Source organism: Mycobacterium sp. NGS67 (assembly GCF_059812185.1).
In genome coordinates this window covers 1-115,343 of record NZ_JCALCF010000019.1, presented here as the reverse complement: position 1 = coordinate 115,343, position 115,343 = coordinate 1, and the positions used below count along the sequence as shown (strand labels likewise).

Here is a 115,343-nt window from a genome sequence, read left to right as displayed (position 1 = left end):
TCGGCTCGGACAGGATCTTGACCAACGACTCCTTGTCCAGGTTGGTCACCGATGCGACGACCGGGAGGCGGCCGATGAACTCGGGGATCAAGCCGAACTTGATCAGGTCCTCGGGCATCACTTCGGCGAAGTGGTCGGTGGTGTCGATCTCGGCCTTGGAACGCACCTCGGCACCGAAGCCCAGACCCCGCTTGCCGACTCGTTCGTAGATGATCTTCTCCAGGCCGGCGAACGCACCCGCGACGATGAACAGCACGTTGGTGGTGTCGATCTGGATGAACTCCTGGTGCGGGTGCTTGCGACCACCCTGCGGAGGCACCGACGCCTGAGTGCCTTCGAGGATCTTCAACAGCGCCTGCTGGACGCCTTCGCCGGAGACGTCGCGGGTGATCGAGGGGTTCTCGCTCTTGCGGGCGATCTTGTCCACCTCGTCGATGTAGATGATGCCGGTTTCGGCGCGCTTGACGTCATAGTCGGCGGCCTGGATGAGCTTGAGCAGGATGTTCTCGACGTCCTCACCGACGTAGCCGGCCTCGGTCAACGCGGTGGCGTCGGCGATGGCGAACGGCACGTTGAGCATCTTGGCCAGCGTCTGAGCCAGGTAGGTCTTGCCGCAGCCGGTGGGGCCGAGCATCAGGATGTTGGACTTGGTCAGCTCGACGGGCTCGTAGCGCGAGTCGCGGCCCTTCTCGCCGGCCTGGATGCGCTTGTAGTGGTTGTAGACGGCGACTGCCAGCGTCCGCTTGGCGGTGTCCTGGCCGATGACGTAGCCCTCCAGGAAATCCCGGATCTCGATCGGCTTGGGCAGTTCGTCGAGCTTGACGTCGTCGGCGTCGGCGAGCTCCTCTTCGATGATCTCGTTGCACAGGTCGATGCATTCATCACAGATGTACACCCCGGGACCCGCGATGAGTTTCTTGACTTGCTTCTGGCTCTTCCCGCAGAACGAGCACTTCAGCAAGTCACCGCCGTCTCCGATGCGCGCCATGATGCTTCAGGGCCTACTTCCTGTGTCGCCGTATCGTCTTGCCTGCCGCGTGTATCCCACGACGCTACCCGTTAGTTCCGGCCCGCCGCGACCGTTAACACCGAATAGCTTGCTTGATATTCACTGGATATTCGCGCTTTCTCGTGCGAAAGCAACATATCTCCCGTCGGCGTCCGGCACTCGTCGAGACGCGCAATCCGTGTCTCTGGCGTGTCGCGGTCGTTACGCCGGCGAGGCCGGCGGGCCGCTTCAGGCACCAACCCTACAGTGGACGCCGTGCCCCGGCGGTGCGATCCGTCGAGCGTGTAACCACTGTCAAAATCCGGCCGGATTTTCGCAGTGGCGACACGCTCGGCGAGGCGTCAGGCGTTCTGCGCGGACAGCTTCCGGTATTCGAGAACGGTGTCGATGATCCCGTAGTCCTTGGCGTCCTCGGCGGTAAGGATCTTGTCGCGGTCGGTGTCCTTGCGGATCACCTCGGCGTCCTTGCCGGTGTGCCGGGCCAAGGTGGTCTCCATCAGCGTGCGCATCCGCTCGATCTCGGCGGCCTGGATCTCCAGGTCGGAGAACTGTCCCTGGATGACCCCCGACAGCGACGGCTGGTGGATCAGTACCCGCGCGTTGGGCAGCGCCATCCGCTTGCCCGGGGTTCCGGCGGCCAGCAGCACGGCCGCGGCCGAAGCGGCTTGACCCAGGCAGACGGTCTGGATGTCGGCCCGCACGTACTGCATGGTGTCGTAGATCGCCATCAGCGAGGTGAAGCCGCCGCCCGGGGAGTTGATGTACATGGTGATGTCGCGGTCCGGATCGAGGGACTCGAGCACCAGCAGCTGCGCCATGATGTCGTTGGCCGACGCGTCGTCGACCTGCACCCCGAGGAAGATGATGCGTTCCTCGAACAGCTTGTTGTACGGGTTGGATTCCTTGACGCCGAAGCTGGAGTGCTCGATGAACGACGGCAGGATGTAGCGCGCCTGAGGCTGGGTCTGAGGATTCACTGGACTTCTCCGTTGCTGATGTGAGCGGCGCGGGTGATGATGTGGTCGACGAAGCCGTATTCGAGGGCTTCCTGCGCGGTGAACCAGCGGTCGCGGTCCGAGTCCGCTTCGATGCGTTCGATCGACTGGCCGGTGAATTCGGCGTTGAGCCGGAACATTTCCTTCTTGATCACGGCGAACTGCTCGGCCTGGATGGCGATGTCGGCCGCACTACCGGTGACGCCACCGAGCGGCTGGTGCATCAGGATGCGAGCGTGCGGCAGCGCGTAACGCTTGCCCTTGGTGCCCGCCGCCAACAGGAACTCGCCCATCGACGCGGCCATGCCCATCGCGTAGGTGGCGATGTCGCAGGGCGCCAGCACCATCGTGTCGTAGATGGCCATGCCGGCGCTGATCGATCCGCCCGGCGAGTTGATGTAGAGGTTGATGTCCTTGTCGCCGTCCTCGGCCGCGAGCAGCAGGATCTGGGCGCACAACCGGTTGGCGACCTCGTCGTTCACCTCCGAACCCAGGAAGATGATGCGCTCGGCGAGCAAGCGCTCATAGACCGAGTCCGTGAGGTTGAGACCCACCGAGTTCGAACGCATGTCAGTCATTTTGCCCACCGCGGGGACACCTACTTTCTTTTCTGCTCGTTGCACCGACACTAACCAACCGGACCCGCCCGTGGACTACTCGAGACGGGCGCGTTCGCTCACAGCGTCATGCAGTGGGGTCGTCGGCGTCGTCGGTTTCGTCCGCGTCGTCGGTTTCGTCAGCCTCGTGATCGTGATCGTGGTCATCGTCGTGGTCGTGGTCGTGCCCGGCGTGCCGCTTGCCGAAGAACTCGCTGGCGTCGATCTCGTTGCCGTCCTTGTCGGTGACCGTCGCCTTCTCGATCACTGCCGCGAGGGCCAGACCGCGTCGCACGTCGGCGAACATGGCCGCCAACTGATTGTTCTCCTGCAGGTAGGCGAACAGCTGCTGCGGCTCGATGCCGTATTGCCGCGATGTCATCACCAACCGTTCGGTGAGGTCCTCCTGCCCGACCTGAACGTCGAGTTCGTCGGCGATGGCGTCCAGCAGCAACTGGCGCTTCACGTTCTTCTCCGCGGCGACCCGAGCTTCGGCGTCGAACTCCTCGCGGGAGGAACCCTGCTGCTCGAGCACCTCGGCGAACTTGGCCTGATCCTGGTTGAGACCGCTCATCGCGGCCTGCAGGGTCTCCTCGACCTGGGAGCGCACCACCGCGTCCGGGACCGGCACGTCGACCCGCTCGAGCAGCGCGTCCAGCGCCGCCTCACGGATCTGGTCGGCCTGCTGCGCCCGCTTGGTGTTACGCACCTGCTCGCGCAGACTGTCGCGGAGTTCGTCGATGGTGTCGAATTCGCTGGCGAGCTGGGCGAATTCGTCGTCGGGCTCAGGCAGTTCGCGTTCCTTGATCGACCTGACGGTGACCGTCACCTCGGCGTCCGTGCCGGCGTGCTCGCCGGTGGCCAGCTTGGCGGTGAAGGTCTTGGACTCGTCCACCCCCAGTCCGATGACCGCGTTGTCCAGACCTGCGATGAGCCGCCCGGAACCGACTTCATGGGACAGTCCCTCGGCCGCGGCACCGGGCACGTCCTCACCGTCCACCGTCGCCGACAGGTCAATCGAGACGAAGTCCTCCATCAACACCGTCCGGTCCACCCCGGTCAGGGTGCCGAACCGGGCGCGCAGCGAGTCCAGTTCGGCCTCGACCTGGGCGTCGGTGACCTCGATCGGATCGACCGAGACGCTCAGCGCGTCCAGGTCGGGAATCTCCAGTTTGGGACGGACGTCGACCTCGGCGAAGAACTGCAGCTCCTCGCCGTACTCCTTCTTGGTCACCTGGATGTTGGGCCGACCGATCGGTTGCACGTCGGACTCGGTGAGCGCCTGGCCGTAACGGCTGGGCACCGCCTCTTCGATGACCTGGTCGAGCAGTGCCTCGCGGCCGAAGCGGGCCTCCAGCAGCCGGGCCGGCGCCTTGCCGGGCCGGAAGCCGGGCAGCCGGACCTGCTTGGCCAACTCTTTGTAGGCGCGCTGGAAATCGGGTTCGAGTTCGGTGAACGGCACCTCCACGTTGATGCGAACCCGGGTGGGGCTCAACTGCTTGACGGTGCTTTTCACGGCGTGCTCCTCGATGTGTTGGTTCCGGCGCGCTGGGTGCGCTTTGTCTGGCTGGTCGGGGTGACAGGATTTGAACCTGCGGCCTTCCGCTCCCAAAGCGGATGCGCTACCAAGCTGCGCTACACCCCGCGCTGACCTCGCGATCCTACGGCCCGGCAACGCCGGGCACGCACCGACCTCCAGGCACCCAGAACCTCACGGAGCGGTCACGCGACAGCGTCGATTAGATTCGATGTCCGCCACCACGTAATGTCTTGCTCGACTGATTCACGCGGGCGTAGCTCAATGGTAGAGCCCTAGTCTTCCAAACTAGCTACGCGGGTTCGATTCCCGTCGCCCGCTCTGGGCGAATTTTTGCTTGACAGAAAGGCGCCATGAGCGACGTCGATATCAAAGGCTCATGCGCGTCGGAGTACGCCGGGGTGCGCGACGCGTTCGAGCGCAATTTCGTGCTGCGCGACGAGGTCGGCGCGGCGGTCGCGGTCTGGGTCGACGGGGATCTGGTCGTCAACCTGTGGGGCGGTTTCGCCGACGCCGCCCGCACCCGGCCGTGGCAGGTGGACACGCTCACCACGGTGCTGTCCGGCACCAAGGGTCTGACGTCCACCTGCGTGCATCAGCTCGCCGACCGCGGCGAACTGGACCTGCACGCCCCGGTGGCCCGCTACTGGCCCGAGTTCGGGCAGGCCGGCAAGCGCGACATCACGCTGGCCATGGTGATGAGCCACCGATCCGGCGTAATCGGGCCGCGTACCCGGCTGACCACCGAGCAACTGCTCGATTGGGATTACGTCTGCGAGCAGCTCGCCGTCGCCGAACCGTGGTGGGAGCCGGGCACCGCGCAGGGCTACCACATGACCACCTATGGCTTCATCCTCGGCGAGGTGTTCCGTCGCGTCACGGGCCGCACCGTCGGCCAGTACCTGCGCACCGAGATCGCCGAACCGATCGGCGCCGAGGTCCACATCGGTCTGACCGACGCCGAGCAGTCGCGTTGCGCCGAGCGGGTGAACAAGCCGACCGGTCGGCAGTTGCTGGCCGAACTGAACGCACCCGGCTACCCGACCAGCCTGCAAGAGCACCCCAAGGCGGGGATGGCGATCTCGATGGGATTCCTCGCCGACGACGACCTGGACACCGAGAACCTGCAGCTGTGGCGCCGACTGGAGTTCCCCGGCACCAACGGCCAGGTGTCCGCGCTGGGCATGGCGACGTTCTACAACGCGCTGGCCCAGGAGAAGCTGCTCAGCCGCGAGCACATGGACCTGGTCCGCGAATGCCAGGGCGGATTCGAGCCCGATCTCGTGCTGGGACCCCGCGTCGCCGACCACGGCTGGGGCCTGGGCTACATGCTCAACCAGCGCTGCATCAACGGTCCGAACCCGAAGATGTTCGGCCACGGCGGACTGGGCGGATCGTTCGCGTTCGTCGACTTAGAACACCGGATCGGATACGGGTACGTGTCCAACCGGTTCGACGCCAGCAAAGCCAACGCCGACCCGCGCAGCGTCGCCCTGAGCAACGAGGTCTACCGGGCACTCGGCGTGATCCCGAGCGGCGACTGAACGACCTGGCCGTCAGGTTTGACAGGTCGGGCACCAGAACAGATTTCGGCCTTCCAGCACCTCGGTCCGGACCGTCTCTCCGCACACCCGGCACGGATCGCCGGCGCGCCGGTACACGTAGGTGCGGGGTCGTCCGGGTGCGTAGGAAGGTGCGCCGTGGTCGTGTTCTGGCCGGACCACCACGATCTTGCCGCGCCGCAACCCGACCTTCATCAAAGTCAGCAGGTCGGTCCACGCCGCGGCGAACTCCGCCTCGGAGATGTTCTGGCCGATCCGGCGCGGGTCGATGTTGTGCCGGAACAGCAACTCGTTGCGGTAGACATTGCCTACCCCGGCGATGACGGTCTGGTCCATCAGCAGCGCGCCAATCGGCCTGCGCGACTTGCTGATTCGTGTCCACGGCCAGGCCGGGTCGGCGTCGGCGCGCAGCGGGTCGGGACCCAGCCTGGCGACCACGTCGTCGACCTGACTCACGTCCAGCAGTTCACACACCGTCGGGCCGCGCAGGTCGGTGCCGTATTCGGACCCGACCATGCGCATCCGGACCTGCCCGACCGGTTCCGGCACCGACCCGTCGTCGGGTCGCTCCCATTCGGTGAAGGCGCCGTACAAACCCAGATGCACGTGTACCACTGAGCCGTTGGCGTAGTGGTGGAACAGGTGCTTACCCCACGCGCTGGCACGACGCAGCACTTGTCCGTCGACGACGGCAGCTTCGGTGAACCGGCCCTGCGGGCTCGATACCGCCACCGGAGCACCGCCGAACCGGCGCTGGTGCAGCCGGGCGAGCCGGTGCAGGGTATGCCCCTCGGGCACAGGCGCTCACACCTTTCAGGACGTCGAACCGGGCACCGGCGGGGCTTGGTGGGTGCGCTCGTACTCGGCGAGAATGTCGATACGTCGTTGGTGGCGTTCGACTTTCGACCACGGCGTGGACAGAAACGCGTCGACGATCGCCAGCGCCTCGTCGACGGTGTGCATGCGCCCGCCGATCCCGATCAGCTGGGCGTTGTTGTGTTGGCGGGCCAGTGCCGCGGTCTCCACACTCCATGCCAGCGCGCAGCGTGCTCCGGGCACCTTGTTGGCCGCGATCTGTTCACCGTTGCCGGACCCGCCGAGCACGATGCCCAAACTGTCCGGATCGGCCACCGTGCGGGCGGCGGCAGCGATGCAAAAGCCCGGGTAGTCGTCTTCGGCGTCGAAGCTGAAGGCGCCGCAGTCGATCGGCTCGTGTCCGGTCTTCTTCAGGTGCTCGATGATCTGCTGTTTGAGCTCGAATCCGGCATGGTCGGCACCCAGGTAGACGCGCATGCCGGACATTGTGCATCAGCGCGCGACCGGCGCCCGCATCGGCTAGTCGAACTGGGGCGACTCGGTGCGAGTTCGCTTGAGCTCGAAGAAATGTGGATAGGACGCGAAAATGACCGAGGCGTCCCACAACTTGCCCGCTTCCTCGCCGCGCGGGATCTTCGACATCACCGGACCGAAGAACGCCACCCCGTTGACGTGGATGGTCGGGGTGCCCACGTCAGGGCCTACCGCGTCCATGCCGGCGTGGTGGCTCTTGCGCAGGGCTTCGTCGTAGGCGTCGCTGCTGGCGGCTTCGGCCAGTTCGGCGGGTAACCCGGCGTCGGCCAGGCCCAGCTGGATGACTTCGTCGAGGTCTTTGTTGCCTTCGTTGTGGATCCGAGTGCCCATGGCGGTGTACAGCGGGTCCAGCACCTTGGCACCGTGGGCCTGCTCGGCGGCGATCGCCACCCGCACCGGGCCCCAAGCCCTGGCCATCATCTCCCGGTACTGCTCGGGCAGGTCTTCGCGGTTCTCGTTGAGCACGGCCAGGCTCATCACGTGGAAGTTCACCTCGATGTCGCGGACCTTTTCCACCTCCAGGATCCAGCGGGAGGTGATCCAGCACCACGGACACAGCGGGTCGAACCAGAAATCGGCTTTGTCTTTCGAGGCGGACTTTTCGGGCATGCTGCGGTCCTCTCCTATGCGGTCAGGGACGGGACGGTCCGCTCAGACACAACCGTAGTCGCGGGCCGACTGTTCCCGCTCACCCGGAACGCCGCACGCCCAGCCGATATGTTGGAGCGCGTGGCACTTCCCAACCTCACCCGGGACCAGGCGGTCGAACGCGCCGCGCTGGTCACCGTGCACAGCTATCAGATCAACCTCGACGTCACCGACGGTAGGGGCGCCCCCGGCGCACGCACCTTCCGCTCCAGCACCACGGTGGTGTTCGACGCACTTGCCGGTGCCGACACGGTCATCGACATCGCCGCCGACACCGTGCACAGCGCGACCCTCAACGGGCAGGGCATCGACTTGTCCAGCTACGACGAATCGACCGGAATCCCGTTGCGCGGGTTGGCCGATCGCAACGTCGTGGTGGTGGACGCCGACTGCCGCTATTCCAATACCGGCGAGGGACTGCACCGCTTCGTCGACCCGGTCGACGACGAAACGTATCTGTACTCCCAGTTCGAAACCGCCGACGCCAAGCGCATGTTCGCCTGCTTCGACCAGCCCGACCTCAAAGCCACCTTCGACATTCAGGTGACGGCGCCCGCGCACTGGCAGGTGGTCTCCAACGGGGCGCCCAGCAGCGTCTCGGACGCCGAGACCGCCAAAGTGCACACATTCGCCACCACTCCACGGATGAGCACCTATCTGGTGGCATTGATCGCCGGGCCGTACGCCGTATGGAACGACACGTACAGCGACGAGCACGGCGAAATCCCGCTGGGCATCTACTGCCGTGCCTCGCTGGCGCCGTTCATGGACGCCGAGCGGTTGTTCACCGAGACCAAACAGGGATTCGGCTTCTATCACAACAACTTCGGGCTGCCCTACGCCTTCGGTAAGTACGACCAACTGTTCGTGCCTGAATTCAACGCCGGCGCAATGGAAAACGCGGGCGCGGTGACGTTCCTGGAGGATTACGTCTTTCGCAGCAAGGTCACCCGCGCCTCGTATGAGCGGCGCGCGGAAACGGTGCTGCACGAAATGGCCCACATGTGGTTCGGCGACCTGGTCACCATGACGTGGTGGGATGACTTGTGGCTCAACGAATCATTCGCCACGTTCGCCTCGGTGCTGTGCCAGGCCGAGTCGACGGAGTACACCGAAGCGTGGACAACCTTTGCGACCGTGGAGAAGTCGTGGGCCTACCGCCAGGACCAGATGCCCTCCACTCATCCGATCGCCGCCGACATCCCCGACCTGCACGCGGTCGAGGTGAACTTCGACGGCATCACCTACGCCAAGGGCGCCTCGGTGCTCAAGCAGCTGGTCGCCTACGTGGGTCTGGACCATTTCCTGGCCGGCTTGCGGGACTACTTCCAGACGCACGCCTTCGGCAATGCGACTTTCAGCGATCTCGTCGCAGCGTTGGAGAAGGCGTCGGGACGCGACCTGTCCGACTGGGGGCAGCAATGGTTGCGGACCACCGGGTTGAACACCCTGCGTGCCGATTTCGACGTCGATGACGACGGCAAGTTCACCCGGTTCGCGGTCACCCAGAGCGGTGCCGCGCCGGGCGCGGGTGAGACCCGGGTACACCGGATAGCGATCGGCATCTACGACGAAGATTCTTCTCAGGGCAAGCTGGTCCGGGTCCACCGGGAGGAACTAGACGTCGACGGTCCGAGTACGGAAGTTCCTGCGCTGCTTGGTATCTCACGCGGCAAACTGGTCCTGGTCAACGACGACGACTTCACCTACTGCGCGCTGCGCCTGGACCCGGACTCGTTGCGGACGGCCCTGGACCGTATCGCCGACATCGCCGAGCCGTTGCCGCGCACGCTGGTGTGGTCGGCGGCCTGGGAGATGACGCGTGAAGCCGAACTGCGTGCCCGCGATTTCGTGTCACTGGTACTGGGTGGAATCCAGGCCGAGAGCGAGGTCACGGTGCTGCAGCGGCTGCTGCTGCAGGCGCAGACGGCGGTCGGTTCCTACGCGGATCCGGGTTGGGCACGCGAGCACGGTTGGCCGCAACTTGCGGATCGGTTGCTGGAATTGGCGCGCGGCGCCGAACCCGGATCCGACCATCAGCTCGCATACGTCAACTCCCTGCTGTCCTCGGTGCTGTCACCGCGGCACACCGACGTCTTGGAAGCCCTGCTCGAGGGCGATCCCGCCGAGCAGGGACTGGCCGGTTTGGACGTCGACACCGACCTGCGGTGGCGGGTGGTGATCGCGTTGGCCGCCGCCGGCGTTATCGATGCCGACGGCCCGGAAACCCCGCGTATTGACGCTGAAGTACGGAGCGACCCGACCGCGGCCGGCAAGCGACACGGCGCGCAGGCCTCGGCGGCGCGCCCGCAGATCGGCGTCAAGGAGGACACGTTCACCACCGTCGTCGAGGACGACACCCTGGCCAATGCCCTCAGCCGGGCCATGATCGCCGGTATCGGCGCGCCGGGACAGGGCGAGTTGCTCAAGCCGTTCACCGAGCGCTATTTCGCCGCGATCGCGGGCGTCTGGGCGCGGCGGTCCAGCGAAGTCGCGCAGTCGGTGGTGATCGGCCTGTATCCCTACTCCGACATCTCCGAGGAGGCGATTGCCGCCGCCGACAGGTTCCTGGCGGACCCGGAGGTTCCTCCCGCCCTGCGCAGGCTGGTGCTGGAAGGTCAGGCCGGCGTGAAGCGGTCGCTGCGCGCGCGCAAGTTCGACAGCGCCGAAAAGGACTAGGGCCGGGAGATTCCCCCGCTGAGCACCCGGATCGCGCTGACCAGCCCGTCGATCAGGTTGCCCTGCTCGAAAGCCGAGGACGCGGCGGCGACGCCGAGCGGCGCCGCGGACTCCGCCCCACGACCACGCACGTCTGCTCCGTAGACGACCTCGATCACGCTCTGGTTCGGCGACACCGCGAGCAGCACCGCATTGTTCGGTGTGGGGACCCTGGCCAGGATCTCGCGTGCCCGGGCGGCGGTGTCGCTGCCGAGGTCACCGAGGTAAACGGCGAAGCGCGCCTTGGACGCCCGCGACGCATACACCAACGCGTCGTCCACCTTGACCAGGTCGTTGATCGGGAACGGGTAGTGCACCGAGAGCTCACCGGGTTCGGTGACCGCCGAAATCCGTCCGCTGGCGGTGATCACCGACCCCTTCGGCAGGTCGGCAGGATCGATCGTCGCCACCTCACCATGTGCCACTTGCGCCACCTCCTACCGTGAACTCCGCGCCGTGTCCGCCGTGGGCACCACCGACGGCCTCGTCGGTAGCCGCCCACAGAATCGGCGGGTGGGTCCACTTTTCCGACAGGTCATAGGTCGCGGGGTGCGGCCCTTTGCGGGTCATGTACGCCAACATCAGCAAGCCGAACAGCAACAGGGGAATCCCGACAATTATCAGGTGCATCTCCATAGAGTTCACGAGGCAAACCGTATCCCACCCGAGGCGCGACCGGCACACCTGGCGCCCAAGAAATCAGGCCGCACCCTCACCCAGATAGCGCGCCCAGTGCGGGTCCAACTCTTTGACCGTCGACAGCAGTCGCCAGTGCTGGCCGGTGGGTGGCAACGGCGCCCGTCGCAACGACCAACCGAGTTCGGTCAACAACCTGTCGCCCTTGCGGTGGTTGCACGTCGAGCAACACGCGACGCAGTTCTCCCAGGAGTGATCACCGCCGCGGCTGCGGGGCACCACATGGTCGACGGTGTCGGCCTTGGCGCCGCAGTATGCGCAGCAGAACCGGTCGCGATGCATCAGCGCCGCCCGCGTCATCGGCACCCGGGCCCGATACGGCACCCGGACATAGGTCCGCAACTGAATCACCGACGGGACCGCGATCGACCTGGTCGCGGAGTGGATGACCGGGCCGGTGGGGTCGGCGTGCACCACGTCGGCCTTGCCGCAGATCACCATCACGATGGCGCGGCGCAACGGCAAGGCGGTGAGCGGCTCGTAGGTGGAGTTCAGCAGCAGCACCCGGCGGCGATTCCAGATCGAAGCGCCCTGGGTGGGGGTGGTCGCGTTTTCCGAGGTGACGCTGTGCAGACATGACGCGGTCGCTGGCCCGGTTCCATTTGCCCCGACACCGACATTGCGGTGGCCACGACGTTTGTTGCGCTGCGCCATAAATCCTCCGCCGACAGTCCACCATGATTTGCTGCCGATCGCACGACATTTGTGTCGGCCACGCCGTGTCGAGCCGGTGAACAGCGGGCGGTGTCCGTGCCTCGTCGCGGGGGTGGCCCACATCGTTTGTTCCAATGGAAGACGATGGAACAAACACCAGAGTCTTTTTACGACGCAGTCGGCGGCGCCGCGACCTTCGACGCGATCGTGGCGCGCTTCTACGAGCAGGTCGCCGAGGACGAGATCCTGCGGCCGTTGTATCCGGAGGAAGACCTCACCGGCGCCGAGGAACGCCTACGGATGTTCCTGGAGCAGTACTGGGGTGGGCCGCGCACCTATTCGGACCGGCGCGGGCATCCCCGGTTGCGGATGCGGCACATGCCGTTCCGGATCACTCCGATCGAACGCGACGCGTGGTTGCGCTGCATGCACACCGCGGTCGCCTCCATCGATTCGCAGACCTTGGACGACGAGCACCGGCGCCAGTTGCTGCAGTACCTGGAGATGGCGGCCCACTCTTTGGTCAACTCCGCGTTCTGATGACGACTCAATGGTGGCGGTCCGCGGTGTTCTACCAGGTCTATCCCCGCTCGTTCGCCGACAGCAACGGTGACGGCGTCGGCGACCTCGACGGCCTGGCCGACCGTCTGGACTACCTGCGACAGCTCGGCGTGGACGGGATCTGGGTCAACCCGGTGACCGTGTCGCCGATGGCCGACCACGGTTACGACGTCGCCGACCCCCGCGACATCGACCCGCTGTTCGGAGGGATGGCCGCCTTCGAACGGTTGATCGCCGCGGCGCATGCCCGCGGCATCAAAGTCACCATGGACGTGGTGCCCAACCACACCAGTTCGGCGCATCCGTGGTTTCAAGCGGCGCTGGCCGCCGGGCCCGGCAGCGAGGCCCGCGACCGGTATTTCTTCCGCGACGGGCGCGGTCCCGACGGATTGTTGCCGCCCAACAACTGGGAGTCGGTGTTCGGCGGGCCGGCCTGGACCCGGGTGGTCGAACCGGACGGCAACCCCGGGCAGTGGTATCTGCACTTGTTCGACACCGAACAACCGGATTTGAACTGGGACAACCCGGAGATCTTCGACGACTTCGAAAAGACGCTGCGGTTCTGGCTGGAACGCGGCGTGGACGGCTTCCGCATCGACGTGGCGCACGGGATGGCCAAGCCCGAGGGGCTGCCGGACTGTCCGGACGTCCCCGAGGTGCTGCGGCACACCGACGACGACCCGCGCTTCAACCAACCGAACGTGCACGCGATCCACCGCGACATCCGCGCGGTCATGGACGACTACCCCGAAGCGGTCACCGTCGGCGAGGTGTGGGTGCACGACAACGCGCAATGGGCCGAATACCTCCGCCCGGACGAACTGCACCTCGGCTTCAACTTCCGGCTCACCCGCACCGAGTTCGACGCCACCGAAATCCGTGACGCCATACAGAATTCGCTGGACGCGGCCGCACTGGAAAACGCCACCCCGACCTGGACCCTGTCCAATCACGACGTCGGCCGCGAGGTCACCCGGTACGGCGGCGGCCAACGGGGACTGCGCCGTGCGCGGGCCATGGCAATGCTGATGCTCGCCCTGCCCGGCGCGGTGTTCATCTACAACGGGGAAGAGCTCGGACTGCCCGACGTGGATCTGCCCGACGAGGTACTGCAGGATCCGACGTGGGAACGCTCCGGGCACACCGAGCGCGGCCGCGACCGCTGCCGGGTGCCGATGCCGTGGTCGGGCGACGCTCCCCCGTTCGGGTTCTCGACGAATCCGGACACCTGGCTGCCGATGCCGGCGGACTGGGCCGGGCTCACCGTCGAAGAGCAGCTCCGCGACGACGAGTCGACGTTGTCATTCTTCCGTCGAGCGATCGAATTACGCAGGGCGCGTAACGGATTCGGCGGTACCCAGATCGACTGGCTGCCGGGCCCCGAGGACGCCTTGGTGTTCGCCCGCCGCGGCGGGGGGCTGATCTGCGCACTCAATGCCGGCGACAGCCCGATTTCGTTGCCTTCCGGCGAAGTCATCCTCGCCAGCTCTCCGTTGACGGACGGCCGGTTGCCGGCGGACAGCGCGGCCTGGCTGGTCGGGTAGCCGTTTCGCGATTCGTCGCCCGTGCTCTATATGTGATGCATGGCGCGCTACGAGTGGACAGTGATCGGAGCCGGCCCGGCCGGAATCGCGGGCGTCGGGCGGCTCCTCGATCACGGGATAGCGCCGGAGCAGATCGCGTGGATAGATCCAGCGTTCACCGCCGGTGACCTCGGTGGCAGATGGCGGTCGGTCTCGAGCAACACCATCGCCGGTACGTTTCTGGAATACCTGAACGGTTCGGACGCCTTCCGGTTCTCCGAGGCGCCCCCGTTGCCGCTGCGGGAAGTCGATCCCGAGGAGACGTGTGCCCTTGCGCTGGTTGCGGATCCGCTGCTGTGGGTCACCGGGCACCTGCGCGAGCGGGTGGCGGCGTGTCAGACGACCGCGACCGCACTGTATCTGGAGAACCGGCAGTGGCGGATCGAGACCGACGACGGCGAAATCGTTTCCGCCAACGTCATTCTGGCGGTCGGTGCGGTTCCGACCAAGCTCGACTACCCGCAGCTGAAAGAGATTCCGGTTCAGGTCGCCCTCGACCCAGAGCTGTTGGCGCAGGAGCCGTTGGAGGGTGCGACGGTGGCGGTGTTCGGCTCGTCGCACTCGTCGATGATCGCGCTGCCGCATCTGCTGCGTCATCCGGTGGCCAAGGTGATCAACTTCTACCGAAGTCCCCTCAAATACGCTGTGTACCTGGATGATTGGATTCTGTTCGACGACACCGGACTCAAGGGCCGTGCCGCCGAATGGGCCCGGGAGAACATCGACGGCGTCTACCCGGACCGCTTGGAGCGGTACTGGGTTCGCAGTGCGGAATTCGACGAGAAGCTCGCCGAATGCGACCGCGTCGTCTATACAGTCGGGTTCCAGCGCCGTGAGCTGCCGGCCACGCCTCAGTGGGGGGTGCTGGACTACAACCCGCAGAACGGGATCATCGCTCCCGGACTGTTCGGGCTGGGCATCGCGTTCCCCGAATACGCCGAGGATCCCTACGGTTACGGGCAGTATCGGGTCGGGCTGAAGAAATTCATGGACTACCTCAACTCCGTGCTGCCGCTATGGATGGTCTACCGCACGTAATGTTGCGCGAGCAGACGCAAAATCACCCGGGAGCGGACGCTCCAGGGTGATTTTGCGTCTGCTCGCGAGGGGGAGGAACCCCCTGCTCGCGCGTCGGCGGTCGGTCAGCGTAGCGCCAGCGCGGCATGCGCGCGCCGCCTATACACCGACCCGAACCGGGCGTCGACCCGCAACCACGCGGCCGACGCCCGCACCCGGACCAGCTCTCCCTCGTCGATCGCATCAGCCGACTGCGGCAGGAAACCCATTGCGGTCAAGGCGAATACGCAACGCATCGGCAGTCCGACGACGACGTCGCCGGAGCTGACCTCGATGACTTCCTGATCGAGCAGCGATACCGGCGGCCCGTGAGCGCTGCCGTGTTCCTTGGCCAACTGGGCGCCGTCGCGCGACAGGTCCAGGATCACCCTGGCCGGGATGTCGTCGAGGTGGGTGAACCCCGATTCCGGGGGCAATCCGCCGCGCCACGCGGAGTCCATCGCGAACCCAGGCTCCACATAGCCCGTCGCGTCCACGTTGGACAGACCGCGGGCCAACGCGTCAGCGCCCACCGACATGTCGTCCGGCCGCAACCGGCCGGCTACCACGCGACTGGCCAGCACGTCGAAACCCGTTGCCACCCAAGCGGTGAGCAGCCCCTCGGACCGGACGCGGAGCCGCACGACCGCGGCGTCGTCCAGACGCAGCGCGTGCTCGACGAACGTGGCCAGATCCGCCCGGTGTGCCGGGTCATCCAGCCACAGACCGCGCTCGGATGCTCCCCCTAGTCCCTGAGCCACCGCTGCAAGTACTCCCGATGATGAGGGGTCAGGCGCACCAGCCGCTGCTCCTCGATGTGCACCGCGGCCAGCTGAGACTCGGCGACGACGGCCGGCTTCGAATCCGGGTCGGCGTTGACCGACCGCACTTCGTATCCCAGCGTGAAGTCCACCGCCCGCAGCCTCTTGGTCCAGATGGTCACCTGCAGCGGCGAATCGACCAGCCGCAGCTGATCCTTGTAGGTGACCCGAACGTCGGCGATCAGCAGGCCGATGGTGGTGATGTCGGCGCCGAACGGCTCGGAGAGAAACGGAACCCGCGACTCTTCCAGGATCGTGACCATGGTCGCGTGGTTGACGTGCTGGTACATGTCGATGTCCGACCAGCGCACCGGCACCGGCGCGACGTAACCGATACTCACCCTGACGACCCCCGTCCGCTGGTGCGGGTCATGCGACGGATCTGACGGGCCGCCACCGACAGCGTCGCGAGATCCTTGGCGCCGCTCTCCCGGATCTCGCTGAGCGTCCGGCGAGCCCGCTCCACCCGTGAGGCGCTGATGTGCTCCCACTCGGCGATCTTCTCCTCGCCGCTCTCGTCGGGCTCCCCGACCGCCAGCACGTCGAAACACAGCGACCGCAGCGAGGCATAGATGTCGTCCCGAATTGCCAAGCGCGCCAAGGAATGCCAGCGATCCATCCGCGGCAGCTCGGACACCGCCGTCAACAACGAGTCGGTGCCCAGGTGGTCCATCAGCGCGAAGTAGGTGTCGGCGACCTCGGCGGTCTCGATCTCGGTGATGTCGGCGATGTCGATGATGTCGAGCAGGCTGTAGCGGTACAGACCAGCCGCGACCCGGTAGGCCAGATCGGGCGGGGCGCCCAGGTCGGTGAACTCGGCGGCTTCCTTTTCGACGATGGCCTTGTCGTCGCCGCGCAGCCACTCCGACATGCGCGGCGTCAATGCCTTGACCTTGGCGGCGAACCGGTTGATCTCGGCGCCGACCGCCAGCGGCTGCGGACGATAGTTGAGCAACCACCGTCCGGCCCGGTCGACCAACCGACGGGTGTCCAGCGTCAAGCGGTCGGACAGCGCCACCGACAGGTTCGCCGCGCGGATGCGCCGCCAGACGTGTCCCACGCCGAAGATGGCGTCGGTGGCGGCGTAGGTGCGCACCGCGTCGAGGGGGCTGACGCCCACGTCCTCGGTGATCCGGAAGGCGTAGGTGATACCCGCGGTGTCCACCAGGTCGTTGATCAGCATCGTGGTGACGATCTCGCGGCGCAGCTGGTGGCTGCGGATCTCCGGGGTGAACCGGTCACGCAGCGGCTTGGGGAAGTAGTACGGCAGCCGCGAGGCGAAAACATCCTGGTCGGGCAGTTCGGTGGTCAGCACCTCCTCCTTCAGCGCGAGCTTGACGTGCGCCATCAGCGTTGCCAGCTCGGGCGAGGTGAGCCCGATGCCCACCTCCGAGCGCCGCGTGATCTCCTTCTCCGACGGCAGCGCCTCCAGCTCGCGGTTCAGACCGCGCTCGGCCACCAGGTACCTGATCTGGTCGGCGTGCACCGGCAACAGGCTGGCCGCATTGGCCCGGCTGGTGCCCATCAGGTCGTTCTGGTCCTCGTTGTCGGTGAGCACCAGGTGCGCGACCTCGTCCGTCATCGACTCCAGCAGCTGGGTGCGCTCCTCGGGTTCGACCTTGCCCGCGGTGACCAGCGAGTCGATCAGGATCTTGATGTTGACCTCGTGGTCGGAGCAGTCCACGCCGGCGGAGTTGTCCATCGCGTCGGTGTTGATCCGGCCGCCGGACAGGTCGAACTCGACGCGGCCCAGCGCCGTCACCCCGAGGTTGCCGCCTTCGCCGATCACCTTGGCGCGCACCTGATTCGCGTTGACCCGCACCGGGTCGTTGGCGCGGTCGCCGACGTCGGAGTCCGATTCGGATTCGGCTTTGATGTAGGTGCCGATGCCGCCGTTGAACAGCAGGTCGACCGGGGCCTGCAGGATCGCGCGGATCAGGTTGGGTGGGGACATCTCGGTGGCTTCACCCTCGATGCCGAGGGCCGCGCGAACCTGGGGGCTGACCGGGATCGTCTTCTGGTCGCGGACGTAGACACCGCCGCCCTCACTGATCAGCGACTTGTCGTAGTCGTCCCAGCTGGACCGGGGCAGGTCGAACATCCTCGACCGCTCGGCCCACGAGGTAGCTGCATCGGGATCAGGGTCGAGGAACACATGGCGGTGATCGAATGCGGCAATCAACCGGATGTGCTTGGAAAGCAGCATGCCGTTGCCGAACACGTCGCCGCTCATGTCGCCGACGCCGACGACGGTGAAGTCCTCGGTCTGGGTGTCGACGCCGATCTCGCGGAAGTGGCGCTTGACGGCTTCCCAGGCGCCGCGGGCGGTGATGCCCATCGCCTTGTGGTCGTAGCCGACCGATCCGCCGGAGGCGAACGCGTCGCCCAGCCAGAATCCGTAGGACTTGGCGACGTCGTTGGCGATGTCGGAGAAGGTGGCGGTGCCTTTGTCGGCGGCGACCACCAGGTAGGCGTCGTCGCCGTCGCGGCGCACCACGTCCGACGGCGGGTTCACCGCGCCGGTGCGCTGGTCGACGTTGTCGGTGACGTCGAGCAGGCCGGAGATGAACAACTGATAGCAGGCCACGCCCTCGGCGCGACTGGCGTCGCGGTCGGCCGCGGCCTCGCCACTGGGTAGCGGCGGGCGCTTCACCACGAACCCGCCCTTCGCGCCGACCGGCACGATCACGGCGTTCTTGACCGCTTGTGCCTTGACCAGGCCCAGAATCTCGGTGCGGAAGTCGTCGCGTCGGTCCGACCAGCGCAGCCCGCCACGCGCCACCGGCCCGAAGCGCAGGTGCACGCCCTCGACCCGGGGTGAGTAGACGAAGATCTCGTACTTGGGGCGGGGCAGCGGCAGCTCGTCGACCAACTGGGCATCGAGCTTGAGCGCCAACACATTACGGCTGCGGGCCGAACCTTCCCGGGTGACGAAGTAGTTGGTCCGCAAGGTGGCCTGCACCAGGGAGGCGAATGCACGCAGGATCCGGTCGGTGTCCAGGCTCACCAATGCGTCGATGTCGGCGGCGACGGCGGCGGCGGCGGTCTGGGCGTCCCGGCCCGAGGCTTGACTGGGGTCGAAGAGCGCCTCGAACAACGCCACCAATGATCTTGCGGTCGAGGCGTGTTCGTTGAGGACCGACTCGATGTAGGACTGGCTGTAGGGGAAGTTGGCCTGCCGCAGGTATTTGGCGTACGCCCGTACCAGCGCGACCTGCTGCCAGGTCAATCCGGCGCGCATGACCAGTTCGTTGAAGCGGTCGATTTCGACTCGGCCTTGCCAGATCGCGGTGACCGCATCGGCGAACCGCTGCGCGGTCGCGTCCCGCTCGGCCTCGCTGGAGGCCTGTCGGATGGTCTGGTCGGGCGAGATCTTGAACTGGTAGATCCACACCGGCAGCCCGTCGCGGCGGGTGACGGTGAACGGCCGCTCCTCGAGCACCACCACACCCATGCTCTGCAGCATCGGCAGCAGCTGGCTCAACGAGGCGCTGCGCCCGCCCAGGAACCAGGTCAGCTGCGCCAAAGCGGACTCGTCGCCGTCGGCCTCGGAGAACACGAGTTTGACTGTGTCGTCAGCCAATTCGTTGATGACGGCGATGTCCTCGATGGCGTGGGCCGGGGTGACCGTCTGCTTGTACGCCTCGGAGAAGGCGGACGCGTAATGCTCGGCGTCGGCGGATTCGACCGCGCTCTCCGGCAGCGCCGCGGCCGCGGCGATCAGCCGGTCGGACCAGGTGCGTGCGGCTTCGCTGAGCAACCCCTGGATGCGGGTGCGGTTCGCCTCGGAGATGTCCACCGGGGGTGCGCCGCGCTCCTCCCCGTCCTGGGGCAACCGCACCATGAAATGCATGAGGGCCCAGGGTGATTCGCTGACCCGGGCGGTGAATTCCAGCCGGGTGCCGCCGAATTCGCGGACCAGGATGTCCTCGATCTGCAACCGCACGGGCGTGGTGTAGCGGTCGCGGGGCACATAAACCAGGCAGGAGACGAAGAATTGGAGTCGGTCTGCGCGCAGGAACAGCAGCGCGCGGCGTTGCGATCCCATGTCGACGACGGCTTTGGCCATAGTCAGCAGCCGGTGAGCGCTCAGTGTGAAAAGCTCGGGTCGCGGGATGGTCTGGATGACGTCGAGCAGCAACTGGCCCGGGTGGCTCGGGTCGCTACCGGCCAGAGTGAGCGCATCCCGGACCCGGTGCGAGATCATCGGGATCTCCAGCACGTCGGCGTTCATCGCGGCAACGGTGAACAGCCCGACGAAGCGGTGCTCGATCACGCCGTCGCCGACGTTCTCCCGGACGGCGATCGCGTACGGGTAGGCGCCATAACGCAGGTAGCTGCCGACGGCGGCCTGGGCCAGGACGATCAACTTGTCGTCGTCGGTGAGGCGGGGACGGGTGCCGCTGCGTGCGCGCAACACCCCCAGACCGCTGGATCCGTCACCGATGACCAGGCCGTCCTGCACGCGACACGGCTGATAGCCCAATAGCAAGAAGTTGCCGTCGTCCAGCCAGCGCAGCAGTTCGGCGACCTCATGCCGGTCGGATGCGGCGTAGTGACCCTCGGGGTCCTCGTCGACGGCCCCGGCCAGCTCGCCGAGGGTGGCGATCATCGCCGTCGCGTCGGAGGCGACCCGCTGGACGTCGGCGAGCACCTTGGGCAGCAGCCGTTCCACCTCGGCCAGCGCCTTGCGGTCCACGGACGGGGACAGCTGCACGTGGATCCAGGCCTCGCCGATATAGGGCGACTTGTCCTGAGATTTCGGTTGGACGCGCAGCAGTTCCCCGGCCGGGTTGCGCTGCACCTCGAACACCGGGGTCATGATCGCGGTGTAGAAGACGCCCAGTCGGTGCAGCAGTACCGTCACCGAATCCATCAGCATGCTGCCGTGTTCGGTGACCACCTGCAGCGCGGGTCCGAATCCGGCCGGGTCGTCGACGGGATAGACCGCGACGCTGCTCTCCCCCGCCCGGCGCTGTCGGGCGAGCCGATACTGGGCCGCCAGCAGCGCCGGTGTCACCGACGACGGCGAACCGCCTTGGGAGCCGTCGTCCTGCGATGCCCGATAGCTGTCCGTGTAGGCCTTGGCTACCCAGTCAGGGACGTCATCGCTCTGCGTGAACGAGGTCCACGCCGCGACTTGCTCTTTGGCTCCGGGATCGATCGTCATTCCGATTGCTCCCCACTCGCGGCGGATCCATCTGAGGTGGCAGAGCTGACACTAGTCCCGTGTCAGCTTGCGGTGGGTCACCCTGTGCGGACGCGCCGCCTCAGCACCCAGCCGCTCCACCTTGTTCTCCTCGTACGCGCCGAAGTTGCCCTCGAACCAGAACCACTTCGCCTCGTTGTCGGAGTCACCTTCCCAGGCCAGGATGTGCGTGCAGGTCCGGTCGAGGAACCAGCGGTCGTGGGAGATCACCACCGCACAACCCGGGAAATTCACCAGCGCGTTCTCCAGGGAACTCAGCGTCTCGACGTCCAGGTCGTTGGTCGGCTCGTCGAGCAGGATCAGGTTGCCGCCCTGTTTGAGCGTCAGCGCCAGATTCAGCCGGTTGCGTTCCCCACCGGACAGCACGCCTGCTGGTTTCTGCTGGTCGGGGCCCTTGAACCCGAACGCCGACACGTAGGCCCGCGACGGCACCTCACTCTGGCCGACCTCGATGTAATCCAGCCCGTCGGACACCACTTCCCACACCGTCTTCTTCGGGTCGATGCCGGCGCGGGTCTGGTCGACGTAGCTCAGCTTGACGGTCTCGCCGACCTTGACGGTGCCGCTGTCTGGTTCTTCCAGGCCCACGATGGTCTTGAACAGCGTGGTCTTGCCGACCCCGTTGGGGCCGATGACTCCGACGATGCCGTTGCGCGGCAGGGTGAAGGACAGATCCTTGATCAGCGTGCGGCCTTCGAAGCCCTTGTCGAGGTGATCGACCTCGACCACGACGGAGCCCAGCCGCGGCCCGACCGGGATCTGGATCTCCTCGAAGTCGAGCTTGCGGGTCTTCTCCGCCTCGGCGGCCATCTCCTCGTAGCGCTGCAGCCGCGCCTTGCTCTTGGCCTGGCGGGCTTTGGCGCCGGAGCGAACCCAGGCCAACTCCTCCTGCAGCCGCTTCTGCAGCTTGGCGTCCTTGCGGCCCTGCACCGCGATCCGCTCGGCCTTTTTCTCCAGGTAGGTCGAGTAATTGCCTTCGTAGGGGTAGGCCCGGCCGCGGTCGAGTTCCAGGATCCATTCGGCGACGTTGTCCAGGAAGTAACGGTCGTGGGTGACCGCCAGGATCGCCCCGGCGTAGCTGGCCAGGTGCTGCTCGAGCCACTGCACGCTTTCGGCGTCCAGATGGTTGGTCGGCTCGTCGAGCAGCAGCAGGTCGGGCTTGGACAACAGCAACTTGCACAGCGCGACGCGGCGACGCTCACCGCCGGACAGGTTGGTGACCGGTTCGTCCGGCGGCGGGCAGCGCAGCGCGTCCATGGCCTGTTCCAGCTGGGAGTCGAGATCCCAGGCGTCGGCGTGGTCCAGGTCCTCCTGCAGCCGGCCCATCTCCTCCATCAACTCGTCGGAGTAGTCGGTGGCCATCAGCTCGGCGACCTCGTTGAAGCGGTCGAGCTTGACCTTGATCTCGCCCAGCCCCTCTTCGACGTTGCCGCGGACGGTCTTGTCCTCGTTCAGCGGCGGCTCCTGCAACAGGATGCCGACGGTCGCGTTGTTGGCCAGGAAGGCGTCACCGTTGTTCGGCTTGTCCAATCCGGCCATGATCCGCAAGACGCTCGACTTTCCGGCCCCGTTGGGGCCGACGACGCCGATCTTGGCGCCGGGGTAAAAGCTCAACGTGACGTCGTCGAGGATGACCTTGTCGCCGTGCGCCTTGCGGACCTTCTTCATCGTGTAGATGAACTCAGCCATGCCGCGGTGTTGCCTTTCTGGTCTGCAGGAAGTTCTCCGTGAAATATCCGCGGACCATCCTATGCACCGCGAGCGAACGCTAGGCCGACAGTGGCAACGGAGTGCGCCCGGCCTCGACGTCGGCCGGCGGCTCCGCGTTCTCGGTTTCCGCGACGACTTCGGTCGGAGCCTCGGTTGGCGCCGGACCGGTGTAACTCGGCCTCTCGATGCGCACGATCGAGCGCGCCAGATCCGGGCCCACCGCCGTCGCACGCATCTCGGTGGAGGAACGGCGGTTGCCCTCTTTGTCCTCGTACTCGCTGGTGTAGAGGTGACCGACCACGATCACCGGGGCGCCCTTGGCCAGCGCGGCACCGACACCGGTGACCAGCCGGCCCCAGCAGTTGACGGTGACGAACAGCGAGTTCCCCGGTTCCCACGCGCCGTCGGCGGTCCGTCGGCGCGAATTGCTCGCCACCCGGAACTTGATGAACTCCTCGTTGCCTGCTCGCCGGCGGACCGGCTCGTTGACGATGTGACCGACGATGGTCAGCGTTGTCTCGAACATTGCTCGACATCCCTTCATGTGCATTCCGTGTTCTGGCGACTGGTTGGCCGCATCCGTGCTGAAGACCATTCAGCTCGCTGCCACCGACGAAATCGCGCCGACGGGCACGGGGACTGCGTCAGGCTGTGGAGAAAGTCGCGACTGTGGACAACTTCGCTAGGCGGTGTCTCGCTGCGCTGCCAGCCGCTGCTGCCGGGCCTTGACTTCCCGCTCGACGAACCGGGCGCGAGCGATCTGCCCGACGTAGCTGAAGTCCCGAAGGATGTTGCGCAATTCGCGCCGGAACGCTTCGCGCCGTTCTGTCAGGTTTGGCCCGCGCGCGATCAGACCCTGGTCGGCGACGACTTGGCGGGCCGTGGCGAACAACAGCGTCGACACCGACTCGCTGCTGCGCACCCGTCCCTGCGCCACATACTGCCGACCCACTCCCAGCGCCAGGTCCGTCAGTTCCTGCGCGCCGATGTCGGCCGGGGCATCGCGCAAGACGTCGGCGACGATCTCGTAGGCCTCGAAGAACACCCGCAGCATCGCGTCCGACATCAGCGGCCGCTTGGCATAGAGGATCTTCTCGATCTTCTCACCGCCCGCCGCGACGTGCGCCTCCCAATCCTGGTGCCAGGCAAGCTCTTCGGCGATGTTGTCGCGGAAGGCAGCCGAATCGGCGAAATAGAAATCGAACTTCAACAGGTCGCGCAACCGCATCGCCTGCGCCCAAAACGCCTCCACCCGATCGCCGTCGGCGTGCCGGGCGTGCGCAAGCGCCAGTTCGACGATCGAAGTCTCCAGGAAAGCGTGGATCACCGAGTTGCGGTAGAAAGCGCCAGCGTGCTCGTCCTCGGGTGCGATGTACCACACCGGTTCCCGGCCGCTGTCGATGCGAGTCACCGGGTGCCGGTTGGACAACGCGTCGACGGCGGCGCGCACACCGTCGCGCGAACGCAGCCGCAGCGCACTGGTGGAGACCGGCGTCTGCTTGCGGTCCAGGTAGTCCAGCGAGTCCTGCAAGGTGTGGTGCAACTGATCCAGCGTGAGCGCCAAACCCCGGGTGGTCAGCAGCAAGGCCGACACCAGGCCGGTCGCGGTCACCGGAGTGGACTGCAAGATCCGCCAGGCCACCTCAAACGACATCTTCTGCAGCGCAAGACGTTTGGCGGACTCGTCATGGGCCATCGGGCCGTGCGGCTCACCGAGATACTGCCGCATCGACACCGCTTCGGGGAAGCGGACGTAGATCTTGCCGTAGTTGCGCTCGCCCTGCGCCTTGATGAAGTTGTACAGCCAGCTGAAACCTTCGGGCGTCTTCTCCGCGCCCTGGGCGTAGGCCGCGTATTCGGCGATCTCGTGAAGTTGATCGAAACAGATCGAGACGCCTTGCAACAAGATGTCGTCGCTGCGTCCATCCAGGTAGGCATCGGCCACATAACTCATCAGACCGAGCTTGGGCGGCAACATCTTTCCGGTGCGGGAGCGGGTGCCCTCGATGGACCAGCTGAGGTTGAACCGTTTCTCGACGATGTAGCCCACGTACTCCTTGAGTACATACTTGTAGAGCTTGTTGTCGCCGATGTTGCGCCGGATGAAGATCGTGCCCGAGCGGCGCATCAACGGCCCCATCACACCGAAGGACAGGTTGATGCCACCGAACATGTGGACCGGAGGTAATCGGTTGTCCTGCATCGCCACCGGCACCACCGCGCCGTCGATATAGGACCGGTGCGAGAACAACAGCACCGCCGGATGGGCTTCCAGCGCGGCACGCATGGCCGCGACCTGGTACTCGTCGTAGTCGAACTCGGGGTCGAATCCTCGACTGAGCAACCGGCCCAGCACCGAGATCACGTCTACCGATGCCTGGCTCCATCCGGTCGCCAGTTCGTCGAGCATCTGGCCGGCTTCCTCGACGGTAGCGCCGGGGATCGCCTCGAGTCCGGCGCGAAAGCGCGCTGACGCCAACATTTCCGGCTTCACCAGCCGAGGCGACTTGTATTGCGGTCCCAGAATCCGGTATTCGGCGCGGGCCAGTGCCAAGACCGCGCGGCGGGCGACGAACTGCGCGAATCCTTCGGGGCTCTCGGCGACGGTGGTTTCGTGCCACTGCTCGCGAAGTTCGGACACCCTGGCCGATTCGCCGGCCACCACTCGCGCGCGCCACGGCTCGGTCCGCAAGATGCGTCGCTGCTGACGTTGGTTGGGATGGTAGGGATCTCGGCCTGGCAGCAGTGCCGTTACCTTGGCAATCCGGCCGCGGTCGGCGGCCGGCAACCAGAACACCCGCACCGGCACGATCGACCGGTCATCCCCGGATTCGAGCTTTTCCACCAGTGCGCCCAATGCCGACGGCTGAGCGTTGTCCGGCGGCAACTGCAGCACGTCGAAGTCGGTCTCCGGACAGCGGTCCCGCTGCTGGCCCAGCCAGTCCATGACCAGTTGCGTCTCGACCGGCGTATCCATCGATGCGAGCACCAATGCGTCTTCGGCGGTCAGGACTGCGCTGGTGTCGGCGGCCGGTTTGGTCACGGCAGTCCTCAGATGGAATCCGACGAGTCGACGGCGTCAGCCTGACCGGAGTCCGACTGTTGTGTCGCAACACCTTTGAGGTCGACTGTGGATTCGTGCACGGTGATATCGGGTGTTGCTCTCGGAACCGGTGCGCGTTTGGCAGGTGCCTTTTTTGCGGAGGCCTTCTTCGGCGAGGCCTTCTTGGCGGCACCCTTTTTCACCGCGGCCTTTTCCGCCGAAGCCTTCTCGGCGGGGGCCTTCTTCGCCGGCGCTTTCTTGGCCGGTGCTTTTTTGGCCGGAGCCTTCTTGGCGGGAGCTTTCTTGGCGGGAGCCTTCTTCGCCGCCTTCTTGACCGCAGGCGGCGCAGCCTTCTTCGTCGGCTTGCTGTACAAGTCGGGTACGGGCAACTCGTCGACCGGCCAGTCCGCCAGCGTGTCGAGGTAAAGCTGCCGGATTTCGGCGATTCGGTCGGGCAGCGTGTCCAGAGTCCAGTCGTCGACCGGGATCGGCGGAAAGACCGCGACGTCGACCTTGCCTGGATTGATCACCGAGGAGTTTCGCGACGCGACGAACTCCGCATTGCGAATGACGATGGGGACGATCGGAATCCCCACCTTCATCGCGATGCGGAACGGTCCCTTCTTGAAGGGTCCGACCTCGGTGGTGTCCAGTCGGGTGCCCTCGGGCGCCATCAGGATCGAGAGTCCGTTCCTGGCACGGTCTTCCACCGTCTGCAATGTCTCAATCGCCGCGGCGGAGTCGTCGCGGTCGATGAAGACTCCGTCCAGCAGCTTGCCCAACGGCCCCATGATCGGGTCTTTTTCGAGTTCCTTCTTGGCCACCGCGACCCAGTTGTCGCGGATCAGCGCGCCGGAGATGATCGGGTCAACCTGGTTGCGGTGATTGAAGATAAAGACTGCGGGACGTTGGGCGGTGAGGTTCTCTCTACCGATCACATTGACGTGCACTCCGGTGGCCGTGAGGACCGCCTGGGAGAAGTTGGAGGTGAAGAAGTTGACGCCTCGCCGTCGGTTCCGGGTCAGCAGACCCAACCCGAAGGCACCCGCGGCGACGGGAACCATTGAACCGAAGCCGGCGAGCGTGCGGATTTGCCGCCGCAGACCCACACCTCCGCGACTGTCGAATTTCAGGATCGGCCACCCGCGGCGCTTGGCCACCGCGGCCATCTTGCCCTCGGGGTTGGTGGGTCGCGGATTGCCGACCAGATACATCAGCGCGACGTCCTCGTCACCGTCGGCGTAGAAGTAACTGTCCTTCAGATCGATATCGTGCTCAGCGGCAAAGCGTTGCACCGCAGCGGCTTTGCCCGGCCCCCACAGGATCGGCTTGATCACCCCGCCGGTGAGCAACCCGTCGTCGTTGGTCTCGAACTTGTTGGTCAGCGTGTTGGTGATGCCCAGGAAGCGCGCGACCGGATTGACCTGGATGGTCAGCGCCGACGAACTCAGCACCACGGTGTGGCCGCGGGTCACGTGGGCGCGAACCAACTCCCGCATTTCCGGGTAGATCCGGGACTCGATGCGCTGGTTGAACAGACGCTCGCCGACTTCGTCCAGATCCGTCAGCAGCCGTCCGGCCAGCGCCATGGAGGCCCGGCTGATCAGCTCCTCGAACTCGATGCGACCCAGGCTGTGGTTCAACGCCCCCTGCACCATGCTCAGCAGCTCGCCCACGCCCATGTCGCGGCGACGCAACCGCTCCTGAGTGAGGATGACGGCCGTGAACCCGGCCACCAACGTGCCGTCGAGGTCGAAGAACGCGCCGACTTTCGGCCCGGATGGGCTGGCCATGATCTCGGCCACCGATCCGGGCAGCCGCAGATCCTTGGAACGGCCCTCGTCCTTCTCGTCCGCGGCGCTCACGACGACACCGCCTGCTGCGCTTCGAACGACGCGGCGACCGCGTGCGGGGCCGGATCACCGGCCAGCGCAAGGATTTCGTCGAATGCCTCGAGCAGGCACTGAGCGAACAGGTCGTCTTTTTGCACGGAGGCCCGGTCGTAGCGCACGGTGATGGTGCACCAGCCGCCCCGCGAGATCAGTACCACCATCATCGCCACGCCGGGCAGTGGTCCAATGCCGTACTGCCGCAACACTTTCGCGCCGGCGATGTAGGTATCGCCGGGATAGACGGGCACATTGCTGGCCTGTACGTCCGATCCGATCACCGAGCCGGTGATACCTTCCAGCACCGCGGTGGGCAGCACGCTGAGCACCGGCGCGATGGATCCCACGATGTTCATCGCAGGTTCGTCACGACGCTGGGTCATCTGCGCGCGGATCTTCTTGACCCGGGCCACCGGGTCGGCGGTGCCCACCGGCGCCGCGAGATTGACGCCGGTGAAGTTGTTGCCGCCGGCAGCGTCGCCGGCGGCCCGCAGGTTCACCGGCACCGCCATCGGCAACGTACTGACCGGCACCCCGAGCGCTTCGTGGTAACGCCCCAGTGCGCCACACAGACCCGCCAGATAGGCGTCGTTGATGGAACCGCCGGCGGCCTTCGCGGCTTTGTGCAGGTCGGCAAGCCGGATGTCGATGGACTCGGTGCGGGTGGTCAGGCTGCGCCGGCGCAGCAACGGCGACGGTTCGGCGGCGCGGTTCAACACTCGCGCCCCCGACACCGCGTAGCCCACCACCCCCGACACCGTCGACAACGGATCCATGACCGCTCGACCGGCCGCCGAAACCGCGCCGGACAACGCGCCCAGCGCACCGCCGACGATCGCAATGGGCAGGTGGTTAATCCCTTGGCGCATCAGGTCGTTCGGGGACAGGTCCTCCGGCACCGGTTGCGGTGGCATCGGCCGTGGCGGCGGGTCGCGCTCCAAGTCGTAGATCTCGGCGAACATCTCGACGCTGCCGACACCGTCGGTGACCGCATGGCTCAGGTGCAGCAGGGTCGCCGCGGTGCCGTCGGCCAGACCCTCGACCAGGGTGGCCGTCCACAGCGGACGCGAGATGTCCAGCGGCGATTGCAGCATCACCTCGGCGAGGTCCAGGATTTCGCGCAGTGTCCCGGGTTGGGAGACCCGAACCCGGCGCACATGGAAGTCCAGGTTGAAGTCGGGGTCGACGACCCAGCGCGGCGCAGCCGTCGGCAACGTCGGCACAACGACCTTCTGCCGCAGACGCAACACCTTTCGGGAGGCGTTCTCGAAACGGGACCTGAATCGGTCCCAGTCCGGCGTGCTGTCCAGCAGCTCCAGCGCCATGATGCCCGACCGGGTTCGCGGGTTCGCCTCCCCACGGTGCATCAGATAGTCGACGGGCCCGAGCTCCTCGGACAACCCGACCGCGCCGGCGGATTCAGTCATGGTCACGATCCCCCGCGAGCCGGAATTCTCGACACCTCACCGCTGATCGAACCTCCTGCTATCACCCGCCACCGACGCCAACACAACGCTAGTCCGGTTGACGCGGCGGTGAAAGTGAGGTTGCACGCGCGCAAGGCGGCCGGAAGCAGTGAACTGCGAAGTCCGAGGGGTCAGCTGGCCGAATTCGCCGACAACGCCAGCGAATCCAGCAGCGAGCTCTCCCGTCGCCCATAGACGACGCCGAGGAAATCGGCGACGGCGTTGGCAGCCAGCCGGGAGCGGACCGTCGGGGTGATGTCGAATGCGTGGTGGGCGTTGCTCAGCTCGGCGTAGGACACCGTGGCCGCGCCGGCCTGACGCAACGCCGCGCAGAACGCACGTGCCTGACCACTGGGGACCAGCTCGTCCTTGTCACCGTGCATGACGAAGAACGGCGGGGCTTCGCTGTGGACGTAGGAGATCGGCGAAGCCGCCGCGAACCGTTCCGGCTCGTCGGCGAAGCGGGCCTTCATCACGAACTGTTCGAGGAACGGCAGCATCAGGTCGTGCATGTTGTCGAAGTCGGTGAAGTCGTAGACGCCGTAGTAGGGCGCCACCGCCTGAACGGTGGTGTCGGCGCGCTCGAAGCCGGGCTGAAACGTCGGGTCGTTGGGGGTGAGTGCGGCCAGCGAAGCCAGGTGCCCCCCGGCCGAGCCGCCGGTGATCGCGATGAAGTCCGAGTCGCCGCCGTAGTCGCCGATGTTCTCGCGTACCCAGGCGATCGCTCGCTTGACGTCGACGATGTGCGCCGGGAATTTGGCGCGCGGGCTCTTGCTGTAGTTGATCGAGACGCAGATCCAGCCGAGTTCGACCATCCGGCTCATCAGGGTGTAGGCCTGCGGCCGCTTGCCGTTGACGCTCCACGCCCCGCCGGGGACCTGGATCAACACCGGAGCCCGGTGGCCCGGCGCCAGGTCGGGACGACGCCAGATGTCGAGCAGATGCTCGGTACCGCCGGGTCCGTAGGAGATGTTGGAGGTCTTGGCCGCGTAACGGCGGTGGGGGCCGGGCCTGGGCAGCAAACCGCGACGCGACAACAGCGCCTGATTTGTGGTCGGGTGATACACCAGGTCGCGGAAGTCCGCTCCGAAGGAGTGCTCCAGCGCGGCGGTCAGTGCCTCGCCGGCGCGTTGCGCGGCCCACGCGGAACCAACCCGGTTGAACGAGGTCGGTGCAACCCGGGACAACGCGTGCCCGGTCACCACGTGAGGCGGAAATTCGGTGGCCAGCCAGCCGGCCACCCAGCCGACGGCGAATGGGGATCCGCGCAGTAACAGGGCACCGGCCCGGTAGGTGTCCTTAGCGCCAGCCGCCAGCTGCGCGCCCTGTCGCAACGCCTCGTTGCTCACCTGGGAGCACCGCGAAGTCACACTGGCCAAGCACATAACCAAGCCCACCCCTCGACGTCAGGCACACGCCTCGTTGCGGTTAACGACCGATTACCGGCCGATGTTGTACGTGTGTCGAGGCTCACACCATAACCGATTCCTAGCTGCTTTAAACATCTTTCGGGGAGGTTGTGTCGCCTGTGCCGCTTGCTTTTTCGCGATTCGATAGACTGACCTGCGCATTGCCTCCGTAGCTCAGGTGGATAGAGCAAGGGCCTTCTAATCCCTAGGTCGCACGTTCGAGTCGTGCCGGGGGCGCAGGGGAAGACAAGTACGAATATGAAACTGCGCCCTACCGTATGAGGCTGATGCGGGAACCGTCGTCAAGCGGCCGCTTCCGAACTCCCGCACATGTCAGCGCCTCGCCGTAAGCTGAGGTCGTCATGATGGGCGGCCTGGCGCGCTAGTCTCCGCAGTACCGATAACCCAATACCCCGGACACCCCGTCCAAGAGCCGGCGCAGGTGCGATGCAACTCGTACTAAGAGACGCCTATCAATGCGGGATGATTGCGGTGGAGGTAGACGCGATGAGCGTGATGAGTGAGGGTGCAGTAGAGGCGCCGCGATCGAGGCTGTCGTACTCGGCGATCGCGACGTACGCCGAGCAGATCGCACATGAACACAAAGTCATCAACGAACATGGCTATGTCGATGTGCATGCACTGCTCAAGAAGCTTGGTGGTGAGATCGAGGTCGACAACCGCGCAGAATCGCTCGAAGTGCGGGAGCCAGGCGACTTCACCGTAATCATCCCTACGCACACCTCGCGGCTGCGTGACAGGTTCACGATTGCCCATGAGCTCGGGCACTACTTCCTGCACTACCGAGCCCCCAAAAGTCATCGCATCGGTGAGCGGACATCCATGTTCGCCCGGCTAGGCCGCAACGTCGCCGAGACTCAGGCAAACGTGTTTGCATCGAACCTCCTGATGCCTGCGAACCACTTCAAGGATGTGTTCGTCCGGCAGGACTGCAACCTGGTGACCGTCGCTGAGCACTTCGGGGTGTCAGTCCCGGCGGCGAAGGTCCGCGCCGAGTATCTCGGCCTTCTCACCTGATGGCGGCTGGCCTCAATCAAGACGGATCCATACTTTTCCTCTCCTGCGATCTGCAGAACTCGACCCAGTTCAAGCAGAAGAGCGAGGGCGGATGGATTGCGACCTTCCTCGCCTTCTACAGCGAATTCCCCTCGCTACTGGCAAACAAGATCAACGAGTCATATCCGGTTCTGAGGGACCGTCTCTCGCTGTGGAAGGCCATTGGCGACGAGTTGATCTTCTCGTTCAGGATCCAATCAGAGCAAGAGTGCAGCGACGCCATCGACGCGTGGACAGCCACGATGCTCGAGTTCGAGATCCAACACTTGCTGGGGAAGACACCAATGACGCTTAAGGGCGGCGCGTTCTTAGCGACCGTCCCTGCACCAGACCGCCGGGTTGCGATCCCCCGCACCATCCAGACCTCCGACGAAGGATCGCAGATCGACGCGGAGGAGACGAACGAAGCAACGCTCAACAGCGCCGATACAACTGGGAACTTCGCGATCAACTTCGCAACGGACTTCGTCGGTCCGAGCATCGACACTGGATTCCGCGTCCTCAAGTTCGCGGCGCGTAGCTACTTCGTGCTGACCGTCGAGGTCGCTCACCTGCTGTTCAAGCACTACAACGATGACAAGACCCAGCGCGGCCGTGCGGCATATCTCCTCGGAACGCACTCTCTCAAGGGTGTCTGGGGCGGTAGGCCGTACCCGGTGTTCGCGATCGCGCGGTCATTGGAGGCGGCCACTCCTGAGCAACTGCTGGCCAAAGCATTTGGGGACGGCGACAACCCCGGCCTAGTCACCGATGAGTACCCGCACCGCACACCCAGTGAGGTGCTTGCGGCTATCGAGGCATACCGCAGCGCTGATGCATGGCAGGGCGCGATTCATGCCCCGGACGCGCATGAGCCGGACTTCAGGGAGCATGAAGCAGTCATCGCCGTTCGGCATTACCTCGACAACCTCAACGACACGTCCGAAGATCCTCTCGATAGTGCGGAGGATCGGGGCGAGGAGGATGCGGTCGGCGACGACCTACCTCGCGACTGAGGACCACCACGAACTTCGTCTGGCCCACTGCCGCGGCGGTGCTGCCGGTATGGCATCTGGCCAGACGAGTCGCGCCACGCCGATCAGATCGCATCAACACACCGGGACGCCAGCGCTATGATCCGCGCATTTCCCCTTCCCGGGGCGCGAAGGAGGTATCTTGCAGACACTTTGTTGTCCGTTTGCCAGCTACCTCGGCACGGTCTTGGTAAGTTCTGGTACGTGCGTATCATTTCAGTCGTCCAGGCCGGCGTCGTCGTGGCCGGCGGTCTCATCGCGTGCTTCGGCGCGCCAATCGCCCATGCCGACTGCCAGACCGGGGCAATCAGGCCTGACTCGGGCGGGACCTATTCGATGTGCACTGCCGGCCAGTGGACACATGTCGACCGGCAACTGTGCGTGGACTATCCGCAGTCGCAGTACTGCGCGGCGACGACTACGCCCACTACGTCGACGTCTGCCAGCACCACCCCCGCTACGCCGACGCCGACTGGTGCGCCTCCGCCTGGCGGTATCGACTTGCCCAACCCTCCTAATGTGAACGCGCCCAACGTCGGTTGCACGTGGGTAAACGGCTACACGAAGAAGAACGGGACTCACGTCAGCGGCTATTGGCGCTGCTGACGGACTCGTCCACGGCGGCAGCCGACGGACACCGAGTTTTTCGAATGCCCTTCGTGTCGCCCGGCGGTCAACTACCGCCCGCGAAAACCGCGCGTCAGCCGCGCCGGCCGGCGCGGTCGGCGAAAGCGTCGAGCGCCGCGAGCACTTCCGGCGACCGCCACACTCGGTTGCGGGGTCCGTTTGTCGTCTCGACGAGGATTCCCGCCTGGGTGAGCGGGTTGAGATAGCGGTGAGCATTGGTGGAGTCGATGCCCAACTCTTGTGCCAGCAGCACAGCGTTCACCACCGGTCGGCGGATCAACAAATCGGCGACTTTCCACACCGCCGAGTCGGACCGCGCGGTGATCACGTCGTTCCACGACTGCCGGATACTGCGAAGTTCCGCGACCAGTTGTCGTGCGTTGGCGATAGCTAGAAGGGTCGCCTTCGAGAAGCGTCTGACAATCGGCGCGGCGTCACCAGCTCGATAGCTCGTCAAAGCGGCGAAGTATGCGTCCGTGTCGGCCAACAGCCCAGCTGAAATCGGCGCCGTCACCTGGCGGGCGAGGCCCTTGTTGCGCAGCATGGCCTGTACCAAAGCCCGGCCCGTACGTCCATTCCCATCGGTGAAGGGGTGAATGGTCTCGAACTGGGCATGACTGACGGCGATCTGGGGCAACGTCGGCACGTCGGCCCGCTGCGCGAAGGCGATCAAGTCGCTGATCGCGTCGGGGATCTTCTGGTAAGACGGGCCGACGAAGGTCGCGCCGATGGGAGTCGAGCCGCCGCCGATCCACACCGGCTCGGTGCGAAACTTTCCCGGCGTGTGGCGCGGCTCGTCAACCATCAACGCGCGATGCGTCGCCAGGATCGCGTCGGCGTCGATGTTGTCGGAGAGGGCGACCGCCGCTTGCATCGCTGCGGTGTTGGCGACGATTATCCCGGCGTTGCGCTTTGTTTTCGCGCCGGATAGTTCGGCCTCGGCGATAGCCCGCGCTGATGCGGTCAAGTTTTCGATCTGCGAGCTGGCGGCGGACTCCGACCGCAGCAGAACGGCGGCAAATGGCGCGATTTCACTTCCGAATTCGGCATCGAATCGGGTGATTTCGCGGCCGGCGGACTCGGCGTCCGCCAGAACCGACGGAGGTAGGTCCAAGACCAGTTCGGCAATGCCAGCGGGCACAGCTGGGTGGTAGATGCCGAGTTTGGGCAGCACGGCGCTCGCGTACCGCCTCGTCTCCGGCGCCCACCGAACGTCCTCGTAACTGACGGGACGAAGTGAAGTCACCACTTCAAGTTAGCTTCAGTTAAATTCACAAGTGAAGTTAATGAGAATATTGACTTCAGCTATGTCGTGGCGAGCGAGGAACGTCGCGGCCCCCGCCGACAAACGAAATACTCAGGCTCTGCAAGAGTCGACGCGGTTTACCGCACCTCGTCAGCCGTACGGATCCCGAATACCGCATGATCTTCGGCATGAACGACAAATCGACTGAGCCGTTCGTGCAATTAGGTTCCTGGATCGCCGTAGCGGCCATGGTCGGGTTATTCCTGTACTGGCTACTCCAGGCGGGGGTCGCAGCGGTCGTGGCCAGTGAGAAGAATCGCAGTGGCGTCGGCTACTTCTTCGCGACCTTCTTCTTCCTAGGTCCACTCGGACTCGCCGTTGCCATGCTCGTCGAACCCGGGGAACCGCCAGAGGAGAACGACAGCGAAGACTACTTGACCGAAAGCGAGGATGAATCGTTCTCGTCAGAGCCATCCGGACGGGGCCCATGGTTCGTTCGAGGTCTGATCGGCAAGTGGGATTAATACCTACCGCGGGGCCGAGTTGCGTGCTGGTGCGCCGGTGCCGCAGTGACCGGCTCGCTGGTGCTGTTAACGAGGTATTGGCGCTGCTGACGGACTCGTCCCACGGCGGCAGCCGAAGGACACCGAGTTTTCGAATGCCGTCGGCCCGGGGGTGCTCTCGCCGCAACATATTTGAGACGTGCCCCGAGGGTTAAGTCACGCCAAGAGCACCGCTAGCGCCACTCCTGTTGACCATTGTCGCCAGAATGCCGCGCGAGTTTGCTGTGACCCGCCTTGTCTCGTCCCCACCCGTGCCGGACGCGTGCAATCGCAGCGCGTTGCCGGGGCAGCGCCTGGTGCGGCCGAGGATCACCTCCGACAACGGCTTTAGCAGCACCTTTGTCCCGCTCAGTGCCCAACTCGAATAGTCGCGCGCGTCAATACTCCGGCGCATCGAATCGACGTGAACGCCCGGCGTCTCGGCGAACCAAACCCAGGTGAACTTCAGTGTGGCGTTTTTGCTCCAGCCGGTGGTGATGGTCGCTATCATCCCTGCATCGCTTCCGGTGAAGTGTGGGCTGGGGAGAGTCCGATGACTGCGGTGGGGCTGGCATGTCGAGGGAGCCGCAATGTCATCTGTTGTGATCGTGTCGCCGGAGGTGGCAATAGCCGCCGCGCAGAATCTGTCCGACATCGGCTCGGCGCTCCGGGCGGCCCATGCGGAGGCGGCGGGCGTGACGACCTCGGTGACAGCGGCCGCGCAGGACGAGGTGTCGGTAGCGATCGCATCGTTGTTCGGGGGTTATGCCGAGCAGTTTCAGGCACTCAACGCGCAGGCGGCGCTGTTTCATGCCGACTTTGTGCGGACGCTGAACTCGGGTGCCGCCAGCTACGCGGCCGCTGAAGCATTTTCGGCGGAGACGCTGGAGCAGACCATTCTCGACGTGATCAATGCCCCCACCAATTTGCTGCTGGGGCGTCCCCTGATCGGCGACGGCGCCAACGGCGCGCCCGGCACCGGCCAGCCCGGCGGTGCGGGCGGAATCCTGTGGGGCAACGGCGGCAACGGTGGTTCCGGCGGCGTCGGGCAGGCCGGCGGGGCTGGCGGTGAGGCCGGTCTCTGGGGCAACGGCGGATCTGGCGGGGCTGGTGGGGCGGCTGACGCCGCCGGCGCCGTTGGCGCAGCCGGTGGCAATGGCGGTGCGGGCGGCTGGTTGGGCGGTTTCGGCGGGCACGGTGGTGCCGGCGGTACCGGCGGGACGGGCACCGCGACCCAAAACGGCGGCACCGGCGGAGTCGGCGGGGCCGGCGGCCTGAACCGGGCGACGTCCTACAGCGGCGGGGCTGGCGGGATGGGTGGGACCGGCGGCGACGGTTGGTCCGGCGGCGCGGCCGGACCCGGATTGACCGGCGCCTCCGGGACCGGCGGCGGCAACGGCGGGGCTGGCGGTGCCGGCGGCGGCAACATCGGACTGTTGGGCACTGGCGGGGCCGGCGGACTCGGCGGCGCTGGTGGGGCGGGTGGCAGCGGCGCGACGGGCGGTTCCGGACTGGATTCGGTCACCCCTGGCGGACTAGGGGGCAACGGCGGCGCGGGTGGTAACGCAGGGGCGGGTGGCGCGGGCGGTTCGGGCGGAATATTCGGGATCGACGGCGCCACCGGCGCCACCGGCACCGGCGGTAATGGCGGCGCCGGCGGGCAGGGCGGTGCGGGATACGACGCGTCCGCGGTGGCGGGCGCTGCCGGCGGGCAAGGCGGTAAAGGCGGCACCGGCGGGATAGGCGGCGCTGGCGCCATCAACGGCGACGGCGGCAAAGGCGGCCAGGGCGGCGACGGCGGCGCCGGGTTCGACGCGAAGGGTCTGACCACGGGCGTCGACGGCAAAAACGGCGGACTAGGTGGTAACGGCGGGACCGGCGGGGCGGCCGGAAGCGGTGGCATCGGCGGCACCGACGGCCAAGGGGGTGCGGCCGGTGCGGGTGGTGCCGGTGGTGGCGGTGCGAGTAATGCAGCGTTTGGCGGCACCGGCGGTAATGGCGGCAATGGTGGCGACGGAGGTATCGGCGGTGCCGGTGGCGGAGTGGCCGGTGCCAAGGGTGTGGACGCAGTCGGCGGCAACGGTGGCAACGGCGGCCAAGGTGGCATCGGTACCACTGGCACCGAGACCTCGGACGGAGGTCAGGGTGGCCACGGCGGCTCGGGCGGCACCGGCGGTAAGGCCGGTGGCGACGGTGTGGCGGCCGGTGACGGCGGCGCAGGCGGCCAGGGCGGTAAGGGTGGCACTGGATTTAGCGCATCGGGAACGATCGGCGGCGTCGGCGAGAACGGCGGTAGAGGCGGCATGGGCGGGACCGGCGGGACCGGCGGGGCGGCCGGCAGCGGTGGCACCGGCGGCGCCGACGGCAAGGGCGGCGATGCCGGGGCCGGTGGTGTGGGTGGTCGCGGTGCCGAGGGTCGTGCCGGCTATCACGACGACATCGATCCCGAAATCGGCGGCAACGGCGGCCAGGGGGGTACCGGCGGGACCGGTGGCACCGGCGGCGCGGGCGGAGGACTGACCGGCGCCAAGGGCGCCGACGGCGCTGGGGGTAAGGGCGGCAACGGTGGCGACGGTGGCGCCGGCGTGAACGGCTTCCTCAACGACGGTGCCGGGAACGCCGGCCACGGCGGCGCCGGCGGGACCGGCGGGAACGCCGGCGGCGATCTAGCGGCGGCAGGCGACGGTGGCACCGGCGGCAGGGGCGGCAAGGGCGGCGCCGGGTCTGACTGGTCGCTCACTGATTTCGGCCGCAACGGTGGTGACGGCGGCATAGGCGGTAATGGCGGTACCGGCGGGGCGGCCGGCACTGGCGGCCTCGGCGGCGCCTTCGGTGATGGTGGAGACGGCGGAGCTGGTGGCGCCGGAGGCGGCGGCGCGTCTGGGCTCGACCCGTTGAGTCCCGCAAAAAGCAATGGTGGTTCCGGCGGTAACGGGGGCGCAGGTGGAGATGGCGGTGCCGCGCTTGGGAAAGGCGCCACGGCTGGTACCGGCGGTGCGGGCGGCGGCGGCGCTAACGGCGGTGTGGGCGGCAACTATAGCAACGTGTCCGGCAGCGGTGGTAACGGTGGAAACGGCGGCACCGGCGGCAACGGAGGCACCGCCACCGGAGGCGCAACCAACGGCGACGGCGGCAAGGGCGGCGCCGGTGGCGCGGCCGCCGGAGGCTTTGACGCGCAGTTGCTGACCACCGGCCAAGCCGGTGGTAATGGTGGTGCGGGCGGTCACGGCGGTACCGGCGGGTCGGCTGGCGGTGTCGGTGGCAACTACGGCGATGGTGGCAACGGTGGCGCGGGTGGCGTCGGAGGCGGTGGCGCCGCCGGTAAGACACCGGTCGCCTCCGATAACCCGGGAAACGGCGGTACCGGCGGTAACGGCGGCGACGGAGGCGCGGGCGGCGACGTTGGCGGTCCGGGCGCCAAGGCCGGTGCCGGCGCCCAGGGCGGCGCCGCCGGGGATGGCGGTGACGGCGCCTCTACCGTCAACGGACAACCCGGCGGCCAGGGGGGTAACGGCGGCCGCGGCGGGGCCGGCGGCAATGGCGGTGCCGCCCCGGCGGGTGGGACCAACGGTGACGGCGCGAAGGCCGGCGACGGCGGCGACGGCGGCAACGGGGGTAATGCCGCGCGCGGCCAGGGCAATCCCGACGATGGACCGGCTCACGGCGGTGGTGGCGGCGGTGGCGGCGCCGGCGGCAAGGGCGGTAGCGGCGGCGCCGGCCTAGGCGCCGCTGGCCCCGGCAACTCCGGCGGGTCGGGTGGCGTCGGCGGTAACGGTGGCACCGCGAACTTCGGCGGAGGGTTCTTCGACCTGACCACCGCAAACGGTGGGGACGGTGGGGGTGGCGGAACCGGCGCCACTACTACCACCGCAACCGGCGGCAAGGGCGGCGGCGGGGGCGGGGGCGGCGCCGGCGGTTTCGCAGCAGAAGGCGAGGCGGCCACCGGCGGTGGCGGCGGCGGAGGCGGTGCCGGGTCATCGAGCGGTGTCGCCGGCAGGGGCGGCGACGGCGGCGACGCCAGCGACGGGTTCACTGGTGGCGCCGGCGCTACAGGCGCGGGTGGTGTCGGCGGTGGAGGCGGAGGCGGCGCCTACGATGCCAATGGTTCGCCCGGCGCCGTGCCGGCAGGTGGCGCGGGCATCGCCCCTCTTGACAACAACGGGGGCAACGGCGGCACAGTCGGCGGGACCGGCGGCCAGGGCGGTTTCGGCACCTCATTCAGTCCGAACGACAACGGCAGCGACGGGCAGACCGCGCTCTAACCGGTCAGCCACCCAGCTCGCGCGCCACCGCATCGAACGCCCGCAGCGTGTCCAACAGCATCGGTTCCTCAGAGGACTCCGACTGGCTGGAAATCTTGGCGGCCACCACCTCTGCGGCGCGGTTGATGTAGATGACCTGACCGCACATGCCCAGACACAACACGACGTTGCTGCCCGGATAGGGGAACCACACCTGGTTGCGGTACATCCCGCCGGGCATCTCGTTGTCGTCGGGGCTGGCGGCGAACGCCTCCCGTGAGTCGGGCCCACCTTGCAGGGTGTCGGCGATCCACGCCGCCGGCACCACTTGCCGGCCGGTCAATGAGACGCCGTCGCGCAGGAACAGCGACCCGAACCGAATCATGTCGGTCAGACATGCGCTGATGCCGCCGTCGAACAATCCGGTGCCCTCGCTGTCGACGCCGATCGTGGCGTCGCACTGGGCCCCGATGCGGCTCCACAGCAGATCCGACATCAGCTCCGGCATCCGCTGGCCGGCTACGACCTCGCACATCCAGCCGAGGACGTCGGTTTCACAGGAGCGATATTGGAACGGCCCGCCGTGCGCTGACTTCTGCCGCAGGGTGAGCAGGAAATCCCGCAGCGTGGTGGGGCCGTCCGGCCCACTGCGGGGCGCCCACCCGAGGGCCTGGTCGAGCTGGTGTATCTCGGCCGTCGGGTGCAGGTAGTTGTCCGAGAAGGCGATACCTGAGCGCATATCCAGCAGATGACGCACGGTCGCCCCGGCGTAGCCGCAATCCCCCAGTGCGGGAACGTAATCCGTGACCGGCGAGTCGAGATCGATGGCCCCGGCGCCGTGCAACGCGCCCGCGACCGCTCCCACCAGCGACTTGCTCACCGAGAACAACAGGTGCCGGGTCTGTTGTCCCATGCCGCCCAGGTACTCCTCGGCCACCAACGAACCGCGGTGAGCGACGGCCCATCCGTCGGTGGCGGTGGTGGCCATCACGGTGCCGACCCGGGTGGCCACCCCGTCCGTCCGGTTCACCCGGACCTCGGCCAACCCCGCGTCGACCGCCGGTAACTCTGCGACCGGCCCGTCCCCGCGCGCGATCAAAGCAGTCGGCACGAAGTCTTCGACGTGCTGAAAAGACCACTGCGCGTAGGGCTCCGACAGCCAGTTGGCCAGTGAAATGCCGGCCGGGCGGCTCACGCTCGTGCTACGAGTCGAGAGACGATCGCTGCAGTCGGCGTCAGAGGTGTCGAGACGAACTTGGACTTGATGCCCTTCACCCAGCGCTGGCAACGCTCGGTCAGCTGGTAGTCGGGGGTCTGCAGGTGCCCGCGGGTGAACAGCACTCCGAGTTGGGCGCCCTCACAACGCAAGTCGCCGGGCGCCGCCACCCGCATGTAGAACGCCTCGGACCCGTCGAGCAGCGTGGCCCAATCGTTGGCGGGGCGCGCAAACGAGACGCGCCCGTCGTCGTCGATGCGCCACACACCGGTACGTGGCGTCGCGGTGAAGATCTCGAGATCCGGCGCGGTCTCGTTGATGATCAGCTGACTCCAGACCTCGTCTTCGCCGTAGCCGCGCTCCCAGCGCGAGTTGATCGCGTCGATGTCGAGCTCGTACTCCACGTCCATGTATTCGAGCAGGTGGAACAGGAACAGCGGCATGTCGGCGTAGGCCTCGGTGGTCAGGTTCGTCATCGGGCTCGCGCCGCTCAGGCGCGGGTTCACCTCGCCGAGGTAGAGCTCGTCGGAGTCCAGGTCATGCAGCAGGTCCACCTCGAAGTAGCCGCGGTAGCCCTCGCGGCCCAGGACATCGCCCAGCTTTCGCACCATTTCCCGCGCGGCGTGCGTCTGCGCGGGCGGCAGGACCTCGCGCCAGATGTCGTTGCCGCACCAGCCGCCCTTGGCCGGCGTCAGCTCCGGATACCCGACGAGACTCGTCATGGCCGGGCCGATCACGGTGCCGTGCCGCGTCACGGTGCCCTCGATGCACACCTCGACGTTGCGGATGCGCTTCATCACCTTGACTTCCTGACCGGCCAGGTCAGCGGCGTGATCGTCCCAGTCGCGCTGGCCGCGCACGAAGAACGTGCCCGACCCGGCGGCGCCGTAGGCGGCGTTGACGACGAGGTCGTCACCCAGACCCGCCTGCTGCGCCAGCGCCGACAGCTCCTCGTACGAACCGGCTCGCGCGATCACGTTCGGGACACTCCGGACGCCCGCCTCGTCGGCCAGGCGGGTCATGACGATCTTGGAGCCCAGCCGATGGCGCAACTCCACCGGAGCGTGCATGACTTCCAGCCCGGCCTGGCGCGCGAGGGCCTGTGTCTCCTCGTCCATCATCACGAAGCAGGCCTTGCCGCCGGGCCCCCTGCCGGCGATGAACTCGAGTGTCTCGGAATCACGCAGCAGGTGGTTGCACACATCCCCCATCGAGTCGAAGTCGATGCGGTCGCGCCGCCGCGGCACGAACACACGCGAGTGCACGCCCTCGAAGGAGTCAAAGTAGGTCAGGTAGAAGAAGTTTCGAACCCAGCGGTCGATCCCGAGCAGGTTGAAGGGGGTCGGCGAGATGAAGTACAGCGGCACGGTGTTGGTGTGGAAGAACGCACGTACGTCTGAGATGCCGTTCAACTTGCGGCGCGGTTCGGGCCCGCCTGCGTGGGCGGTCACGCCAGCCACGGTGACGTCGGGGGCAGGGGCCTAGCGGTGACCGCGGTGATCTCACATGCGTCCATGCCCACAAGTGTGCACGTGCCTACGGCGCCTTGAAAGCGTGGATTCCCATAGCACTGACTCTCTTGATCATCGTCGCAGGCTCTCGATCACGGACGGCAAGTGTTGATTCTGCGCTGAGGGCGTGGTTTTGCGAGTAGACGTCGCTCTCAGCGCAGACTGAATGCAATCAGCCCAACCTCAGACCGGAACGGCTTCCCGGCTGGGCACGTCAGCCGAACTCGTCAGTTGCAACGCCGGGTCGACGACGGCGTCGTCGCGCAGCAGTTTGACGTCGGCGTGGTAACTCATCGACGTCAACCACGGCTGGCTGGCACCCTGGCGGGGCAGCTGGTTGACCGCGCGGCGCACATAGCCGGCCGAAAAGTCCAGCAGCGGGCGGGTTTCCATGTCCGGGTCGTCGAGCACCGGGCGCGCGGTGTCGTAGCCGTTGGCGTCCATGTGCGCCAGCAGCCGGCAGAAGTGCTCGCACAGCAGGCCGACCTTCAGCGTCCACGAGGAGTTGGTGTAGCCGATCGCGTAGGCGAAATTCGGTACGTCGGACAGCATCATCCCCTTGTAGGCGACCCGCTCGGGCAGCTCGACCGGCTCGCCGTCGACCACCAGCGACATGCCGCCGAACGCCTGAAGATTCAAACCCGTTGCGGTGACGATGATGTCGGCGTCGAGTTCGCGGCCGGATTCCAGCAGGATCCCAGTTTCGGTGAACGTCACGATGCGGTCGGTGACCACCGATGCGCTGCCGTTGCTGATCGCCCGGAACAGGTCGGAGTCGGGTACCGCACACAGCCGCTGGTCCCACGGGTTGTACGCGGGGCTGAAGTGCTCGTCGACCGGATAGCCCTTGGGCAACCGTTTGGCGTTGACGCTGCGGATGATCTTCTTGGCCAGGCCCGGATACTTCTGGCAGAACTGGTACACGGCGCGCTGCTGACCGATGTTCTTGCGACGGGCCAGCGCGTAACCGAGCCTGTCGCCGAACAGCTTTCGTGCCGTGTTGGCGAAGACGTCTTTGGACGGCACCGGCATGATGTAGGTCGGCGAGCGCTGCAGCATGGTGACGTGCCCGGCCCGTTCGGCCATTGCCGGCAACATGGTGACGGCCGTTGCGCCGCTGCCGATGATGACCACCTTCTTGCCCGCGTAGTCGAGGTCCTCGGGCCAGTGCTGCGGGTGCACGATTTGCCCGGCGAACCGCTCGCGGCCCTCGAAGTGCGGGGTGAAGCCCTCGTCGTAGCGGTAATAGCCGCCGGCGCAGAACAACCAATTGGCGCTGATCTGCGTCGTCTCACCGGTGTCGGTGCGTTCGACATCGACGACCCACCGTGCATCGGAACTCGACCACGCGGCGCCGCGCACCTTGTGGTGGAAGCGGATGTTGCCGTCGATGCCGTTCTCCGCGGCGGTCTCGCGCAGATACGTCAGGATCTTGTCGGCGGTGGCGATGGCGTCCTCGTCGCGCCATGGCTTGAACTCATAGCCGAAGGTGTGCAGATCGGAGTCCGAACGAATCCCGGGATAGCGGAACAGATCCCAGGTGCCGCCGGTCGCACCGCGCGCCTCGAGGATCGCGTAGCTGCGACCGGGATGCTCGCGCTGTAGGTAGTAGGCGGCACCGATGCCCGAGATACCGGCGCCGACGATGAGGACGTCGACGTGCTCGACCTCGGTGTTTGTAGATATGCGGGACATGACCTGGCTCCTGACGCCGGATGCGTGTACTGCGTTCCATGGTCTCGGTCCCGGGGCGCCGCGACCAAGATGGGATCTGACCATTCCTGGCGGCTTCGTGGTGCAATTTGCACCACTGACTTATGGTGGCTGCATGTCCTGGAAGCGTCCATCGGAGCCGGTCAGGGAGCTGATCCGGCAGTGTGCGCAGATCACCGTCAATCCGCGTGCCGAGTGGCTCGACGAACTCGACGCCGAAGTGCTCGCGGCCAGCCCGGCGTTGGCGGCCGACCCCGAGCTGGCCGCCGCGGTCGGTCGCAGCAACCGGGCCAACATGTACTTCTGGGGCGCGGCCAACGTGCGCGACCCCGGCGCGCCGGTGCCCCCGAACAGCGGGCCGGAGCCGATGAATATCGCGCGCGAGGTCGCCCGGCGCGGACTCACCCCGTTCACCCTCGACGCCTACCGAATCGGGGAGGCAGTGGCGTGGCGCCGGCTGATGGAGATCGCGTTCTCGCTGACGTCGGATCCCGCCGAATTGCACGAGTTGCTCGACGTCTGCTCCCGCTCGATCAGCGCTTTCATCGACGGAACCCTGGCGGGCATCGCCGCACAGATCGAGCAGGAACGCGACGATCTCACCCGCGGGACCCATGCCGAACGACTCGAGACCGTCGCCCTGATCCTCGACGGGGCCCCCATCACGCGAAAGCGCGCAGAGGCACGACTCGGGTACGCGCTGACCGGCCCGCACGTCGCCGCCGTGATCTGGAGCGACGATCCGGCGGGCGACATGGCCGGACTGGATTCGGCCGCCGAGTCGTTCGGACACGCCGCCGGGGTGCGACCGCTCACCGTCCTCGCTTCCACGGCCACCCGCTGGGTATGGATACCGGCGAGATCGATAGACATTGCCGCGCTGCGTGATTCGATCGAAGCCCGGCCGGATATCCGTGTCGCGGTAGGACCCTGCGCCGAGGGCATCGACGGTTTCCGGCGCAGTCACTTCGACGCCATCACCACCCAACAGATGTTGGCGCGCCTGCAATCACCGCGACGTGTCGCGCGGTTCGCCGACGTCGAACTGGTCGCCTTGATCACCGCCGACACCGACCGCGCCATCGAGTTCGTCCGCCACACCCTGGGCGCGCTGGAACAGGCGGGACACGAACTACAGGAGACCGTAAGGGTTTTCGTGCATGAGCAGTGCAATGCGTCGCGCGCCGCGACACGGCTCTATACCCATCGCAACACGCTGCTGCGGCGCTTGGCCCGCGCCGACGAACTGTTGCCCCGTCCGCTGGCCGAGTGCAGCGTCAATGTGGCGGTCGCACTCGACGTGCTGCGCTGGCGCGGCAAGTAGGTAATCCAGTCAGGCGGACATCACGATCGTCGATCAATCCGGTGACGGGCCGCGCCGCCGATCCGACTGATGACACCTAGTGCCCCAGAATGCGGGCATGACGGTAGCTGGCGAACCGACGGCACAGTTCTCGCGGCAGACGTTTCTGCGGGCTGCCGTCGGGACCTTGGCCGCCGGGGCGGTCTTCGGGACCGCCCGCGCCGGTGCCGCACCCAACAGCGCCGACTGGGGCAGTCTGTCGGGAGCCATCGGCGGGCAGGTCATTGAACCGGAGAACGGGCAATTCGGTTCGGCCAAGCAGGTTTTCAACACCAACTACAACGGTTCGACACCGGCGGCGGTCGTCAACGTGACGTCGGCCGCGGACGTGCAGAAAGCGATGGCGTTCGCGGCTACCCGCAAGCTCAAGGTCGCCGCGCGCAGCGGCGGGCACTCCTACATCGGAGCGTCCACGGCAGACGGAGCCCTGGTAATCGACCTGCGCGGGCTACCCGGGGATCCCAAATACGACCCCGCCAGCGGACAGATCACCGTCACGCCCGCAACGCATCTGTTTGCGATGCACCAGACGCTGGCCGCCGCGGGCCGAGGCATCCCGACGGGTACCTGCCCGACCGTCGGTGCGGCGGGACACACCTTGGGTGGCGGCATCGGTGCACAGTCGCGGCACGCCGGACTGCTCTGCGACCAGCTGGCGTCGGCGAACGTGGTGCTGCCCGGCGGGCAGGCGGTCACCGCGTCGGCCACCAGCAACCCCGACCTGTTCTGGGCGTTGCGGGGTGGCGGCGGCGGCAACTTCGGGGTGACAACCTCGTTGACCTACACCACGTTTGCCAGCGAGGACGTAGACGTCGTCAACATCTTCTTCCCGCCGCAGGCGTTCGCGCAGGTTCTGCTCGGCTGGCAGAGCTGGCTGCGTACCGTCGACCGCAAGTTCTGGGCGCTGGCCGACGCCACCGTCGACGGGATGGGCACGCAGTGCCGCATCATGGCGACGTCCCCGGTCGGGACCGCCAACAGCGTTGCGGGCGCGATTGTTTCGGCGGTCGGTGTACAACCGAGCAGGACCGAGAACCTGACGCTCAACTATCTGGACCTGGTGAAGTATCTGGCCGTGGAGAACCTCAACCCGTCCCCGCTGGGCTACGTCGGTGGTTCCGATGTCTTCCCGACGATCAACGCCGGTGCCGCCAAGGGAATCGCTTCGGCGCTGGAGGCGTTTCCGCGCGGTGCCGGGCGAGGTCTGGTGATCATGCATGCCCTCGACGGCGCGCTGGCCAGTGTGGCCGGCGACGCCACGGCCTTCCCGTACCGGCGGCACTCCGCGATGGTGCAGTGGTACGTCGAAACGGCCGGTTCCCCGTCGGCGGCCGCCGGTTGGCTCACCACCGCACACCAAGCGGTGCAACCGTATTCGGCTGGCGGCTACGTCAACTACATCGAACCCAACCAGCCGCCGTCACGGTACTTCGGCGCCAACCTGGCCCGGCTCAGCGCCGTCCGTCAGAAGTACGATCCGGGCCGGATGATGTTCTCCGGCATGAACTTTTGATTCCGCGCCAAGGGATTATCTGCGATGATGCAGCGTCATGGGCATCACTCGCACGCTGACGATCTTCACTGTTCTCGGCTACGCCACGCTGGCCACGTCGGGCGTCGCCGCAGCCGACGACAGCCTCAACGGCCACTACCGCGCCGTCGTCGACGGCTCCCCGTCCAATCAACTCGGTGACATCCTGCTGATCAACACCACCTGCGACCCTTCGGGCAACTGCAGTGGTTGGGTGTCGACACCCAAGACCTGGGGCGCCGCGATCAACAAAACCCCGGGCGGCCCATGGACGATCAACCGCACCGACAGCCAGGGCTGGACCTGCCCGGACGGGACCAAGACAGCGGCGGATCTCGTCTACACGTTCGCCGTAGGAAGTCTGGCCGGTTCGATCACATCGACAAAAGCCGCCGGCGGATGCGGTGATCCGTCAACGCCCAGCACCACCCACGCGCTTCAGGTCCAGCAGTGCGTCGACAGCCCCACTCGGGGAGTGTGCCCCTGAGCGACGGCTAGTCGGGGTCGACGTCGGCGACACATCGCACCGGATAAAGCTCGTACGTACCGCGGAAGCCCTTGAGTTCGACCTCGCGGGGTGCGTCCAACGCGATATCGGACGCCCCTGAAACCGCCTCCCGAATCGACTCACTAACCAACACTTCCCCACCCTCGGCCTCGCCCGCGACCCGCGCGGCCATCGCCACATTGCGGCCGAACAGATCGTCGCCGCGCCGCACTGAGCTGCCCATGTGCAGACCGATGCGCACCCGGATGCGTTCCCAGCGTTCGGGTTCGGACTGTAACGCGCGTTGCACGGCCATACTGCAGCGCACGGCCTTGACGGGATCGGAGAAGGCGATCATGAAACCGTCGCCCTGAGTTTTGACGACATGTCCGCCGTTGTCGCCGACCTGCTTGCTGATCAATTTGTTGTGGCGTTCCAGCAGCTTCACCCAACCTCGGTCGCCGAGTTCCTCGTTGAGTTCGGTGGAACCCTCGATGTCGGAGAAGGCGATCACCACGTTGCCGTCGGCTGTCATCCTGGCCAGGTCGGGTCGTTCCACCCGCGCCCAACCGGCCAGGTCCTCCACCGAGTTGCGGACGGTGGCACCTAGGCCCTTGTTGATCAGTGAATCCGCGGTGCGCCAAACGGTTCTGACCGCAAGCGGAGCCATCCCGGGCGGCCGTCTACGGCGTGGTCGGTCTTGGCGCAGCCGCGCCAGCGCCTTTCGGGCTCCAGTCAGCTGCCGCCGCGACACGATCAGCACGATTCCCACCGCGACGAGGCCAGCGAATTCGACGAGAGCGACGATGGCCCACAGCAGTTCCGCGCTCACGGTCAGGTTGCGGATTCCCCAGCGCGTCGCAGCATGCTTTCCGCGTGCCGCAGCACCGGCGAGTCGACCATCTGCCCTTCGAACGCGAACACGCCGCGCTCGGTCTTGGCCGCCGCCAGCACGCGCCGGGCCCAGTCCAGCTTGTCGTCGCTGGGCCGGTAAGCGCTGCGCACCACCGGAACCTGACTCGGGTGGATGCATACGGTCACGTCGAACCCGACGGTGGCGGCGTCGACGGCCTCGTCCCGCAAACCGTCGATGTCGCGGATGTCGAGGTGCACGGCGTCCAGCGCGAGCCGGCCGAAGGCGGAGGCCGCCAGCAGGATCGTCGAGCGGACGTGCCGGTCGACGTCGCGGTAACGTCCGTCGGGCCACCGACTGGAACTGCCACCCAGCGAGACGGTCAGATCCTCCGCGCCCCACATCATCGCCACCACACCGTCTGCGGCGGCGATTTCGGTGGCGAACACCGCACCTCGCGCACTTTCGACCAACGCGATGACGTCGCGCGGCGCCAGCGCTGTGACCTGCGCGGCTGACTCCGTCTTGGGCAGCATCACCGTGGTGTACGGCGTCTCAGCCAGGACTTCGAGGTCGCGAGCGTACTCGTCGGTGCCTGCGGCGTTGATCCGGACGACGGTGCGCGCGGGGTCAAGTGGTGTGTCGCGCAACGCTTTACGGGCGGCCGGCTTGTCCGCCTCGGCCACACCGTCTTCGAGGTCGAGGATCACCACGTCGGCTGCGGCGGCGGCTTTCGCGAAGCGCTCGGGCCGGTCAGCCGGACAGAACAGCCAGCCCGGACCGGCATCGCGCAGGCTCATTGCCCCGCCCCGCTCGGCCGCTTCTGCACCAGCGTGGTGCGCACTGCCCGTGCCACGACGTCGCCGTGCTGGTTACGACCGGTGTGCTGCAAGGTGACAATGCCTTCTTTCGGGCGGCTTTTCGACTCCCGCTTGTCGGTGCACACCGTCTCGGCGTACAAGGTGTCGCCGTGGAAGACGGGTTTGGGGAACGACACCTCGGCGAAACCGAGGTTGGCGACGATGGTGCCCAGGGTCAGCTGCGCGACGGAAAGACCGACCAGTGTGGACAGGGTGAACATCGAATTCACCAGTCGCTCACCGCGAAAGCCCGGCTGTTCGGCGGCCCACGCGGCGTCCAGATGCAGCGACTGGGTATTCATCGTCAGCGTGGTGAACAACACGTTGTCGGCCTCGGTGACGGTGCGCCCGGGTCGGTGCAGATAGGTGGTGCCGACCTCGAACTCCTCGAACCACAAACCGCGCTGGACGATCCTTGCCCCGACTGTGACATCTGCGACGCGACTCGCCGAGGCTGTGTCGTCAGATTCACCCTCGGAAGGGGCCGCGGCGTCGGTGTCGCTCATGACAGTCCCAGCGATCGCGCGATCAACATCAACTGCACCTCCGTTGTGCCTTCACCGATTTCGAGGATCTTGCTGTCGCGGTAGTGGCGGGCCACCGGGTACTCGTTCATGAACCCGTATCCGCCGTGGATCTGGGTGGCGTCCCGCGCGTTGTCCATCGCGGCTTCCGACGAGATCATCTTCGCGATCGCCGCTTCCTTCTTGAATGGCTTGCCGGCCAACATCTTTGCCGCGGCGTCGTAGTAGGCGGTGCGGGCGGCGTGGGCACGTGCTTCCATGCGAGCGATCTTGAAGCTGATGGCCTGGTAGGAGCCGATCGGCTGACCGAAGGACTGACGTTCCTTGGCGTACTTGACGCTTTCGTCGACGCAGCCCTGCGCCACCCCCGTCGCGAGCGCGGCGATCGCGATCCGGCCCTCGTCGAGGATCGACAGGAAGTTCGCGTAACCCTTGCCGCGGGTGCCCAGCAGGTTCTCTTCGGGGACCCGGGCGTCATCGAAGGTCAGCGGATGGGTGTCCGAGGCGTTCCAGCCGACTTTGTTGTAGACGGGCTCGACGATGAAACCCGGTGTGCCGTTGGGCACGATGATCGTCGAGATCTCCTTCTTGCCGTCGGCGATGGTGCCCGTCACCGCGGTGACGGTGACCAGCGAGGTGATGTCGGTGCCGGAGTTGGTAATGAACTGCTTGCTGCCGTTGATGATCCATTCGCCGCCGTCGAGTCGAGCGGTGGTGCGGGTGCCACCGGCGTCCGAGCCCGCACCGGGTTCGGTGAGCCCGAAGCCGGCCAGCGCGCGGCCGGCAACCAGGTCGGGCAGCCACTGCTGTTTCTGCTCCTCGGTGCCGAACCGGTAAATGGGCATTGCCCCCAGACCGACACCGGCTTCCAGCGTGATGGCCACCGATTGATCAACCTTGCCGAGTTCCTCGAGGGCCAGCGCCAAGGCGAAATAGTCGCCGCCCATGCCGCCGTACTCTTCCGGGAACGGCAGGCCGAACAGGCCCATCTCGCCCATCTTGGCGACGACCTCGTACGGAAAGCTGTGTTCCTCATCGTGTTTGGCCGACACCGGCGCGACCACCGAGCGCGCGAAGTCGGCCACCGTGTCGCGCAGGTCCTCGTACTCCTTGGGTAACGTCCCCGCGGGAATCGTCGTGGTCATGTTCAATCCTTGCTCTCTGTTTCTTCTGCAGTGGGCACCAGCCGGGCCAGCACCTGCTCGACCTTTACTTGGTCGCCGACGCCCACCAGCACCTGCACCCGCCCCGAAATCGGTGCGGCCAGTGAATGTTCCATCTTCATCGCCTCGACCACGACCACCACGTCGCCTTCGGAGACCTCGGTGTCCGACTCGACCTGCACGGCGATCACGCTGCCCGGCATCGGGCTGAGGATCTCGGCCGGTCGCTCGCCGCCGGTGCGGTCGATCTTGTGTTCCTCGGCTTCGCGGATATGCCAGGTGCCGCGTTCGTCGGCGATCCACAGATGTTGATCGGCCTCGGCCCAGTGATAGTCCTGGCGCAGCCCATCGATCGTCACGCTCAGCTGGTGCTCACCGACCTGCACGGTCGCAGGCCTGACCTCGCCGTCGCCGACCTGCACGCCCGCCGCGTCGGGCAGCCCCCACACCGACACCGTCTCGGTGCGCAGCGGGGTCTGCACCTCAGTTCGCACCGGAGCCACCAGACTGACGAGCCGCCACCCGGTCGGTTGAGCCCACAGCTCGCTCCCGGCGCGGTCGGCCAATGCCCATTGACGGTAGAGGCCGCCCGCGGCAAGCAGGTCATCGGGCGCGGGTGCCGGCTCGAAGTCGGCCAATCGCTCGTCCAGCAGGGCGGTGTCCAAATCCCCGGCACGCACCCGTTCGTCGGCGAGCAGGAATCGCAGAAACTCGACGTTGGTCTGTACCCCGAGCACCGCAGTCTGCGAGAGCGCCCGGTCGAGCCGGGCCAGTGCCTCGGCGCGGTCGGCGCCGTGCGCGATCACCTTGCTCAGCATCGGGTCGTAATCGCTGCCCACCACGGTGCCGGACAACAGCGACGAATCGACCCGCACGCCGCTGCCGGAGGGTTCCCGCACGTGCAGTACCCGACCACCCGTCGGCAGGAATCCCCGAGCTGGATCCTCGGCGTAAACCCTTGCCTCGATGGCGTGTCCGGTGAGCTCGATGTCGTCCTGAGCGAACCCCAGCTTCTCCCCCGCGGCGACCCGCAGCTGCCACTCGACGAGGTCGAGGCCGGTGATCTCTTCGGTGACCGGATGTTCCACCTGCAGACGGGTGTTCATCTCCATGAAGAAGAACTCGTCGGGCCGGTCGCCGGAGACGATGAATTCCACCGTGCCGGCGCCGACGTAGTCGACGCTGCGGGCGGTGCTGCACGCCGCAGCCCCGATCCGCGCCCTGGTCTCGGCGTCCAGCAGCGGCGAGGGCGCCTCCTCGATCACCTTCTGGTGGCGTCGTTGCAGACTGCACTCGCGCTCACCCAGATGCACCACGTTGCCGTGCGTGTCAGCGAGCACCTGCACCTCAATGTGCCTGGGCCGCAGCACAAACCGCTCCAGGAACAGCGTGTCATCGCCGAACGCCGAGGCGGCTTCACGGCGGGCACTGACCAAGGCGGCACGCAGCTTCGACGGTTCTTCGACCAGCCGCATGCCTTTGCCGCCGCCGCCGGCAGACGGCTTGACCAACACCGGGTAGCCGATTTCGTCCGCCGCGCTCACCAGCTCGTCGTCCGTCAGCCCCGGCCGAGCCACCCCCGGCACCACCGGCACGTCGAACTCGGCGACCGCGTTCTTGGCGGTGATCTTGTCGCCCATCACCTCGATGGCGCGCGCCGGTGGGCCGACAAACGCCACCCCGGCGCGCTCACATTCCGCAGCGAAAGCGGCGTTCTCGGAAAGGAATCCGTAACCCGGGTGGATCGCTTCGGCACCGGTGCGCGCCGCCGCCCGCAGCACGTGCTGCATGTTCAAATAGCTTTCGCGCGCCGGCGCAGGCCCCAGCCGCACCGCGGTGTCGGCCTCGAGCACGTGCCGCGCTCCGGCGTCGGCGTCGCTGTAGACCGCAGCCGCACGAATGCCCAGCCGGCGCAACGTCCGGATCACCCGCACGGCGATCTCGCCGCGGTTCGCCACCAATACCGTCTCAAACATGAGTCACATCCGGAAGACGCCGTAGGATACCGGCTCCAGCGGCGCCTGGGCACACACCGAAAGAGCCAGTCCGACAACCGTTCTGGTGTCGGCAGGGTCGATGATCCCGTCGTCCCACAGGCGGGCGGTCGAATAATAGGGGTTGCCCTGGTCCTCGTACTGCTCGCGAATGGGTGCCTTGAACGCGTCTTCCTCCTCCGGCGACCACGGCTTGCCGTTGGCGGAAAGTTGCTCGCCGCGCACGGTGGCCAGCACGGACGCGGCCTGCTCACCGCCCATCACCGAGATCCGCGCATTCGGCCACATCCAGAGGAAGCGGGGCGAATAGGCCCGGCCGCACATCGAATAGTTGCCCGCGCCATACGATCCGCCGATCACCACGGTCAGCTTCGGTACCCGCGCGCACGCCACGGCCGTCACCATCTTCGCGCCGTGCTTGGCGATGCCGCCCGCCTCGTAGTCGCGGCCGACCATGAATCCCGCGATGTTCTGCAGGAACAGCAACGGGATCCGACGCTTGTCGCACAGCTCGATGAAATGTGCTCCCTTGACGGCGGATTCGCCGAACAGCACGCCGTTGTTGGCGATGATCCCCACCGGGTGGCCGTGAATCCGGGCGAACGTGGTCACCAGCGATTTGCCGTAATTGGCTTTGAATTCACTGAATTCGCTACCGTCGACCAGTCGCACGATCACCTCGTGCACGTCGTAGGGCACCCGCGGGTCCGGGGGTACCACGTCGTAGAGTTCGGTCTGCGCGTGCTTGGGTTCGACCGTCGGTATGACCTCCCAGGGCGCGGGCTCGCGCGGCCCGAAGGTGGCCGCGATCCCACGCACGATCCGCAGCGCATCCTCGTCGTCCTCGGCCAGATGGTCGGTCACCCCGGAAACCCTGGAGTGCAGATCGCCGCCGCCCAGTTCTTCGGCGGTGACGATCTCGCCGGTGGCCGCTTTCACCAGCGGAGGGCCGCCCAGGAAGATCGTGCCCTGCTCGCGGACGATGACGGCTTCGTCGCTCATTGCCGGCACGTAGGCACCGCCGGCTGTGCAGGAACCGAGGACCGCGGCCACCTGCGGAATCCCCTTGGCGCTCATGGTCGCCTGGTTGTAGAAGATCCGCCCGAAGTGTTCGCGGTCGGGGAACACTTCGTCCTGTTTGGGCAGGAAAGCCCCGCCGGAGTCGACGAGGTAGATGCAGGGCAGCAGATTCTGCAGCGCCACCTCCTGCGCGCGCAGATGCTTCTTGACCGTGATCGGGTAATACGTACCACCCTTGACCGTTGCGTCGTTGGCGACGATCACGCACTCGCGTCCGGCTACCCGTCCGATCCCGGTGATGATTCCCGCGCCCGGGGATTCATCGCCATACATGCCGTTGGCAGCCAGGGCGGCCAGTTCCAGGAACGGGCTGCCCGGGTCGAGCAGCCGGTCCACCCGTTCGCGCGGGAGCAATTTGCCGCGGCTGACGTGGCGCTCCCTGGCGCGTTCGTTGCCGCCCAGAGCGACAGCGGAGAGCTTTTCGCGCAGTTCGGCCACCAGCCGGTGGTGTTCGTCGGCGAACGACGGGGCCGTCACTGTGGTCACTGTGTCACCAGATCCGAAAGGTTCAGCGGCGGCTGCGTTTTCGCGACGACTTCTTCGACCGACACCTCCGGGGCGGTCTCGATCAGGTGCAGGCCGTCGTCGCGGACGTCGATGACCGCGAGTTCGGTGACGATCCGGTTGACACACCCGATGCCGGTCAACGGCAGCGTGCACCGCTCCAGGATTTTCGGGCTGCCGTCCTTGGCGGCGTGTTCCATCATCACGATCACCTTGCGGGCGCCGTGCACCAGGTCCATCGCGCCGCCCATGCCCTTGACCATCTTGCCGGGGATCATCCAGTTCGCCAGGTCGCCGGTGACCGAAACCTGCATGGCGCCAAGGACTGCCACGTCCAGGTGCCCGCCGCGGATGATCCCGAACGAGGTGGACGAGCCGAAGAACGAGGCGCCGGGCAGCGTGGTGACGGTTTCCTTGCCGGCGTTGATCAGGTCGGCGTCGACGTCCTCGCGACGCGGGTAGGGACCGACTCCGAGGATCCCGTTCTCCGAGTGCAGCACGACATGCACGCCGTCGGGGATGTGGTTGGGGATCAGGGTGGGCATCCCGATCCCCAGGTTGACGTATTGCCCGTCCTCGAACTCCGAAGCCACCCGCGCGGCCATGCCGTCTCTGCTCCAGGTCATTTGGCGCCCTCCCCTTCGGCGTCCGTCACGCTAGCGTGACGTTCGGCGCCGAGCGTCACGCCAGCGCAGCGCTCGGCAAAGTCATGGACGCTCACCGCACCGTCTCCTTCTCGATTCGCTTCTCGGGATCAGGCACATGCACCACGCGCTGCACGAAAACGCCCGGCGTGTGCACCGTCGCGGGATCGATCTCGCCTGGCTCAACGAGTTCCTCGACCTCGGCGATGGTGATCCGGCCGGCGACCGCACATTCGGGGTTGAAGTTGCCCGCGGCGTAGCGGTACACCAGGTTGCCCAGCCGGTCACCCTTCCACGCGTGCACGAGCGCGAAGTCGGTCCGGATCCCCCGCTCGAGAACGTAAGTCACGCCGTCGAACTCGCGGGTCTCTTTGGGCGGTGACACCACCGCCACCTCGCCGGAGGAGTCGTAGCGCCAGGGCAGTCCACCGTCGGCGATCTGGGTGCCGACCCCGGCCGGCGTGTAGAAGCCGGGAATGCCCATCCCCCCGGCGCGAAGACGTTCGGCCAACGTACCCTGCGGGGTCAGTTCGACTTCGAGCTCGCCGGACAGGAATTGGCGGGCGAATTCCTTGTTCTCCCCGACATAGGACGAGACGGTGCGGCGAATCCTCCTGTTCGCCAACAGAATCCCCAGCCCGATGCCGTCGACGCCGCAGTTGTTGGACACCGTCTCCAGATCGGTCACACTGCTGTCGGCCAAGGCTGCGATCAGCGCCTCCGGAATGCCACACAACCCGAATCCGCCGACGGCCAGCGACGACCCATCGGCTATGTCTGCCACCGCCTCGGCAGCGGTCGCCACCACCTTGTCCATATACCGCAGCGCCCTCCGGTTTCAGTTAATAATCATTAACTAAACGGTGAGAATACCATTTCCCTGCGCAGCGGGTAAAGGCAGGGCTGGGGCTATTCCCGCTCACTGAGGTGCTCGATCGCGCGCTGCCGCATCTCGACTTTGCGGACTTTGCCGGTGACCGTCATGGGGAACTCGTCGACGACCCAGACATAGCGGGGAATCTTGAACTTCGCGATGCTGCCGACGCAGAACTCCCGCAGCCGCTCGGGGGTCAGCTCCGAGGCTCCCGCACGCAACGTGACCACCGCCATGAGTTCTTCGCCGTAGCGCTCGTCGGGCACCCCGATGACGTGGGCGTCGAGGATGTCCGGATGCGTGTGCAGGAACTCCTCGATCTCGCGCGGGGAGATGTTCTCCCCGCCACGGACGACGATGTCCTTGATCCGTCCGGTGATCCGCACATATCCGGCGGAGTCCATGGACGCCAGGTCGCCGGTGTGCATCCACCCGTCCGCGTCGAGGACTTCTGCGGTCTTCTGCGGGTCATTCCAATAGCCCGACATCACCGAGTAGCCGCGCGTGCAGAACTCCCCCGCCGCCCCACGGGGGACCGTCGCACCGGTCATCGGGTCGATCACCTTGATCTCCAGATGCGGCCCTACCCTCCCGACCGTCGCGACGAGCCGCTCCAACGAATCGGCGGTGCGCGTCTGAGTCGACACCGGGGCCGTTTCGGTCATGCCGTAACAGATCGACACCCCGGGCATGTGCATGCGCTCGATCACCATGCGCATCACCTCGACCGGACAAGGGGATCCGGCCATGATCCCGGTGCGCAGACTGTCCAGCCGGTAGTCGGCGAAGTCCGGCAACCCAAGCTCGGCAATGTACATCGTCGGCACCCCGTAGAGGCTGGTGCACCGTTCGTCCTGCACCGCGCGCAAGGTGGCGGTGGGATCGAAGCCGGGCGACGGGATCACCATGCAGGCACCGTGGCTGGTGGCCGCCAGGTTGCCCATCACCATCCCGAAGCAGTGGTAGAACGGCACCGGGATACAGATCCGATCGTGTTCGGTGTACTCGAGTAGCTCACCGACCAGGTAGCCGTTGTTGAGGATGTTGCGATGGCTCAGCGTGACGCCTTTCGGGTATCCCGTTGTGCCCGAGGTGTATTGGATGTTGATCGGATCGGACGGTGTCAGCAGCGCGGTCCTCGCGTCCAGCGCGGCCGGGTCGGCTTGGGCACCAACCAACTCGTCCCAGCGATCACTGCCCATGATGGTGACGGCACAGTCGGGCGCTGCGTCGGCCAGCATCTGCGCGTAGTCCGCACCTTTGAAACCCGGTGCGGCAACTACCATCCGCACGCCGGACTGGTTCAGCGCATACTCCAGTTCGCGCGCTTGGTAGGCGGGATTAATAGTCACCAGGATCGCGCCGATGTGAGCAGTCGCGTATTGCACCAGCACCCATTCCCATCGGTTGGGCGCCCAGATCCCGACCCGATCACCCGCTTCGATGCCGGCTTGCAACAGTCCCGTCGCCAAACCCCGTACGGCGTCCGATAGTTCGGCGTAGGTCCACCGCCGGCCCGCGGCGACGTCGACGAGCGCATCACGACTCGCGAAGGCGTCCGCGGTAGCCGCGAGATTGGCGCCGATGGTGGTCCCGAGTAACGCAGGTGTGTTCGGGCCACGTTCGTAGGAAAGCGGATTGCGGTCTGCGGCGTCGGTGGTTGTCACGGTCCCTCCGGCCGGTAATCGGGTGTTACGTTAGTGACGATTAACCGACATGTCCAGGAGGGCCGTCATGGCAGCATCCGCCCCGGACGGGGAGCCCGGTGCACCTGAGGCGCCAAATCGTCGCAGCCAGTTGAAATCCGACCGTCGGCTGCAACTGCTAGCCGCCGCCGAGAGACTGATCGCCGAACGAGGTTTCCTCGCGGTGCGCCTGGAAGACATCGGCGCAGCTGCCGGCGTCAGCGGTCCGGCGATCTATCGTCACTTCCCCAACAAGGAGTCGCTGCTGGTCGAGTTGTTGGTCGGGATCAGCGCCCGACTGCTTGCCGGTGCCCGCGCAGTGGCGGACCGCGGCGCCGATGCCTCGGCGACGCTGGACGGTCTGATCGACTTTCATCTGGACTTCGCCCTGGGCGAGCCGGACCTGATCCGTATCCAGGACCGTGATCTCGCCCACCTGCCGGCCACAGCGGAGCGGCAGGTGCGCAGAGCCCAGCGGCAGTATGTGGAGATCTGGGTGGGCGTGTTGCGCGAGTTGAACCCCGAACTCGCCGAGGCCGATGCCCGGTTGATGGCGCACGCCGTTTTCGGGCTGTTGAACTCGACGCCGCACAGCATGAAGTCGGCCGATACCAAGGCGTCGCGGGTGCTTCGGTCCCGCGCCGTCATGCGGACGATGACGCTCGCGGCGCTGACGGCAGGGGACCTGTAGTGCGCGTTCGCTGAAGCGCGGTCAAAGCCCCCCTCGCCGTCCCCAGGTACCCTGCGAAGTGGACATGAACGAGCCACGCCGCACCCAGAATTTCGGTCCCCCTGAGCCGGGGTGGTATTCGGCGTCTCCGCAGGATGCCGCCGATTCGGTGATCGATTACCCGGCCTACGCCGACGAGATGCCGTACGCCTACGGCGGCAGGGGCTCGCCGTGGGCACCGGGCGCCTATTCACCGAACCCGACCCAACAGTTGCCGTCACAGTATTGGCAACAAGACCAGCCGTCGTCCGACGAGCCGCCGGGAAGCACCCCGCCGCCGGGATCGCCGCGCTGGCTGTGGTTTGTGGCCGGCGCCGCGGTGCTGCTCGTCATCGGCCTGGTCATCGCGCTGGTCGTCACGAACAGTTCGGACACCCAGCAGACCGCCATCGAACCGCTGCCCCCGATGCCCGGGCCCAGCACCACCTTCGCGCCGCCGACCACCAGGACGGCGCCCCCGTCGACCACTCGCAGGCCGCCGCGGACCACCACGACCGAGCCAGGCACGACGGTCCCGCCCACGGCCACCGTGCCGGGCACGATGCAGTCCGTGGTCTACAGCGTCACCGGGGAAGGCCGGGCGATCAGCGTGATGTACATGGACACCGGCGATCTCATCCAGACCGAGTTCAACGTCACGCTGCCGTGGACCAAACAGGTGAGCCTGTCCACGTCGGCGACTCATCCGGCCAGCGTCACGATCGTCAACATCGGCCACAACGTCACCTGTTCGGTGACCGTGGCCGGAGTGCAGGTTCGTCAGCGCACCGGCCAGGGTTTAACCATCTGCGACGCCCCGCTCTGACTGCGGTCGCGGCACCCGCACGAAGAACATCGCCACCAGTCCGGCGAGCAGCACCACGACTATGCCGCCCAAACCGGCCCGATCCGCGGCGAATACGTCGACGAAGACGGAGAACAACCACGGGGCGATGAATGACATTGCTCGGCCAGTCATCGTGTAAAGACCAAAGGCGACACCCTCTTTGCCGTGTTGCGCCAACCGAAGCAACAGGGCACGCGCAGAGGATTGCGAAGGCCCGATGAACAGACACAGGGACAACCCGCACACCCAGAACGCGAGTGGGCCGGACACGGCCAGCATGGCCATCCCGGCGGTGAGGATGGCAATCAGAGAAGCGATGATGACCGGTTTCGATCCGATTCGGTGATCGACAAACCCTCCCACCGCCGCACCAATCGCGGCCACGACGCACGCGGCCACGCCGAAGATCAGCACGTCACCTTTAGGGACGCCGTAGACCTTGACGCCTAGCACCGGACCGAACGTGAATACCGCCGCCAGTCCGTCCCGCAACAGCGCGCTTGCCACCAGGAAGTAGACGAGGTTGCGGTCGCGGTGCCACTCGGAGGTGATGTCGGTCCACAGCTTGCGGTAGCTACCCAGCAGGGTCGTGGACGGGTGGGGGTTCGCGCCCGCGTCCGGGAGGCGGTGGGCGACGAGAAGCAGCGGCAGGGCCAGGATCGCCAGCCAGGCGGCTGCCAGCAGCATCGCTGCCCGGACGTTGACTCCGTCGGCGGTGGGCAGGTGTAGCAAACCGCGACGGTCACCGTCGCCGAACACGAAGCCCAGATAGACCACGATCAGCAGCACGACGGTGCCGATATACCCCGCGGCATAGCCCAAGCCCGATATGCGGCCGGCCGTCTGCGGCGTCGAGAGCTGACGCAGCATGGCGTTGTAAGGGACGCTGGCCAGGTCACCGCATGCGGCGGTCGCCGTCAACAGCGCCAACCCGGCGAAAAAGTAGCCCGGCTCATCCCGGATCAACGCCATCGCGCAGGTCAACATCACCGCCATGCCGGTCAGCACGGCCAGGGCCAATCGCCGTCGACGCGGTGACTCGACCCACGCTCCGATCAGGGGCGCCAATGTCGCGATCAGCACGCCGGCGGCGGCTCCGGCGCGCGCCAGCCAACTCACCGGCGAGGCCCCCAACGGTGTGGTGCCTTCTGCCACGCTGGCCGTCAGGTACACCGAAAACACGAACGTCGGTGTGATGGCGCTCAGGCCGGTTTGACCGCAGTCCCACATGGCCCAAGCGACCACCCGCGAGCGCGGGACGGTGACTTGGCTGGTTTGCCGAGATCGAGTCTCTGCGGGCCCGCCCTCGAACTTCTTCTGCAAATTTTCAGTGTCGGTGACGGGCTGGTGACGTGCGGCCGAACCGCGCTCCGAGTCACCCATGACCGCACTCTATGCGTGTTGCATCCGGCCGCTGCGCGCTGGCTACGATCAACCCATGCCGATACCCGCTCCCAGTCCCGACGCGCGCGCCGTTGTCACCGGAGCGTCACAGAACATCGGCGAGGCGCTGGCCACCGAACTGGCCGCGCGCGGCCACAGTCTGATCGTCACCGCCCGACGGGAGGAACTGCTCACCGCGCTGGCCGCCCGTCTGGTGGACAAATACCGCGTCGCCGTCGAGGTGCGCCCCGCCGACCTCGCCGACCCTGCCGACCGCGCGGCGCTGTGCGAGGAACTGGCCGCGCGGCCGATCTCGATCCTGTGCGCCAATGCCGGCACCGCCACCTTTGGTCCGGTCGCATCGCTGGACCCCGCCGGCGAGAAAGCACAGGTGCAGCTCAATGCCGTTGCGGTGCATGACCTTACATTGGCGGTGCTGCCGGGCATGATTGAACGACGGGCCGGCGGCATCTTGATTTCCGGTTCGGCAGCGGGAAATTCGCCTATTCCCTACAACGCCACCTACGCCGCCACCAAGGCTTTTGCCAATACGTTCAGCGAATCGCTGCGGGGTGAACTTCGTAATTCCGGGGTGCACGTGACACTGCTGGCCCCGGGCCCGGTGCGCACCGATCTGCCCGCGGAGGAGGAGGCGTCGCTGGTGGAGAAGTTGGTGCCGGACTTCCTGTGGATCTCCACCGAGCACACCGCTCAGCTGTCGCTGGATGCGTTGGAGCGCAACAAGATGCGTGTGGTTCCCGGCTTGACGTCCAAGGCGATGTCGGTGGCGAGCGGATATGCTCCACGCGCGATCGTGGCGCCGATCGTCGGGGCGTTCTACAAGAAGCTCGGCGGCGGATAGGCCTACTTCCGGCGCCGCCGACCGGTGCCGAAGATGCCTTTGACGGCTTCGCGGATTGCCGTGTTGATGCCGCTCTTCACGGTGGGGTTCTTCAACACTTCCTCCCACATCGAGGGACCTTTGGGCTCGGCCGGAGCCGGCATGGGTGGTAGCTCGTAATCCGTTGGTACCGGCGGATAGTCAGGCGCGGGGGGTTGTCCCGCCGCGGGGCCCGGGGAAGGCGGCGGTGCCTGCTCGATCGTCTGACCGTACTTGCTTTGCAACGAACTCGACTTGGCCGCCTCGTGGACCGCGTCCGGGCCGATCGCCGCCATCAGCGACCGGGGCACCCGCATCCGCGTCCAGGCGACGGGAGTCGGCGCACCCTTTTCAGAAAGCACGGTGACGACGGCCTCGCCGATCCCCAACGACGTCAACGCCGACTCGAGGTCGTAGACATCGGTTTTCGGGTAGGTGCGCACGGTCTTGCTCAGCGCCTTCTGGTCGTCGGGGGTGAATGCGCGCAGCGCGTGCTGGACGCGGGCGCCCAACTGAGACAACACGTCGTTGGGCAGGTCCGTCGGCAATTGCGTGCAGAAGAAGACGCCGACACCCTTGGAACGGATCAGCTTCACGGTCTGCTCGACCTGTTCCAGGAAAGCCTTCGACGCGTCGGCGAACAACAGGTGTGCCTCGTCGAAGAAGAAGACCAGCTTGGGTTTGTCTACGTCGCCGATTTCGGGCAACTGCGCGAAAAGGTCGGCCAGCAGCCACATCAGGAAAGTCGAGAAGATGACCGGACGCAGCGATTGACCGCTGAACTCGAGCAGACTGATCACGCCGTGACCGTTTTCGACGCGCAACAGGTCGTCCGGATCGAGTTTGGGCTCGCCGAAGAAGGTGTCACCGCCCTCGCCGGCGAGGTTGACCAGCGCGCGCAGGATGACGCCCGCCGTGGTGGACGACACTCCCCCAAGGGATTTCAGGTCGGCCTTGCCGCCCTCACTGGTCAGGTGGCTGATGACCTCGCGCAGTTGCTTCAGGGTGACGAGGGGCCAGTTGTTCTCCTTGGCCCAGTGGAAGATCAGTCCCAGCGTCGATTCTTGAGTCGCGTTGAGCCCCAACACTTTCGACAGCAGGACGGGTCCGAAGCTGGCCACGGTTGCGCGCACCGGCACGCCGATCCCGCCGGTCCCGAGCGACAGAAACTCGACCGGGAAACCCGTCGGTTCCCAGGTGTCGCCAGTGTCCTTGGCGCGCGCGGCGGTCTTGTCGTTGCTCTCCCCCGGACGGGACAGACCCGACAGATCGCCCTTCACGTCGGCCATGAACACCGGGACCCCGGCCGCACTGAGCTGCTCGGCGATCAACTGCAGCGTCTTGGTCTTTCCGGTGCCGGTGGCCCCGGCCACCAGGCCGTGGCGGTTGATCGTGGCCAGCGGGATGCGGATCTGTGCGGCCGGGTCCGCCGTGCCGTCGACGACGACGGTGCCCAGCTCGAGTGCCTGACCTTGTACGGCGTAGCCAGCGGAAATGCGCTGCGCGGGTCCTGCCTCTGATTCGGTGCTCATCGCCTGCCGCGCCCCTTTTCCCCGGTAGTTGCCCGTGCAGGATCACCCTACTTGCCGGGGGCCGACGAGGTCAGAGCCCCGATGCGCCTAATGTTGGGCGTTGTGCGCGACGAATTGGTGTGGATCGATTGCGAGATGACCGGGCTCGACCTCGGCTCGGACAAGCTGATCGAGATCGCCGCACTGGTCACCGACGCCGAACTGAACATCCTGGGCGACGGAATAGACGTGGTGATTCACGCCGAGGAGGCCGCGCTGTCCTCGATGATCGACGTCGTCGCGCAGATGCACGCGCGCTCGGGGCTGACAAACGAGGTCAAAGCGTCCACCGTCGACGTCGCCACTGCCGAAGCGATGGTGCTCGATTACATCGGTGAGCACGTCAAACAGCCCAAGACCGCGCCGCTGGCCGGCAACTCCATCGCCACCGACCGATCTTTCATCGCCCGTGACATGCCCGCTCTCGACGCGTTTCTGCACTACCGGATGATCGACGTCAGCTCCATCAAAGAACTCTGCCGGCGGTGGTACCCGCGGATCTATTTCGGGCAGCCGCCCAAAGGGCTGGCGCACCGCGCGCTGGCCGACATCCACGAGTCCATCCGGGAACTGCAGTACTACCGGCGAACCGCGTTCGTACCCCTGCCCGGCCCTTCTACCAGCGAGATCGCCGCGGCGGTCGCCGGACTCGACGGCCAGCCGGACGCGTTGGAGACCATCGATTCGGCTGACGAGCATTCCAGCGGTTAACATCGACGTCGCCGCGTTAGTCCGCGGCCACGGTGGCTGTAGTTCAGTTGGTAGAGCACCAGGTTGTGATCCTGGATGTCGCGGGTTCGAGCCCCGTCAGCCACCCCAACAGGTCAGGGGGCGTTTTCGTCCTCCGGCCTCACGCACCAGACGGTCGGACCTCCGGTGCCCGCCGACTTCTTAGATCTCTCCGACGGGCATGAGGTCAACCGTTATTCGAAACCGGCCAACGTAATGCGCAACGCGTTCTCCATCTCGACGTGCATCGGCGACGTCGGCGTGTTGTCCGCGGTGAGCCACCGGTCGATGACGAATCGGACCGTCGCCAAACTCGTGTGGACCAGCAGCGCGGGCCGGATGTCGACCGACGCGTCAACGCCCATTCGGGCCGCGACGTGCTCGACGAACTTCTGTTGATCCTCGTCGCTCACCAGCGATGTCTTCCGGAGCAGATGGGGGGCGGTCGCGACGGCTCGCTGCCAGGTATCCAGGTTGAGATCGCTGGCGTTTTCGGCATGGGTGACAAACAGGTCGATCAACGCCTCCACCGCCGATTCATCGGCCGGCTTGGCGCTGTAGGACACAACGATCTCCCGGACCGCCTCCCGGACCGGGTCGACGAGAAGCCCTTCCTTCGTCGGCGCATGCCGGAAATAGGTGCTGATCGAGATTCCGGCGGCGGCCGCGATGTCCTCGGTCGTCACGACGTCGAACCCACGCTCGGCGAACAAGTCGTGCGCGGTGTGCCGAATTTGCGAGAGCAGCTCTGCGCGGCGCCGGTCCCGTAGCGAATCGGTGTTTGCTGTGGACATGCGATCACCTTCGCGAGTCGGGCATTTCCAACACGATCGTGCGATCCAACGCTGGAGTCAAGTGACTGACACTACACTATTGAAAGTGCCTATCAACTAGGCTAGCGTGTTACCGCGAACCCGACTGAGCTGCAGAGTTGCGGGACCGCGGGCACCCCTACCACAGCAGGGCTCGCTTGACGCCGCTCGATCCCTTCTGCTCGGCACTCGCAACGCAACTGGTGGAAAGAGCGCAAATGAATGCGGATTTGTACCCGCGATGACAATGCTGTGGGTTTGCTCAGAGTCTTGCCGGGCACGTTGAGATGACTCTCCAACACGATCCCCCGGTGCGCGACGACGGCGTCGGCGCCATCAAAGAGTGGGGAGTCGGGTACGTCGACCGCCACCCGGTGGCGTCGCTGCGGACGGTCGGAGAGCAGTTCGTCCTCGGTGTGCGGACAATCCAATACTTCTTCATCGATCTGTTCACCGGCCGCTTCCAGTGGCAGGAATTCGTCCGGCAGGGCGCATTCATGGCCGGCACCGCCGTGCTGCCGACCGTCCTGGTGTCGCTGCCGATCAGCGTCACCCTGTCCATTCAGTTCGCGCTGCTCGCGGGTCAAGTGGGCGCCACCTCGCTGGCCGGGGCGGCCAGCGGCCTCGCGGTCATCCGGCAGGGCGCTTCCCTGGTGGCCGCCGTGCTGATGGCGGCGGCCGTCGGCTCGGCCATCACCGCCGACCTGGGTTCTCGAACCATGCGCGAAGAGACCGACGCGATGGAGGTGATGGGAGTCTCGGTGATCCGGCGCCTGGTGGTGCCGCGACTTGCCGCCGCGATCATGATCGGTGTCGCGCTGACCGGCGTGGTGTGCTTCGTCGGTTTCTTCGCCAGCTACATGTTCAACGTGTACTTCCAGGACGGCGCCCCGGGCAGCTTCGTGTCGACCTTCGCCTCCTTCGCCACCACCGGCGACATGATCCTCGCGCTGCTCAAAGCCGTCATCTTCGGCGCCATCGTCGCCATCGTGTCGAGCCAGAAAGGGCTGTCCACCAAGGGCGGACCAACCGGCGTAGCCAACTCGGTCAATGCCGCGGTGGTCGAATCGATCCTGCTGCTGATGATCGTCAACGTCGCAATCAGCCAGCTCTACATCATGTTGTCGCCCAGGACGGGACTGTGACATGACCGCCTCTCCGTACCTGCCGCTGGCGCCGATCAGCACCCGGCTACTTCGCGCCTACCGCAGGACGACGAAACCGATCAGCCGGCTGGGCCACATGCTCGTCTTCTTCTTCCGCGCCCTGGCCGCAATCCCGCTCACCCTGCGCCACTACAACGGCGAGTTCCTGCGCTTGCTGTCCAACATCACCTGGGGCAACGGCTCGATCGTGGTGGGCGGCGGGACCGCCGGTGTCGCAGTCGTTTTGGGCGTCACGGTGGGTGCGCTGGTGGGCATCGAGGGGTACAACTTTCTCGACCTGCTCGGGCTGGGGCCCGCAACCGGGTTCGTGTCATCACTGGTCAACACCCGGGAGCTGGCACCGCTGATGGCCGCGATGGCGTTCGCGATGCAAGGCGGTTGCCGGTTCACCGCGCAACTGGGATCGATGCGCATCGCCGAAGAGATCGACGCGATGGAATCGATTGCGATACGGCCCATTCCGTATCTGGTGACGACCCGGCTGATCGCCTCGGTGATTGCGATGGTCCCGCTTTACGCCGCGTGTCTGGCCATCGGCTATCTCACCACTCAGGTGGTGGTGCAGATCAGCAGCGGCGGCTCCACCGGGTCCTATCTGCACTACTTCTCGCTGATGCTGGCCGGCCAGGACATCTTGTACTCGCTGTTCAAGGCGATCATCTTCGTCTGGATTTCCGCGACCATCCAGTGTTACTACGGTTTCTACGCCAGCGGCGGTCCCGAGGGCGTCGGTGTCGCGGCGGGCCACGGTATGCGGGCCAGCATCACCGTGATGATCATGGTCAATATGCTCCTCACGATGGCGCTGTGGGGAGTCGACTCCGGCGCAAGGTTCGGTGGCTAGGTTGAAGAACCAGCCCAATTCCTTTGACGTCGACGGACGTGGCCCGACTGATCGGCAGCTGCTCGGCTGCGGGGTGGCCGTGGTCCTGGTGGCAGCCCTGCTCACCACGGGACTGTTGTTCAAGTCCACCGGCCGCCTCGATGACTACGTCCGGGTGATCGCCGATCTGGTCAACGTGGGCGACGGCCTGCCGCAGAAGTCCGACGTCAAATATCACGGCGTGCTCGTCGGCATGGTCGACGACGTGGTGCCGGCCACGCACGGTAAGCCGAACTTCGTCCAGATCAACCTGAAACCCGAATACGCCAAGTCGATTCCGGCCGCGGTGACCGCTCGCGTGGTTCCCAGCAACGTCTTTGCGGTGTCCTCCGTCCAATTGGTCGGAACCGGCCCGGGAGCGATTATCCGGCCGGGCGCGCACATTCCGGAAGACAAGAACCTGCCGACCGTGTTGTTCCAGACCACCGTCAGCAAGTTGCGTGACCTGCTGGCCGCGGCTGGGCGCGGCCGCGACGACAGATCGGTGGGCATCCTCGCGGCGCTGGGGGCCGCGACCGACCACCGCAGAGTCGCCCTGCTCAACAGCGGAACACAGTTGAATCGCGCTCTCGACCAACTCAATTCGATCGTCAGCACCGACGCCGGCCCCTCGACCGTGTCGGCCCTTCTGGACGCGGCGCGCGGTCTTGGGGAAACCGCCCCCGACCTGCTCGACGCGCTGCACGAGGCTGTCGGGCCGATGCGGACCTTCGCCGAAACACGCGCGCAATTGACCAATTTGCTCACCGGCGCCGACTCCACGATGGGCACCGTGCACCAGTCCTTCGACAATCACATGGACCAGCTCATCAGGATTTCTTCCGACCTGACGCCGGTGCTGGGCATCCTGGCGCTGAAGTCGGACAACTTCGTGCCCGCGGTGATCAAGCTGGACAACCTGGCCACCAAATTCCTGCAGGAAGTCTGGGACCCGGTGCTGGGCATCGGCAACATGAGAGCCAGGCTGTCGTTCACCCAGACTTTCGCCTACACCCGTGCCGACTGTCCGCGCTACGGAGAACTGAAGGGACCCAGCTGTTTCACCGCGCCGTTGGTTCCCAACAAGCCTGATCTGCCCGAAGTGCTGCTCCCGCAGAACTACCATCCGCCCCAGAGTCTGGCGCCGCCTCCCGGAACCGTCATCGGACCGGACGGCAACCTGGTGGCAGTGGGGCCGCCGTATATCAACCCGCATCCGAGCCTGGCCGACCCCAATCCCGCTCTGCCGCCTTTCATTTCCCCGTCACCACCGGTTCGCACCGATGCCAATCCGGACGATCCGGACCCGTCACCGCCGGCGCATGGCCCGGTTCCCCCGCCACCCCTGCTCGGGCCGCCGGCGCCGGGGTCGGTGACGCCGTCATCTTTCGGTGGCAACGTCGGGCCGGTCGGCAGTGACTACGAGCGAGAGATGTTGGGCGTGATCACCGGTCGGCCCGCCACCGCCGCCACTGAACTGTTGTTGGGACCCGTTGCTCGCGGAACCACGGTGTCCGTGGTTCGTCAACCGCCGACCGGGGAGGCCAAGTGAAGTTTCGTGGCCCCCTGATCGGCCTCACCCTGTTCATGGTCGTCGCGCTGGCCCTCACCTGGATGGTGTATGTGAGCCTGCGCCGCGACGTCGGCGGCAAGACGGCGCAGTATTCGGCGATGTTCACCGACGTGTACGGGCTTCGTGACGGTGACGACGTGCGGATGGCCGGGGTGCGGGTGGGCCGGGTCGAAAAGGTCGAGCTGAGCGGAAAACTCGCGAAGGTTTCCTTCGTGGTGCAAACCGATCAGCACCTGTTCGGCAACACCGTGGCCTCGGTGACGTACCAGAACATCGTCGGGCAGCGCTATCTCGGTCTGTCCCTGGGCACCGAGGGCAACAACCGCGTACAACTCGCGCCGGGCAGCACCATCCCCCTCGAACGCACCGAACCGTCGTTCGACGTCACCGCGCTGCTCAACGGCTACGAGCCGTTCTTCAGTCTGCTGAACCCGCGCGACGCCGACAACCTCACCAAGGGCGTCCTCGAGTCGCTGCAGGGTGACACCTCCTCGATCGCCACCCTGATCAGTCAAACATCAACGCTCACCGAGACTTTCGCCGGGCGAGACCAGGCACTCGGTGACGTCATCACCAATCTCAACAAGGTGGTGGTCAACCTTGCCGCGCAGAATGCCAGCTTGGACGGTGCCCTCACCCAGACCCGCGACGTGGTGAACGCCCTCGACCGGCGACGCCCGGAGCTGGTGGCTTCGATGGGCTCCATGTCGCGAATGTTGCAGAACCTGTCCACGATCGCCAACGAGGACTACCCGGCGCTGCGCGAGTTCATCGACCGTCGGCCCGGTGCCACCCGACACATGCTCGACATCGAACCGCAACTGGCCTTCTTGGGCGACAACGTTCCGTTGTTGCTCAAAGGCCTGGTCCGCGTCGGCAATCAGGGCGCGTTCGGGAATGCCTACCTGTGCGACGTGAACGCGTTCGGTTTCTTCCCGGGCCTCAACGACGTCATGCCGATCATCGTCAACGCGGCAACGCCGGGAAACAAGGCCAAGCACACACCCAAGTGCCGGAACGTCGGCGATGAGTGAGCCAACCGCGCGGCGGCGACTCGGTCCGCCCAGGCGGCGCCCACTGGAGACCTACAGCAAGACGTGGCTGGGGTCCATCGCTGTCGCGGTGGTCGCGGTGCTGATCGGCGCACTGCTTCTGGTGCACGCGCTCGGCGCCGGCTACCGGCACTACACCGCGGAATTTCTGCAGGCGGCCTCGCTGCGGCCGGGAAACCCGATCACGGTGGCGGGCATACCGGTTGGCGAGGTCACCAGCATGAAGCTGGTCGGCGACCATGTCGAAGCGGGCTTGAAGATCAAAGACGATGTGGCGCTGGGCAAGGACTCGAAGGCTTCCATCCGGGTCACCACCATTCTGGGTTCGCGCTACCTTGCGCTGGAACCCAACGGCTCAGGTTCTCTGGCCCACAACACCTTCGATCTGGCGCACACCGACGTTCCCTACGATCTGCAGGCCGCACTGCACGACGCGACAACCACTTTCGAGCAGGTCGACTCGGATCGGTTCGCGCAGTCGTTGGCGGTGCTGGGCAAGCAACTCGAGGGACTGCCCGCGGTGGTACCACAGGCGATGGCCAACATCGATTCGCTCTCGACGATCATCGGCCAGCGGCGCGACCAACTCGGCCAACTACTCAGAAGCACCGAGCAGGTCACCAATACCTTGCGCCGGCAACAAGGCAGCCTCGGCACTGTGGTCAATCAGGCACAGGATCTGTTGGGCCAGTTCGTGGCCCGTCGCGCGGTCTTTCACGCCATGATGCGATCCCTGACCAATGTCGTCGACATGATGAACCAGATAGTGGTCGACGATCGGGCGGGGGTGGACACCCTGCTCAACGACACGCGTGACTTCACCGCGCTGGTCGCACAACATGACGACTTGCTGCGCAACATCTTGCAGGTCACCCCGATCTTCGTGCGCGAGGCCGCCAACCTCAGCGGTGATGCCAATGCCGTCAGCTTCAACGCCCCCAACGCCCTACTCATCGACTCGTGGATGTGCGCGATCAGCGGCCGCGCCCAGCAATTCGGGATGATCCCCTACTTCAAGGACTGCAAATGACCGGCCGGGTCATCGCCCTCGTCGCCGTCGTGACATCGGTGATCGCGGCCGTCGGCGTCGGATGGTGGTACCTCACCAAGCCGGAGCCGATCACGGTAACAGCTCAATTCGACAGCGCCACTGGACTATACGAGGGCAACGTGGTCGCCGTGCTGGGCATGCCGGTCGGCAAGGTCACCAAGATCGTCCCGAAGGGCGGCTACGTCGAAGTCCAGTTCACCGTCGACCGGAACGTCACTGTCCCGGCGGACGTCCAGGCGGTGACGGTGTCGACGTCCATCCTGACCGACCGTCAGATCGAGCTGACCCCGCCCTACCGAGGCGGTCCGGTGCTGGCCAACCACGACACCATCGGCTTGACCCGCACCAAGACGCCCGTCGAGTTCAGCCGCGTGCTCGCCGTCCTGAACAAGGTGACCAAGTCACTGGAAGGCGACGGCCACGGCGGCGGGCCGATCGCCGACGTGATCAACGGCGGCGCCGAAGTCGTCAACGGCAACGGCACTAAAATCAAAGGGGCACTCGAGGAGCTGTCCAAGGCCTTGATGTTGAGCAGCGATGACGGCGCTCAGACCCGCGCCCAGATCACCACGATCGTCAAGAACCTGGCGTCGCTGTTCAACGCGGCCGCCACCAACGACGGCAAGCTGCGCGAATTCGCCTCAACCATCCATCAACTCAGCCAGATCCTGGCCGACGAGGACATCGGCGGGGGCAGCACCGGCCGGAAGCTCGACCAACTGATGCAGCGGGCCAACGACCTGCTGAACGCCCATCGGGCCACCCTCCGTCAAGCCCTGCTCAACGGCAACGTGCTGGCCAAAACGCTGGTCGACGAGCGGCGTGGGCTGGCCGAAACGCTGGACGTGGCTCCGTTGCTGGCAGACAACGCCTACAACATGATCGACCGCGAGAACGGGGCCGTGCGTGCGCATTTCCTGACCGACCGGATGATCTTCGACAGCCAGATGACCAAAGAGATCTGCAACCTGATGGGTCTGCGCCAACTCGGCTGCAGCACCGGGACCATACAGGACTTCGGACCCGATTTCGGTCTGACCTACGTGCTGGACGGCCTGGCCGCGATGGGCCAGAAGTGACCGGCGCACGCGGAAAGACCGCCGCCGCGCTGGCCGCCGTGGCGATCGCCGCTTCCGGATGTGCCACCAACGGCCTTGCCAGCCTTCCACTTCCGGCCCCGGGAATGGGATCGGGCGGATACCTGCTCACCGCGGTGTTCTCCAATGCGCTGAACCTGCCGATGAACGCCAAGGTCAAACTCGCCGGCGCCGACGTGGGACAGGTCGAATCGATGGTCGCGCGCAACTACAGCGCGGTCACGACGCTGCGCATCCGGGACGGTGTCCTGCTGCCGACGGGCAGCACCGCGGAGTTGCGCACCGCGACCCCACTCGGCGATGTGTTCGTCTCCGTCCGGCCGCCAGCCGAGACCCGGCCGGCCACAACGATGTTGAAGGACGGCGACACGATCGGCCTGGAGTCGACGGCGGCCGCGGCAACCGTCGAGTCGGTACTGAGTTCGGCGGCAATCCTGGTGAACGGCGGCGCGGTGCGCAACTTCACGAACATCATCAATGGATTCGGCAGAGCCACCGGCGATCAGGGACACGCGTTCGGGGAACTGATCCGCAAATCCAACCAGTTGCTCGGCACCATGGATTCACGCTCCGCGCAGATCTCCGACGCGTTGACCGAATTGTCCAGCCTCAGTGAGCAACTCGACGCCAAGAATCAGAAGCTGACCGAGCTGATGACGGCTGCCAACCCGGCGATGAACGCGTTGTCCGCCAACACCACGGAACTCTCCAACATGATAGTGCAACTCGGCGACACCAGCCGGTTGCTGTCCAGGTTCCCGTCTCTGGGGGGCACCGACACCAGCGGGCGCAGTGTGATCCGCGACCTGAACACGGTCGCCGGGGCCGCCAACGACGTTGCGGTAAGCCCCGACACCAGCCTGCTGGCGCTGAACCGGCTGCTGCCGGTATTGATCAAATCCACTGCCGGGAACTCGATTTCCGTTCACGTCAGCCTCGACCAACTGGTCCTGGGGTCGATACCCGACATCGGATTCCCCGGCGATCGCGGACTGCACGGACCCAACAGGTTCACCTGGAATCAGTTCATCGGGACGCTGAAGTACACCTTGTGGCGGTTGCAGGAACGCGTTGTCGGGCGAGGACCCGACGCGCCCCAGCTGCCGGTGATACCGGACCCGAACATCCCGGCTGGAATCCTGCCCGCCCCAGCGTTGCCCGGTCCGCTCTCTCCCGGACCACCGCCGTGATCTCCTCGGCCTCGAGCACCGTGGTCCGCGCGGTACGGGCCGCCCACCGCCGACAGGTCTGGTTGTCGGTGGCGGGTCTGGCGCTCATCCTGGTCGTCGCGACCACCTACCTGCTGATCGGCGCACTGCGGGTGAAGCCTTTCGCATCGTCCTACCGAATTACTTTGCAGCTGAACGAATCCGGTGGACTGCTGCCCAATCAGGACGTGTCGATGCGTGGGGTGCGGATCGGACGGGTCGATGCCCTGCAACTCACCGACCGCGGCGTCAACGCCATCGCCAGCATCGACGGCACGGTGAAGGTGCCCGCGTCGGCCGTGGCGCACGTGTCGGCGCTGTCCCCCGCCGGAGAGCAATTCATCGACTTCCAAGCCGAATCCGACGCCGGCCCGTACCTGCACGACGGCAGCATGATCGGGCTCGACCACACGACCGTTCCGGTCAGCCTGGCGCAGCTGCTCGGCGACGCCGACGGTCTGCTGGCCCAGGCCGACCCGCACAAGATCGAACTGATCAAGCGCGAACTCAGCATGAGCAAGGAGGGCCCCGGCAAGCTGGCTGCCATCGTGGACGGCGGGACGTTCCTGCTGTCCACACTCGATTCGGTGCTGCCCGAAACGGTCAGCGTCCTCAAGAACAGCCGGGTGGTGCTGACGCTGGCAGCCGACAAGAACGCCGGATTGGCCGCCGCCACCGTCGATCTCAACCGGACGCTGGCGGGCGTGGCCAGAATGCAGGCCGGGTATCGGCGCCTGGTTGACCGGTCACCGCAGACATTGGCGGCGATCGACAACTTGTTCACCGACAACTCCGAGACCATGGTGCAGCTGCTGGGTAGCCTGGCCACCGCCTCCCAACTGCTGTATCTGCGAGTGCCCGCACTCAATGCGCTGTTCCCCGACTACCGGGGGTCGGTGCTGGACGCGGTGGCGAGCGCCTTCCACGATCACGGCGTGTTCGCGACGGCCGAGCTGTACCCCCGTTACGCGTGCAATTACGGCACGCCGGCCTATCCGCCTTCTGCCGCAGACTATTACGAACCGTTCATGTACACCTACTGCCGGGACGACGATCCGGGCGTCGGGATCCGGGCCGCGAAGAACGCACCGCGTCCGGCCGGCGACGACACCGCGGGCCCGCCCCCGGGCGCGGATCTGGGCCGAAGGACCGATCCGACCCCACGGGGCCGCTACACGATTCCCACCCCCTACGGTGGCCCGACCCTGCCGATCGAACCGCCGCACTAGGCCCGACACACACAACCCGAGGAGAACACCATGACCGCGACAACCGAGGAAGGCGTCGACCTCAAGAAACCTGTCGGCGCAACGGAAGAACTCGACGACATCGAAGACACCCCCGACGCGGGTGAGGACCTCGCCGATCCGGACGCCCGGGACACCGACGAGACCGACGTCGAGGACGAGGACACCGACGCAGAAGACGTCGACGATGACGACGGGCCGCTGCTGAAAGGCAAGGGCGAGAAGGCCAAACGCACCAAGCGACCATGGCGCGCCTACCTGCGTCGCAGCATCATGCCGCTGTTATTGGCTATCTCCCTTGCGGTTTCAGGATTCCTGGGCTGGCAGCTCTGGCAGCAACATCAGGCGCAGGTGGCCGCTCAGGAGGCCCGGGAAGCCGCGATCAAGTACGCCGGGGTACTGACCAGCATCGACTCCAACAACGTGGACGAAAACTTCCGGCAAGTGCTCGACGGCGCGACCGGTGAGTTCAAGGACATGTACACCCAGTCCAGCGTGCAGCTTCGACAGTTGCTGATCGACAACAAGGCCACTGCGCACGGTGTGGTGGTGGACTCCGCGATCGCCTCCCAATCGGCCGAGAGGGTTGTGGTGTTGGTGTTCATCGATCAAACCGTGGCCAACATGGCGGTGCCCGACCCGCGCATCGACCGGAGCCGGATCAAGATGACGATGGAAAAGGTGGACGGTCGCTGGCGGGCCGCCAAAGTCCAGTTGCTCTAACCGAATCGGAGCCACCTGTGTTCAGAAGGACAGTAGCGATATCGATACTGCTGGTGGCCATGTCCGCTGTCCCGCGCCCCGCGACCGCGGGGGCGTCGGCCGAGTCGTTCTGCGGCGAGCTCGGTGGCGGCTGGGACGGCCAGTACTGCCACACCGCGGTAACATCCGAACGAAACGCCGTGCGCGACATCAAAGTTGCGGTACCGGCCGAACTCGTCGACAACCCCACGACCGGCCCGGTGATCCGCGACTATCTACGCACCCTGGTCGCCAATTGGCGAAAAGCGAACACGCTGATGGCGGCGGACAGCTACGGCGAGGAGAACTACCAGGTCTTCCAACACGGCGACCTGCTCAGCGCGGTCTTCCACGAGGATTATCACGCCGACGGGCCCAAACCCAACAACGCCTACCGCACCTTCACCTTCGACATGGCGCGCGGCCAACGGGTGCAGTTGTCGGACCTGGCCGGCGGTTCACTGGGCGCCATTGCGGGTCCGGCCCAGCCGTTCATCGAAGCGGCGCTGAATCAGGCTGCGCCACCGCATGATCCGGGGACTTACCCGTTCACCGTCGACCGGTGGACGCCCGACAAGGTCTACTCCGGCGCCTACCGCGCGTGGGCGCTGACCCCCGACGAACTGATCCTGTACATGCCCGATTACCCGGTCGGGCACGACGAACCCGTGAATTACTCGCCGGGGATGCCGCAGTGGTTTATGGACGGCGGCACAGTCGAAGCGCACATCCCGCTCTCAGCGCTGGGCGGCGTGCTGCACGTCTGAGGCGGGCCCGCGATCACCTAGCTGGCGTTGGCGTTGCCGGCCCGCCACTGCTCCCACGGAATGTTCCAGTCGCCGAGGCCGTCGGTACCGGGCAGGATGCTGCCGACGGTGTTGACGATCTCGACGATGTCACCGCGCTTGCTGTGGTCGTAGAACCACACCGCGTTGCTCGGGCTCACGTTCAGACAACCGTGGCTGGTGTTCGAGTGGCCCTGGGCACCCACCGACCACGGCGCGGAGTGCACGAAGATTCCGCTGTAGGAAATCTGTGTGGCCCAGTCGACGTCGGTGCGATACCCGTTGGGCGAGTTGACCGGAACGCCGTACGTCGACGAATCCATGATGATGTGCTTGAACCGGGCGCCGACGGTGTAGATGCCGTTGTTCGTCGGCGTGCTGTCCTTGCCCATGGACGTAGGCATGGTCTTGACGACCTCACCGTTGATCCGCACCGTGATGATCTTGGTGTTGTCGTCGACCGTGGCGATGAACTCGTCCCCGATGGTGAAGTGCATCTTGACGTTGTCCTCGCCGAACATGCCTTCGCCGAGGTCGACGCCGTAGGTGTTGACCGCCACGTCGACGGTGGTGCCGGGCTTCCAGTAATGCTCTGGACGCCAACGGACTTCGCGCCGGTTCAGCCAATAGAACGCACCCTCGACCGGCGGGTTGGTGGTGATCTTGATGGCCTTTTCGGCGGCGGCACGGTCGGCGATGTTCTCGTCGAACCGGATGGCCACCGGCTGCCCGACGCCGACGGTCTCGCCGTCGCTCGGCACGACGTAGGGCATGGTCAGGTGCGCCGGCGAACTGGTCTGGAAGGTCATCTGCCGGTTCGCGGCGCCGCCGAGTCCCAGCGCCTTCGCGTTCAGCGTGTAGCGGCGGTTGTAACCGAGTTGTTCGGTGGACTGCCAGTGCAGCCCGTCGGGGCTGAGCTGACCGGCGATCTGCCGACCGCTGTCGTTGGACAGGGTCACCGACCCCAGCACGCCGTCGGCGACGCTCACCGTCACCGGCGCGTCCACGGTCACCCCGACGGCGCCGTCGGTGACCGAGGCGGTCAACTTCGGGACCAACAGATCGGCAAACGGTGTGCCCTTGTTTTCGATGACCTTGGGGGCTACCGGCGCCTTGCCGCCACTGCTACAGGCGACACCGAACACAGCAACTAGGACCATGGCCACAGCCAGCCACGATCGACGTCTGCGCAAAGGCGTCATCAAGTGACCTTCCCCATTTTGTTCACCTACAACGGTCACCGCTGACCAGGATTGTTTCTAGTATTGTAGTGCCTTCTCCCCACCCACCGAGTCAGTCCGGCCGATTGCGGCTTTCCGTGCTGCAGCTCACTGTGAGGGATTTCCCTCCGCGACGCAATGCCTGTTATTGTCGATAGCCGGTCTCTGGCCGTGCACGCGCCGTTAGCTCAGTTGGTAGAGCAGCTGACTCTTAATCAGCGGGTCCGGGGTTCGAAACCCTGACGGCGCACTTCAAGTCGTTTTGCCCTTCCCCTTCATCCGAGTGAAGGGGGAGGTGTATCCGACGGCGGCAGCAACGTGAGTTGCCGGATGCGCCTGGACCGGGCGCGAGCATCAGCGGCTCGTCCGCACGTGTCTCTTGCCTCCCGACAAAGGCGCTCGGAGGTGTCCTGATACACCCCTTGCCGCAACTGGCGGTAAATCCGTTCGAGTTCGAGGTCGATGACTTGCCGGTCCGAGCTTTCACCGGGGACAACTTGGCGGACTGGCGTCGTTGCGACTCATACGCACCGAATACCAGGGCCGGAGCACTTTAAACCGCCGAAAATTCGTTCGAAAGTTTCGGATTAACAGTTGCACATACAAAGTATTCAGCTGGGGATTCGGTGCAGAGCCGGATCTCGGTGTATGCCGTAGGCAAACGGGTACCTCCCGCGGTATGGACAGCGCCACGCTGAGGCTGCCGGGCATCGTTCTCGGTGTCGGCTTGGGCGGGTTCGTCGACGGCATCCTGCTCCACCAACTGCTGCAGTGGCACCACATGCTCACCAGCGCCGACACCGCGCGCATCAACATCGCTTCCTACCCCGCCGACACCGTGCGCGGCCTGAAGGTAAACACCTTGTGGGACGGCCTCTTTCACACCTTCACCTGGCTCGCAGTGCTCATCGGGCTGGCGCTGCTGTACTCACGGTTGACCCGAACCAGGCAGCGGGTGTGGACGGCACGCCCCCTGTGGGGTTGGGTGCTGGTCGGCTGGGGACTGTTCAACCTGGTCGAGGGGACGATCGACCATCACATCCTGGCCATCCACCACGTCCGCAGCGGTGCCCATCAAGCGTTGTGGGACATCGCGTTTCTGGTGTTGGGTGCGCTGCTCGTGCTCGGCGGTTGGCTGCTCCAACGCAGCACGCCGACGGCCTCGGACACGACGTGACGCTCCTCGCCCACGGACCTGTCAGCCACGAAGGCGGCACCGCTCTAGCGGCTGGCATCGCCTTCGCGGTAGCCGTCGGCTATGTCGCGCTTGCACTGGCACGAAGCCGGGAGCCGCGCGGCTGGAACCCGTGGCGGACGTGCAGTTTTCTCCTCGGCACCGGTCTGCTGATTCTCGGCGTCGAGTCCGCGGCAACCACCGGATTCGGTCACCACATGCTCGGACACTTGCTGATCGGTATGTTCGCGCCGACGGCGCTGGTGCTGGCGGCACCCGTCACGCTCATCCTTCGATCGGTCACCCCGCGCTACGGCCGACTCCTCGTCCATGCGCTGCGCTCCGCACCCGCGCGGACCGTCTCCCACCCCGCTGTGGTGCTGACTGCAAACCTCGGCGGCCTCGTCCTGTTGTACTTCACTCCGCTGTTCACCGTGGCGAGCTCCAATACCCTTGTGCACCAGTTGGTTCACCTACATTTCTTCATCGGCGGGTATCTGTTCGCGTGGCTGATCGTCGGTCCCGATCCGGGGCCCGACCGCCCGTCGGTACGCATTCGCATCGTCATCCTCGGGGTCGCGGTGGCAGGGCATTCGGTGATCTCCCAGCTGCTGTACGGCGGGTTCTTCGTTTCCGCGCCTATCCCGCCCGACGAGCTGCGCGACGCCGGGACGCTGATGTACTACTGGGGTGATATCGCCGAGATGCTGCTGGCGGTGGCGCTGCTGTCGTCGTGGCGAAGGGCCTCGGGGGTCCCCGGGGTCAAAGCCCAGCGGATGGGCTCTCCGGTCCGGTCACCATGGCGAACAGCCTGCTGCCCAACAGCCGAACCGCGCTCACGGCTGACGACACAATCACAGCTTTACGGTACGAGCCGTGCCGCAGATTACTCGAAGTCGACGTTGCGAAACTAACTACCGGCTATGCGAATACAGCCGGCGCATGCCACGAACTAGGACTCGCAGGCGATACCGTCTCCGTCGCGGTCCAGCTTCGAACTGTACGCGGGGTCATCCTTCGTTATGTTGTACCGGCCGTCTTTGGCAGCGGCCTTGCAGTTGGCGTACGGCGGATCAGCCTGTGCGACAGGCGCAATGGTCACCCCGACGCTCAGTCCCGTGGCAATGGCGACCACTACGGCCGCAAGAATGCGCATCTTCATCTCGAAACACCCTCCCTGTGTCGGTTGGCGAGATTACGACACCCGGGGGCCCGCCCGCGCCGAAATCGGCAAAAAACAGGGAATTTGCTGATGACCGCGTCAGGCAGGCGCCACGATGCGCCGGGCCGCCTCAATCAAACCGGCACGCCGAGCGGCGACGACTTCGGGATCGTCGGACCGCGCGTCCGGGTGCGGCGACTGCGCCCACGCCAATCCCACGCCGAACAACAGCACGAGCAACTCCATCGGCTGCCAGGACGGGTCAACGTGGCCGGCCGCCTGCGCGGCCTCGATAGCGCGGATGTCGCGGGCGGGGACTGAATCCCATTCCTCGGCCGGGGGCGGGTTCAGAGCAAGTCCTTCCAACTGTGCCCAGGTGAGCATGCGCAGATGCTCGGGACGCCGCCGGGCCAGGTCGTAGATGTCCCCCACGAACTCCGGCACCGCGTCCGGGCGCAGGGCGACCGAAGCGAAGAACTCGGCCCCGTCAGCGGCGACCACGCTGCGAAACAGCGTCTCTTTGTCCTTGAAGTGGGCGTAGAGCCGTTCCTTGCTGGCCTCGGCGACGCGGGCGATGCGGTCGATGCGGGCGCCGGCCAGACCGTAGTTGGCGAACTCGGACCGCGCGGCGCTCAGGATCGAGTCGCGAAGCTCATCGGTGGTCCGCACGGTCAGATCATACCCCATACGAACTAGTTCGTTTGGTATGCTGCCACGCATGGCCCCTCCTTTCCCTTCTCGGATCGACAAGCTCGCGAAGCAGCCGATCGACCTCGACGCCGTGATGACCCACCCGCCCCGCGTACAGACGCTGCGCAATGCGCTCGACAAACTGCAAGACGGCATTGCCCCGTTGATCGACCTGTGGCGTCCTTTCGTGGACGGTTTGGACACCCTCCCCGCCGACGGTCGATTTCTGTTGGTAGGCAATCACACTCAGTTCATCGGCGGCGAAGTGCTGCTCATCCCGCACTTCGTGCGGCGGGCCGTCGGCACCCGGGTCCGCCCGCTGGCCGATCGACGCTTCGCTCAGCAGCCCGGTTTCGGCCAGGACGTGATGACCGCCTACGGCGGCGTCATCGGTGCACCCGAGACGGCACGGGAACTGATGCGCCACAACGAGACCGTCCTGGTCTTCCCGGGCGGCGGGCGCGAAATCGCAAAGTTCAAAGGCGAGGAATACCAGCTGAGCTGGCACGGTCGTTCCGGGTTCGCCCGGGTCGCCGTGGAGAACGACTATCCGATCGTCCCCGTCGGCTTGGTCGGGGGTGACGACGTCTACAAGAGCCTGATCACCCGCGACAGCACGCTCGGTCGACTCAGTAGCACCCTCAGCGCCCGGTTCGGCGGCGGAAGCGACATGGCCGTGCCGCTGATGCGAGGCATCGGGCCCACCTTCATTCCCCGCCCGCAGCGGATGTATCTGCGCTTCGGCGAACCGATCATCACCACGAAACCCGAGGGCGAATCGCCGGAGAGCTGGGTGGCCACGGTCCGAGAGCAAACCAGGCACGCGTTGGAGAAAATCCTGGCCGACCTGCTGGCCATCCGCGCGGACGACCCGTTCCGCGAACTGAATCCGCTGGCGTGGTCGCGCGCAGCCTAGCCGTCCTAACCTGACCGCGATCCCGAGAGCAGCCGGCGCGCAACCAGATCCAGCACGTAACCGATCAATCCGATCACCACGATCACCGCGACCACCTGCCCGTACGCCAGCTGGTCGCGGGCGTTGAGGACCTGATAGCCCAAACCCGAACGCACCCCGAGCATCTCGGCGGGCACCAGCACCACCCAGGCGATGCCCAGTGCGACGCGCAGACCGGTCTGCAGGTGACCGCGGATCGCGGGCAGCACCACCACGGTGAGTTGTTCGAACCGGGTGGCCCCGAACGACTTTGCCACCTGTAGGTAGCCGGGGTCGATGGCATACACGCCGGCGGCGGTGTTGATCAGGATCGGCCACACCGACGCCGCGGCGATCAGAAAGATCACCGGTTCGTTGCCGATGCCGAACAGTGCCACCGAGATCGGTGCCCACGACAGCGGCGAGATCATGCGCAGGAACTGCACCACCGGGCGGGTGGCCCGATCAGCGGTGTCATTCAACCCGATCAGCAACCCGGCGGGGATGCCGATGACGGCACCGACCAGCAGCCCAACCAGCAAGCGCCACAGGCTGACACCGGTGTCGGGCAGCAGGACTCCGCGGTGGTGCAGGTCGGCCAGCGACTTGACCACACGCAGCGGCGTCGTCTCCCGCAACAGTGACTGGGCCGGGGCCAGGACCCCGGTCGCCAACCACCACACCAAGACAGCCGTGCCGATGGCCAGCACCGGTGGCCACCAACGCTGCGTCAGCGCGCCGGCCGCGGAATCTTCGGGCTTGATGGTCGTGGTGTCCGAAGTCATCGCGGCTGTACCTGTTCCGTTCGGGTCAAATCAGTAGGGATACCGAAACTTTCGGGACCTCCGTGTGCGCTCAACGCGGAGCGTACGAAGGTGTCGTCCACCAGATCGGAGTGCACTGCCCCGGGATCCAGCCGCTCTAGAAACCGCCGGTCACCGTCCACGACGGTGTCGTGCATGGCCTCCACGAGGCGGCGAGTGAAGCTGGGAAACGGAAAAGGCTGATAGCCCAACCGCTGCGGCTGCCAGTCAGGATGAGCGATCCGATAATCCTGCGGGCGATAGCTGAGCGCGGTCTTGATCGCCGGGAGCGGCTGCGGCAGATACGTGCCCTTGGACAAGGCGGCGGCTGCCGCGGCTCGGTCGGCATTGATGTGTTGCTGCGCAACCACAATCGAGTCGACCAGCGACGCGGCTGCCTGCGGCCGGTGCTCGATCAGGTCCTCGTGGGCCAGCACCACGCAGCAGGCATGGTCACGCCACACGTCGCCGAGGAAGGTATGGATGCGACCGATCTTGCGCACCTGGGCCATAGCGTTGAACGGGTCGGCCACCACGTAGCCACTGATCGACCGGTTGGCCAAGGCCGGCACCATGTCCGACGGGCTCATCACGATCAGTTCAACGGTCCGTGCGCTGCGCGAGGCGCTGCGGCGCACCACCGGCACCAGGTCGTGGGCGCGCAGCAACTGCTGCAGGATGATGTTGTGAATCGACCACCAAAACGGTATCGCCACTTGCGTTCCCGCCAACTGGCCCAAGTCGGTGATGTCGGGCGCCACGGTGAGGGCCGAACCGTTGGTGTGGTTCCAGCTAAGTATCCGCAGCGGACTGCGCAGCAGGAAGCGCAGCTGAATCGCGGTCGGCATCAGCATGTGCACCGCGTCGACCTGGCGAGTGACGAAGGCCTCGGCAAGCGATGCCCAGCTGCGGAACAGCACCGGCTTGGCCGCACTCACCACACCCGGCTGATAGAGGCCGGCCGCGTGCGCGATCAACAGCGGCGCCGCGTCGGTGATGGGCAGGTATCCGATCCGTAGTTGCCCGCTGGTGTTGGTGCGGTCGATGCTGGCGGCGTGCGCCAGATCAGCCACCCCTGCCACGCCTCCAACGGCGGCCAGGGCCGCCGCGCCGGTCAGCAGGGACCGCCGCGAGATCAGCCCGTCCGTCACCGCTCGACCAGGCGATAGTGGTCGAGGATCTCCTCGCGGAGCGGCTGGCTGCCGGGCTGCCATTCCCGCCGGATCCGCCCGTCGGGACCAAGCAGCACCACGCGGCTGGCCAGCAGCAGGGCCTCGTCGACGTCGTGGGTGACCAGGACGACGGTGACGCCGAGTTCAGCGGCGAGATTGCTCAGCCAGCGCTGTAGATCGGCGCGGATGGCGGGGTCGAGCGCGCTGAACGGTTCGTCCAGCAGCAGTAGCCGTGGCCGGGTAGCGACCGCGCGGATGATGGCGACGCGCTGCGCCTGCCCACCGGAAAGCTGGTCGGGGTAGCGGTCGGCGACCCGGTCCAGATCGAATCGGCGCAGCAGCTCTTGCGCGTAGTCCCGTTGGAACGTCGCTTTCTGCGCGGCGAACCGCCCGGCCAGCAGTACGTTCTCCCCGGCGGTCAGCCACGGTAGCAGCAGCGGCTGCTGGAACACCACGCCGCTGTGCGGTCGCGCCGAACCGCCGTCAGCCCATTGGACCGTTCCCGACGTGAGTTGCTCCAGGCCGGCGATCACCCTCAGCAGGGTGGATTTCCCACTGCCACTGCGTCCCAGGATGGCCAGGAAGTCGCCGTCGTCGATGGTCAGGTCGACGTCGGCAAGCGCGTGGCTGTCGGCGTCAAAGTGCTTGTGGCCACCGACTATTCGCACAGCGGCAGTTCCCACGTTCGTTCCTTTCGACGGTGGCGCCGTCCCGAGGGACACGGCACAGGCAGCACGCTGCCACTGGATCCTGCGGCTTGTCCACGCGTTGCGGTGTGCGCGTAACCCGAAGCGAGTCCCGGGGTCCGTCGCGGTTGTGCCGCAGCCGCACCCGGTGACACTTGTCGACCGGTGCGAACTGTGTTGACCTACAACATGTTTGGCTTGCTACGGACCGCACGCTGACGCAATTGCCCGTAGCGTCGGCGGCCTGGAGCCGCAAGATGGGATCGCGCTGATCGCAACGAAGCGTGAACCGACCCCGTCGAGTCCGACGCGGGTCTGTCGCGCCGCGCCGGCCGCAGGTACTTTTTCATCACACAGCATGCCGTCGAAGGAGCCGCAATGGGGTTCATCCAGCCGAACCTGCCCGTCGTCGACGTTCCGGAGTGGAGCCGGCGGACACGATCGGAGCGGGTCGTGCCGATGATGCGGCACATCGCGGAGAACGGCTTCGGCACTCCGCTGGTGATGCACGTGATGTACGGAGTGAAGATCGTGCTGTACATCCTGGGCATCTGGGTGTTCGCCTGGACCACCGATGGCATCGGCGGCTTCACCGATGTCACCGCGTGGTGGACCGAGCCGATCGTGTTCCAGAAAGCCGTGCTGTTCACGATGCTCTTCGAAGTCGTCGGACTGGGTTGCTGTGTTGGCCCGCTGGCCGGGCGCTATTTCCCGCCGATCGGTTCGATCCTGTACTGGCTACGACCCGGCACGATCCGGCTACCACCCTGGCCCGGCCGGATTCCACTGACCAAGGGCCACAATCGAAGCCCGCTCGACGCGCTGCTTTACGGCGCGCTGATCACGTTGCTCCTCCTCGCACTGGTCTCCGACGGGGCCGGGCCTATTCCGGCGTTGGGCACGCAGATCGGCGTGCTGTCACCGTGGCAGACGGTCGCGATCCTGTCCGTGCTGGCTGCGCTCAGCGTGCGGGACAAAGTGATCTTCTTGGCCGCCCGCGCCGAGGTGTATGCACCACTGGCGCTGGCCTTTCTGTTCACCGGTGCCGACATCGTGGTCGCAGCCAAGCTGGTCTTCGTCGTGATCTGGATGGGTGCGGCGACGTCGAAGATCACCCGGCACTTTCCGTTCGTGATCTCGACGATGCTGGCCAACAACCCGTTCATCCCGTCTGGGATTCTCAAGACGTCGTTGTTCAAGCGCTACCCGGATGACCTGCGGCCGGGTGCGGTCTCGGGCTTCATCGCTCATTTCTCCACCGCCATCGAAGGACTGGTGCCGCTGGCGCTGTTCTTCTCGCACGGCGGGTGGCCGACGACCATCGCCGCGCTCGTGATGATTGTGTTCCACCTGAACATCCTGCTGGCGTTCCCGATGGGGGTGCCGCTGGAATGGAACGTCTTCATGATCATCGGGGTGCTGTGGCTGTTCGTCGCGCACGCGCCGCTCGGGCTGTCCAGTGTCGGTAACCCGCTGCCGGTGGCCGCGTTGTTCGCCGTCATGGTCGCCACCGTCATCCTCGGAAACCTGTTCCCGCGCAAGATTTCTTTTCTGCCCGGGATGCGGTATTACGCCGGCAACTGGGACACCACCCTGTGGTGCGCGAAGCCGTCCGCCGACGAGAAGATCCGCCTCGGCGCCCGCGCGCTCGGGCCGATGCAGCACTTGCAGCTCGAGCGGCTGTACAAGAGCAAAGACGCCACCCTGGTCCCCCTTCACCTGGCATACGCGTTCCGTGGCATGAACACGCACGGGCGTGCGCTGTTCACGCTGGTGCACCGCGCGCTGGCCGGGTACGACGAGGACGACTACAACCTGTGCGAAGGCGAGACGCTGTGTGCGGTGGCGGTCGGCTGGAACTTCGGCGATGGGCACATGCACAACGAATGCCTCATCGAGGCGCTCCAGGAGCGCTGCGGATTTGAGCCCGGCGAGGTTCGGGTGGTGATCCTCGACGCCCAGCCCATCCACATCCAGCGTCAGGAATACCGCCTCGTTGACGCCGCGACGGGCGAATTCGAGCGCGGCTACATCGAGGTCGACGACATGGTCACCACCCAGCCGTGGGTCGATGATCTCCCGGTGCATGTCACCAGTGGCACGGGCCTGAAGGCATGACGACGGCTCTGGTCACCGGCGCCTCGACGGGTTTGGGCCGCGAATTCGCGGGTCTGTTCGCTGCTGACGGGATCGACGTGGTCGTGGTGTCCAGCGAGCGCAGCGCGGCACAACTGGCTGAATTGGCCGACGAACTGCGGTCCACGCATGGTGTCCGCGTCGACGAGATATCGATGGACTTGTCCCGGGCGGGTGCCGGGGCAGAGCTCGTCGCCCGCGTCGACGAACTCGGTGTCGACGTCGAGTTCCTGGTCAACAATGCCGGTGTCGGGATCTTGGGTCTGAAGATCCAGGAGTGCGACCCGGCGGCGATATCGAAGATGATTCAGCTGAACGTGGTGACGTTGACCGACCTGACCACGTTGTATGCCGCGCGGATGGTGAATGCGGGGCGCGGAGCCATCCTCAACGTCAGCTCGATCGCCGCCTACGTCATTCCGCACGGGCTCGAGGCGGGCTATGCCGCCAGCAAGGCCTATGTGCGCAGCTTCTCCGAGGCGGTGGCTGCCGACCTGCACGGCACCGGCGTCACCTGCACACACCTGGCGGCGGGTCCGACCCGCACCGAATTCGGGCGCACCGCCGGTGTCGGGGACTGGTCGCGCCTGGATCGCTTCATCATGGACGCCGCGCCGACGGCCCGGGCCGGGTACGACGCGATGCGGGCCGGCCGGGTCACGGTGATGCCGGGAGTAGGCAACAAGATCATGCGCGGGGTCGCGCCGCTGTCGCCGTCACGTCGGCTGAAGGCGCGGATTTCGGGTTACTTCGTGGCGCGTCGGTGAAGTTCGGGCGCTGAATGCGCGGCTGGCGTCACACTCGACGGGAAGCGCGCGGGGTCAGCGGTTCCTGATCTTGTGGATCACCACGATGACGGCGACGACACCTGCCCCGGTCAGCGACACCGTCACGATCGGCTTGTTCAGGAACTCAATCACCTTGGCCTTGACGTCGTCGGCCAGACGGCGAGGATTGGCACGCTCGGCAAGCGAGTCGACGGTCGCCGCGAGCTGCTCGCGGGCCACATCGATCTCCTGCTTGATGGTGTCGGGATCGCGGTCCGCCACGTGTCTGTCCTCCAAGTCAGGCTGGTGCACTGACGAACTACCCTAGAGCAGCTGAGGCAAACCCCGACGCACCGGTGAACCGAAAGGACTCCGCACGTGACTGAGACCGCCCGCCTGGCTGCCGGTGACAAAGCCCCCGCGTTCAGCCTGCCCGACGCTGACGGCAGCAAGGTGTCCTTGTCGGACTTCAAGGGTCGTCGCGTCGTCGTGTACTTCTACCCGGCCGCGTCCACACCCGGCTGCACCAAACAGGCCTGCGACTTCCGCGACAGTCTGTCCGAGTTGGGCGGGGCCGGGATCGACGTCGTCGGCATCTCCCCCGACAAACCGGAGAAGCTGGCGAAGTTCCGCGACGCCGAGAAGCTGACGTTCCCGTTGCTGTCCGACCCCGATCGCAAGGTGCTGACCGCCTACGGCGCGTTCGGTGAGAAGAAGATGTACGGCAAGACGGTCACCGGCGTGATCCGGTCCACCTTCGTCGTCGACGAGAAGGGCAAGATCGAGGTCGCGCAATACAACGTGAAGGCGACCGGACACGTCGCGAAGCTGCGCCGCGACCTGTCGGTTTAATACACTCGACCCCGTGGGGGAAATAGCCGGCTATCACAGCGTCGGACCGGAGCCGTGGCTCACGACGATCGGTGACATCTCAGTCTCCGAGCACTGGGTGTCGACGCCGAGTGGGCCGCACCCGATCCGCGGCTCGGTGTGGACAGTGACAGACATGTCGCGCTACGAGGAGAGCATCTCAACCGTTGGTGTCGTTCTCGCGGTGGTGTTCGTGTGGTTTTGCCTGCTGGGCTTGCTCTTTCTGCTGATGAAGGAACGCAGGCTCGGCGGATTCGTTCAGGTCACCGTGCAAGGCAACGGCTTCTACCACTCCACGTTGATTCCGGTGACGGGCCCGCACTCGGTGATGAACGCTCACCAGGCGGTGAACTACGCGCGATCGTTGGCCGCTGCCGCCTGAGTGTGCGCAAGATTCGCCAGCAACAGCGCCTCGGCGATCGCGGCACGCTCCAGCACGCCCAGGTGCAGGCTTTCGTTGATGCTGTGCGCCTGGGTGCCGGGATCCTCCACCCCGGTGACCAGGATCTTGGCCTGCGGGAACGCCTCGGCGAACTCGGCGATGAAGGGGATCGACCCGCCCATGCCCATGTCGACGGCGTCGACACCCCACGCCTGCCGGAATGCCGCTCGCGCGGCGTCGTAGACCGGGCCGTCGGCGTCGATCGCGTAGGGCTGGCCGATCTCACCGCGCACGACGTCGACCTGGGCACCCCACGGCGTGTGCGCGCGCAGGTGGGCTTCCACGGCGTCCAGGTGCTGCACCGCGTCGCCGCCGGGTGCCACGCGGATGCTGATCTTGGCGCGGGCCCGCGGAATCAGCGTATTCGACGCTGCCGCAACGGATGTGGTGTCGATGCCGATCACGGTGATCGCCGGCTTGGCCCACAGTCGCTGCGGCACCGAACCCGAACCGATCTCGCTCACCCCGTCCAGCAGACCGGAGTCCCTGCGTGCGCGTCCGGGCGGATAGTCGGGGTAATTCAACCCCTCGGTGTCCAGTTCATGCAGACCCTTTACCGCCACGTTGCCGTCGTCGTCGTGCAGGCTGGCCAGCAGTCGCACCAGTACGCTCAGCGCGTCGGGGACCACGCCGCCCCACAGCCCGGAGTGCAGCCCGTGATCCAACGTGGCGACCTCCACCACGCAGTCGGCCATGCCCCGCAGCGAAATCGTCAGCGCCGGCACCTCGGTGCTCCAGTTGTCCGAGTCGGCGATCACGATCACGTCGGCGGCCAGGGCGTCGCGGTGGGCGGCCAGCAACCTGCCCAGGGACGGAGATCCGGACTCCTCCTCGCCCTCCACGAAGACCGTCACACCCACCGGCGGCTGACCGCCGTGCGCCCGAAAGGCCGCCAAATGTGTTGCTATTCCGGCCTTGTCGTCGGCGGTGCCACGGCCGTACAGTCGCCCGTCCCGCTCGGTCGGCTCGAACGGCTGCGACAGCCATTGCCCGCGGTCGCCTTCGGGTTGCACGTCGTGATGGGCGTACAACAGCACGGTCGGCGCCCCCGGCGGCGCCGGATGGTGCGCAATGACGGCTGGGGCGCCACCCTCGCTGACGATGCGCACATCGTCGAAACCGGCCTGCGACAACAGGTCTGCTGTTACCTGCGCGCTACGGCGGACTTCGTCGCGGCGCGCCGGGTCGGCCCACACCGACTCGATCCGCACCAGATCCTCCAGGTCGCGCCGCACCGACGGCAGCACCTCACGCACCCGCTCCACCAGATCAGTCATGGTTCCGAGGCTAGCCACCGCCGTGAGTTGTGGGCCTTCTGATCACCGATAGACTCAGCTGCCATGGAGGCCGAAGGCATCGAGCCGCGTGTCGCCGCTCTGGAAGGCGAGGTGCGCGAGCTGAAACGCCGGGTCCAGGGATCCGAGCGGGACGCCGCGGCCGCTCGCATACTCGCCGGTGCCGCCGATCGCGACGTCAGCGAGTTTCGAGACGAAATCCGGGAGTTCCGGCATGCGGTGGCGGGCAGTTTCAACGCAATGCGGCAGGACTTCGTCGATCTCCGGCAGGAGTTCAACACGCTGCGCGACCACGTCGACCGCGGGTTCACCGAGATGCGCGGCAAGTTCGACGCCGCGGCCGCCGGCCAACAGCAAATCGTGGGACTACTTGACGTAATCGTCGCCGAGCGCCGACGCGAGCAGTGACTTACCCAGACTCATTCAGGTCAAGTCGGTGACCGCCCCCGGTCCCGACCCGACGGCTCCGCTCTGGCGGGCAGCTCAGCTGTTCCGGCTCCTGAGTTGCCTGTATGCGCTGGGCTTCCAGATCGCGGTCAACTCCGATCTGCGCCACCAGGGGTGGGGTTGGACCCTGTTCGCGGTGCTGATCGGCTGGAGTGTCGCCTGCGCGGTCGCCTACCTGCACGGGTTCGGCCGGCGCCCGGCGTGGGTGGTCGCCGAACTCGTCGTCGTCGTGCTGCTCATGCTGTCCACCGAGGTGGTAGCGACCGGGCAGTGGGCGCACAACAATCAGACGTGGCCAACGACGTTGTGGGCCAGCAACGCCACTATCTCTGCCGCGTTGCAGTTCGGTCCGACCGGGGGCATGTTGACCGGGGTTGCGGTGACCGCCAGCAGTGAATTCGTCAAGGGCTACGTCAGCGTCAACCTGGGCCGCAACGCCACCGTCATCGTCGAGTTGGCGGTCGGTCTGGCCGTCGGACTGGCCGCCCGGACCGCGCGTCGCGCCCACGACGAATTACAGCGCGCGGCCCGCCTCTCGGCGGCGGTGGAAGAACGCGAACGGTTGTCCCGCCAAGTCCATGACGGTGTCATCCAGGTGCTCGCGTTGGTCGCCAAGCGCGGCCACGAAATCGGCGGCGCCGCATCCGAACTCGCAACACTGGCCGGCGAACAGGAACGCGCGCTGCGCAAGTGGGTCACCTCGACCGACATGGAGAGCGACTCGGACACCGTAATCGACCTGCGCGGGCTGCTGCGCCGGCGGGAGTCCGACCGCGTGTCGGTGAGCCTCCCGGGAACTCCGGTACCGCTGGCGAACGTAGCGGCGCAGGAACTCGATGCCGCGGTGGGCAATGCCCTGGACAATGTGCGGCTGCATGCCGGTCCGCAGGCACGCGCCTTCGTTCTGCTCGAAGATCTGGGCGATTCGGTCGCAGTCAGCATCCGCGACGACGGGACAGGCATCCCGCCCGGCCGACTGGAGGAAGCGGTCGGCGAAGGACACGTCGGCATCACGAAATCGATTGTAGGACGGTTGAATTCGCTTGGCGGCAGTGCGGATCTGAGTACCGATGTCGGTGACGGCACCGAGTGGGAACTGAAGGTGCCGCGCGGAAAGGGACGGTATGGCTGAACAGAACGACCCTACGGTGATGGTGGTCGACGACCACCCCATCTGGCGCGATGCGGTCGCGCGCGACCTCGCCGACGACGGCTTCGATGTGGTCGCCACCGCCGAGGGTGTGGCCGCCGCACGCCGTCGCGCAGCGGTGGTGAAGCCGGACGTGGTGGTGATGGATATGCGCCTGGCTGACGGGGACGGTGTACAGGCCACGATCGAGGTGCTCGAGGTGTCGCCGTCGACGCGGGTGCTGGTGCTGTCAGCCTCCGACGAACGCGACGACGTCCTGGAGGCCGTCAAAGCCGGCGCGACCGGTTACCTGGTCAAGAGCGCTTCCAAGGCCGAGCTGGCCGACGCCGTGCGCGCCACCGCGGCCGGACGGGCCGTGTTCACCCCGAGCCTGGCCGGCCTGGTATTGGGTGAGTACCGGCGCATCGCACAGAGCCCGGACTCCGGGCCCGCCACCCCCAGCCTCACCGACCGGGAGACCGAGGTATTGCGCTATGTCGCAAAAGGGTTGTCCGCGAAGCAGATTGCCGAGAAGCTGACCCTGAGCCACCGCACCGTGGAGAACCATGTGCAGGCCACGTTCCGCAAGCTGCAGGTCGCCAACCGGGTGGAGCTGACGCGCTACGCCATCGAGCACGGTCTCGACCAGTGACAGGTTTTGGGTAGTCCTACTCATCCGAACACCCGAGGCGCCGCGGCAGGGTGGGTACCCGTGACCCAATCGACTCAGGCTGTTATCAGCCGGCTTTCCCAGGAATTCGACGCCCTATCGCGGCAGATGTCGCGAGTCTCCGGTGAGCTGGGCCAGCTCAATCGGCTGATCTCCGAACCCGCAGCCACACCCCCGCCACCGCCGGCACCGGTATTCGTCCCACCGCCAACGCCCGCCCAGGCCGTCCCCTACTGGCAGAACTACTGGCACGGTTGGGCACCACCGGCAGCCACCCCGCGCCCCCCGCTACCACCGCGCCCATCCGCTCCCCCGCCCGCGCCCCCGCCACCCGTCCCGTCGGACAACGCCGAATCCAATTGGATCGGCAAGCTGCTGGCCGTTGCCGGTGTGGCCGTCACGCTGATCGGCGTGGTCCTGCTGCTCGTCCTGGCGGCGCAGGCCGGCCTGCTGCGACCGGAAATCCGGGTCGCCGGCGGCTGCGCGTTGGCGACGGCACTCGTCGCTGTGGGCGCCCGGTTGCGTGGCCGTCCCGGCGGACGGGTCGGTGCGATCGCGTTGGCGGCCACCGGTATTGCCGCGGCCTACCTGGACGTGATCGCGGTCGTGACGATCTACAAATGGGTGCCCGCATCGATGGGGCTGGTGCTGGCCGCCGTCGTCGGCGGAGCGGGCCTGATCCTGGCCCGGCGGTGGAACTCCGAACATCTGGCACTGCTGGTGCTGGTCCCGTTGATCGGCCTGGCGCCCGTGCTCACCCGCGGTGTCGACCTGCTTCTCGTCAGCTTCATGCTGGCACTGTCGGCCGCCGCGCTGCCGGTGCAGGTGGGCAAGGACTGGATCTGGATGCACGCTGCCCGGATGGCGGCCACGACGTTGCCGCTGTTGCTGGCGCTGGTAGCGGTCAGCAGGCACGACAACGCCTGGCTGGTCGGTGGCGCCTGCGGCGTCGCGGCCCTGCTCGCCATCGTCAGCGGCCTGGTCCTGTTGCCCAGCACCACCCACGCGACGGCACTGGCGCTGGCGACCGCGGCGGGCACGCTGCCAGTACTGGCCAGCGCAGTCGGAGTCAATCACGTTCTGGCAGCTGTCCTTTCCGCGGCCCTGGCCGCCGGGATGCTCAGCGTCACCCTGCTCGGCAAACCGCCGCGAGTGGTCGGCCAGATTTGGTCGGCGTGGTCGGCGATCGCAGCGTTGATCGCTGTCACCGTCGCGTTCGACGGCTACGTGGCCGGCCCGTTGCTGCTTGCGCTGGCAGTCGCGGTCGGCATCGCCGGCCGGCGAGACGTCGTAGCACGCTGGGCTGCAGCGGGATTCGGCCTCATCGGTACCGGCCTGTTCTACAGTCACGCACCTCTGCGCGCGCTGGTGCGGGCCACCGCGATGCCGACTGCGGTGGCAGTGTCAACCCTGGCGGCCAGTCTGCTCGTCATCGCCGTGGCGGTCGTATTGACCCGCGCCTTCCTAGCTTCCGATGCCGCGGGTCTGCTCGTCGCGGGGGCGGGGTCGCTGATCGTCTATGCCGTCACCGCGTTCACGGTGACCGCCGGTGTGCTGGTCGGCGGTACGGGCGGCGGCTTCCTCGCCGGACACATGGCGGCCACCATCTGCTGGATCGCCATGGCCGCAGCGCTTTTCGTCTACGCGCTACGACGGGGACAGGACCACCGTCATGAGGCGGTCACCGCCGGACTGGCACTCACCGGGGCGGCCACTGCCAAGTTGTTCTTGTTCGACTTGGCCACGCTGGACGGCATATTCCGGGTGGCGGCGTTTATCGTCGTGGGCCTGGTGCTGCTGGGCATGGGTTCGGGTTACGCTCGCAGCCTCGCCTCGGCCCGCACTGAGACAGCCAGTTAACTGCCCTGCACCCAGATTGAGAATCTGCAGCCTGAGTTCGAGTGCAGCGCTGCAGATTTTCAATCTCGGGCGCTATCTAAGTGGCCGGGCTGAGCGCTCGCGCAGTGCGGTGAGCGTGCGGCGCTCCGCGACGTGCTCGGCCTCAGCGAGCGCCGCCGCCTCGTCCGCCGGATCGGCGCGCAGGAAGCTGCCACTACCGGGCCTGCCACCAGCGCCCAGCTTGTTCATCTTCTTGGGCACCGGTGCTCGCTGATACTCGAGGGGCCTCGCGCCCAGCGGCTGATGCAGTTCGATGTAGGCGCCGTGCGGCAGCCGCTTGATAATGCCGGTCTCCACACCGTGTTCGAGCACCTCGCGGTCGCTGCGCTGCAACCCGACGCACCACCGGTAGGTGATGAAGTAGACCAACGGCGGCAGGATCACCATGCCGATCCGCCCGATCCAGGTGGTTGCGTTGAGCGAGATGTGGAACGTCAACGCGATGATGTCGTTCATCGCCGCCAGGGTCAGCACCAGATAGAAACTGATGGCCATCGCCCCAATCGCGGTGCGCACCGGCACATCTCGCGGCCGCTGCAGCAGATTATGGTGCGCAGTATCACCGGTGAAGCGCTTCTCGAGGAAGGGATAGCTGGTCAGCAGGACGAAGACCAACCCCATGATCAATGCAACCCCGACGGTGGCCGGCACCGTGTAATGGCCGATGTAGATCTCCCAGGCCGGCCACAATCGCTGCAGGCCGTCCGGCCACATCATGTAGAAATCGGGCTGCGAACCGGCCGACACCTGAGAAGCCTTGTAGGGCCCCAGGTTCCAGATCGGATTGATCTGCAGCAGCCCGCCCATCAGGCCCAGCACGCCGACGACGCTTGCGAAGTAGGCGCCGGACTTGACCGCGAACGTCGGCATCACCCGCACGCCGACCACGTTGTGCTCGGTGCGCCGCGGTCCCGGGAATTGGGTGTGCTTCTGGAACCACACCAGCGCCACGTGCACCCCGATCAGCGCCAGGATGATCCCGGGCAGCAACAGCACGTGCAACGCGTACAACCGCGGGATCAGGATGGTGCCCGGGAAGTCACCGCCGAACAGTGCCCAATGCAGCCACGTCCCAATCACCGGCAATCCCAACGTGATCGACGACAACGCAGCGCGCAGGCCGATGCCGGACAGCAGGTCGTCGGGCAGCGAATAGCCGAAGTATCCCTCGAACATGGCCAGGATCAGCAGCAGTGACCCGATCACCCAGTTGGCCTCGCGCGGCCGCCGGAACGCGCCGGTGAAGAAGACTCGGGCCAGGTGCACCATGATCGACGCGGCGAAGAGCAGCGCGGCCCAGTGATGGACCTGACGCACGAACAGCCCGCCGCGCACTTCGAACGAGATGTTCAGCGTCGACTCGTAGGCCCGGGACATTTCCACGCCCCGCAGCGGCTGATACACGCCGTCGTAGGTGACTTCGGTCATCGACGGGTCGAAGAACAGCGTCAGATAGATGCCCGTGATCAACAGGACGATGAAGCTGTACAAGGCGATTTCACCCAGCAGGAACGACCAGTGCGTGGGAAAGACCTTGTTGAGCTGACGGCGCAGTGCGGCAGACGGGTGATACCGGGTGTCGATCTCTTCGAGGTCCACGGCGACCATCCCCTCATTACTACAATGCGTAGTACCACAAACTGTAGTACTTGAGGCCGCGGGAGTAAATAGGTTCGCGAGCAGACGCAGAATCGCACGAATTGCGCTCGCTCAGCGCGATTCTGTGTCTGCTCGCGAGAGGGGCTAGGGATTGGTCTCCAGGATGGCGACGGCGGCTGCGGTGTCGGCCTCATGGGTGAGCGACACGTGGATCGTCACGTCGGCGAGATGCTTGGCGATCTCCCCGCTCAGCCGCACCCGCGGCCTACCCCACATGTCGGTGACCACCTCGATGTCACGGTGGATGTCCTCGGGCAACACCGGCCGCTGCGCGAACCGCGAACCCGACCACGCCTTGATCACGGCTTCCTTGGCCGCCCAGCGCGCGGCCAGGTGACGCGCCGCCGACGAGCTCTTGTCGGACGCGTCGCGACGCTCACCCGGCGTGAAGGTCTCGGCGAACACCGTTCCCGGTTGGTCGACCTGCTCGGCGAAATCGGGAATGGACACAAGGTCGATCCCGATTCCGACGATGCCCATGGGTGGTGAGGTTAACGGATGTGCCGGCTTATTCCGCAGACACCTGGTAGGCCCCGCCCTCACCCAACCGGGCGGCCGCGCTCAGCAACATCGACGCCTCCTGCGGCTTCTCCGGGCCGTCGTGATCGAAGCGCCGGTCCGGCGGCCGCTGGTACATCGGCTCACCGCCGGCGATCGCCGAGGCCAGCCGGCGCTGACCGGCCAACAGGCGACTGTCCGCACGCTTCTGGTAATCCGCACGTTCCGCGGGCTCCAATGAGGCGATGAACGCCTGCGGGTGCACCAGTGCCACCAGACCCGACACGTGGCCGAAGCCGAGGCTGGTCAGCAGCCCGGCCTTGAGCGGGAATCTGTCCCCGAGGCGCAGCGTGTCGCGCAACCAGACGAAGTGCGCCGAGCCGGCCAGTTCGTCGTCGACGCAATCCAGGCTGCGGTTGGGTGGAATGACCCCGTCGCGCAGCATCTGGCACAGCCCCATCGTCTGGAACACCGCCGCGCCGCCCTTGGCGTGACCGGTCAGGCTCTTCTGCGACACCACGAACAACGGCGCGCCTTCCGAGCGCCCCAACGAGTCGGCGAGCCGCTCGTGCAGTTCGGTCTCGTTGGGGTCGTTGGCCAGCGTCGACGTGTCGTGCTTGGAAACCACCGCGATGTCATCGGCGGTCACGCCGAGCTTGGCCAGCGCCCGCGCCAACTGCGAGTCCTTGCCACCGCGGCCCGCACCCAACGCGCCCAGGCCCGGGGCCGGGATCGAGGTGTGCACACCGTCAGCAAACGACTGCGCGTAGGCCACCACCGCGAGCACCGGCAGTCCCATCCGCAGCGCCAGGTCGCCGCGCGCGAGCAGGATGGTGCCGCCGCCCTGCGCCTCGACGAAGCCCAGCCGGCGCCGGTCGTTGGGCCGGGAGAACTTCGAGTCGTCGATGCCGCGGCCACGCATCATCGAGGTGTCGGCGGTGGCGGCCATGTCGCCGAAGCCGATGATGGCTTCCAGCGTCAGGTCGTCCACCCCGCCCGCGACCACGAGTTCGGCCTTGCCCAACCGGATCTTGTCCACGCCCTCCTCGACCGACACCGCCGCCGTCGCACACGCCGCGACCGGGTGGATCATCGAGCCGTAGCTACCGACGTAGGACTGAATCACATGCGCGGCAACGACATTCGGCAGCACTTCCTGCAGGATGTCGTTCGGCTTGTTACGGCCGAGCAGGTTGCCGTGATACATGGTCTGCATCGAGGTCATGCCACCCATGCCGGTGCCCTGGGTGCTGGCCACCAGGCTCGGGTGCACGTAGCGCATCACCTCGGCCGGGCTGAATCCCGCGGACAGGAACGCGTCGACGGTGGTGACGATGTTCCACAGCGCCACCCGGTCGATCGACGTGGCCATGTCCGGGCTGATGCCCCAGACGGTCGGGTCGAATCCGGTGGGTATCTGCGCGCCGACGACGCGGGACAGCTTGGTCTTACGCGGCACCCGGATCTCGGTGCCGGCCCGACGGGTGACCTGCCAGTCGCTGGAGTCGGGCGCCGGCTTGATCACCGTGTGCTCGGGGTCGAACTCGGCGAAGGACCGCGCCTCGGCTTCCGAGGACACCACGAAGCTGAAGTCCTTGTCCAGGAACACCGAGACCAGCAACGGCGACGCGTGGTCGGGGTCGATCGCGCCGTCGTCGACGAACTCGCGGATGCCGCAGCGCTCGACGACGGTGTCGTGGTAGCGCTCGACCAACTCGGACTCGTCGACCAGATCGCCGGATTGTGTGTCGTACCAACCCGGTTGGGGGTCATCCTCCCAGCGGATCAGCCCGGTGGTCCAGGCCAGTTCCAGCACGCCGGCCGCGGACAGTTCGTTCTCGACCTCCATCTCGAAACGGGTGCGTGACGAGCCGTACGGACCGAGTTCCGCACCGCCGACGATCACCACCAGGTCGGCGGGGTCGACGGCGAGGTCGTCCCACTGCGGGGGCGGCACCGAGGTGTAGCCGCGCGGCGGCGACGGCAGGGCCGCGATGGTGCCTTCGGCCGGACCGTCCTCAGTGGAGGTCGCCTCGGCGGACATCTCCTCACGCGCCTTGGCGGCCAGCTCTGCCATGTCCAGCTCGACTTCGGCCAGCCCGCCGGTGAAGTCGGCCTTGATCGGCGCACTCGACGCGGCGACCTTGGATTCCACGTCGCACAGTCCGAGCAGCATCGCCGCCATCTCGTCGGTGGAATACGTTGTGACGCCAGCCTCTTCGACGGCGGTGACGATGGTGTCGTTGTGACCCATCAGTCCGGTACCGCGGGTCCAGCCGATCAGCGCGTGCGCCAGGCTGACCCGTTCGGCCCACGAGGTTTCGGCGTGCCAGCGAGTCACCACCGCATCCAGCGCCGACTTGGCTTCACCGTAAGCTCCGTCGCCACCGAACATTCCACGGTTGGGCGACCCGGGCAGCACCACGTGCAAACGTGAGGCGATGTCGCGTTCGGCGCCGATCTTGGACAGTCCGCTGATCAGCCGTTGCGCGGCCCACAGCAGCACCTTCATCTCCATCTCGGCGCGGGCACCGACCTCGGACAGATCCCCGACGACGCGCGGTGCGGCGAACGGGAACAACAACGTCGGGGTTTGGGCGTCCTTGATGTGGATCGATTGCGGCCCAAGGCTTTCGACCTGCTCCGTGCCGACCCACTCGACCAGCGCGTCGATGTCGGAGTAGGACGCCATGTTGGCCGGCACCACCCACAGCGCCGCACCGTAGCGGGCATGGTCGCGGTAGAGGTTGCGGTAGAACGCCAGTCGCTCGTCGTTCAACTTCGAGGTGGTGGCGACCACGGTGGCACCGCCGTCGAGTAACCGCGCGGCCACCGATGCAGCGATCGAACCCTTGGAAGCGCCTGTCACGACGGCGATTTCGCCGCTGTACGGCCCGGCGTCGGGGTTCTCGGCGCCGGCGGCGATCCGCCCGTACAGCGAGGCGTGCACCTGCCGGCCCGCGGCCAGGGACTTACCCTGCCACCAGGTGGCCTGGGTCGCCACGACGTGTCCGGCACCTTCGAACCGCTCGGACAGACGCACCCAGTCGGCGTCGATGTCACCCTCGTCGGTGAGCCACAGCTTCACCAAATCCTCACGGGCACTGGCCCAGCGGTCGTCGAAGACGATCGCCTTCTTCGCGTCGAACACCGGTGCCACCAAACGTGGCCAATCCGCGCCCAATTCGGCGGTCACCAAGTCGATGAGCTCGGCGTCGGTGGCCGTCGGTGCTGCGCTCACCGGGTCGTCCAGGCCGAGCTGACCCAGCACCAATCGGGCGGCCGAAGCCAGCACGCCGTCACGGCCGGTGATCTGGTCGGCGAATTCGTTCAGCGCGGCCGAGTCGACCGCTGCACCGCCGCCACCGCCTGCCGAGGGCAGCGAAACCGACACACCACGGCGCGCGGCGACGGCGGCCACCGCCGCGTCGATGACCTTGTCCACCGCGGGCGCGTCGGCCAGCGCACCCTCGTGCAGGTGCCCCATCGCCCCACCACGCACACTGGTCCCCTCGCGGGTACCGAGGGCGACCTCGACGGTGACGTGCTTGGCCCAACCCTCGCCCAATTCCCAGGTCTTGGTGACTCGTTCGGCGATCGCACCGGGCCGCTTGCCCGAGGGTCCGAACGCCGTACGCAGCTGGTCGTTGATCGCATCGGAAAGCACTGGGCCGTATGGCTTGTAGGTGCGGGCCAGCTTGGTGACCTGCGCACGCAGCCCGGCCAGGTCGGCCTCCGCGGCCCCGTCGATGGCGCCCAGGTTCAGCTCGGAGCCCAGGTCCACCAGCAGCTGGTTGCGTCGTGACGACGCACCGTCGGTGATCGATTCGATGGAGTCCAACGGCTCGATCTGGTCGATGCGCATCTTGGCCGAGATCGCGATCAGCGCGACGGTGGCGTCTGCGGCGTCGAAACCGATGTCCTCGGGGCGTGGGCCCCCGGACGGAGCGGCGGCAGGCGCCGGTGCCGGCGCGGCCTCGACGGGAGCGGCCGCCTCGGGCTCGGGAGCCGACTCACTCACCGGCTCGTCGTCCGGCTCCGGGTCGGTGTCGGTGGCAAACAGCACCGCAGCGTCACGCTCGGCGTTGAGCACTTCGATTGTGCTGTGGGCGTATTCGGGCAGCTTCAAGGTGTTGGTGGCCAGCCCCGCCACCGTCGGTGCGGTCTTCACACCGATCTCGACGAAGCGCTCCACACCCAGGCCGCCGGCGGCTTCCTCGGTGAACAGCAGATCCTGCGTCTCGATCCAGCGCACCGGACTGGCGAACTGCCAGGCCAGCAACTCGATCAGGACGACGCGCGCCAGATCGCGCGGTCGCTCACGCCAGGCATCGTAGTTCTCCAGGATCTCGTCGAGCGGTTCGGCGGGGACCAGATCCCGGATCTCCTGGATGAAGTCGCGGTCCAGTGTGAACGGCCGCGGCACCAGGTTGGGGATGTAGCGCCCGATGATCACCTCGGGATCCTTGTCGCGCGGCATCAACCGCTCCAGTGACCGCCGGAATTCGTCCACACCGACGCGCAGCACCCGGGAGTGGAACGGCACGTCGACACCCGGCACCAGAATGAAAGAGCGCTTGCCGCCGGTGATTTCGCGTCGCCGCTCTACTTCAGCCTCCAGCTCCTTCAATCCGCGCACCGTGCCGGCGATCGCGTACTGCGAGCCGCGCAGGTTGAAGTTGACGATCTCCAGGAATTCACCGGTACGTTCGGCGATCCCGGCGACGAATTCCGTCACCTCTTCGTCCGGCAGGTCGATCTGGGACGGCCGGATGGCGGCCAGCCGGTAGTTGGACCGGCCCAACTCGTCGCGGGGCACGATGTCGTGCATCTTCGAACCGCGGTGGAACACCGCCTCCAGCAACGCATCCAGTTCGAAGACGCCGCTGACACAGGCCAGCGCGGTGTACTCCCCGACCGAGTGGCCGCAGGTGATCGCACCGTCGACGAACGCACCTTGCTCACGCATCTCGGCGACCTGCGCGGCGGCCACCGTCGCCATCGCCACCTGGGTGAACTGCGTCAGGAACAGCACCCCGTCGGGGTGGTGGTAGTGCACGCCGCTGGCGATGATGCTGGTCGGGTTGTCCCGCACCACGTGCAGCACCGAGAAGCCCAACGTGTCGCGGGTGAACTTGTCCGCCTCGTCCCACACCTTGCGGGCCGCTTTGGAGCGCGCCCGTACGTCCATGCCCATGCCTTTGTGCTGGATGCCCTGGCCGGGGAACGCATAGACCGTCTTGGGCGAGGCCAGCCGCGCACTGGCCGACATGACCAGCTCCGAGCCGACCTTGGCGGTGACCTCCAGAACCTCTGCGCCCAAATCGATTCCGACCCGCTCGACGCGGAAGTCCACCTCGTCACCGGGCAGCACCATGCCCAGGAACCGAGCGGTCCAGCCGACCAGCCGCGCCGGCGGGCGCGCCTGCCCGTCGGTCGCGGTCACCGCGTGCTGCGCGGCGGCCGACAGCCACATGCCGTGCACGATCGGCGAACCCAGCCCGGCGAGCAGCGCCGCGGGCTTGTCGGTGTGGATCGGGTTGTGGTCCCCGGACACCACGGCGAACGGGCGCATGTCGACCGGGGCGCCGACGGTGACGTCGCGGCGGCGCCGGCGCGGGGTGTCGGTGGCGTTCTCCGAGACCGCGCCACCGGCCCGGGTCGGGTCGGCGAGTTCGGCGGTGCCGGTGCGGCCCAGGATCGCGAAGCGCTCCTCGAGGGTGGCGATGATCGCGCCGTCGCTCCCGGTCACGGTGACCGACACCGGCACCACACGCCCCATGTCGGTGTCGGTAGCCTCGGCAGCCGTTGCGACGACGGTCAATTCGGCGTCGACAGTGGGCAACTGGGTGGACAGGCGAACGGCGTGGTCCAAGTGCACCAGGCTGAGCAGGCCCTCCACCACCGGCACCCCGGTCTCGGTTAGCGCGGCACCGATCGCGGCGAAGACCGCCGGCCAGCAGTGCCCGACGAGCGCGTCGGGCACGGTGGTCAGGCTGGGCGCCAACGGCTCACCGAAGGTGGCCGTGACGCCGGTGTGGTCGGCGACCCGTTCGGGGTCCCAGGCCACGGTGAGCGTGGCCGAACCGTCCTGCACTGCCGGCAGCGACGCAGGGCCGTCCACGCCGGCCGCGATGGCCAGCACGCAACGCATGGCCGCGCTGGCGTCCTCGGTGGACACCACCAGGATGCCACCGTCAACGGTGTTGGGCGGCAACGTGAACGGGATTTCGATCCAGGTGCCAGACACCGGCACACTGAGCACGACCCCGTCGCCCTCGGACTTCACCGCGAGCCTGGCTCCTGTGGATGTGTGTGTGGCGGTGCGGTTTTCGTGCACCTGCCAGTCGCCGGGCGCGGCGATCCGGTGCACCGGGTTGGTGGTGGTGCGGCCGGCCCACACCACGTCGGGCGCGTCGAGCACGGCGGCCAGCGGTCCGCGGACATCGAGGCGGCCCAGCCGTCGCGAGGTCACGTCGGTGGGCTCCATGCCGGTGGCCAACACGTCGTCGATCGCGGCCTGCTCGAAACGGTCCAGCAACTCACCGACGGGTTCGTCGACCCGGGTGATGCCCGACACCGCGGCGGGGCCGGGGATGATGCACACCTGGTCGGCGTCGTAGCGCGCGTCGTGCGCCTGCCACAGGGAGTCACTGCGCCACCAGCGCCGCACGTCCTTGTCGATGACCGGGACGAAGTTGACCGGCTTCCCCAGCGTCTTGCACAGGGTGACGAAGAACGGCACGTCGGCGGGATGCAGTTGCACCGTCTCGGCGTCCGGGTAGTGCGCAACCAGCGCGGTGATGGCCTGCTCGGGGTTCTCCAGCAGGGCGGTGTCGGAGAAGAGCGTCTCGATCGGGCCGGATTCCTTGGCGTGCAACCGCGCTTCGGTGCGCTTGAGCATCTCCTCGAACCGGTCGCGCCAAGTGTCGGCCAGCCACGGGCTGCCGGGTGCGGCGGTGTCGGCGGTCGAATTGCCTTCTCCGATGGCAAGTTCCACGTAGCGGCGCAACCACTGCAGGTACGTCATGTCCGCGACATCGCCGAAATACGGCTTGGCGGTCTTGGCCATCGCGGCGATGATCTCGTCGCGGCGTTCCGCGACCGCGTCCGCGTCACCGGCCACCTCGTCGAGCAGCTGCCCGCACCGGGACGCGCTGTTGTCGATCTCGTGGATGTCGGCGCCGAGCTGACTGCGGCTGGAAGCCATGCCGCCCTGGGCTTTTCCGGCGCTGATCCACTGGTCGGTGCCCTGGATGTCGACGAGCATCTGCTTCACCGAGGGTGAGGTGGTGGACTCCAGCGTCGCCATCGCCGCGGTGCCGACCAGGATGCCGTCGATCGGCATCGACGGGAAGCCGTAGGCCTTCGCCCACCGACCGGACAGGTACTCCGCGGCCCGCTCCGGGGTGCCGATGCCGCCGCCGACGCAGACGGTGATGTTGGCGCGCGAACGCAGCTCCGAGTAGGTCGCCAGCAGCAGGTCGTCGAGGTCTTCCCACGAGTGGTGACCGCCGGCGCGGCCGCCCTCGACGTGCATGATCACCGGCTTGGTGGGCACCTCGGTGGCGATGCGGATCACCGAGCGGATCTGCTCGACGGTCCCGGGCTTGAACACCACGTGGCTGATGCCGATGTCGTTGAGTTCTCCGATCAGGTCGACGGCTTCCTCGAGTTCGGGGATACCGGCACTGACCACCACGCCGTCGATCGCCGCACCGGACTGGCGGGCCTTCTGCACCAGTCGCTTGCCACCCAACTGCAGCTTCCACAGGTAGGGATCCAAGAACAGCGCGTTGAACTGGTAGGTGCGGCCCGGCTCGAGCAACCCGGACAGCTGCTGGACGCGGTCGGCGAAAATCTCCTCGGTGACCTGACCGCCCCCGGCCAACTCGGCCCAGTGCCCGGCGTTGGCCGCGGCGGCGACGATGTTGGCGTCGACGGTGGTCGGGGTCATGCCGGCCAGCAGGATCGGCGAGCGGCCGGTCAGCCGGGTGAACTTGGTGGACAGCTTGACGCGGCCGTCGGGCAGCCGCACCACGGTCGGCGCGTAGCTCGACCAGGCTCGGGCCACCTCCGGCGTGGCTCCGACAGTGAACAGGTTGCGCTGGCCGCCGCGGGTTGCCGCGGGCACGATGCCGATGCCCAGGCCGCGGATCACCGGGGCGGTCAGCCGGGTCAGGATGTCCCCCGGTCCCAGGTCGAGAATCCAGCGTGCTCCGGCGTCGTGTACCTGGGTGATCTCGTCGACCCAGTCCACCTTGCGGACCAGGATGGCTTCGGCCATCTCCCGGGCCAGCGCGACGTCCAGACCCACCTTCTCAGCCCAGCGACCGACGATCTCGATGCCGTCGGCCAGCCGCGGGGTGTGGAAACCGACCTCGACCTTGACCGGCTCGAAGACCGGCGCGAAGACGTCGCCGCCGCGCAGCTTGTTCTTGCGCTCGGCTTCTTCCTTCTCCGAAATCTGGTTGCAGTACAGCTCGAAGCGGGACAGCTGCTCGGGAGTTCCGGTGATGACGACGGAGCGGCGTCCGTTGCGGATGGACAGCACCGGCGGCAGCACGGTGCGTACGTCCTGGGCGAACTCGTCGAGCAGCCGTCCGATGCGTTCCGGGTCGGCGTTGGTGACCGAGACCATCGGCGGGCGGTCGCCGAGTACCGAGATCCCCCGTCGGCGGGCGACGAGCGTTCCGGCGGCACCGACGAGTTGGGCGATGGCGAACAGCTCGACATCGCGGGCGCCGCCTGCCTTGAGCGCCTCGACGGCCAGCACACCTTGGGAATGTCCGGCAACGGCAACCGGCGGGGTTTCGACCAGGTCCATGCCTTGCCGGCCCAGCGCGCGAATGGCCGCGACCTGGGTGAGCAGCACGCCCGGCACGGACACAGCCGCCGACGTCAGGTGCTTTTCCGACGGGACGGCATCTTCGGCCGCCAGCGCGCGGACCCACTGCAGCGGTTCGAAGCCGATGGGACGTACCACGACCAGTTCTCTTGCGACCGGCTCGAGCAGCAGCTCGACCTCACCGGCCAGTGTCGCCAACTCGGATTCGATGCCGGCCCCGGAGACCAGCTCTTCCAGAGTCTCCAGCCAGGCACTGCCCTGACCCCCGAACGCGACGGCGTACGGCTCACCCGCTGTCAGACGATCAACCAGAGCATGGGTGTTGTGTGGGCCGCTGCCGTCACGGTCAGCGGAAACCCTGTCGTGCTCGTGGATCGTCACCTTTTGTCTCCCTACATGCGTCTCTGCGTCTGGCTGCGTCGACCGGTTCCGGGACCCGTCCCCCGCCGAGTGCCTGGCAACTTCGGGCGATTCCGCGTCGAATCACAGCCGTAGTCGTCTGACCGGTGCTGCGTATGGGCGGCGGCACGTCGTCGAGCGGGGCCATGCGCTGCACGCGGTCCTAATAAGGGTGTCATGTGAATCTCTACGAATTCTTGGAGGTGATTGGTTACTGGCGAGTTCTACGCGCGGGTAACCGTGTCGTGGGTAACACCACGTTTGGCCACCGATGCTGACGTTGCCGACAAACGTCCTGCATGCAGGTGGTTACGGTTGAGTAGCTATAACGTCGCTGTTCAAGGCAGTATTGTTACCAAATCGTTATCTCAAAAATTTCGCCCTCGGCCGTCGCGTATTTCCGCGCCCGCCGGCCGGCTGCGCATCCGTCCGTCCGCGAGCTGAGCGAACGAGTGTTTGCTGGAATGCCTGCTAAAAACTCTCAGCAGTCTTAATAAGTGGTCCGGGTCACGCCCACTGGCCGAACTGGGGCTTGAGGATCTCGTTGATGTCGACGCCCACCCCGCCGACTGTGCGCTTGTCTATTTCGACCTGGTGCAGATGCGCCGCGGGGTGGGTGTAGCCCTGGGGGGATCCCCAGTTGTGCTGCCAGAAGAAGGTGCCCAGTCCGTCGTTGACCGCCCAGTCGATGGTTTTCGAGTTGGCGTACACCCCGGTGCGCTGATGTCCCACGACCGACTCCCAGGACCGCAGATACGGCACGATCTGGTTCTTGTACTGCTCGTATGACGGGTTGTCGTCGATCGAGGCGTAAATAGGAGCATTGGAGGGACCTCCGGCAGCCGCGTGCAACTCCATCCCACGTTTGGCGTGTTGCACGCCGGCGGCCGCACCGCCCAGCCAATCCGAGGTGCTGCCCTTGCCGAATTGATAGCAGGACACGATCTTGAGGCCGCTGCCGTGCAGGTCGCGCGCCTCGGCCAGCTGGATGGGCTTGCCGAGCATCCACGCGCCGCCGGGCCTGCGGTCCGAAACGTACCGGATTGCCCCGATCGCGCCGGCCGCCCTGATCTCGCTGGCGGGGATGACGCCTGCCGCGTAGTCCAGCAGCGTGCCGAGCGAGCCAGAAGCTGTAGGCGCGGCCACCGACGCCGCTGCGCCCAGGGCCAGCAGGCCGGGAGCCGTGGCCGCGATCCTGAGCACGTCGCGACGAGAGACCGGCATAGGCCAGAGGGTACGACACAAACATCACAAGACACGGCGGCCACACCAGTCACTGCGCATTTGATTGACTCTGCGCACAGGGCGCCAAAGTGCGAGTAACCCGCACCCTCAGCGCAGACTCAACGCCCGCGCCGACACAGCACGCCTGGCTGCCGGGCACCTCCAGTTGACTCTGCGCACAGGGCGCCAAAGTGCGAGTAACCCCACCCTCAGCGCAGACTCAACGCCGGCGAAGGCGACACAGCACGCCTGGCTGCCGGGCACCTCCAAGTTGACTCTGCGCACAGGGCGCCAAAGTGCGAGTAACCCCCACCCTCAGCGCAGACTCAACGCCGCGAAGGCGTGCTGCGACGCGCCTGTCACTATAAAGTTAGTAAAGTTAGCTTCGGGCATGCGCGAACAGGGGCTCCGATGGATCACGACCAGCTGATCGACCTCGCCCGCCGTGCGCTGAAACTGGCGCGCGACAAGACAACCGATCTCGCGCCGACCACACACCGCGTCGCCGCGGCCGAGTACACCTCCCGCGAGCGGCATGACTGTGACCGGGCAATGGTGCTCAACAGCCCGCAACTGGTCGGCTATGTCTCCGAACTGCCACGGCCGGGCGCCTACTGCACGAAGACCGTGCTGGGCCGGTCGATCCTGCTGACCCGCACGGGAGACGGTTCGGTCAAGGCCTTCGACAACGTCTGCCTGCACCGGCAGTCCCAGGTCGCCTCCGGATGCGGGGTCGCCAAGCGGTTCACCTGTCCCTACCACGCCTGGACGTACGACAACACCGGCCGTCTGGTCGCGGTGCCGGGCCGCGAGGGGTTCCCCGACACCACGCCGAAGTCCGACGGGCTGACCGAGCTACCGGCCACCGAATTCGCCGGATTTCTCTGGGTGGCACTGGATCCCGGCGCGACGCTGGATGTGGCGGCGCACCTGGGACCGCTGGCCGACGAACTCGACTCGTGGGGCATCGGACGCTGGTCTCCTCTGGGCGAGAAGGTGCTCGACACCCCGATCAACTGGAAGCTGGCGGTGGACACCTTCGCGGAGAATTATCACTTCGCCACCGTGCACGAGAACACCTTCGCGACGATCGCCCGCAGCAACTGCACGGTGTTCGACGCCTACGGGCCGCATCACCGACTGATCTTCCCGCTCAACACGATTCTGGACCTGGAGAACGTCCCCGAGGACAAGTGGGTTCCGTTCAACAACCTGGTCGTCATCTACGCGATCTTCCCCAACATCGTCATCTCGGTGACGATGGCCAACGGCGAGTTGTTCCGGGTGTATCCCGGCGACCGGCCCGGCCGGTCGATCACCGTGCATCAGAACTCCACTCCCCTGGACATCTCCGACGAATCCGTGGCAGCCGGCGCGCACGCTGTCTTCGAGTACGCGCACGCCACCGTCCGCGACGAGGACTACAAGTTGGTGGAAGCGTTGCAGGCCAACCTCGAATCCGGTGCGCGAGAACACCTTCTGTTCGGCCGCAACGAGCCGGGGTTGCAGCACCGTCACATCGCTTGGGAACAGGCGCTGTCAGCCCGTTGACAGTGCGGTGATCAGATCGTCGAGAATCGTTGCCAGCGTGTCTTGTTGAGCGCTGCGCAGTTTGTCCGCCGACGCCACGGCCTCATCGCGTCGGCCGGCGGCCACCAGCACAGAGATCTCATCCACCGCGGCCCGCAGTCTCGGATCGTCCACTTCGGTTTCCAGTACCTGCAGCAGTTCCCAATCCCGGTACAGCGCCAGCGAACGTTCGTTGAAGGCGAAGGCGGTCACTTGCTCACCGGCCAAGATTCCGCGGTATCGGTACGGGCCCTCCATGTACTCGATCGGCAGGCCGTGCGCCGGGGCCGGCACCAGCGGCTCGCCGACGATGTCCAATTGCAGTGCGGCGCAGGTGATCCTGTGGTGGTCGGGCAGGTACCGGGCCTTGGCGGGCGGGCGAATCAGCGACCGGATCGACTCCGGCCACCGGACGTAGCTGTCGACGACGACGTCGAAGTCTTCGATGCACTGTGGCGGAGTCCCGTCGGGATAGCTGGTCGTGATCCCGGTAAACGGCTGCAGCGCATTGCCTTCGGTGCGCAGGAACTGCCGCCAGATGCTCATGTCGACGCCGTTGTCGAAGTTGATGGTGCGCCATTCGTGGGATCTGGTGCGCGGCGGCTCGCCGGTGCCTCCGCCGGCGTATTTGGGGAACCACTGCCGGTCGACATGTCCGCTGGTGCCCTCGACTCGTTCGTCGCGTTCGCCCCAGCGCAGCGTCCCGGTCATCGCCATGCCGGTTTGGAAGTAAGAGTAGGTGTCGTCCTGGCCGAAGCAGGCGATCTTGCCGTTGTAGACCGAGGCACCCAGCGGGGTCGGCGACCGGGTCGGGGTGACGTGTAGGTCCAGCCGCATGGGCTGCCCGTGCTGGTCAGTGCCCAGCAGGCTGACGTCGTAGGTGTAGGGCCGCAACTTTCCGTCGGCATCGCGTGATGCCGTCCAAGTGGCGGTGCCCGAGCCGGTGTCATACTCCAGCCCCAGATACCCGACCGCGCTGGACAGTTTGGGCTTGGCGCCCGGTTCCATGCTGGCCGGCGGCATGTCGTAATCGGTGAAGGTGCCGTACTCCCCGGTGTCCAGGTCGAACAGTGCCAGGGTGTAAAAATCGGCGACGATCGATCCGCCGGGGCGGTTCCTGTTGAAAATGGTCAGGAACGCAAACGACCGACCGGTATCGGCACTCAGTTCACCGGCGATGAACCAGGTGTCGGACTCCTGGCCGGGATGCTGACCCTCGGCGGCCGGGAAATCGAGTTGCTCGTCACCAGGTACGAGCCGGAACGGATAGCTGCGCCAATCAGTCGTCACGTTCCACGCCTCAATCCCGCTTTTTTGGCAATGTTAACATCAATAGCGAAAATGACCGTCTGTTTGCCCTGAGGTGGTGCCCCGATGACGGCGAACCCCCGCTCGTACGACGAGTTGTTCATCGGTGGCCACTGGCGCAAACCGGCTGCATCCGAACGTCTTTCGGTGATATCCCCGCATACCGAGGAACCGATCGCTCAGGTCCCCGCCGCCGGACCCGACGATGTGGAGGCTGCTGTCGCGGCCGCCCGCCGGGCCTTCGACCACGGCCCGTGGCCGCGACTGTCTCCGCAGGAGCGAATGCGCAAGGTCGAGGAACTGGCCGGCGTCTACGGCCGTCACATCGACGAAATGGCTGATCTGATCACCGCGCAAATGGGCTCACCGCGCAGCTTCAGCAGGCTGGGCCAGGCGGCGGGGGCCGCCTCGATGATCCATCTGGCGCTGGCGACCGCACGCGATTTCCCGTGGGTGGAGCGACGCCGCGGCGTGCTCGGCGAGGCGCACCTGCGGCGCGCCCCGGTGGGCGTGGTCGGCGCGATCGTCCCGTGGAACGTGCCGCAATGCCTGATCATGCCCAAGCTGATCCCCGCGCTGCTTGCGGGCTGCACGGTGATCATCAAGCCGGCGCCCGAAACCCCTTTGGACGCCTTGTGGTTGGCCGAGATGATCGAACAGATCGATCTGCCCGAGGGGGTGGTGTCGGTCATCACCGGCGGCCCGGAGATCGGCGAGGCGTTGGTGCGGCATCCCGGCGTGGACAAGATCGCCTTCACCGGGTCCAGCGCCACCGGTCGCCGCATCGCCGCGCTGTGTGGTGAGCAGCTCAAGCGGGTGAGCCTGGAGCTCGGCGGCAAGTCGGCGGCGATCGTGCTGGACGACGCCGACATCGGCAAGACCGTCGCCGGACTGAAGACCGCCGGCCTGATGAACAACGGCCAGGCCTGCGTCGCGCAGACCCGCATCCTGGTCAGTGAACGCCGCCACGACGAACTCGTCGAGGCGCTGGCCGACATGATGACGACGCTGACCGTCGGCGATCCCGCCGACGAGAAGACCGACATCGGACCCCTTGTCGCACAACGACAACAACAACGGGTGCAGGACTTCATCCGGTCCGGGCAACAACAGGGCGCGCGACTGGTGGTCGGCGGCGACAACAACCCCGAACCGCGTGGCTGGTACGTGCGGCCCACGCTGTTCACCGACGCGTCCAACGACATGCGCATCGCCCGCGAAGAGATCTTCGGCCCGGTCCTGACGGTGCTCACCTACACCGACGAGGACGACGCAGTCCGGATCGCCAACGACAGTGACTACGGATTGGCCGGCTCGGTGTGGACGGCCGACACCGCGCACGGTCTCGAGATCGCGGGGCGGGTGCGTACCGGCACCTACGGCATCAACATGTACATGCTCGACATCAGCACCCCGTTCGGGGGTTTCAAACATTCGGGGCTCGGGCGCGAGTTCGGCCCCGAGGGGCTGCACGAATATGTGGAGTTGCAGTCGATCGCGTGCAACGGAAAGCTACCTCCGCTACCCAGCTATGCTATGCCGCCAGCACCTCGAGAGTGACCTCGGCGGGACAGCAGAGCTCTCCGCGTTGGTTATAGACGCCGACCTTCAGGTCGATGAGAAATTGTGAATCATCACCAGAGGTGTTGCAGCGCTTGGCGATAACGTTTCCGCGGCCGATCATCGTGTCGCCGGCATAGATCGAGCCCAACAGCGACATCTTGCGTCGCAGGACTCGGCTATAGGGACCCGCCCAGTCCGTGCCTACCCGGTCGACGAAGCCGGCGATATGCATCGTGTTGACGAAGATCGTCGGATGACCTTGAAGCTCAGCATATTCCGGATCGAAGTGCCCGGGGAAATAGTCCCAGGTCGCGCCCGCATTCATCACCACGCGTTCGTAGCTGATCTCGTCCACGACAGCAGGCAGTTCGACGGGGACGATCAACCCATGCCAGTCGAACCGGCGCTCGTGCGGTCCATCAGCCATCCGTCACCTCCCGCGGGTTGAAGCGGAACAGAGTATTGCGGTTCAGCGCGACCACGGCCCCGTCGTCGCGTCGGAAAGTGTCCAGCGTCTGAACGAAATGTCCGACACCGAGTTTGGTGGTTTTCTCCGCCGACACCGACACCACCTCCTCTACGATCGAGAGTCGATCGCCTTCGACCACCGGGATCAGGAACTCGGCTTCGTTGGACGCGTTGACAAAGGTCTTGCCCGGCAAGGGAACCCGGATCACCAGTCCAGCCGCCGGCCGCTCACCGTCAGCGGACCACGGCTGCGGAATCAGCCAGCCCATCAACAATGCGGGCGGACCGACCAGCCCGCCCCACGTCCGGGTCGCGAAGTCCGGGTCCCAGTACGCCGGATTGCTGTCGCGCACGAGCGCGGCGAAGTGCTGGATCCGCGCCCCGCTGACCGCAGTTCCCGCCATCCTGGCCTCGGTGCGAAAACCCACCATCTTCAGCGCGTCCTCGTAGGTCCCGAACGCGTACCTGTAATTGATGTCCTCAGCCATCGACCGTCAGAGTATCTCCTACGTGCCGTCGTTGCCGGGGGCGCCGGGGGGGCCGGGGGGGTTTCCAGAGCCACCGACGGAACCGGAGCCGCCGGCGCCACCGGCGCCTTTTTGACCGTCCGCCCCGTTGCTCCCGTTGCCACCTGCGCCGGTGCCGGCCAGGCCGCCCTCGCCGTACCACGCTCCATCGGCGCCATCCGTGCCGCTACCGCCAGCACCGCCGAAGCCTGACAGGCTGTCACCGCCATCACCGCCACCGCCCCCGCGTCCGCCGGTGCCGCCGTTACCACCAGTGCCGCCGTCAGCGCCATGGCTACGGGGATCTCCCGCGATACCGTTGCCACCATCGCCGCCGAAGCCGCCGTAGCCACCACTGCCGGCAATGCCGCCCGACCCGCCCTCACCGCCAGTGCCGGTCCCATTGGCCGCGCCGCCGGACCCGCCGCGACCGCCGGTGCCACCGGTGCCGCCGACTCCGCCGTTGCCACCGCGCGCGCCGTCTTCGGCGTACTGCGAGGGAGAGTTGCCGCCGTGGCCACCGTTGCCACCCTTGCCGGCGTCGCCGGCATTGCCGCCACGACCGCCGTCCCCTCCGTCGCCTGACCCCAGTGCCTGGCCGCCGGTGCCGCCGATGCCGCCGGCACCACCCTTGCCGCCGACCCCACCGTCACCGCCGACGCCGGTATGGGGGTCGGCGCCGATGGTGAGGCCGAAGCTGGTGCCGCCGTTGCCGCCGACGCCGCCATCGCCTCCGGTGCCGCCGTCGCCGCCGCTGCCGCCATTACCCGAGATGGCACCGCCAGCACCGCCCGCACCGCCATTGCCGCCGGCAAAGCCGTTGGAGCCGTCCCCGCCGCGGCCGCCGGGGTCTCCATCACTACCGGTGGTGCCTAGTGAGCCGGACCTGCCGGCCTTGCCGTTACCGCCTGCACCGCCATCGCCACCGTTGCCGACCACCCCGCCGTTACCACCCGCACCGCCGTTGCCGGCGCCGCCACCACCACCGTCACTACCAGCACCACCGTTGCCGCCGTTACCGGACGGGCCGGCCGCCGGCGCACCATCGCCGCCGTTACCGCCGGCACCGCCGCCACCCCCGGCACCATCGGCACCCGTGGCCGCTTGAATGGGATTGTTGGCTTCGCCACCCACGCCGCCGACGCCGCCGATAGCACCTGCAGTGCCGTCGGCGCCGGTGCCGCCGTTACCGGCGAGGCCGGAGGCGGAGTCGCCGCCGTTCCCGCCCCGGCCGCCGAGACCTCCGGCACCACCAGTACCGCCGACACCGCCGGCCCCGTTAGCTGAAAGGTCGGAATGCCCACCGTTACCGCCCTTGCCGCCTACACCGGCTCCGCCCGCGCTGCCACCGTTGCCGCCAGCACCGCCGGTGCCTGATCCGAGGGCCGCGCCGCCGGCTCCGCCGAGGCCGCCGGTACCGCCCGCCCCGCCGGTGCCGCCGGTGCCCGCTGTACCACCGGGGCCGAAAACGGAGGTCCCGCCGTCGCCGCCGAGCCCGCCGACCCCGCCTGCGCCAGCCGACCCGCCGAGACCGCCAGCCCCGCCGTTGCGTGTCCCTTGGCCCGCGCCGCCAGCGCCGCCAATACCGCCGACTCCGCCGTTGCCGCCGGTCCCGCCGCCACCCCCGGTGCCACCGGTATCGGTGGAGTTATTTTCGCCGGTGCCGCCGCCACCGCCGGCACCGCCGTCACCGCCGCTGCCACCGTTGCCGCCGTTGCCGCTGTTGCCAGAGATCGCTCCGCCCAAGCCGCCGGCACCGCCGTTACCGCCGTTGCCGCCCGTGGTGCCGGCACCGCCGGCGGTGCCCGCACCGTTGACGCCGTGTGCGCCAGTGCCGCCGGTACCGCCACCGCCGCCGTTACCGCCGTTGCCGCCGTTGCCGACCGACCCAGCGTTTCCACCGGCTCCACCATTGCCGCCGTTACCGCCGTTGCCACCGCTGCCACCGCCGGAGCCACCGTGACCGCCGTTACCGGAGATCGCGCCGCCCGCGCCACCGTTGCCGCCGCCGCCGCCGGTACCACCAGCTGAGTAGCCGCCGACTCCGCCTGCACCGCCGTTGCCGACCGACGCGACGTCACCTCCTAGCCCGCCGTATCCACCACCGGCGACGCCACTCCCGCCGGCACCACCGTCACCACCGTTTCCGGAGATCACACCGCCGCCGCCGCCATTGCCGCCGCCGCCGCCGACGCCGCCGGTGGCGCCGCTGTTACCGCCGTTACCGCCGCGGCCACCGTTACCGACCGACCCGCCGTCACCGCCGGTCCCGCCGTCACCGCCGTCACCGGCACCGAGTCCGACACCGCCGCCGCCGCCGTTACCACCGTTACCGGACGGGCCGGCCGTTGCGGCACCGTTGCCGCCGTCGCCGCCCGCGCCTCCAGCGCCCCCGGCAGCGGACGTACCCACGGCCCCTTTGGCACCGTCGCTACCCGACACCACACCACCCGTGCCGCCAGACCCGCCTTGGCCGCCAGACCCGCTGGCGCCGGCGTGGCCGCCATCAGCACCGTCCCCGGCGGCCCCGCCAGCGGAGTCACCGCCGCGGCCACCGGCACCACCGCTGCCTCCCATTCCGGAATCGCCGCCGGCACCGCCGTTGCCGCCGTCGCCGGTGCCACTTTGGTCGCTCCCACCGGTCCCACCGAAACCGCCGTCACCGCCGGCCGACCCCGTACCGCCGGCACCGCCGACCCCGCCGACACCGGACCCGTTGGCCGCCCCGCCGGCACCGCCAGCCCCGCCGGCCCCGGCGTTACCGCCACCACCACCGGCAGCGCCGGACCCGCCCGAGGAGCCCTCGGCGAATACGCCGTTGTTGCCGCCGTTCCCGCCGCCGCCGCCAAGTCCGCCCTGGCCGGCGGCACCGCCGGCACCGCCGGCACCGCCGTTGCCCGACCCCAGCGCGGTGCCGCCAGCGCCCCCAGCACCAGCGTTGCCGCCGTCGCCGCCGGCACCGCCAACTCCGCCCGGGTCACCGGAGCTGAAAAGGCCACCCGAATCGCCGGAACCACCATTGCCACCGGTTCCGCCACTACCGCCGTTACCGCCGGCCCCGCCGTTGCCTCCGTTACCGGAGATCGCGCCACCCAGACCGCCGGCCCCGCCGTTGCCGGCGCTGCCGCCTATGGTGCCGGCGCCGCCCGCGGTGCCGGTCCCGACGCCGCCGGAGGTGCCGGCAGTACCGGAAGCGCCGTTGCCTCCGACACCGCCCTGCCCACCGTTGCCCACCGACCCGCCGTTACCGCCGGCCCCGCCATTGCCGCCTTGCCCACCGAGGACGCCCTGGACGCCGTGAGCGCCGTGGCCGCCTTGGCCGCCGTTGCCACCGCTGGTCGCCGCCGCACCCGCACTGCCAGTGGCGCCGTCGCTGCCACCCGTACCGCCGCTGCCAACCAATCCGCCGTCACCGCCGGCACCGACAGCACCGGGATTACCGCCATCACCACCACGCCCGCCGTCGGGAACACCACTAGCGCCGGAGCCACCCGAGCCACCGTCGCCGGCTTTACCCGCCGCGCCGCCGGTACCGCCGTTGCCGCCGGTGCCGTTGATACCCGCGCTGCCCGACCCACCCGCAGCGACGCCGCCGGCATTACCCCCGGCGCCGCCGACACCACCGACCCCGCCGTCGCCACCAGCACCGCCGTTCTGTCCTGCTGCGCCCGCAGTGTCGGCCGCCGCACCATCCACACCGTCCCCACCAGCCCCGCCGCCGCCACCGGTCCCGCCGAGCCCGCCGGTCCCGCCGTCACCGCGCAACGACCCACCTAAGCCGCCAGCACCACCGGCACCACCGGCACCACCGGCACCACCATTGGCACCCGGATCGCCGGAATTGACCCCGGCTGCACCGACCGCGCCTGTGGCGCCATTGCCACCGGCGCCACCGGTGCCACCGGTGCCCAGGTTGCCGCCGTTGCCGCCCGACCCGCCTTGCCCACCCGTGCCGGGCAGATCACCCGGCGCCGGGACGGTCGCACTGCCACCCTTACCGCCGGCGCCACCATTGCCCGAGGTCCCGGTCGGCAGCTGACCAGCCGCGCCCTTGGCACCAGTGGCGCCACCGCCGCTGTCGCCACCGGCACCGCCCTGGCCCACCGCGCCCGCGTCGCCACCATTGCCGCCGGCACCACCCGCACCACCAGTGGCCGCGTCGATCCCGGCACCGCCGGTACCGCCGTCGCCGCCGGCGCCGGCAGTGCCGCCCGCACCGCCGGTACCGCCGACCCCGTGGGCCCCGTCGCTGTATCCGGCAGCCTGATGCCCGCCGCCGACGCCGCCGGCACCACCCAGCCCGCCGGTACCACCGGCACCGCCGTCACCACCGTCAAACCCGATTCCGCCGGCCGTGACCGCGTCCGCCCCATCGACACCGGCCCCGCCGGTGCCACCGACTCCACCGGTCCCGCCCCGGCCGCCGTTCCCGCCGTCACCGCTCAGTGCACCACCCAGACCGCCGGTCCCGCCGGCACCACCCCTACCGCCCACCCCGCCGACCCCGCCCGGGTCGTCAGGGTTGACCCCATCCACCCCGGCCGCGCCGGTCGCACCATCACCGCCCGCACCACCGGCGCCGCCATTGCCGCGGTTGCCGCCGGCACCGCCCGCGCCACCGTCACCGCCACTAGCGCCGGCCGCGGCGGCATGAGCACCCGCCCCGCCGGCGCCACCGTTACCCATCACCCCGGTCGGGGTGGCCCCGGCCACGCCATCATTGCCCACACTGCTACCACTGCCGCCCGTGCCGCCCGCGCCGCCGAATCCGGTGTTGCCACCAGCCCCACCAGCCCCACCCTGACCCGTGAGCGAGCCGCCAGAGGCCCCGT

At 66.8% G+C, this 115,343-nt stretch carries 91 protein-coding genes, 5 tRNA genes and 1 pseudogene (1 of these 97 running past the window's edge); 44 read left to right on the top strand and 53 right to left on the bottom strand.

Annotation, left to right across the window (positions count from 1 at the left end):
• The 5 genes and pseudogenes from clpX to AC5Y4D_RS18300 all read right to left on the bottom strand — a co-directional run.
• Positions 1-988, bottom strand: the 5' portion of a protein-coding gene (gene clpX / locus AC5Y4D_RS18320) for an ATP-dependent Clp protease ATP-binding subunit ClpX (protein ID WP_463824864.1). It extends 293 nt beyond the left edge of the window; 988 of the gene's 1,281 nt are visible here — the first part of the coding sequence; its start codon is at positions 986-988; the stop codon falls past the left edge of the window.
• Between the two features lie 362 nt (positions 989-1,350).
• Positions 1,351-1,986 carry an ATP-dependent CLP protease proteolytic subunit ClpP2 gene (clpP2, locus tag AC5Y4D_RS18315; RefSeq protein WP_499946470.1) on the bottom strand — a complete coding sequence of 212 codons (636 nt, stop codon included), beginning with the start codon at positions 1,984-1,986 and terminating at the stop codon, positions 1,351-1,353.
• Positions 1,983-2,591, bottom strand: a complete 609-nt coding sequence (locus AC5Y4D_RS18310) for an ATP-dependent Clp protease proteolytic subunit (protein ID WP_499946471.1) — start codon at positions 2,589-2,591, stop codon at positions 1,983-1,985. Before AC5Y4D_RS18310 ends, clpP2 begins: the two co-directional genes overlap by 4 nt.
• A 201-nt stretch (positions 2,592-2,792) precedes the next feature.
• A pseudogene (gene tig / locus AC5Y4D_RS18305) lies at positions 2,793-4,116 on the bottom strand (trigger factor); the annotation flags it as partial.
• Between the two features lie 52 nt (positions 4,117-4,168).
• Positions 4,169-4,245, bottom strand: a tRNA-Pro gene (locus AC5Y4D_RS18300).
• A gap of 142 nt (positions 4,246-4,387) precedes the next feature.
• Between AC5Y4D_RS18300 and AC5Y4D_RS18295 the strand changes: the two genes are divergently transcribed.
• Positions 4,388-4,458, top strand: a tRNA-Gly gene (locus AC5Y4D_RS18295).
• A gap of 32 nt (positions 4,459-4,490) precedes the next feature.
• Positions 4,491-5,681, top strand: coding sequence for a serine hydrolase domain-containing protein (locus AC5Y4D_RS18290; RefSeq protein ID WP_500037818.1), 1,191 nt, complete (start codon positions 4,491-4,493; stop codon positions 5,679-5,681).
• Between the two features lie 12 nt (positions 5,682-5,693).
• Here the strand turns inward: AC5Y4D_RS18290 and AC5Y4D_RS18285 are convergent, their stop codons facing one another.
• Genes AC5Y4D_RS18285 through AC5Y4D_RS18275 form a run of 3 tightly spaced genes read right to left on the bottom strand, consistent with a single transcriptional unit; the run spans position 5,694 to position 7,658 of the window.
• Positions 5,694-6,497 carry an Fpg/Nei family DNA glycosylase gene (locus AC5Y4D_RS18285; RefSeq protein WP_500037817.1) on the bottom strand — a complete coding sequence of 268 codons (804 nt, stop codon included), beginning with the start codon at positions 6,495-6,497 and terminating at the stop codon, positions 5,694-5,696.
• Between the two features lie 15 nt (positions 6,498-6,512).
• Positions 6,513-6,992, bottom strand: coding sequence for a ribose-5-phosphate isomerase (locus AC5Y4D_RS18280; RefSeq protein WP_500037816.1), 480 nt, complete (start codon positions 6,990-6,992; stop codon positions 6,513-6,515).
• 42 nt (positions 6,993-7,034) lie between these two features.
• Positions 7,035-7,658: an Rv2466c family mycothiol-dependent reductase gene (locus AC5Y4D_RS18275; RefSeq protein ID WP_500037815.1), complete on the bottom strand. Its 624-nt coding sequence runs from the start codon at positions 7,656-7,658 to the stop codon at positions 7,035-7,037.
• A 120-nt stretch (positions 7,659-7,778) separates the two neighbouring features.
• Here AC5Y4D_RS18275 and pepN point away from each other — a divergent pair, with 120 nt between their 5' ends.
• On the top strand, positions 7,779-10,376 hold the full coding sequence (gene pepN, locus AC5Y4D_RS18270; protein WP_500037814.1) for an aminopeptidase N: 2,598 nt from the start codon (positions 7,779-7,781) through the stop codon (positions 10,374-10,376).
• On the opposite strand, the gene AC5Y4D_RS18265 is transcribed toward pepN, so the two are convergent.
• The 3 genes from AC5Y4D_RS18265 to AC5Y4D_RS18255 all read right to left on the bottom strand — a co-directional run bounded on the left by AC5Y4D_RS18265 (position 10,373) and on the right by AC5Y4D_RS18255 (position 11,765).
• Positions 10,373-10,840, bottom strand: coding sequence for a DUF5130 domain-containing protein (locus tag AC5Y4D_RS18265; protein ID WP_500037813.1), 468 nt, complete (start codon positions 10,838-10,840; stop codon positions 10,373-10,375). The two genes, pepN and AC5Y4D_RS18265, sit on opposite strands and share 4 nt — an antisense overlap.
• Entirely contained in the window at positions 10,827-11,051 is a 225-nt protein-coding gene (gene ctaJ, locus AC5Y4D_RS18260) for an aa3-type cytochrome oxidase subunit CtaJ (RefSeq protein WP_499946481.1), read from the bottom strand. Before ctaJ ends, AC5Y4D_RS18265 begins: the two co-directional genes overlap by 14 nt.
• Positions 11,052-11,114: 63 nt before the next feature.
• The gene (locus AC5Y4D_RS18255; RefSeq protein ID WP_500037812.1) at positions 11,115-11,765 is read right to left on the bottom strand and encodes an HNH endonuclease; all 651 of its coding nucleotides are present in this window, start codon (positions 11,763-11,765) and stop codon (positions 11,115-11,117) included.
• Between the two features lie 144 nt (positions 11,766-11,909).
• Between AC5Y4D_RS18255 and AC5Y4D_RS18250 the strand changes: the two genes are divergently transcribed.
• The 3 genes from AC5Y4D_RS18250 to AC5Y4D_RS18240 are packed head-to-tail and all read left to right on the top strand — an operon-like array spanning position 11,910 to position 14,947.
• Entirely contained in the window at positions 11,910-12,305 is a 396-nt protein-coding gene (locus tag AC5Y4D_RS18250; RefSeq protein ID WP_499946479.1) for a globin, read from the top strand.
• Entirely contained in the window at positions 12,305-13,870 is a 1,566-nt protein-coding gene (locus AC5Y4D_RS18245) for a glycoside hydrolase family 13 protein (protein ID WP_500037811.1), read from the top strand. Before AC5Y4D_RS18250 ends, AC5Y4D_RS18245 begins: the two co-directional genes overlap by 1 nt.
• Before the next feature lie 60 nt (positions 13,871-13,930).
• A complete protein-coding gene (locus tag AC5Y4D_RS18240; RefSeq protein WP_500037823.1) occupies positions 13,931-14,947 on the top strand; it encodes a pyridine nucleotide-disulfide oxidoreductase in 1,017 nt (338 codons plus the stop codon).
• 104 nt (positions 14,948-15,051) lie between these two features.
• Here AC5Y4D_RS18240 and AC5Y4D_RS18235 read toward each other — a convergent pair whose 3' ends face one another.
• From AC5Y4D_RS18235 to lipQ, 9 genes are all read right to left on the bottom strand, one after another.
• On the bottom strand, positions 15,052-15,726 hold the full coding sequence (locus AC5Y4D_RS18235) for a DUF8010 domain-containing protein (RefSeq protein WP_500037810.1): 675 nt from the start codon (positions 15,724-15,726) through the stop codon (positions 15,052-15,054).
• On the bottom strand, positions 15,711-16,127 hold the full coding sequence (locus AC5Y4D_RS18230; RefSeq protein WP_499946841.1) for an acyl-CoA thioesterase: 417 nt from the start codon (positions 16,125-16,127) through the stop codon (positions 15,711-15,713). The genes AC5Y4D_RS18235 and AC5Y4D_RS18230 overlap by 16 nt, the downstream gene beginning before the upstream one ends.
• Positions 16,124-20,956, bottom strand: a complete 4,833-nt coding sequence (locus tag AC5Y4D_RS18225) for an NAD-glutamate dehydrogenase (protein ID WP_499946840.1) — start codon at positions 20,954-20,956, stop codon at positions 16,124-16,126. Before AC5Y4D_RS18225 ends, AC5Y4D_RS18230 begins: the two co-directional genes overlap by 4 nt.
• A 51-nt stretch (positions 20,957-21,007) precedes the next feature.
• The gene (gene ettA, locus AC5Y4D_RS18220; protein ID WP_499946839.1) at positions 21,008-22,684 is read right to left on the bottom strand and encodes an energy-dependent translational throttle protein EttA; all 1,677 of its coding nucleotides are present in this window, start codon (positions 22,682-22,684) and stop codon (positions 21,008-21,010) included.
• A gap of 79 nt (positions 22,685-22,763) precedes the next feature.
• On the bottom strand, positions 22,764-23,231 hold the full coding sequence (locus AC5Y4D_RS18215) for a single-stranded DNA-binding protein (RefSeq protein ID WP_499946838.1): 468 nt from the start codon (positions 23,229-23,231) through the stop codon (positions 22,764-22,766).
• Positions 23,232-23,387: 156 nt separating this feature from the next.
• Positions 23,388-25,748 carry a glycerol-3-phosphate 1-O-acyltransferase gene (locus AC5Y4D_RS18210; protein ID WP_499946837.1) on the bottom strand — a complete coding sequence of 787 codons (2,361 nt, stop codon included), beginning with the start codon at positions 25,746-25,748 and terminating at the stop codon, positions 23,388-23,390.
• 8 nt (positions 25,749-25,756) lie between these two features.
• The gene (locus AC5Y4D_RS18205; RefSeq protein WP_499946836.1) at positions 25,757-27,613 is read right to left on the bottom strand and encodes an HAD-IB family hydrolase; all 1,857 of its coding nucleotides are present in this window, start codon (positions 27,611-27,613) and stop codon (positions 25,757-25,759) included.
• Entirely contained in the window at positions 27,610-29,064 is a 1,455-nt protein-coding gene (locus AC5Y4D_RS18200; protein ID WP_499946835.1) for a WS/DGAT/MGAT family O-acyltransferase, read from the bottom strand. The genes AC5Y4D_RS18205 and AC5Y4D_RS18200 overlap by 4 nt, the downstream gene beginning before the upstream one ends.
• A gap of 170 nt (positions 29,065-29,234) precedes the next feature.
• Positions 29,235-30,488: an esterase LipQ gene (gene lipQ, locus AC5Y4D_RS18195; protein WP_499946834.1), complete on the bottom strand. Its 1,254-nt coding sequence runs from the start codon at positions 30,486-30,488 to the stop codon at positions 29,235-29,237.
• Between the two features lie 187 nt (positions 30,489-30,675).
• On the opposite strand from lipQ, the gene AC5Y4D_RS18190 reads away from it, so the two are divergent.
• From AC5Y4D_RS18190 to AC5Y4D_RS18175, 4 genes are all read left to right on the top strand, one after another.
• Positions 30,676-30,749 (top strand) — tRNA-Arg (locus tag AC5Y4D_RS18190).
• Between the two features lie 246 nt (positions 30,750-30,995).
• Positions 30,996-31,550: an ImmA/IrrE family metallo-endopeptidase gene (locus AC5Y4D_RS18185; protein ID WP_499945604.1), complete on the top strand. Its 555-nt coding sequence runs from the start codon at positions 30,996-30,998 to the stop codon at positions 31,548-31,550.
• A complete protein-coding gene (locus tag AC5Y4D_RS18180) occupies positions 31,550-32,584 on the top strand; it encodes a hypothetical protein (protein WP_499945605.1) in 1,035 nt (344 codons plus the stop codon). The genes AC5Y4D_RS18185 and AC5Y4D_RS18180 overlap by 1 nt, the downstream gene beginning before the upstream one ends.
• A gap of 222 nt (positions 32,585-32,806) precedes the next feature.
• Positions 32,807-33,208 (top strand): hypothetical protein, encoded by a 402-nt coding sequence (locus AC5Y4D_RS18175; RefSeq protein WP_499945606.1) that lies wholly within the window; start codon positions 32,807-32,809, stop codon positions 33,206-33,208.
• Positions 33,209-33,302: 94 nt separating this feature from the next.
• Here AC5Y4D_RS18175 and AC5Y4D_RS18170 read toward each other — a convergent pair whose 3' ends face one another.
• Positions 33,303-34,475 (bottom strand): Fic family protein, encoded by a 1,173-nt coding sequence (locus AC5Y4D_RS18170; RefSeq protein WP_499945607.1) that lies wholly within the window; start codon positions 34,473-34,475, stop codon positions 33,303-33,305.
• 188 nt (positions 34,476-34,663) lie between these two features.
• On the opposite strand from AC5Y4D_RS18170, the gene AC5Y4D_RS18165 reads away from it, so the two are divergent.
• Positions 34,664-34,999, top strand: coding sequence for a hypothetical protein (locus tag AC5Y4D_RS18165; protein WP_499945608.1), 336 nt, complete (start codon positions 34,664-34,666; stop codon positions 34,997-34,999).
• Between the two features lie 190 nt (positions 35,000-35,189).
• On the opposite strand, the gene AC5Y4D_RS18160 is transcribed toward AC5Y4D_RS18165, so the two are convergent.
• Positions 35,190-35,528, bottom strand: coding sequence for a hypothetical protein (locus AC5Y4D_RS18160; protein WP_499945609.1), 339 nt, complete (start codon positions 35,526-35,528; stop codon positions 35,190-35,192).
• Between the two features lie 79 nt (positions 35,529-35,607).
• On the opposite strand from AC5Y4D_RS18160, the gene AC5Y4D_RS18155 reads away from it, so the two are divergent.
• Positions 35,608-39,279 (top strand): PE family protein, encoded by a 3,672-nt coding sequence (locus AC5Y4D_RS18155; protein WP_499945610.1) that lies wholly within the window; start codon positions 35,608-35,610, stop codon positions 39,277-39,279.
• Positions 39,280-39,283: 4 nt separating this feature from the next.
• Here the strand turns inward: AC5Y4D_RS18155 and AC5Y4D_RS18150 are convergent, their stop codons facing one another.
• The 3 genes from AC5Y4D_RS18150 to AC5Y4D_RS18140 form a co-directional block, all read right to left on the bottom strand.
• Positions 39,284-40,453 carry a serine hydrolase domain-containing protein gene (locus tag AC5Y4D_RS18150; RefSeq protein ID WP_499945611.1) on the bottom strand — a complete coding sequence of 390 codons (1,170 nt, stop codon included), beginning with the start codon at positions 40,451-40,453 and terminating at the stop codon, positions 39,284-39,286.
• Entirely contained in the window at positions 40,450-41,925 is a 1,476-nt protein-coding gene (locus AC5Y4D_RS18145; RefSeq protein WP_499945612.1) for a biotin carboxylase, read from the bottom strand. The genes AC5Y4D_RS18150 and AC5Y4D_RS18145 overlap by 4 nt, the downstream gene beginning before the upstream one ends.
• A gap of 243 nt (positions 41,926-42,168) precedes the next feature.
• Positions 42,169-43,680, bottom strand: coding sequence for a flavin-containing monooxygenase (locus tag AC5Y4D_RS18140; protein WP_500037809.1), 1,512 nt, complete (start codon positions 43,678-43,680; stop codon positions 42,169-42,171).
• A 133-nt stretch (positions 43,681-43,813) separates the two neighbouring features.
• Here AC5Y4D_RS18140 and AC5Y4D_RS18135 point away from each other — a divergent pair, with 133 nt between their 5' ends.
• The 3 genes from AC5Y4D_RS18135 (at position 43,814) to AC5Y4D_RS18125 (ending at position 47,079) form a co-directional block, all read left to right on the top strand.
• Positions 43,814-45,022 (top strand): Rv1453 family transcriptional regulator, encoded by a 1,209-nt coding sequence (locus AC5Y4D_RS18135; RefSeq protein WP_500037808.1) that lies wholly within the window; start codon positions 43,814-43,816, stop codon positions 45,020-45,022.
• A gap of 97 nt (positions 45,023-45,119) precedes the next feature.
• Positions 45,120-46,574, top strand: coding sequence for an FAD-dependent oxidoreductase (locus tag AC5Y4D_RS18130; protein ID WP_500037807.1), 1,455 nt, complete (start codon positions 45,120-45,122; stop codon positions 46,572-46,574).
• A gap of 37 nt (positions 46,575-46,611) precedes the next feature.
• The gene (locus AC5Y4D_RS18125) at positions 46,612-47,079 is read left to right on the top strand and encodes a hypothetical protein (protein ID WP_500037806.1); all 468 of its coding nucleotides are present in this window, start codon (positions 46,612-46,614) and stop codon (positions 47,077-47,079) included.
• A 7-nt stretch (positions 47,080-47,086) separates the two neighbouring features.
• On the opposite strand, the gene AC5Y4D_RS18120 is transcribed toward AC5Y4D_RS18125, so the two are convergent.
• From AC5Y4D_RS18120 to AC5Y4D_RS18080, 9 genes are all read right to left on the bottom strand, one after another.
• Positions 47,087-47,911, bottom strand: coding sequence for an adenylate/guanylate cyclase domain-containing protein (locus AC5Y4D_RS18120; RefSeq protein WP_500037805.1), 825 nt, complete (start codon positions 47,909-47,911; stop codon positions 47,087-47,089).
• A gap of 2 nt (positions 47,912-47,913) precedes the next feature.
• Positions 47,914-48,732 carry an HpcH/HpaI aldolase/citrate lyase family protein gene (locus tag AC5Y4D_RS18115; RefSeq protein ID WP_500037804.1) on the bottom strand — a complete coding sequence of 273 codons (819 nt, stop codon included), beginning with the start codon at positions 48,730-48,732 and terminating at the stop codon, positions 47,914-47,916.
• Positions 48,729-49,298, bottom strand: coding sequence for a MaoC family dehydratase (locus AC5Y4D_RS18110; protein ID WP_500037803.1), 570 nt, complete (start codon positions 49,296-49,298; stop codon positions 48,729-48,731). Before AC5Y4D_RS18110 ends, AC5Y4D_RS18115 begins: the two co-directional genes overlap by 4 nt.
• Complete coding sequence (locus AC5Y4D_RS18105; protein WP_500037802.1) at positions 49,295-50,461, bottom strand: acyl-CoA dehydrogenase family protein; 1,167 nt, start codon at positions 50,459-50,461, stop codon at positions 49,295-49,297. Before AC5Y4D_RS18105 ends, AC5Y4D_RS18110 begins: the two co-directional genes overlap by 4 nt.
• Before the next feature lie 2 nt (positions 50,462-50,463).
• The gene (locus AC5Y4D_RS18100; RefSeq protein WP_500037801.1) at positions 50,464-52,455 is read right to left on the bottom strand and encodes an acetyl/propionyl/methylcrotonyl-CoA carboxylase subunit alpha; all 1,992 of its coding nucleotides are present in this window, start codon (positions 52,453-52,455) and stop codon (positions 50,464-50,466) included.
• A gap of 3 nt (positions 52,456-52,458) precedes the next feature.
• A complete protein-coding gene (locus AC5Y4D_RS18095; protein ID WP_500037800.1) occupies positions 52,459-54,039 on the bottom strand; it encodes a carboxyl transferase domain-containing protein in 1,581 nt (526 codons plus the stop codon).
• Positions 54,036-54,683 (bottom strand): CoA transferase subunit B, encoded by a 648-nt coding sequence (locus AC5Y4D_RS18090; RefSeq protein ID WP_499945622.1) that lies wholly within the window; start codon positions 54,681-54,683, stop codon positions 54,036-54,038. The genes AC5Y4D_RS18095 and AC5Y4D_RS18090 overlap by 4 nt, the downstream gene beginning before the upstream one ends.
• A 91-nt stretch (positions 54,684-54,774) precedes the next feature.
• A complete protein-coding gene (locus AC5Y4D_RS18085) occupies positions 54,775-55,518 on the bottom strand; it encodes a CoA transferase subunit A (protein WP_499945623.1) in 744 nt (247 codons plus the stop codon).
• A gap of 92 nt (positions 55,519-55,610) precedes the next feature.
• Positions 55,611-57,242 (bottom strand): AMP-binding protein, encoded by a 1,632-nt coding sequence (locus AC5Y4D_RS18080; RefSeq protein WP_500037799.1) that lies wholly within the window; start codon positions 57,240-57,242, stop codon positions 55,611-55,613.
• A gap of 67 nt (positions 57,243-57,309) precedes the next feature.
• Here AC5Y4D_RS18080 and AC5Y4D_RS18075 point away from each other — a divergent pair, with 67 nt between their 5' ends.
• Entirely contained in the window at positions 57,310-57,951 is a 642-nt protein-coding gene (locus AC5Y4D_RS18075; RefSeq protein WP_500037798.1) for an SACE_7040 family transcriptional regulator, read from the top strand.
• A 64-nt stretch (positions 57,952-58,015) separates the two neighbouring features.
• Positions 58,016-58,795, top strand: coding sequence for an MmpS family transport accessory protein (locus AC5Y4D_RS18070; RefSeq protein ID WP_500037797.1), 780 nt, complete (start codon positions 58,016-58,018; stop codon positions 58,793-58,795).
• On the opposite strand, the gene AC5Y4D_RS18065 is transcribed toward AC5Y4D_RS18070, so the two are convergent.
• A complete protein-coding gene (locus AC5Y4D_RS18065) occupies positions 58,769-60,046 on the bottom strand; it encodes an MFS transporter (protein ID WP_500037822.1) in 1,278 nt (425 codons plus the stop codon). The genes AC5Y4D_RS18070 and AC5Y4D_RS18065 overlap by 27 nt on opposite strands.
• A gap of 208 nt (positions 60,047-60,254) precedes the next feature.
• Between AC5Y4D_RS18065 and cmrA the strand changes: the two genes are divergently transcribed.
• Positions 60,255-61,061 carry a mycolate reductase gene (gene cmrA / locus AC5Y4D_RS18060; protein WP_499945627.1) on the top strand — a complete coding sequence of 269 codons (807 nt, stop codon included), beginning with the start codon at positions 60,255-60,257 and terminating at the stop codon, positions 61,059-61,061.
• 2 nt (positions 61,062-61,063) lie between these two features.
• Here the strand turns inward: cmrA and AC5Y4D_RS18055 are convergent, their stop codons facing one another.
• Positions 61,064-62,611 carry a helicase HerA-like domain-containing protein gene (locus AC5Y4D_RS18055; RefSeq protein WP_500037796.1) on the bottom strand — a complete coding sequence of 516 codons (1,548 nt, stop codon included), beginning with the start codon at positions 62,609-62,611 and terminating at the stop codon, positions 61,064-61,066.
• Between the two features lie 102 nt (positions 62,612-62,713).
• On the opposite strand from AC5Y4D_RS18055, the gene orn reads away from it, so the two are divergent.
• Together orn and AC5Y4D_RS18045 are read left to right on the top strand one after the other, a co-directional pair.
• Positions 62,714-63,361 (top strand): oligoribonuclease, encoded by a 648-nt coding sequence (gene orn, locus AC5Y4D_RS18050; RefSeq protein WP_499945673.1) that lies wholly within the window; start codon positions 62,714-62,716, stop codon positions 63,359-63,361.
• A 32-nt stretch (positions 63,362-63,393) separates the two neighbouring features.
• Positions 63,394-63,469 (top strand) — tRNA-His (locus AC5Y4D_RS18045).
• A gap of 104 nt (positions 63,470-63,573) precedes the next feature.
• Here the strand turns inward: AC5Y4D_RS18045 and AC5Y4D_RS18040 are convergent.
• The gene (locus AC5Y4D_RS18040; protein WP_500037795.1) at positions 63,574-64,173 is read right to left on the bottom strand and encodes a TetR/AcrR family transcriptional regulator; all 600 of its coding nucleotides are present in this window, start codon (positions 64,171-64,173) and stop codon (positions 63,574-63,576) included.
• 305 nt (positions 64,174-64,478) lie between these two features.
• Here AC5Y4D_RS18040 and AC5Y4D_RS18035 point away from each other — a divergent pair, with 305 nt between their 5' ends.
• From AC5Y4D_RS18035 to AC5Y4D_RS17990, 10 genes are read left to right on the top strand one after another with little or no spacing between them, the layout of a single operon-like run.
• On the top strand, positions 64,479-65,336 hold the full coding sequence (locus AC5Y4D_RS18035; protein WP_499945630.1) for an MlaE family ABC transporter permease: 858 nt from the start codon (positions 64,479-64,481) through the stop codon (positions 65,334-65,336).
• Position 65,337: 1 nt separating this feature from the next.
• Positions 65,338-66,201, top strand: a complete 864-nt coding sequence (locus AC5Y4D_RS18030) for an MlaE family ABC transporter permease (RefSeq protein WP_499945632.1) — start codon at positions 65,338-65,340, stop codon at positions 66,199-66,201.
• Entirely contained in the window at positions 66,194-67,771 is a 1,578-nt protein-coding gene (locus tag AC5Y4D_RS18025; RefSeq protein WP_500037794.1) for an MlaD family protein, read from the top strand. The genes AC5Y4D_RS18030 and AC5Y4D_RS18025 overlap by 8 nt, the downstream gene beginning before the upstream one ends.
• Positions 67,768-68,826 (top strand): MlaD family protein, encoded by a 1,059-nt coding sequence (locus AC5Y4D_RS18020; protein ID WP_500037793.1) that lies wholly within the window; start codon positions 67,768-67,770, stop codon positions 68,824-68,826. Before AC5Y4D_RS18025 ends, AC5Y4D_RS18020 begins: the two co-directional genes overlap by 4 nt.
• Positions 68,819-69,874, top strand: coding sequence for an MlaD family protein (locus tag AC5Y4D_RS18015; RefSeq protein ID WP_500037792.1), 1,056 nt, complete (start codon positions 68,819-68,821; stop codon positions 69,872-69,874). The genes AC5Y4D_RS18020 and AC5Y4D_RS18015 overlap by 8 nt, the downstream gene beginning before the upstream one ends.
• Positions 69,871-70,974 (top strand): MCE family protein, encoded by a 1,104-nt coding sequence (locus tag AC5Y4D_RS18010; RefSeq protein ID WP_500037791.1) that lies wholly within the window; start codon positions 69,871-69,873, stop codon positions 70,972-70,974. The genes AC5Y4D_RS18015 and AC5Y4D_RS18010 overlap by 4 nt, the downstream gene beginning before the upstream one ends.
• Positions 70,971-72,182: an MlaD family protein gene (locus AC5Y4D_RS18005; RefSeq protein WP_500037790.1), complete on the top strand. Its 1,212-nt coding sequence runs from the start codon at positions 70,971-70,973 to the stop codon at positions 72,180-72,182. The genes AC5Y4D_RS18010 and AC5Y4D_RS18005 overlap by 4 nt, the downstream gene beginning before the upstream one ends.
• A complete protein-coding gene (locus AC5Y4D_RS18000) occupies positions 72,179-73,429 on the top strand; it encodes an MlaD family protein (protein ID WP_500037789.1) in 1,251 nt (416 codons plus the stop codon). The genes AC5Y4D_RS18005 and AC5Y4D_RS18000 overlap by 4 nt, the downstream gene beginning before the upstream one ends.
• Before the next feature lie 30 nt (positions 73,430-73,459).
• On the top strand, positions 73,460-74,170 hold the full coding sequence (locus AC5Y4D_RS17995; RefSeq protein ID WP_500037788.1) for an Rv1363c family protein: 711 nt from the start codon (positions 73,460-73,462) through the stop codon (positions 74,168-74,170).
• Positions 74,171-74,229: 59 nt separating this feature from the next.
• Positions 74,230-74,955, top strand: a complete 726-nt coding sequence (locus AC5Y4D_RS17990) for a mannan-binding family protein (RefSeq protein ID WP_500037787.1) — start codon at positions 74,230-74,232, stop codon at positions 74,953-74,955.
• A 17-nt stretch (positions 74,956-74,972) separates the two neighbouring features.
• Here the strand turns inward: AC5Y4D_RS17990 and AC5Y4D_RS17985 are convergent, their stop codons facing one another.
• Entirely contained in the window at positions 74,973-76,175 is a 1,203-nt protein-coding gene (locus AC5Y4D_RS17985) for a L,D-transpeptidase (RefSeq protein ID WP_500037786.1), read from the bottom strand.
• 195 nt (positions 76,176-76,370) lie between these two features.
• Here AC5Y4D_RS17985 and AC5Y4D_RS17980 point away from each other — a divergent pair.
• The 3 genes from AC5Y4D_RS17980 (at position 76,371) to AC5Y4D_RS17970 (ending at position 78,281) form a co-directional block, all read left to right on the top strand.
• Positions 76,371-76,443: transfer RNA gene (locus tag AC5Y4D_RS17980), tRNA-Lys, on the top strand.
• A 429-nt stretch (positions 76,444-76,872) separates the two neighbouring features.
• Complete coding sequence (locus tag AC5Y4D_RS17975) at positions 76,873-77,370, top strand: DUF2243 domain-containing protein (protein ID WP_500037785.1); 498 nt, start codon at positions 76,873-76,875, stop codon at positions 77,368-77,370.
• Positions 77,367-78,281 (top strand): cytochrome c oxidase assembly protein, encoded by a 915-nt coding sequence (locus AC5Y4D_RS17970; protein ID WP_500037784.1) that lies wholly within the window; start codon positions 77,367-77,369, stop codon positions 78,279-78,281. The genes AC5Y4D_RS17975 and AC5Y4D_RS17970 overlap by 4 nt, the downstream gene beginning before the upstream one ends.
• A 38-nt stretch (positions 78,282-78,319) precedes the next feature.
• Here the strand turns inward: AC5Y4D_RS17970 and AC5Y4D_RS17965 are convergent, their stop codons facing one another.
• On the bottom strand, positions 78,320-78,529 hold the full coding sequence (locus AC5Y4D_RS17965; protein WP_500037783.1) for an excalibur calcium-binding domain-containing protein: 210 nt from the start codon (positions 78,527-78,529) through the stop codon (positions 78,320-78,322).
• 99 nt (positions 78,530-78,628) lie between these two features.
• The gene (locus AC5Y4D_RS17960; protein WP_500037782.1) at positions 78,629-79,198 is read right to left on the bottom strand and encodes a TetR/AcrR family transcriptional regulator; all 570 of its coding nucleotides are present in this window, start codon (positions 79,196-79,198) and stop codon (positions 78,629-78,631) included.
• Positions 79,199-79,247: 49 nt separating this feature from the next.
• On the opposite strand from AC5Y4D_RS17960, the gene AC5Y4D_RS17955 reads away from it, so the two are divergent.
• Complete coding sequence (locus tag AC5Y4D_RS17955) at positions 79,248-80,135, top strand: lysophospholipid acyltransferase family protein (protein ID WP_500037781.1); 888 nt, start codon at positions 79,248-79,250, stop codon at positions 80,133-80,135.
• A gap of 5 nt (positions 80,136-80,140) precedes the next feature.
• On the opposite strand, the gene AC5Y4D_RS17950 is transcribed toward AC5Y4D_RS17955, so the two are convergent.
• From AC5Y4D_RS17950 to AC5Y4D_RS17940, 3 genes are read right to left on the bottom strand one after another with little or no spacing between them, the layout of a single operon-like run.
• Positions 80,141-80,938 (bottom strand): ABC transporter permease, encoded by a 798-nt coding sequence (locus tag AC5Y4D_RS17950; RefSeq protein WP_500037780.1) that lies wholly within the window; start codon positions 80,936-80,938, stop codon positions 80,141-80,143.
• On the bottom strand, positions 80,935-82,107 hold the full coding sequence (locus tag AC5Y4D_RS17945; RefSeq protein WP_500037779.1) for an ABC transporter substrate-binding protein: 1,173 nt from the start codon (positions 82,105-82,107) through the stop codon (positions 80,935-80,937). The genes AC5Y4D_RS17950 and AC5Y4D_RS17945 overlap by 4 nt, the downstream gene beginning before the upstream one ends.
• Positions 82,104-82,811 carry an ABC transporter ATP-binding protein gene (locus AC5Y4D_RS17940; RefSeq protein ID WP_499945649.1) on the bottom strand — a complete coding sequence of 236 codons (708 nt, stop codon included), beginning with the start codon at positions 82,809-82,811 and terminating at the stop codon, positions 82,104-82,106. Before AC5Y4D_RS17940 ends, AC5Y4D_RS17945 begins: the two co-directional genes overlap by 4 nt.
• A gap of 381 nt (positions 82,812-83,192) precedes the next feature.
• On the opposite strand from AC5Y4D_RS17940, the gene AC5Y4D_RS17935 reads away from it, so the two are divergent.
• Complete coding sequence (locus AC5Y4D_RS17935; RefSeq protein WP_500037778.1) at positions 83,193-84,932, top strand: DUF3556 domain-containing protein; 1,740 nt, start codon at positions 83,193-83,195, stop codon at positions 84,930-84,932.
• Complete coding sequence (locus tag AC5Y4D_RS17930) at positions 84,929-85,717, top strand: SDR family NAD(P)-dependent oxidoreductase (protein WP_500037777.1); 789 nt, start codon at positions 84,929-84,931, stop codon at positions 85,715-85,717. The genes AC5Y4D_RS17935 and AC5Y4D_RS17930 overlap by 4 nt, the downstream gene beginning before the upstream one ends.
• Before the next feature lie 54 nt (positions 85,718-85,771).
• Here AC5Y4D_RS17930 and AC5Y4D_RS17925 read toward each other — a convergent pair whose 3' ends face one another.
• Entirely contained in the window at positions 85,772-85,999 is a 228-nt protein-coding gene (locus tag AC5Y4D_RS17925) for a DUF3618 domain-containing protein (protein ID WP_499945652.1), read from the bottom strand.
• A gap of 96 nt (positions 86,000-86,095) precedes the next feature.
• Here AC5Y4D_RS17925 and bcp point away from each other — a divergent pair, with 96 nt between their 5' ends.
• Complete coding sequence (gene bcp, locus AC5Y4D_RS17920) at positions 86,096-86,569, top strand: thioredoxin-dependent thiol peroxidase (protein WP_500037776.1); 474 nt, start codon at positions 86,096-86,098, stop codon at positions 86,567-86,569.
• A gap of 13 nt (positions 86,570-86,582) precedes the next feature.
• On the top strand, positions 86,583-86,969 hold the full coding sequence (locus AC5Y4D_RS17915; RefSeq protein WP_499945654.1) for a hypothetical protein: 387 nt from the start codon (positions 86,583-86,585) through the stop codon (positions 86,967-86,969).
• Here AC5Y4D_RS17915 and AC5Y4D_RS17910 read toward each other — a convergent pair.
• The gene (locus AC5Y4D_RS17910) at positions 86,939-88,306 is read right to left on the bottom strand and encodes a dipeptidase (protein ID WP_500037775.1); all 1,368 of its coding nucleotides are present in this window, start codon (positions 88,304-88,306) and stop codon (positions 86,939-86,941) included. The two genes, AC5Y4D_RS17915 and AC5Y4D_RS17910, sit on opposite strands and share 31 nt — an antisense overlap.
• 63 nt (positions 88,307-88,369) lie before the next feature.
• On the opposite strand from AC5Y4D_RS17910, the gene AC5Y4D_RS17905 reads away from it, so the two are divergent.
• Genes AC5Y4D_RS17905 through AC5Y4D_RS17890 form a run of 4 tightly spaced genes read left to right on the top strand, consistent with a single transcriptional unit; the run spans position 88,370 to position 92,430 of the window.
• Positions 88,370-88,732 (top strand): hypothetical protein, encoded by a 363-nt coding sequence (locus AC5Y4D_RS17905; protein WP_500037774.1) that lies wholly within the window; start codon positions 88,370-88,372, stop codon positions 88,730-88,732.
• Positions 88,733-88,760: 28 nt separating this feature from the next.
• Positions 88,761-89,903, top strand: a complete 1,143-nt coding sequence (macS, locus tag AC5Y4D_RS17900; protein ID WP_500037773.1) for a MacS family sensor histidine kinase — start codon at positions 88,761-88,763, stop codon at positions 89,901-89,903.
• Entirely contained in the window at positions 89,896-90,552 is a 657-nt protein-coding gene (locus tag AC5Y4D_RS17895) for a response regulator (RefSeq protein ID WP_500037772.1), read from the top strand. The genes macS and AC5Y4D_RS17895 overlap by 8 nt, the downstream gene beginning before the upstream one ends.
• A gap of 60 nt (positions 90,553-90,612) precedes the next feature.
• Complete coding sequence (locus AC5Y4D_RS17890) at positions 90,613-92,430, top strand: DUF2339 domain-containing protein (protein ID WP_500037771.1); 1,818 nt, start codon at positions 90,613-90,615, stop codon at positions 92,428-92,430.
• 72 nt (positions 92,431-92,502) lie between these two features.
• On the opposite strand, the gene qcrB is transcribed toward AC5Y4D_RS17890, so the two are convergent.
• From qcrB to AC5Y4D_RS17870, 4 genes are all read right to left on the bottom strand, one after another.
• Positions 92,503-94,077: a cytochrome bc1 complex cytochrome b subunit gene (gene qcrB / locus AC5Y4D_RS17885; RefSeq protein ID WP_500037770.1), complete on the bottom strand. Its 1,575-nt coding sequence runs from the start codon at positions 94,075-94,077 to the stop codon at positions 92,503-92,505.
• A 135-nt stretch (positions 94,078-94,212) separates the two neighbouring features.
• Positions 94,213-94,608, bottom strand: coding sequence for a holo-ACP synthase AcpS (gene acpS, locus AC5Y4D_RS17880; protein ID WP_500037769.1), 396 nt, complete (start codon positions 94,606-94,608; stop codon positions 94,213-94,215).
• 28 nt (positions 94,609-94,636) lie between these two features.
• On the bottom strand, positions 94,637-103,855 hold the full coding sequence (locus AC5Y4D_RS17875) for a fatty acid synthase subunit beta domain-containing protein (RefSeq protein WP_500037768.1): 9,219 nt from the start codon (positions 103,853-103,855) through the stop codon (positions 94,637-94,639).
• A 525-nt stretch (positions 103,856-104,380) separates the two neighbouring features.
• Positions 104,381-105,097 (bottom strand): DUF1906 domain-containing protein, encoded by a 717-nt coding sequence (locus tag AC5Y4D_RS17870; protein ID WP_499945663.1) that lies wholly within the window; start codon positions 105,095-105,097, stop codon positions 104,381-104,383.
• Between the two features lie 411 nt (positions 105,098-105,508).
• On the opposite strand from AC5Y4D_RS17870, the gene AC5Y4D_RS17865 reads away from it, so the two are divergent.
• Positions 105,509-106,648 carry an aromatic ring-hydroxylating oxygenase subunit alpha gene (locus AC5Y4D_RS17865; protein ID WP_500037767.1) on the top strand — a complete coding sequence of 380 codons (1,140 nt, stop codon included), beginning with the start codon at positions 105,509-105,511 and terminating at the stop codon, positions 106,646-106,648.
• Here AC5Y4D_RS17865 and AC5Y4D_RS17860 read toward each other — a convergent pair.
• Complete coding sequence (locus AC5Y4D_RS17860; protein ID WP_500037766.1) at positions 106,637-107,956, bottom strand: lipocalin-like domain-containing protein; 1,320 nt, start codon at positions 107,954-107,956, stop codon at positions 106,637-106,639. The two genes, AC5Y4D_RS17865 and AC5Y4D_RS17860, sit on opposite strands and share 12 nt — an antisense overlap.
• A gap of 84 nt (positions 107,957-108,040) precedes the next feature.
• On the opposite strand from AC5Y4D_RS17860, the gene AC5Y4D_RS17855 reads away from it, so the two are divergent.
• Positions 108,041-109,534, top strand: a complete 1,494-nt coding sequence (locus AC5Y4D_RS17855) for an aldehyde dehydrogenase (RefSeq protein ID WP_500037765.1) — start codon at positions 108,041-108,043, stop codon at positions 109,532-109,534.
• Here the strand turns inward: AC5Y4D_RS17855 and AC5Y4D_RS17850 are convergent.
• From AC5Y4D_RS17850 to AC5Y4D_RS17840, 3 genes are read right to left on the bottom strand one after another with little or no spacing between them, the layout of a single operon-like run.
• On the bottom strand, positions 109,509-109,964 hold the full coding sequence (locus AC5Y4D_RS17850; RefSeq protein WP_499945667.1) for a MaoC/PaaZ C-terminal domain-containing protein: 456 nt from the start codon (positions 109,962-109,964) through the stop codon (positions 109,509-109,511). The genes AC5Y4D_RS17855 and AC5Y4D_RS17850 overlap by 26 nt on opposite strands.
• Entirely contained in the window at positions 109,957-110,493 is a 537-nt protein-coding gene (locus tag AC5Y4D_RS17845) for an FAS1-like dehydratase domain-containing protein (RefSeq protein WP_500037764.1), read from the bottom strand. Before AC5Y4D_RS17845 ends, AC5Y4D_RS17850 begins: the two co-directional genes overlap by 8 nt.
• Positions 110,494-110,511: 18 nt before the next feature.
• The gene (locus AC5Y4D_RS17840) at positions 110,512-115,239 is read right to left on the bottom strand and encodes a PE family protein (protein WP_500037763.1); all 4,728 of its coding nucleotides are present in this window, start codon (positions 115,237-115,239) and stop codon (positions 110,512-110,514) included.
• Positions 115,240-115,343 lie beyond the last annotated feature (104 nt).

Excerpts from the sequence above, each read along its gene's own strand:
- AC5Y4D_RS18290 (WP_500037818.1), top strand. The coding sequence starts at position 4,491 with ATGAGCGACGTCGATATCAAAGGCTCATGCGCGTCGGAGTACGCCGGG.
- AC5Y4D_RS18280 (WP_500037816.1), bottom strand. The coding sequence starts at position 6,992 with ATGCGCGTCTACCTGGGTGCCGACCATGCCGGATTCGAGCTCAAACAG.
- AC5Y4D_RS18275 (WP_500037815.1), bottom strand. The coding sequence starts at position 7,658 with ATGCCCGAAAAGTCCGCCTCGAAAGACAAAGCCGATTTCTGGTTCGAC.
- ctaJ (WP_499946481.1), bottom strand. The coding sequence starts at position 11,051 with ATGGAGATGCACCTGATAATTGTCGGGATTCCCCTGTTGCTGTTCGGC.
- AC5Y4D_RS18255 (WP_500037812.1), bottom strand. The coding sequence starts at position 11,765 with ATGGCGCAGCGCAACAAACGTCGTGGCCACCGCAATGTCGGTGTCGGG.
- AC5Y4D_RS18250 (WP_499946479.1), top strand. The coding sequence starts at position 11,910 with ATGGAACAAACACCAGAGTCTTTTTACGACGCAGTCGGCGGCGCCGCG.
- AC5Y4D_RS18245 (WP_500037811.1), top strand. The coding sequence starts at position 12,305 with ATGACGACTCAATGGTGGCGGTCCGCGGTGTTCTACCAGGTCTATCCC.
- AC5Y4D_RS18225 (WP_499946840.1), bottom strand. The coding sequence starts at position 20,956 with ATGACGATCGATCCCGGAGCCAAAGAGCAAGTCGCGGCGTGGACCTCG.
- ettA (WP_499946839.1), bottom strand. The coding sequence starts at position 22,684 with ATGGCTGAGTTCATCTACACGATGAAGAAGGTCCGCAAGGCGCACGGC.
- AC5Y4D_RS18215 (WP_499946838.1), bottom strand. The coding sequence starts at position 23,231 with ATGTTCGAGACAACGCTGACCATCGTCGGTCACATCGTCAACGAGCCG.
- AC5Y4D_RS18200 (WP_499946835.1), bottom strand. The coding sequence starts at position 29,064 with ATGACTGAATCCGCCGGCGCGGTCGGGTTGTCCGAGGAGCTCGGGCCC.
- lipQ (WP_499946834.1), bottom strand. The coding sequence starts at position 30,488 with ATGTGCTTGGCCAGTGTGACTTCGCGGTGCTCCCAGGTGAGCAACGAG.
- AC5Y4D_RS18185 (WP_499945604.1), top strand. The coding sequence starts at position 30,996 with ATGATTGCGGTGGAGGTAGACGCGATGAGCGTGATGAGTGAGGGTGCA.
- AC5Y4D_RS18180 (WP_499945605.1), top strand. The coding sequence starts at position 31,550 with ATGGCGGCTGGCCTCAATCAAGACGGATCCATACTTTTCCTCTCCTGC.
- AC5Y4D_RS18165 (WP_499945608.1), top strand. The coding sequence starts at position 34,664 with ATGAACGACAAATCGACTGAGCCGTTCGTGCAATTAGGTTCCTGGATC.
- AC5Y4D_RS18160 (WP_499945609.1), bottom strand. The coding sequence starts at position 35,528 with ATGATAGCGACCATCACCACCGGCTGGAGCAAAAACGCCACACTGAAG.
- AC5Y4D_RS18155 (WP_499945610.1), top strand. The coding sequence starts at position 35,608 with ATGTCATCTGTTGTGATCGTGTCGCCGGAGGTGGCAATAGCCGCCGCG.
- AC5Y4D_RS18140 (WP_500037809.1), bottom strand. The coding sequence starts at position 43,680 with ATGTCCCGCATATCTACAAACACCGAGGTCGAGCACGTCGACGTCCTC.
- AC5Y4D_RS18135 (WP_500037808.1), top strand. The coding sequence starts at position 43,814 with ATGTCCTGGAAGCGTCCATCGGAGCCGGTCAGGGAGCTGATCCGGCAG.
- AC5Y4D_RS18130 (WP_500037807.1), top strand. The coding sequence starts at position 45,120 with ATGACGGTAGCTGGCGAACCGACGGCACAGTTCTCGCGGCAGACGTTT.
- AC5Y4D_RS18125 (WP_500037806.1), top strand. The coding sequence starts at position 46,612 with ATGGGCATCACTCGCACGCTGACGATCTTCACTGTTCTCGGCTACGCC.
- AC5Y4D_RS18115 (WP_500037804.1), bottom strand. The coding sequence starts at position 48,732 with ATGAGCCTGCGCGATGCCGGTCCGGGCTGGCTGTTCTGTCCGGCTGAC.
- AC5Y4D_RS18110 (WP_500037803.1), bottom strand. The coding sequence starts at position 49,298 with ATGAGCGACACCGACGCCGCGGCCCCTTCCGAGGGTGAATCTGACGAC.
- AC5Y4D_RS18105 (WP_500037802.1), bottom strand. The coding sequence starts at position 50,461 with ATGACCACGACGATTCCCGCGGGGACGTTACCCAAGGAGTACGAGGAC.
- AC5Y4D_RS18100 (WP_500037801.1), bottom strand. The coding sequence starts at position 52,455 with ATGTTTGAGACGGTATTGGTGGCGAACCGCGGCGAGATCGCCGTGCGG.
- AC5Y4D_RS18090 (WP_499945622.1), bottom strand. The coding sequence starts at position 54,683 with ATGACCTGGAGCAGAGACGGCATGGCCGCGCGGGTGGCTTCGGAGTTC.
- AC5Y4D_RS18085 (WP_499945623.1), bottom strand. The coding sequence starts at position 55,518 with ATGGACAAGGTGGTGGCGACCGCTGCCGAGGCGGTGGCAGACATAGCC.
- AC5Y4D_RS18075 (WP_500037798.1), top strand. The coding sequence starts at position 57,310 with ATGGCAGCATCCGCCCCGGACGGGGAGCCCGGTGCACCTGAGGCGCCA.
- AC5Y4D_RS18070 (WP_500037797.1), top strand. The coding sequence starts at position 58,016 with ATGAACGAGCCACGCCGCACCCAGAATTTCGGTCCCCCTGAGCCGGGG.
- AC5Y4D_RS18065 (WP_500037822.1), bottom strand. The coding sequence starts at position 60,046 with ATGTGGGACTGCGGTCAAACCGGCCTGAGCGCCATCACACCGACGTTC.
- cmrA (WP_499945627.1), top strand. The coding sequence starts at position 60,255 with ATGCCGATACCCGCTCCCAGTCCCGACGCGCGCGCCGTTGTCACCGGA.
- AC5Y4D_RS18055 (WP_500037796.1), bottom strand. The coding sequence starts at position 62,611 with ATGAGCACCGAATCAGAGGCAGGACCCGCGCAGCGCATTTCCGCTGGC.
- AC5Y4D_RS18040 (WP_500037795.1), bottom strand. The coding sequence starts at position 64,173 with ATGTCCACAGCAAACACCGATTCGCTACGGGACCGGCGCCGCGCAGAG.
- AC5Y4D_RS18035 (WP_499945630.1), top strand. The coding sequence starts at position 64,479 with ATGACTCTCCAACACGATCCCCCGGTGCGCGACGACGGCGTCGGCGCC.
- AC5Y4D_RS18030 (WP_499945632.1), top strand. The coding sequence starts at position 65,338 with ATGACCGCCTCTCCGTACCTGCCGCTGGCGCCGATCAGCACCCGGCTA.
- AC5Y4D_RS18015 (WP_500037792.1), top strand. The coding sequence starts at position 68,819 with ATGAGTGAGCCAACCGCGCGGCGGCGACTCGGTCCGCCCAGGCGGCGC.
- AC5Y4D_RS18010 (WP_500037791.1), top strand. The coding sequence starts at position 69,871 with ATGACCGGCCGGGTCATCGCCCTCGTCGCCGTCGTGACATCGGTGATC.
- AC5Y4D_RS17995 (WP_500037788.1), top strand. The coding sequence starts at position 73,460 with ATGACCGCGACAACCGAGGAAGGCGTCGACCTCAAGAAACCTGTCGGC.
- AC5Y4D_RS17990 (WP_500037787.1), top strand. The coding sequence starts at position 74,230 with ATGTCCGCTGTCCCGCGCCCCGCGACCGCGGGGGCGTCGGCCGAGTCG.
- AC5Y4D_RS17985 (WP_500037786.1), bottom strand. The coding sequence starts at position 76,175 with ATGACGCCTTTGCGCAGACGTCGATCGTGGCTGGCTGTGGCCATGGTC.
- AC5Y4D_RS17975 (WP_500037785.1), top strand. The coding sequence starts at position 76,873 with ATGGACAGCGCCACGCTGAGGCTGCCGGGCATCGTTCTCGGTGTCGGC.
- AC5Y4D_RS17965 (WP_500037783.1), bottom strand. The coding sequence starts at position 78,529 with ATGAAGATGCGCATTCTTGCGGCCGTAGTGGTCGCCATTGCCACGGGA.
- AC5Y4D_RS17955 (WP_500037781.1), top strand. The coding sequence starts at position 79,248 with ATGGCCCCTCCTTTCCCTTCTCGGATCGACAAGCTCGCGAAGCAGCCG.
- AC5Y4D_RS17950 (WP_500037780.1), bottom strand. The coding sequence starts at position 80,938 with ATGACTTCGGACACCACGACCATCAAGCCCGAAGATTCCGCGGCCGGC.
- AC5Y4D_RS17935 (WP_500037778.1), top strand. The coding sequence starts at position 83,193 with ATGGGGTTCATCCAGCCGAACCTGCCCGTCGTCGACGTTCCGGAGTGG.
- AC5Y4D_RS17930 (WP_500037777.1), top strand. The coding sequence starts at position 84,929 with ATGACGACGGCTCTGGTCACCGGCGCCTCGACGGGTTTGGGCCGCGAA.
- AC5Y4D_RS17910 (WP_500037775.1), bottom strand. The coding sequence starts at position 88,306 with ATGACTGATCTGGTGGAGCGGGTGCGTGAGGTGCTGCCGTCGGTGCGG.
- AC5Y4D_RS17905 (WP_500037774.1), top strand. The coding sequence starts at position 88,370 with ATGGAGGCCGAAGGCATCGAGCCGCGTGTCGCCGCTCTGGAAGGCGAG.
- AC5Y4D_RS17895 (WP_500037772.1), top strand. The coding sequence starts at position 89,896 with ATGGCTGAACAGAACGACCCTACGGTGATGGTGGTCGACGACCACCCC.
- qcrB (WP_500037770.1), bottom strand. The coding sequence starts at position 94,077 with ATGGTCGCCGTGGACCTCGAAGAGATCGACACCCGGTATCACCCGTCT.
- acpS (WP_500037769.1), bottom strand. The coding sequence starts at position 94,608 with ATGGGCATCGTCGGAATCGGGATCGACCTTGTGTCCATTCCCGATTTC.
- AC5Y4D_RS17870 (WP_499945663.1), bottom strand. The coding sequence starts at position 105,097 with ATGCCGGTCTCTCGTCGCGACGTGCTCAGGATCGCGGCCACGGCTCCC.
- AC5Y4D_RS17865 (WP_500037767.1), top strand. The coding sequence starts at position 105,509 with ATGGATCACGACCAGCTGATCGACCTCGCCCGCCGTGCGCTGAAACTG.
- AC5Y4D_RS17855 (WP_500037765.1), top strand. The coding sequence starts at position 108,041 with ATGACGGCGAACCCCCGCTCGTACGACGAGTTGTTCATCGGTGGCCAC.
- AC5Y4D_RS17850 (WP_499945667.1), bottom strand. The coding sequence starts at position 109,964 with ATGGCTGATGGACCGCACGAGCGCCGGTTCGACTGGCATGGGTTGATC.
- AC5Y4D_RS17845 (WP_500037764.1), bottom strand. The coding sequence starts at position 110,493 with ATGGCTGAGGACATCAATTACAGGTACGCGTTCGGGACCTACGAGGAC.